Genomic DNA, 112859 nt, shown 5'->3' with positions numbered 1-112859 from the left:
CAAGGTGTCGGGCACCTTCTCCAACCCGTCCTTCGGACTCGACCTGCAGAATCTGATGAGCGACGCCGTCAAGCAGCAGGCGCAGGAGAAGCTCAAGGGGGCGGTGCAGGAGAAGCTTTCGCCGGAGCTGAAGGAAAAGGCCGGGGAGAGTCTGAAGGAGAACCTGCAGAAGGGACTGGGCGGCTTCCTCAACCGCTGAGCGAGTGGTCAGCCGAAAAAAAGCCCGCAATCAGCGGGCTTTTTTTGGGCTACGCCGCCCGCATCAGGGCAGGGCGACGCGGTTTTCGGTGCTGAACTGATAGTCCTTGAACACATGTTCGGCGGTCAGCAACTGGTACTTGCCGTCTTCCCCGAGCACGCTGGTGTCCTTCAGGCGGTAGGTGTAGTGGCCACAGGTCCAGCAGTCGAAGTTGCGCATGTGCGTGCACAGACAGGTCTTGTCGATGACCGAGAGTTTCTTCTCGTCCGGATGCAGGGCGACTTCGCGGTTGTAGGCGTCGATGTACGAGCAACCACCGTTGGCGTCGAGCAGGTAGCCGTAGGCCTCGCAGTTCGGGCGCGTGCCGGCGCCGATGGCGGGGCTGCTCTTGAGCATGCGCATCGGGTAGCCGGTCGGCGAAACCTGGTTGACCTCGATTTCTTCCTCGTGCGCGGTGAAGTAGTGCTGCTTGACGTCGTCCGGCAGACCGCATTCGTGGGTCACCGTGAAGCGCGTGGCAACCTGCACGCCGGCCGCGCCGTTCTCGATGTGCGCTACCGCGTCGGAACCGGTGAATACACCGCCGGCGGCGATCAGCGGGATGTCGAGCTGCTCGGCCTGCATCCAGTCGCGGATCTCGGCAACGATGGCGAACAGGTCGTATTTTTCCCAGTCCATGCCGAAGCCGAGGTGGCCGCCCGCCAGCGGCCCTTCGACCACGATGTAATCGGGCAGGCGGTTGGTGCGGGCGGATTTCTTCAGGAACAGCTGCAGCGCGCGCAGCGACGACACGATGATGCCGAGTTTGGCGTCGCGGAAGCGCGGGTGATCTTCGATCAGCGCAAACGAGCCAAGATGCAGGCCGGCCGCCAGCGTGATGCCGTCGATGCCGGCATCCAGCGCCGAGCGCAAGCGCACGCGCAGCGTGTCCTTGGGCCCGTTCATGGTCAGCTTTTCCATGCAGTTGATGAAGATCAGGCCGTCGCCCTGCTTGCGCTCCATGGTGCGGCGCACATGGAGCTCGGTGGCTTCGGCCAGCACCGCCAGGTCGAACTGCACGGCGGACTTGTCCATGTTGGCGACGTTGAATTTGTAGAGCTTCTGCTTGTCGCGAACGTACTTGGTGTCGTAGCGGCGGTCGCTGACGGTCGGGACCATCGCATCCGAAATGTGGCCGATGCCACCCAGGCGGGCAGCTACCAGCGACAGGTCGGCCGTGGAGATGTCCACGCCCATGCCGCCGATCATGATCGGCACGAATTCACGGTTGCCCAGCTTCAGGCGGTAGTCGTCGAGGCGCTTCATGTTCTGTCTTTCTGTAGGTCGGCCGTCGCCAAACTGTCTCCGGGGGCGGGCCGTGGTGTCCTTGCTTGCGCAGTGAACGCGAGCGGGGGGCCTTTCAGCCCCCCGCGATTATCGCACCGCTGACCCTATATCAGCGAATCATTCCGGCCCCGACCGTGTTGTTGGTGCTCTCGTCGATCAGGATGAAGGCGCCGGTGGCGCGGTTGTCGGCGTATGTGTCGACGAACGCGGGCTGCGCCAGCTTGAGCGTCAGGCGGGCGATGTCGTTCATCTCCAGGGTGGCTGCCGGACCGTTGTCGAGCGTGTTCAGATCCAGCCGGTACTCGATCTGGGCGACCTTGGCCTTGGTCTCGCGCGTGGTGTGGCGCAGCAGGTAGGTGCGTGCCGGCGACAGGGCTTGCTCGGACAGCCAGCAGATGTCGGCTTCGATCTGCTTCACGACCTGCGGTTGCTCGTTGCTCTTGACGATCATGTCGCCGCGCGAGATGTCGATTTCGTCTTCCAGCAGCAGCGTCACCGATTGTTCGTGGATGGCCAGCGGCTGACGCACGCCGCCGATCTCGATGGCCTTGACGTGGCTGCTGCGGCCGGACGGCAGTACCGTCACCGCGTCGCCGACGGCGATCTGGCCCGATTCGACGCGGCCCATGAAACCGCGGTAGTCGTGCAGCGCGGCGTTGGCCGAGTCCTGCGGGCGGCACACGTACTGCACCGGAAAGCGGAAATCCTCCGGTTCTTCGGTGTGGGCGGTCGGCGTGGCTTCGAGCACCTGCAGCAGGGTCGGGCCGTCGTACCAGTCGAGCTGGTCGCCGCGATCCACCACCATGTCGCCGTTGAGCGCCGACATCGGGATGAAGCGCACGTCGGGAATGCCCAGCTTGCGTGCGAAGGCCAGGTACTCGCTGCGGATCTGCTCGAAGGTCTCGCGGTCGTAGCCGACCAGGTCCATCTTGTTCACCGCCACCACCAGATGCGGAATGTTCACCAGGTGCGCCAGATACGAATGGCGACGCGTCTGCGTCTGCACGCCCTTGCGTGCATCGACCAGGATGATGGCCAGATGAGCGGTCGAGGCGGCGGTGACCATGTTGCGCGTGTACTGCTCGTGGCCCGGCGCGTCGGCGATGATGTACTTGCGCGTGCCGGTCGAGAAGTAGCGGTAGGCCACGTCGATGGTGATGCCCTGCTCGCGCTCGGCCTGCAGGCCGTCGGTGAGCAGCGACAGGTCGACGGCGTTCATGCCGCGTCGGGCCGAGGTCTTCTCGATGGCGCTGAGCGTGTCGACGAGGATGGTCTTGGTGTCGAACAGCAGGCGGCCGATCAGCGTGCTCTTGCCGTCGTCGACGCTGCCGCAGGTCAGAAAGCGCAGCAGGCCGGTGTCGATGCCGGGGAGGTTTTCATTGGCGGACATGTTCATGATTCCTGTAGTGCTGTCGGTCTGTCGGTTGTGCTCCCTCCCCTTCAAGGGGAGGGCTGGGGTGGGGATGGGTCTTATGGGCGTCGCACTGAAACCCATCCCCCACCCGACCTCCCCCTTGAAGGGGGAGGAGTAAATGTCAGAAATAACCTTCCTTCTTGCGCTGCTCCATCGAGGCTTCCGAAGTCTGGTCGTCCATACGCGTGGCGCCGCGCTCGGTGATCGTCGTGCTGGCGGTCTCGAGCAGGATCTTGGCGACGCTGTCGGCATCCGATTGCACCGGCGCCGTGCAGGTCACGTCACCCACAGTGCGGTAGCGCACCAGCATGTCCTCGACGTGGTCGCCCGGCTGGGCCGGGGTCAGCTCGGTGATCGGGTAGAGCAGGTCACCCTTGCGCACCACCGGGCGAACGTGGGCGAAGTAGATCGACGGCAGTTCGAGGTTTTCGCGTTCGATGTACTGCCACACGTCCAGCTCGGTCCAGTTGCTGATCGGGAAGGCGCGGATGTTCTCGCCCTTGTGCGAACGCGCATTGAACAGATTCCAAAGCTCCGGGCGCTGGTTCTTCGGATCCCACTGACCGAACTCGTCGCGGAAGCTCATGATGCGTTCCTTGGCGCGAGCCTTTTCCTCGTCGCGGCGCGCACCGCCGATGCAGGCGTCGAAGCCGAATTCCTCAATCGACTCGAGCAGCGTCACAGACTGGTGCTTGTTGCGCGATTCGGTCGGCGTTTTCAGCACTACCGTGCCGCGCGCCATGGAGTCTTCCACCGAGCGTACGATCAGCCGCTCGCCCAGCTCGGCAGCGCGGCGGTCACGGAACTCGATCACTTCCGGGTAGTTGTGGCCGGTGTCGATGTGCAGCAGCGGGAACGGGAAGCGGCCCGGGCGGAAGGCCTTTTCGGCCAGACGCAGCAGGCAGATCGAATCCTTGCCGCCGGAGAACAGCAGCGCCGGGTTGGCGCACTGCCCCGCGACTTCACGCAGGATGTGGATGGCTTCGGCTTCCAGCCAGTCGAGGTGGCTGAGGGTCTGTTTGGTCAGGGTGGACATCGCGTCTCTTCTTAGCGTTTGGGTTGGCCGCGCAGCGCACGCAGGGCGGCGCGCAGACCGGCTTTCAGCGCGGCCAGCCGGCTGCGCGGGGCTTCGTCTTGCATCGTATGTGTCGTCATCTCATGCCTTGCGGAGCACGTGCAGTCCGCACTCCTTGCTGGTCGGGTCCTCCCACCACCAGCGGCCGGCGCGTACGTCCTCGCCGATCGCCACCGGGCGGGTACAGGGCGCGCAGCCGATGCTCGGATAGAACTGGTCGTGCAGCTTGTTGTAGGGCACGTCGTTGAGCCGGATGTAGGCCCACACTTCCTTCTCGGTCCAGTCGGACAGCGGGTTGAACTTCTCCAGCCCGTTGTCGGCGTCGAAGAGCTGCACCGGCAGCTCGGCGCGGGTCGCGGATTGCTGCGCACGCATGCCGGTGATCCACGCTTGCTTGCCCTTGAGGGCGCGCTGCAGCGGCTCGACCTTGCGTGCGTGGCAGCAAGCCTTGCGTGCCTCGACCGAGTCGTAAAACCCGTTGATGCCGTTCTCGCGCGTGAAGGCTTCGACCTTGTCGTGCTGCGGGTAGTACAGCGTGAGCTTGAGTCCGTAGTGCTTGTGCACCTCGGCCATCAGGTCGTAGGTCTCGGCCGGCAGGCGGCCGGTGTCGAGCGAGAAGTTGTCGATGGCCAGCCCGCCCTTGGCGATCAGGTCGGTCAGCACCATGTCTTCGGCACCCAGGCTGTTGGCCAGCCCGACCGGCGAGTAGTCGCGTGCGATGCGGGCCAGCAGCTCTGCCGCGGCGGCGGCCTTGGCCGAGACCGACTCGCGCAACGCGGTGTCGGCCAGATTCGGGTTCATGTTCGGATGCATGGCGGGCTCCTCAGGCGGCGCGGGCGACGCGGCGGAACAGCGGCTCGGGGTCTTTCACCGAGGCCTGATAGGGCTGGCTGAAGTCGGTGAGGCTGGCCACGGCGGCTTCGAGCTGTGCGTCGGTGTAGCGACCCTCGGCCGGTTGCAGCGCGTTGATGCCGCAGCGCGTGTAGAGATTGAACTGGTCGCGCAGCACGTCGCCGATGGCGCGCACTTCGCCGGTGTAGCCGTAACGCGAGCGCAGCAGCACGGCAATCGAGCTGCCGCGGCCGTCGGTGAAAGCCGGGAAATGCACGCCGACCACCGGCAGGGTGGCGAGGTCGTCGGCCAGCGCGGCCGGGTCTTCGTCGCCGGCCAGCCACACGCCAAGGTCGCGTCCGGCGAGCTCGTCGCGGCGGGCCTGCCACACCGCGAGCGGCACCAGCAGCGCGCCATCGGGCAGCGCGACGCTTTCGGGCGTGTCGCCCTCGGCAAGGGTGATGACGATGCGCGCGTCGTCCTCGACGCGGCCGTTGCGGATGAGCTTAGCCATTAGCGACCTTCCTCTGCGCCTCGCGGGCGCCATATACGTTGGCCTTGAACGGCTCGATGCCGATGCGGCGGGCGGTCGCGATGAAGCGCTCGTCCTCGTCCAGGCGCTGGGCCAGATAGGTGTCGATGAGCTTCTCGACCACGTCCGGCATGTCGGCTGCGGCAAACGACGGGCCGATGACCTTGCCCAGCGAGGTGTCGTTGCCCTGGCTGCCGCCGACCGTGACCTGGTACCACTCCTGACCGTTCTTATCGACGCCGAGTACGCCGATGTGGCCGACGTGGTGGTGACCGCAGGCGTTCATGCAGCCCGAGATGTTGATCTCGATGTCACCGATGTCGTACAGGTAGTCGAGGTCGTCGAAGCGCGCCTGAATGGCATTGGCGATCGGGATCGACTTGGCGTTGGCGAGGCCGCAGAAATCGCCGCCGGGGCAGGCGATGATGTCGGTCAGCAGGCCGATGTTGGGGCTGGCGAGACCGGCGTCGCGCGCCTCGCTCCACAGCGAGAAGAGATCGGACTGCTGTACGTCGGCCAGCACCAGATTCTGCTCGTGCGTCACGCGCAGTTCGCCGAAGCTGTAGCGATTGGCCCAGTCGGCGGCGTGGTCCATCTGCTCGGCGGTGATGTCACCCGGCGCCACATCCTTGTGCTTGGTCGACAGCGTGACGATGGCGTAGCCCGGCTGCTTGTGGGCGCGCACGTTGCGCTTGGCCCAAGCGGCAAAGGCTTTGTTCTCGCCCAGCAGCGCCTGGTAGCCGGCGTCCTCGGCCGGCAGGGTCGCGTAGGCCGGGTCGACAAAGTGCGCGGCCACGCGCGCCACTTCGGCTTCGGTCAGCGTCAGCGGGCCGTCCTTGAAGTGCGCCCACTCGGCTTCGACCTGTTCGCGGAAGGCATCCACGCCCATGGCCTTGACCAGAATCTTGATGCGCGCCTTGTATTTGTTGTCGCGGCGGCCGAAGCGGTTGTAGACCCGCAGGATGGCCTCGCAGTAGCTGATGATGTGCTGCCACGGCACGAAGGCGGCAATCTCTTCGCCGATGATCGGCGTGCGGCCCAGGCCACCGCCGACCAGCACGCGGAAGCCCACGTTGCCGGCCTCGTCGCGCTTCACGTCCAGCCCGATGTCGTGTGCCTGGATCACCGCGCGGTCGTGCTCGGCGCCATTCACGGCGAACTTGAACTTGCGCGGCAGGAAGGCGAACTCGGGGTGGAAAGTGCTCCACTGGCGCAGCACCTCGCACCACGGACGCGGGTCGACCAGCTCGTCACCGGCCACGCCGGCGAAGGGGTCGGAGGTGATGTTGCGGATGCAGTTGCCCGAAGTCTGGATGGCGTGCATCTCAACCGTCGCCAGCTGGGCGAGGATCTCCGGCACGTCCTTGATTTCCGGCCAGTTGAACTGCATGTTCTGGCGCGTCGTGAAGTGGCCGTAGCCGCGGTCGTAGGTGCGGGCAACGTGCGCGAGCATGCGCAGCTGGCGGCTGGCGAGCAGGCCGTAGGGGATGGCCACGCGCAGCATCGGCGCGTAACGCTGGGTGTACAGGCCGTTCTGCAGGCGCAGCGGGCGGTACTCGTCCTCGCTCAGTTCGCCGGCGAGGTAACGCTGCGTCTGGTCGCGGAATTGCGCGACGCGCTCGTCCACCAGCCGCTGATCGTATTCGTCGTATTGATACATCCGTCTTCTCCGTTGGCGGTCGCCGGTCCATCGCCGGCAGTCCTGCGCTATGGGAACGGATGCTAACGCCTGGGCTTAGTGACAAGAAGGGCGTATGCGTTAAACTGAAATAACTCTTGGTTATTAAGTCGGTGCGCGAGCCCTCATGAATCTCCAGCAACTGCGTTACGTTTTTGAAGTCGCGCGCTGCGGCCTCAACGTCTCGGAGGCCGCCGAGGCACTGTTCACCTCCCAGCCCGGTGTGTCCAAGCAGATTCGCCAGTTCGAGTCGGAGCTGGGCATCGAGATCTTCGTGCGTCATGGCAAGCGGCTGGTCGGCGTGACCGAGCCGGGCAAGCACATCCTGGAAATCGCCGAGCGCATGCTGCGCGACGTGGACAACCTCAAGCAGGTTGGCGACGAGTTCTCCAACGAGTCCGAAGGCGGTCTGTCGATTGCCACCACCCACACCCAGGCGCGCTATGCGCTGCCGGCCGTGGTGCGCGCTTTCCTGGAGCGCTACCCGCGCGTGAAGCTATCGCTGCACCAGGGCAACCCGCGCCAGGTGTCGGAGATGGTGCTCAATGGCGAGGCCGATGTGGCGATTGCCACCGAGCTGATTCCCGATGAGCCAGATCTGGTTACGTTGCCGTGTCAGCAGTGGAACCGCTGCATCGTCGCCGTGCCGCGTCACCCGATCCTGCAGGAGAGGCCGCTGACGCTGGAGGCGATTGCGCGCTACCCGTTGATCACCTACGACGACGCTTTCACCGGCCGCAGCAAGGTCAACAAGGCTTTCCTCGGGCGTGGTCTCAAGCCCAACGTGGTGCTGACGGCGCTGGATTCGGACGTGATCAAGACCTATGTCGGCATGGACCTGGGCATCGGCATTCTCGCCCGCATGGCCTTTGATGCTGCCGAAGACCGCAAGCTCGGCATGATCGACGCCTCGCACCTGTTCGAGTCCAGCACCACGCGACTCGGCCTGCGCCGCAACGCCTTTTTGCGGGGCTACGTTTACGCCTTCATCGAGCTGCTTGCGCCGCATCTTTCAAGGCGCATGGTCGACGCCGCCCTGAGCGGCAGCAAAGAAGACGACTACGAACTCTGATCCGTCAGCGCAACGCGGCTGAAACTTGCCGTGTCCTGCGCGGCCAATGCCAGCGTGAGTGCCACGCGTGCCTGAGCCGGCGACAGCCGGCCGGCCGCGAGGCTGCCGAGTTCCACGTCGATGCGTCGATGCGCGACAAAGCCGCTGCCGCAGCGACTGGCGCGCACCACCGGCACGCCGCCGTGTACGAGCTGGCGGATTGCGTCGTTCCAGGCGTCCGGCACGCTGCCGTTGCCGGGCAATGCCAGCACCACTCCTTGTGCTCCCATTTCCCGGGCTGCATCCAGCCAGCCCGGCGAGGTGCCGGCAGCCACGTGCACGATCTCGACGCGCGGCAGGTCGGCGTCCGGCCACGGCATCAGTTCGGCGCGCGGCGCGGGCGGGCGGAAGAAGCGCACGTCGGGGCGGGTCGAGCCGACCGGGCCGTCGAGTGCCGCAAACGCATCGACACTCGTCGCATGTGCCTTGCGCAGGCCGCGCGCGGGCAGGATATGTTCGGCGAACGCCACCAGCGTGCCGCGCCCATGTGCGGCCGGGTCGATCGCTACGCGCACGGCGTCTAGCAGATTGGCCGGGCCGTCCGCCGATACCGCGTCACTTGGTCGCATCGCGCCGGTGATCACCACCGGCTTGGCGGCCGGCAGCAGCAGTTCCAGAAACAGCGCGGTTTCTTCCAGCGTGTCGGTGCCGTGCGTGAGCACCAAACCGGCGACGTCCTCGCGTGCGATCAGAGCGCGTGCGGCTTGTGTGATGGCGAGCCAGTGCTGCGGCGCCATGTTCTTGCTGTCGAGCGCCAGACAGGGCTCGACCACGATGTCGGCGCGCTCGCGCACACCCGGTACGGCGGCAAGCAAGGCCTCGCCGGCCACGGTGCCGGCGGTATAGCTGTCCGGGCCGGAAGCGGCGTCGGCTGCGCCGGCAATGGTGCCGCCGGTGGTCAGCAGGGCGATTCTGGGCAGAGCCATGGCGCGTTACTCCTCGTCGGCGGCTTCTTGTTGCTGCAGGTTCCACATGCGTGCGTAATCACCACCCTTGGCCAGCAAGGCGCTGTGGCGGCCGCGCTCCACGATGCGGCCCTGATCGAGCACGATGATTTCGTCGGCGTCCATCACCGTCGACAGGCGGTGTGCGATGACCAGCGCCGTGCGTCCGCTGGCGGCGCGCTCGATCTGCGCCTGGATGGCCTTCTCGGTCTTGGAGTCGAGCGCCGAAGTGGCCTCGTCGAAGATCAGGATGGCCGGGTTCTTCAGCAGCGCCCGCGCAATGGCCACACGCTGCTTCTCGCCGCCCGAGAGCTTCAGCCCGCGCTCGCCGACCCGCGTGTCGTAACCGGCCGGCAGGCGGCCGACGAAATCCGTCAGTTGCGCGGCGCGCGCGGCGGCCTCGACCTCCTCGCGCGTGGCCTCCGGGCGGCCGTACTGGATGTTGTAGAACAGCGTGTCGTTGAACAGCACGGTGTCCTGCGGAACGATGCCGATGGCGCTGCGCAGGCTGTGCTGGGTGAGCGCGCGCAGGTCATGTCCGTTGATGCGGATGGCGCCGCTGTTGACGTCGTAGAAGCGGTACAGCAGTCGCGCCAGCGTCGACTTGCCCGAGCCCGAGTGGCCGACGATGGCCACGGTGTGGCCGGCCGGTACCTCGAAATCCACGCCTTCCAGGATCTGCCGATTGGGGTCGTAGGCGAAGCCCACGTTCTCGAAGCGCACGCCGGCCGGGCCGGGTTCCAACGCAATCGCGTCCGGCGCATCGGCGATCTCGCGGTTCTGGTGCATCAGGCCGAACATGCGCTCGATGTCGGTCAGCGCCTGGCGCAGCTCGCGGTAGATCACGCCGAGGAAGTTGAGCGGGATATAGAGCTGGATCAGGAAGGCGTTGACCAGCACGATGTCACCGATGGTCATCTCGCCGGTGGCGACGCGGTCGGCGGCCTGCCACATCATCAGCGTCACGCCGACGGCGACGATCGCCGCCTGGCCGATGTTCAGGCCCGACAGCGAGAACTGATTCTTCATCTGCGCCTGCGTCCACTTGTCGACCTGTTCGTCGTAGCGGCGCGCCTCGAACTCCTCGTTGTTGAAGTACTTCACCGTCTCGAAGTTGAGCAGGCTGTCGATGGCGCGTGCGTTGGCGGCCGAATCCAGCTCGTTGGCGTGGCGCCGCAGCGCCGTGCGCCAGTTCGTTACGACTACCGTGAACACGATGTACAGCGTCAGCGTGACGGCCGTGATGAAGGCAAATATCGCGTCGTAGTTGAGCAGCAGAATGCCGATGACCAGGCCGATCTCGACCAGTGTCGGCAGGATCGAATACAGCGTGTAGCTGATCAGCGAGTTGATCGAACGCGTGCCGCGCTCGATGTCGCGTGTGAGTCCGCCGGTCTGGCGTTCGAGGTGAAAGCGCAAAGACAATGCATGCAGATGCCGGAATACCTGCAGCGAGATGCGCCGCACCGCCTGCTGCGTGACCCGCGCGAAGACGATCTCGCGCAGCTCGGTGAGCAGCGAATTGGAAAACCGCAGCACGCCGTAGGCCAGCAGCAGCGCCGCCGGCACCACGATGAAGGCCTGCTCGCGCGTGATCGTCAGCGCATCGATGATGCCCTTGAAGATCAGCGGCACCGTGACGTTGGCGCCCTTGGCCGCGATCAGACAGGCCAGCGCAAACACCACGCGCCACTTGTAGGCCCACAGATAGGGAATCAGGCTTTTCAGCGTTTCCCAGTCGCGACGTTCGGTGGGCTCGGGGCCGGGCAGGGTGGTGGCGTGTTGTCTCATGGGGAGATTCTATCCGCTCGCCACCCCGCCCGCCGGGCCTCAGAAACTCACGCGCACCCCTGCCATCAGGCTGCGGCCTGCCAGCGGCACTTCGTCCTTGTTGAACGAGGCATGGTTGAAAGCCAGCTTGTCGGTGAGGTTGTTGAGCTTCACGTACACCTGGAAAGGCGTGGTGTTGTAGCGGGCTCTGTAGCTCAGGCCGAGGTTGATCAGGTTGTAGCTCTCGGTCTTGCTCTCGTAGTCCGCGATGTGGGTCTGGCTGCCGACGTGCACCCACTCGACGTCGCCCTGCCAGGCGCCGTAGGTGGCATCCATGCGCAGGCCGGCGCGCCACGCCGGGATGCGCGGCAGGTCTGAGTCTTCGCTGCTCTTGATCTTGCCACGCACGTAGTCGCCGAAGCCGGTGACGGCGTAGGTCCGGTTGAGCTGGTGGCGCACTTCGGCTTCGAGGCCGGTGAAGGTGGCGTCGCGCTGGGTGTACTCGATCAGGCGCAGGCCTTCATGTTCGTCCAGCGTGTTGGCGTAGATGTAGTTGTTCACCCGATTGTGGAACACGCCCACGGAGAAGGTGGTGTCACCGGCCAGCTTGCGCAGTGTGACGTCGAGGTTGCGCGAGGTTTCGCGGTCGAGGTCTGGGTTGCCGATCTCGATGGTGCGCGTGGCCAGGTGCAGGCCGTCGGCGTACAGCTCTTCGGCCGTCGGCAGGCGTTCGGCGCGGGCCAGCGAAACGCCCAGCGACCAGCCCGGCGCGAAGGCCCAGTTGGCGCCGGCCGAGACCGAGGTGCCGCTGTGGTTGCGGTCGCGCGCGGTGGAGTCGACGTCGATGCGCTGGCGTTCGTGACGCAAGCCGGCTTCAAAACGCCAGTCGCCGAGGCGATATTCCTCGATCAGGAAAAGGGCGTTGCGTTGCGTCAGCGTGGGCGGAACATAGGCCTCCTCGCCGGTGGCGGAGAAGTCGCGACGCGTGTTCTGCAGACCGATCACACCGCGCCAGCCGGCGATGGGTTCGTGCTCGACTTCCACGCGCGCGTCGTGGGCGCGGCTCGTGAAGCGTGTGGCGATCTCGCCGCCTTCGATTTCGTCGTGGCGATAGTCGGTGTGGCTGGCGCGCAGGCCGATGCGTGCGATGCCGGCGAAGGGTTCGAGCACTTCACCGCGCAGGTCCCAGCGCTGGCTGTGCAGGTCGACCAGCGGCACGCCTTCGTGCTCGTGGTCATGATCGTCGTCGTCATCATCGTGATCGTCGCAGTGCAGGTGGTCGACGTGGGCGTGGCAGTCCTCACCGTGGGCGTGGCCCGGCAGGCCGTAGTCGCGTCGTTCGCTCGAATACGCGATACCGAGGTAACCGCGTTCGCCGATCCACGACATGCCGAGGCTGCCGGTGTCGCTCTGGCTGAAGCTGCCCTCGATCTTGCGGCCTTCGTCCCAGCCGCGGCCGACACGCAGATCGCGCGCGTCGCGTCGCGCGCCTTCTGCACGCACGGCGAAGTTGCCTGAGCCGGCGGTGATGCCAAAGGCGCCGGCGTCTTCATTGGCGGCGCTGTTGCCGCGCAGTTCAAGCGAGCCTTCAACACCATCGACGGGGACTTCGGTCGGAATGCGTTCGTCGATCAGGTTCACCACGCCGCCGGTGGCGCCGCCACCGTAAGCCAGCGCGGAAGGGCCGCGCAGGATCTCGATGCGCTTGAGGAGCATCGGTTCCGCTGCCACGGCGTGATCGGGGCTGACGGTCGAGGCATCCATGATCTCGGAGCCGTCGGACAGCACGCGTACGCGCGGCCCGTCGAGCCCGCGAATGACGGGCCGACCGGCGCCGGGCGCGAAGCCCGAGCTGCGCACACCGGGCTCGCGCTCCAGTGATTGGCCCAACGTGGCGGCGCGCGAGCGCACCAGTTCGTCGCCGGACAGCACGCTGAACGGCAGGATCATTTCGCTCAGGCCGAGCGACAGCGCACTTGCGGAGACGGTGACGGGCGGCAGTACTGGCGTGGTGGCCTCGGTCTGTGCCAGTGCTTTGCCTGATGCCAGCGCGGCGATCAGTACGGGGAGGGCTTTCAGGCGGTGGAGCGGGCGGGGCATTGCGGCTTCCTCATTGCGGAGTCATGGTCTTTGGGTTTGAAAGCGATGATATATTATTGCATTCAAATCGCCAAAGCCGGATTTGCGCAAAGACGGGAAGCGGCAGTGGGGAGGCGTCCCGGCGCGTGGCGCCGGGACGGTGGGTCAGAAGCGCACCGGGCGGTGCGAGAACACCCAGGTTTCGGTCATGGCGCGGTCGCCGACGCGCAAGAAAGCGCGCAGATCCACTGGGGCCTCGCCTTCGGGGAAGACGTCGAAAATCAGGCGCCAGTGGTCGGTGCCAACCACGCGAATGGCGTAGGGGTTGTCGATGCGGGCATTGGTGCCCTCGACGACCGCACGCACCACGCGTTGCTCGGAGGTGAAGCTGGCCAGGTCGCCGCCGGCGAAGTCGATGGCGTATTTCACGCCGCCTTCCGGACGCGCTTGGCCAGGCACGCCGGCGCGGCCCATGCGTGTGGCGATGACGTGGCCGACGGGTTGGTCGCCGAATACTGGCGCCTTCATCCAGTGCAGGCGGTATTCGAAACTGGGCGCAGAGCCGGCCGGAATCGGCTGGTCGGTGGTCCAGTAGGCAACGATGTTGTCGTGGATTTCGTCGTCCGTCGGGATTTCGACCAGCTGCACGCTGCCTTCGCCCCACTCGCCCTTGGGCTCGACCCACACTGCCGGACGGCGATCGTAGAACACGCCGTCGTCCTCGTAGTTGGCGAACTCACGGTCGCGCTGCATCAGGCCGAAGCCGCGCGGGTTGCGGTCGATGAAGCTGCTGGTGCGCACGCCGCGCGGGTTGTCGAGCGGGCGCCAGATGCGTTCGCCGGCACCCGTCCACACAGCCAGGCCGTCGTTGTCGTGCACTTCGGGGCGCCAGTCGCTGGCTTCGTGGCGATTGGTCTCGGAGAACCAGAACATGCTGGTCAGCGGTGCCACGCCAAGGCGCTTCACTTCCTCGCGCAGGAACAAGCGGACCGACACGTCCATCACGATGGCGTCGGTGTTCGGCTTGGCGCAATCGATGCGCACCGCGCCGGTCAGGCTGGGGCTTTCCATCAGCGCGTGGATGACGATGCCGCCATCGCCCTCGGCTTCCAGCCAGAAGCGCGTGAACACCGGAAACTCTTCATGATGGCCGGGCAGCGCAGTGTTGATGGCCAGACCGCGTGCCGACAGACCGTACTGGTCCATCGGGCCCGAGGTGCGGAAGTACGAAGCCCCCATGAAGGCCAGCCAGTCGCGGTTATGGTCGTCGGCGTGCAGTACGCGGAAACCTGCCCAGCCGGCGTCCTCGGGCAGGTCACTGGCCTGCAGGTCGCCGGTGTAGGAGAACGCCGTCGGGTCGTACTTCAGCTCGCGGGCGACGCCGTTTTCGACCACGTCGATGCGCACCGGCAGCGGTGTGCCGGCATGCTGGTGGAACAGCGCCACCGGTGCCACGCCGTCGCGCTGTTCCCACAGTGCGTGTTCGGGCTTGAAGCGGATCTTCTGATAGGCGTCGTAATCGATTCCGGCCAGCGCCTTGGTGAGGGCCTGGGAGGGCTGGCGCACCGGATGGGGGCGGCCGGCCAGCTCTTGCGCCATCTGCGTCAGGCGATCAAACGAAAAGGCTTCGCCCCCTGCGGTGTCGGTTGCGGCGGCGCTGGCGAGCGCGGCCGACAAACCGCCCGGCAGCAGGCCGGCGGCCGAGGCAGCGGCGGCAAGGTGGAGAAAGCGTCTGCGTTTGGCATCTTGCATGGTCATACGTCCTGAAGGTCTGGGGCTGCCGCGAAGGCTGAAGCCACGTTCATGAGTGTGCGCAATCCTACCGTTTCCCGGTGGCGAAAGATTGCCATGATGTCGGCCGCGTCGGCGGCTGCGTTAAGCTGATGTCTCTGACATGCGTCGGATTGGAGGTAGCAATGTTCTGGCTGATCCTGTTGAGTGTGCTCGGCGCTTGCGTCTTTGCGCTGTGGCACGACGATACGCGCCGGCGGCTGCTGAGCGATCCGGCGTTCCGCGCCTTCCGCAAGGCACTGCCGCCGATGTCGCAAACCGAGCGCGATGCGCTTGAAGCCGGCACGGTGTGGTGGGATGGCGAATTGTTCTCCGGTAGGCCGGACTGGCAACGCCTGCTGGACATCCCGTGGCCGAAGCTGTCCGACGAGGAGCAGGCCTTCCTCGACGGCGACACGGACGAACTGTGCCGCATGATCGACGATTGGAACTTCACGCGTCGTCTCGACATGTCACCAGAGGTGTGGGAGTTCATCCGACGCAAAGGTTTCTTCTCGCTGATCATCCCCAAGGAGTATGGCGGCAAGGGCTTCTCGGCCTACGCCCACTCGCAGGTCGTGACCAAGCTGGCAAGTCGCTCGTCGGCGCCGGCCGTGTCGGTGATGGTGCCCAATTCGCTCGGCCCGGCCGAGCTGTTGATCCACTACGGTACCGAGGCGCAGAAGCAGCACTGGCTGCCGCGTCTGGCGGCCGGCGACGACGTGCCGGCCTTCGCGCTGACCAGCCCGTGGGCCGGTTCCGACGCGGCCTCCATTCCCGATGCCGGCGTGGTCTGCCATGGCAAGTGGAAGGGCAGAAAGGTGCTCGGCATGCGCGTGTCCTTCGACAAGCGCTACATCACGCTGGCGCCGGTGTGCACCGTGTTCGGACTGGCTTTCCGGCTGTACGACCCGGAGCATCTGCTCGGTGACACGGAAGACCTAGGCATCACCGTGGCGCTGGTGCCGCGCGAGCATCCGGGGGTCGAGATCGGGCGCCGCCACCTGCCGATGGACGCCATCTGGATGAACGGGCCGATCCGCGGCAAGGACGTGTTCATGCCGCTCGAATTCATCATCGGTGGGCCGGAACTGGCTGGCCGTGGCTGGCGCATGCTGATGGAGTGCCTTGCGGCCGGGCGCAGCATCTCGTTGCCGGCAGCGAACACCGGCACGCAGAAACTCACCGCGCGCGCGGTCGGCGCCTATTCACGCGTGCGCCGTCAGTTCCGCACGCCGATCGGACGTTTCGAAGGCGTGGAGGAAGCGCTGGCGCGTATCGCCGCCAATACCTACCTGTGCGACGCCGCCCGCGTGCTCACGGCGGGTGCGCTGGACCTGGGCGAGCGGCCTTCGGTGGTCTCCGCCATCGTCAAGTATCACGTCACCGAGCGCGCACGGCAGACGCTCAATGACGGCATGGACGTAATCGGCGGCAAGGGCATCTGCCTCGGCCCGCAGAACTTCCTCGGCCGCAGCTATCAGCAACTGCCGATCGGCATCACGGTGGAAGGCGCCAACATCCTGACGCGCAGCCTGATCCTGTTCGGACAGGGCGCGATCCGCTGTCACCCGCACCTGCGCGCGGAGATGGACGCTGCCATGGCGGAGGATGGCGATGCTTTCCACGACGCCTTTTCCGCCCATCTGCGGGATCTTGGCGTGAACGCGCTGCGGGCCCTCGGCATGGGGCTGACCGGTTCGCATTTCGTCAGCGTGCCGGCGCAGGTCGCGCCGCACACCAAGCGCTATTACCAGCAGCTGTCACGCCTGTCGGCGGCGTTTGCGGTGCTGTCCGACGCCTGCCTGGCTTCGCTCGGCGGCGCGCTCAAGCGCCGCGAGAAGCTGTCGGCACGACTCGGCGACATCCTCTCGCTGCTGTATCTGATGAGTGCCTGCCTGCGTCGCTACGAAGCCGAAGGGCAGCAGGCGGCCGATGCGCCACTGCTGCAGGCCGCCATCTGGGATGCGATGTTCCGCACCCAGATCGCCTTCGAGGGCGTACTCGCGAATCTGCCCAACCGGCCCCTGGCGTGGCTGCTTGGATGCATCGTGTTTCCGCTCGGCCGACCCTATGTTGCAGCCGCCGACCGCATCGGTGCCGAGGCCGCCGCGACGCTGCTGGAGCCCTCGGCCACGCGGGAGCGCCTGACGCAGCCGATCTTCGTGTCCGAGGACGAAGACGACCCGCTGGCCGCGCTCGAAGCTGCGCTGACGGCCAGCATCGCAGCCGAGCCGGTCGAGGCCAAGTTGTCGCAGGCGGTGCGCGGCGGCGGCTTCGACGCGGGCCCGCTCAGCACCGGCGATGTGGACGAGATCTGGCGGCGGGCGCTTGACGCCGGTGTCATCGACGCCGACGAATATGCCTTGATCGAGCGGCGCAATCGGCTGCGCGACAAGGTCATCCGCGTGGACGACTTCCCGGTCGACTTCGATCTGCGTGCCAGCCTGTGCGTGCAATGACGCCGGTCTGGCCCGACCGGCCTACAATGGGCCATCTGAACCCGCAACGAGTCGCAAGGTCTTTGCAAGGTGAGTGAAGCTGTCTACATCGTCGATGCGGCGCGCACCCCGTTTCTGAAGGCGCGTGGCCGCCCGGGGCCGTTCTCCGCGGCCGATCTGGCTACGGCCTGCGGCGCCCAGCTGCTGGCCCGCCAGCCGTTTGCGCCGGATGCACTCGATCAGGTCATTCTCGGTTGCGCCAGCCCGGCTGCAGATGAGGCCAACATTGCCCGTGTGGCGGCGCTGCGCATGGGTTGCGGTCACAAGGTGCCGGCCTGGACGCCGCAGCGCAACTGCGCTTCCGGTCTGCAGGCGATCGACTCGGCGTGTGCCGAACTGCTGCTCGGGCGCGCCGACATGATCCTCGCCGGCGGCGTGGATGCGCTGTCGCGCACGCCGCTGATGCTGTCCGACGAATTCGTGCGCTGGCTCGCCGACTGGCGTGGCGCAAGTCCCGCCAAGCGCATGCGCTTGCTGCGGCATTTCCGCTTCGCCAGCCTTGCTCCCGTCGTGGGGCTGGAGCGTGGTCTTACGGATCCGGTGGTCGGCCAGCTCATGGGTCAGACCGCCGAGAACCTCGCCAGCCGATTTGCCATCACGCGCGAGGACATGGATTCATGGGCGCAGCGCAGCCACGTGCGTGCGGCCTTGGCCTGGGAGGCCGGGCAGTTCGACGAGGTGGTGCCGCTGGTCGATGGCGACGGCAAGCTGTATGCGCGCGACGACGGCATCCGCCCGAATTCGAATGCGGCCGATCTGGCGCGCCTCAAACCGATCTTTGATCGCAAGTACGGCAACGTCACGGCCGGCAACAGTTCGCAGGTCACCGACGGCGCTGGCTGGCTGCTGCTCGCCACCGAAGCGGCGGTCGACCGGCACGGCCTGCAGCCGATGGCGCGCATCGTCGATTGCGCCTGGGCGGCCCTCGACCCTGCGGCGATGGGGCTCGGGCCGGTGCATGCCGTGGCGCCGCTGCTTGCACGCAACGGGCTGGGTATCGGCGACATCGGGCTGTGGGAAATCAACGAGGCCTTTGCTGCACAGGTGCTGGCCTGCCTGCGTGCCTGGGATGACGCCGATTACTGCCGTGAAGAACTTGGCATGGACGTTTGCGGCACCGCGCCGCAACCGGCCCGCGTGAATATCGACGGCGGTGCCATCGCACTCGGCCACCCGGTCGGCGCCAGCGGCGCACGCATCGTCATGCACCTGGTGGCCGCCATGCGACGTGAAGGGGTGGAGCGCGGCGTGGCCACGCTGTGCGTCGGTGGCGGGCAGGGCGGCGCCATGCTGATCGAGGCCGTGACATGAACCACAACGGCCACCACCTGCGCCTGGAGCGCGACTGGGAAGGCGTGGCCTGGCTGGTGCTGGACCGCGCCGGCGAACGCGTCAACACCCTGTCTGCCGAATTGCTCGATGAGCTGGGCGAGGTCATCGGCATGCTGGAGGCCGAGCCGCCCAGCGGACTGGTCATCGCCTCGGCCAAGAGCGAAGGTTTCTGCGCCGGCGCCGATCTCGACGAGGTCGCGGCCGTCACCACCCCCGCGGCCGCGCGCGCTCTGGTCGGGCGGGGCTGGAAGCTGTTCGAACGTATCGCGTGCTTGCCGTTTCCGACGCTGGCGCTGATCCGCGGACATTGTCTGGGCGGTGGGCTGGAGCTGGCTCTGGCGTGCAGCTACCGCGTCGTCGTCGATGACCCGGCGACCCGGCTGGGCCTGCCCGAAGTGCGCCTCGGGCTGGTGCCGGCGTGGGGCGGCATGCGTCGCCTGCCTGCGCTGGTCGGGCCGTCGGGCGCGCTCGATCTGATGTTGTCCGGGCGTGATCTGTCCGCGCGCAGTGCCTGGAAGCTCGGTCTGGCCGACGTGTGCGTGCCGCCGCGCGTGATGGAGAACGCTGCCCGCGCCGTCGTGATGTCCGGCCGGCACTGCCGCCACCTGCCGTGGCGCGATGTGCTCAAGGCCACCGTGCTGCGCAGGGTCGTGGCCGGGCAGGCGCGCAAGCGGCTGAGTGCGCGCGTGCGCAAGGAACACTACCCGGCGCCGTTCGCATTGCTCGACCTGTGGGTGCGGCACGGCGGCGACACGCTGGCCGAGCCGGATGAATCGCCGGTGTCGATTGCCGCGCTGCTGCGCTCGGACACGGCGCGCGAGCTGTTGCGGGTGTTCCGCCTGCGCGAGCGTCTGCGCCGCAGTGGCAACGTGGCGCACCAGGTGGCCCAGGTGCACGTGGTTGGCGCCGGCACCATGGGCGGCGACATTGCCATTCTGTGTGCCGCCAGCGGTTTTCGCGTGACGCTGCAGGACGCGCGTGGCGAGGCCGTTGCGGCCGCCGTCGGACGTGCCGCCAGGCGCGCTCGCGAATTGCATCCACACGACCCGCTGGCCGAGCGCGACCTGCTTGATCGGCTGGTGCCGGACATGAACGGGCATGGCGTGGGACGCGCCGACCTCATCATCGAAGCCGTGGCCGAAGACATCGAGGTCAAACGCAGTCTGTTTGCCGGCCTCGAATCGCGCGCGCGGCCCGATGCGCTGCTCGCCACCAACACCTCCAGCCTGGCGCTGGAAGACATTGCCGCCGGCCTGCGCGATCCGGCGCGCCTGATCGGCCTGCATTTCTTCAACCCGGTGGCGAAAATGCCGCTGGTCGAGGTGGTCGCCGCCGGTCACAGCAACGCCTCGGTGATCGCGCGCGCCACCGGCTTCGTCGTGGCGCTCGGCAAGCTGCCGTTGCAGGTTTCAAGCGCGCCGGGTTTTCTGGTCAATGCCGTGCTCGCGCCGTATCTGTTCGAGGCACTGCGCTGTGTGGACGAGGGTCTTGCCGCGTCAGCTGTCGACCGCGCGATGCGCGAAGCGGGCATGCCGGTCGGGCCACTTGAACTGGTCGACCGCATCGGGCTGGACGTGGCGCTGGCAGCCGGGCGAGGCCTTGGGTTGGAGCCGGTCCCGGCCTGTCTGAGCGAGGCCGTCGAGCAGGGCCGGCTGGGGCTCAAATCCGGCCACGGCCTGTACGAATGGGTGGATGGCGAGCCGCGGCAGGATGCTGCTGAAGCCGCGCCCGAGGCCCTGGCGGCCCGTTTGTTTGCGCGGTTGGACGAGGCTGCGCGCGATGCGCTCAGCCGTGGCGTGGTGGCCGATGCCGATCTCGTTGATGCCGGCCTGATCTTCGGCGCCGGCTATCCCCCTTTCACCGGCGGCCCGCTGCGTCGCGCCGCGCGCACAGAGGAAGCTGCATGACTCATCACCCGCCTCGCCCTTCACACGACGACATCGCCACCCTGCCGGCTGACCGCCAGCCCGAACTGCGCGTAATGACCATGCCGGCCGACGCCAATCCGGCCGGTGACGTGTTCGGCGGCTGGATCATGTCCAACGTAGACGTTGCCGGCGCAATTGCCGCCCATCGGTTTTCGCGCGGGCGCGTGGTTACGGTGGCGGTGAACGCCTTCACTTTCCACCAGCCGGTGTCGGTCGGCGATGTGGTCAGCTTCTACGCGGAGATTTCGCGTGTCGGCAACACCTCCATCACGGTCGACGTCGAGGTCTACGCCGAGCGTGATCCGGCCCACCCCAAGGTCGTGCGCGTGACCGAAGCGTCACTGACTTACGTTGCGCTCGACGAGCATGGCAACAAGCGGGCCATCGCGCCGGCTGGCGGCATGCACTGAGGAGTCGCGGCATGAGTCGTTTCGTCGTGCGCAAGGTGGCGGTGTTGGGCGCGGGCGTGATGGGGGCGCAGATTGCCGCGCATTGCGCCAACGCCGGCTTCGAGGTGCTGCTGTTTGATCTGCCCGGCGACAGCGGTGGCAGCGGCCCGGCGGCTGAAGCCGTCGAGCGGCTGGCGGGTATCACGCCGTCGCCGCTGGCCACCCCGCGACATGCGCTGGCCATCACGCCAGCCAATTACGACGACGATCTGCCGCGGCTGGCCGATTGCGAACTGGTGATCGAGGCTGTCGCCGAGCGCATGGCGCTCAAACGCGCGCTGTTCGAGCGCGTTGCGTCTTACGTGCGCCACGACGCGGTGATCGCCACCAATACCTCCGGCCTGTCGGTACGCGAACTCTCGGATGTGCTGCCCGAGGCGCTGCGGCCGCGCTTCTGCGGCGTGCATTTCTTCAATCCGCCGCGCTACATGGCGCTCGTCGAGCTGGTCGCGGGGCAGCGCAGCGACGCCGTGATGCTCGACCGGCTCGAAACCTGGCTGACCTCGCGCCTGGGCAAGAGCGTGGTGCGCGCACACGACACCCCCAATTTCATTGCCAACCGCATCGGCATGTTCGCGCTGCTGGCGGTCATGCGCCACACCGAGCGGCTCGGCCTGCGTTTTGACGAGGCCGACGCACTGACCGGCCCGCTCATCGGCCGGCCGCGCAGCGCCACTTTCCGCACTGCCGACGTGGTCGGGCTGGACACCATGGCGCACGTCATCGGCACGCTGCGCGAGCGCCTGCCCGACGACCCCTGGCATCCGTGGTTCGGCGAGCCACAGTGGCTCAGCACGCTGGTCGCGCGCGGCGCCCTCGGCGCCAAGAGCGGCGAGGGCGTGTATCGCAAGGACGGCAAGCGCATTCTGGTGCTCGACGGCGACGATTACCGCGACAGCAGCGGCGCGGTCGCCCCCGAAGTGGCCGAAATCCTGGCCGATCGTGATGCACCGCGCCGCATGCAGCGCCTGCGCGCCTGCCCGCATCCGCAGGCCGAGTTGCTGTGGGCAAGCTTTCGCGATCTGTTCCATTACGCGGCCTTCCACCTTGCCGACATTGCCGAGAATGCGCGCGAAATCGATCTGGCCATGCGCTGGGGCTTCGGCTGGGCGCAGGGTCCGTTCGAGACCTGGCAGGCGGCCGGCTGGAGCGCGGTGGCCGAGGCGATTGCCGAAGACATCGAGGCCGGCCTGACCATGGCCGATGTGCCCCTGCCCGATTGGGTGTTTGCGCGCGATGGTGTGCACGACACCGGCGGCTCGTGGAGCGCGGCCGCCGGGCGTCTGCAGCCGCGCGCAGCGCTGACCGTGTACGTGCGCCAGATTGAGCCCGAGCGCCTGTTCGGCGAGCGTGCGCATTTGCATGAGGAAGTGCTGTGGGAGAACACCGGCCTGCGCTTATGCCGCCGGACTGATCAGGATCCGCGCATTGGCATTCTGAGCTTCACGACCAAGCTGCATGTTCTCGATGAGGCTGTGCTTGATGGCATCGTCGAGGCGGTGGCGCGTGCCGGGCGCGATCTGGACGGGCTGGTTATCCGCCACGCCCCACCGTTCAGCGCCGGGGCCGATCTGAAGCGTGTGCTGGCGGGCTGCGAGGCGGGCGAGTTTGATGCTCTGGAACGCATGCTGGGCCGCTTTCACGGCGTAGCGCGTGCGCTGCAACAGTCGGCCGTGCCGGTGGTCGCGGCGGTCGAGGGGCAGGCGCTGGGCGGAGGCTGCGAACTGCTGATGCGCGCTACCCATCGCACGCTGGCGTTTGAAGCCCGCATCGGGCTGGTTGAAGCACTGGTTGGCCTGCTGCCGGCAGGTGGCGGCTCGGCCGCGCTGGCTGTGGCGGCAGACCGCCGCGCGCGTCAGTCAGCGGATGGCGATGCCTTGCCGTTCGTGCGTCAGGCCTTCCGGCAGATCATGGATGCTGCGGTGTCGTCGAGCGCGCCCCATGCACTCGAGCTCGGCTATGCGCGTGCCGGCGACGACATCGTGATGCATGCGCGGGAGCTGCTGCACGTGGCCCTGGTGCGCGCCCGCAGCCTGCACGACGCCGGCTGGCATCCGCGTCCGCTGGCGCGCGAGCTGCGGGTGACCGGGCGTGAAGGCGTCGACGCCTGTCTGGCGGATCTGGCTGATGAGCGCAGATGTTCAGAGCACGATCTGCGCGTTGCCCGCGCCGTGGCGACGGCGCTGTGTGGCGGCGATGTGGCCCGTGGCACGCAGCTAGACGAAGCCGATCTGCTGGCGATCGAGCGTGAGCAGTGCATGGCGCTGCTGCGCACGCCCGAAACGCAGGCCCGCATCCGTCACATGCTCGAAACGGGCAAGCCGCTGCGCAACTGAGGCGGGCGTTCAGCCGGCCGGAGGCACCGTGTCGGCGAAGCTTTCACGCTCGTACAGTCGAGCGATCAGCGCCTCAAGGTTGTGCCGACCGTTCTGCCAGTGCAGTTGCGGCAGGCGCAGTTCGATGAAGCCGACCATCACACCAACGGAAACGTCGCCGAGACTCATCGCGTCGCCATGCAGCCAGTTGCGGCCCGTGGCGAGTTCGTCGAGGCGGTCGAGGCCGCGCTCGATCTTCTGCTGCTGACGTGCCACCACGTCGGCGCTGCGCAGCGCCTCGGGCCGGCGGCCTTCCAGCACCACGACGACGACTGCATCGGTGATGCCGTCGGCGAGTGCCTCGAGTTGGCGCACCCGCACGGCCTCGACCGCATCCGCCGGAATCAGGCGCGGCGCGGCGGAGAGGTTCTCGATCCAGCCGGCGATCACCGGCGAGTCGAAGAACACCTCGCCTTCATCGGTGATCAGCACCGGCACCTTGCCCAGCGGGTTGACCTCGGGGACGGTGCTGGTCGGCTCCCATGGTGAATCGACGACCAGCTCGAAATTCAGCTTCTTTTCGGCCAGCATCACGCGAATCTTGCGGGCGTAGGGGCTGGTTGGCGTTGCGACGAGTTTCATGGTGCCTCCTTGGGTTCTGACTACAGCGGACCCCAGCTGCCTTCGATGATCCGGCGCAGCACGTGCAGTTTGCCACCAAAGAAATGGTCCGCGCCGGGTATGACGGAAACCGGCAGGTCCTGTTCCCCGGCCCAGTCAAAAACGTTCTGCAGCGGGCAGGTGTTGTCCTTCTCGCCATGGATCAGCAGCGTCGGAACATCCTCGGGCAGCGCGTCCAGATCATAGAAGCGGTCGGATCCGATCATTTCGCCGCTGGGTGTTCCGACCAGCGCAATGCGGTGCGCCGGGGTCGGCGACTCGGCGAGCTTCTTCACCACGCGGTTGGCAACGAAGGCGCCGAACGAGAAGCCAGCCACTGCCAGCGGCAGGGCGCCCCAGCGCGATTGCGCCCAGGCGATCACCGCCAGCATGTCTTCGGTCTCGCCCCAGCCTTCGTCGTGCGTGCCTTCGCTGGCGCCGACGCCACGGAAGTTCGGGCGCACGGTGGCGTAGTTCAGGTCACGGAAACTGCGCGCCAGGGTGTGCGCCACCTTGTTGGTGTTGGCGCCCTGGAACAGCGGGTGCGGGTGGCAGACCAGCGCGATGCCGCGCGGCTCGTGCGGCACATCGATCAGTGTGTCGATCTTTCCGGCCGGGCCTGTGAGCTCGATCTGTTCGGTCGGAAGGGGACGGTTCATCAGGAATCTCCAAGTTTCAGGCGTTGCACGACGCGACCATGGACGAGGTGCTCGTCAATGATTTCGTCGATGTCTTCATGATCCACGTAGGTGTACCAGACGTTGTCAGGGTAGACCACCAGCACCGGCCCCTCATCGCAGCGATCAAGGCAGCCGGCCTTGTTGATGCGCACCTTGCCGCGGCCCTTCTGGCCAAGCTCGCCGATGCGGTTCTTGGCATAGGCTTGCAGATCACTGGCCTTGTAGTCGTTGCAGCAGGATTCGCCCTCGGCGCGCTGGTTGCAGCAGAAGAAGACGTGGTGGCGGAAATAACTCATCGGGTTCTCCGTCCGGGGCCGGGCGCGACGGCGCGCGGCAGTCCGGAGCAAAGCGCAATTATAGCGCCGGCCCCTGAGGGCCTGTTCCCAGTAGCCAGCGCTACGGGGAACAGGCTCTAGCGCCCGTGGAGGTGCTCTCCGCGCCACAGGCCCAGCGCAGAGAGGTAGGCCAGCGCGAGAAACGGCCACGCTCCCGAGAGCAGACGGATGACGCCGTGGAAGTTCTGGAAGGTGCCCGACACGAGCAGCGGTGAGCCGGCAAGGTAAGGGTTCTCGGGGATCAGGTTGGCCAGCGTTGCTGTGCCGAGCAGCGCCATGCCGGCCAGTGCGTGCTGCAGCATGCGCGGCAGCATCAGTGCCGGCAGCAACAGCACGGCGCCTGCGATGAGGCCATTGCGGGTGCCGGGGGTCAGCCACAGCCAGGCGTCGCCGGGGGCAACGAACATGGTGGTCGCGGCGCTCTTGATGGCGACGCCCGCGGTCAGCAGCGCGAGTACCGGCCAGATGCGCGGGATTTGCATCATGCAACGCGCAAACAGCCCGACTGCGAGTAGGCCGGTCGCAACCATGGCCGCTTCGAGCGTGAAGAACGGTCGGGGATGGAATGGCATCGGGGTCGGCAGGGCCAGCAGGCGGCGCAGGTCGCCAGCGGCGAACAGCGCGCTGTCCGGCATGGACTGGGCCAGCAGCCAAAGTGCCAGCAGGATCAGGCCCAGATCACCGGTGCGCCCCGGCACGAAACTGCGCGCACGCCAGTACTGAACGCCGCCGCCGGGGGCGAACAGGCGTCGGCCGCCGAGCGCCGCGGCCAACGCGCCGATCAACGTGCCCAGTGCATTGCAGCCGATGTCGAGGTTGGACGAGATGCGGGTCGGCAGGAAGTTCTGCGTGGTTTCGATGCCGAAACTGAACAGGCTGCCGACAACGGTTGCGACCAGCAGCGCCACGCCGGCGTGCCAGCGCCGCGGCAGCGCTGCCGCCAGCACGAAGCCGAGCGGAACATAGCCGAGCACGTTGACCACCATGTCCTCGACCCTCAGGTACTTGGGCCACGGGGCAAACAGATAGTCAAACAGCGGAAGGCCGCTGGCCTGCCAGCCGGTGATCGGATACAGGCTGGCATAGGCGATCAGCAGTGCGCTGCAGGCTGCGAGGTACTTCGGCAGGCGCGGCGCCGGGGCGTCGAAATTCACCGCTTGAGCGCCCCCTGCATGGTCATGGGTGGGGCGTGTGATGCGTGGACGAGGCGGCGTGATGGTGTCCGGCGTGCGGGCGGTGGTGTGTCGGCGCGCCGACGTAGCCGCCGATGACCATGCCGATCGCGCTGACCACCAGCCCGAACAGCTGCGGCTCGATGTCGCCTTCCGGCACGAACAGCTCCAGCGTCAGCCAGCTGCCGATACCGAGCACGATGGCCAGCGTGGCGCCGAGGTTGTTGGCGCGCTTCCAGAACAGGCCAGCAACCAGCGGCACGAAGGCGCCGGCCAGCGTGATGCGGTAGGCGCTTTCGACCATGTGGTGGATGGTGGCGTCGGTGGACACCGCATACACCGCGACCAACACTGCAAACACGGCCACCGCGCCGCGCGTGCAGGCGAGCAGCTGGCGATCGGTCATGCTCGGCCAGAAGCCGTGCAGGATGTTCTCGGAGAAGGTCACCGACGGCGCCAGCAAAGTGCCCGAGGCGGTACTCATGATGACCGACAGCAGCGCCCCGAAGAACACCACCTGGGCGGCGAAGGGCATGTAATTGACGATCAGGCTGGGCAGGATCAGTTGCGAGTCGACTTCCATGAACTGCGCAACCATGGCCGGGTCGATCAGCGTCGCCGAGTAGGCCAGAAACAGCGGTACGGCGGCGAAGAAGAAGTAGGAGATGCCGCCGATGGTCGTGCCCCACACCGCGATGCGCTCGTTCTTCGACGCATTGACGCGCTGGAACACGTCCTGCTGCGGGATGGAGCCCAGCGCCATGGTGAACAGCGCGGCAATCCAGCCCAGCATGTCGAGCATGTCGAGGCTGGGCAGGAATTCGAACTTGCCCTCGGCCGCGGCCTTGGAGATCACGGTGCTGAAGCCACCGGCCATGTCGCCTGCGAGATAGGTGACATACAGCAGGCCCAGGATGATGACGATCATCTGCACGAAGGTCGTCAGTGCCACCGACCACATGCCGCCGAAAAGGGTGTAGACCAGCACCACGCCGGCGCCGATGAACACGCCCTGGTTGATCGAGATGGCGCCGTCGGAAAGCACGTTGAAGACCAGCCCGAGCGCCGCCATCTGCGCGCCGACCCAGCCCAGATAGGAAATGATGATGGCCAGCGACAGCGCCACTTCGGTGCTGCGGTTGTAGCGCACGCGGAAGAAGTCGCCGAGCGTCAGCAGGTTCATGCGGTACAGCGGGCGGGCGAAGATCAGGCCGAACAGGACCAGGCACAGCGAGGCGCCGAGCGGGTCGGAGATCAGGCCGCGGAAGCCCTCGTCGATGAAGGTCGCCGAGATGCCGAGCACCGTTTCGGCGCCGAACCAGGTGGCGAAGACCATCGCCAGCACGAACACGAAGGGCAGGTTGCGCCCGGCCACGATGTAGTCACGCGCGTTGTGCACGCGGGTGGCGGCATACAGGCCGATGGCAACGGACACGACGAGGTAGGCAATCACGAGCCACAGCAGCATGGGCGCATCATCCGTAAAGAGGTGGCGGAGCGGAAATTCGGTGCGCGAAAGTGTAGCAATGATTGCGCCAGCCCGGAGCGCGCTGCGGGCGGGTGATGAGTGTCCGACTCAGGGCGTCAGGCGAACGTATATCTCCAGCGCCACCAACGCCGTCAGCAGCACGCCGATGAGGGCCAGCAGGCGCCCCTGGCGCTTCTGTGTGGCGGCAATGCGTTCGTGTTCGGCTTGGCGGCTGCGACGTTGCTGATCGGCGTCGAGCAGGGCGGTATGCACCAGGCGCGGTAGCTGCGGCAGCGTTGTGGCCCAGTTCGGTGCCTCGGTGCGCATCGCTCGCGCAAAGCCGCGCAGGCCGATCTGCTCGCCCATCCAGCGTTCCAGAAACGGCTTGGCGGTCTTCCACAGATCGAGATCGGGGTCGAGCTGGCGGCCCAGACCTTCGATGTTGAGCAAGGTTTTCTGCAGCAGTACGAGTTGCGGCTGCACTTCCATTTCAAACCGGCGCGCGGTCTGAAACAGCCGCAGCAAGGTCTTGCCGAAAGAAATTTCTTTGAGCGGGCGGTCGAAGATCGGCTCGCACACGGTGCGGATGGCCGCCTCGAAATCCTCCACGCGCGTCTTGGCGGGCACCCAGCCGGCCTCAATGTGGGCCAGCGCGACGCGGCGGTAGTCGCGCTTGAAGAAGGCCAGGAAGTTCTGTGCGAGGTAGTTCTTGTCCTCTTCGTTGAGCGTTCCCATGATGCCGAAATCGAGCGCGATGTAGCGCCCGTCGCGGTGCACCAGGATGTTGCCGGGGTGCATGTCGGCGTGGAAAAAGCCGTCGCGGAAGACCTGCGTGAAGAAGATCTCGACGCCGGCGCGCGACAGCGCGGACAGATCCGTGCCCTGCGCCAGCAGCGCCTCGTTCTGCGAGATCGGCACACCGTGCATGCGCTCCATCACCATCACGCCGCGTCCGCACCAGTCCCAGTGCACCTCCGGCACGACGAGCAGCTTCGAGTCGACGAAATTGCGCCGCAGCTGCGAGCAGTTGGCCGCCTCGCGCATCAGGTCGAGTTCGTCGTTGAGGTATTTGGAGAACTCGGCCACGACTTCGCGCGGCTTCAGGCGCCGGCCTTCGATCCACAGCGCGTCGAGCAGCATGGCCGCGCTTTCGAGCAGCGCGATGTCGTGCGCGATGACGCGTTCGATACCCGGTCGCAGGATCTTGATGGCCACTTCGGTGCCGTCGGGCAGCTCGGCAAAATGCACCTGCGCCACCGAGGCCGACGCCACCGGCTCGCGCTCAAAGCGGCGGAACACCTCGTCGACCGGCAGGCCGTAGAAGTCTTCCAACAGCGCGACGGCTTGCGCGGTCGGGAAGGGCGGCACGCGGTCCTGCAGCAGGGCCAGCTCGTCCGCGATGTCGGGTGGCAGCAAATCGCGCCGTGTCGACAGCATCTGGCCGAACTTCACGAAGATCGGCCCGAGCGACTCGAGCGCGCGACGCAGGCGCACCGCACGCGGCTCGGAGAAGTTGCGCCAGAAGAAGAAAACGCGCCACACCTTGGCCAGGCGACCACTGGCGTCGACGTCGAGCGCGATGCGGTCGAGCCCGAAGCGAAGGCTTACAAGAATGATCCTGGCAAGGCGAAAAATGCGCACGGTGGCTCAGGCAATGGGGAAAAGCTGCGACTTTAGCCGGAAAGCCGTGCCGGCGGAACCGCGTTGGAGCCGGATGAGGCCCTGCGATCCGTTATAATTACGCCCTTTTCCAAGCATCCGAGTGCCATGAGCGCCGAACCCAGAATCCAACTCGCCGAACTGCTGCGCGCCGCGCTCGCCAGTGTTGCCCCTGATCAGGTCGATACGCCGATCCATCTCGAGCGCCCCAAGCAGGCGGGTCACGGCGATTTCGCCACCAACCTTGCGCTGCAGCTGGCCAAGCCGATGCGGCGCAATCCGCGTGAGTTGGCGGCCTTGCTGATGCAGGAGCTGCCGAAGTCGGATCTGGTTTCCAAGGTCGAGATCGCGGGTGCCGGCTTCATCAATTTCACGCTGGCGTCCGATGCCAAGACTTCGGTGGTGCGTGAGGTGTTGGCGCGCGGCGAGGCTTTCGGGCGTGGTGAGCGCAAGAGCATGAAGGTGCAGGTCGAGTTCGTCTCCGCCAACCCCACCGGCCCGCTGCACGTCGGTCACGGCCGGGGCGCGGCTTACGGGGCTTCGCTGTGCTCGGTGCTGGATTTCGCCGGCTACGACGTGACCCGCGAGTACTACATCAACGATGCCGGCCGGCAGATGGACATCCTTGCGCTGTCGACCTGGCTGCGCTATCTGGCGCTGTTCGACATCGAGGTGCCGTTCCCGCCCAACGGCTATCAGGGCGAATACGTGTTGGCCATGGGCCGCGAGTTGTATGCCGCGCATCAGGATCGCTTCGCCAGGATAACCGCAGCCGACGTACTGGCCGGTACGCCCGGTCTGCCCGATGCCGCCCGCAAAGACGATGACGCGGGCCGCCAGCGGGAACAGCATCTGGATGCGCTGATCGCCAACGCCAAGCGCCTGCTCGGCGATGACTATGGCTGGGTGCATGGCTTTGCGCTGAACGAGCAGCTCGGTGATTGCCGCGAGGATCTGGGCGAGTTCGGCGTGCATTTCGACCAGTGGTTCTCGGAGAAAAGCCTGTTCGATACCGGGCTGGTGGCGCGCGCGGTGGAAGAGTTGGAGCGGCGCGGCCACATTTACGTGCAGAACGGCGCGAAGTGGTTCCGCTCGACCGATTTCGGGGACGAGAAGGATCGCGTCGTGCAGCGCGAGAACGGGCAATTCACCTATTTCGCGTCGGACATTGCGTATCACGTGAACAAGTACGAGCGTGGCTTCGACCGTGTCATCGACATCTGGGGTGCCGACCACCACGGCTACATCGCCCGCGTGAAGGGCGCTATCACCGCGCTCGACCTGCCGCCCGAGAAGCTGGAAGTCTCGCTGGTGCAGTTCGCGGTGCTGTACCGCAACGGCCAGAAGGCCTCGATGTCCACCCGCTCGGGTGACTTCGTGACGCTGCGCGAGCTGCGCCGCGAGGTCGGCAACGACGCCTGCCGTTTCTTCTACGTGTTGCGCAAGAGTGACCAGCATCTGGATTTCGACCTTGATCTGGCCAAGAGCCAGAGCAACGAGAACCCGGTGTATTACATCCAGTACGCCCACGCTCGCGTGTGCTCGGTGCTGTCGCAGTGGGGCGGCAGCGAGTCCGACCTGAATGACGTCGACCTGACGCCGCTGTCGGGCGAGCGCGAGCTGGCGTTGTGCGCGCGGCTCGGCGCCTTCGCCGAACTGGTGCAGAATGCCGCCGGGGATTACGCGCCGCACCAGATCGCGTTCTACCTCAAGGATCTGGCTGGCGATTTCCACGCTTGGTACAACGCCGAGCGCATGCTGGTCGATGACGAGGCCGTCAAACTGGCCCGACTGGCGCTGGCGAGCGCCGTGCGTCGCGTGCTCGCCAACGGTCTGTCCCTGCTCGGTGTTTCCGCGCCGGAGTCGATGTAAACCCTTCGGAGGGCCCCATGGCTCGTGATTCCTCGCCCCGCCGCACGCCACGCAGACTGACTGCGAAAGCCCCCCGCAAGGGCAACGGGGTGATCACCGGTCTGCTCGTCGGGCTGGCGCTTGGTGCGCTGCTGGCGGCGGGTTCGGCCTGGTTGCTGACGCGCACCTCGCCGTTCCAGACGCCTCAGCGGGTTGCGGTGCCGATCGGCACTGGTCTTGAGCCGGTGGCGTTGCCTGGCAAACCCGGCGATCGTCCGGTCCGGACCAGCCGCGACTTCGATTTCTATACGGTACTGCCGCAGGGTGAAGGCGGGGTTGCCGCGCCAACACCGGTACCGGTGCAGGCGCCGGCCACCACGTCGACCGGCCAGCCGCCACCGCGCGTGGACCGCCTATACCTGCAGGTCGGGGCCTTCGAAGATCCGGCCGAGGCCGACAACATGAAAGCCCTGCTCGCGCTCAACGGTATCGAGGCCGTTGCCCAGCGTACCCAACTTGACGACGGGCGCACCGTGCACCGCGTACGTGTCGGCCCCTTCGCGCGGCCCGAGGACATGACGTCGGTGCGTTCGCGCCTGGCAGCGGCCGGTGTGTCGGGCAACGTCGTGCAGGCCAACCCCTAATTTGTCTGCCGCGCGGAACCCCGCGTTGCGCGCGACAGTCCGATGTCCGTATCCGAACTGATGAGGAAGACGATCGACATGAACCGCCGTCTCATGCTCAAGAGCACCGCTGCCTTTGCAGCCCTTTCCGCCACTCCGACCGTACTGCTCGCCAAGGAACCGTTCCAGGTTCTGCCGACGCCGGTGCCGCAGGACGCCAGCGGCAAGATCGAGGTGCTGGAATTCTTCCATTACGGCTGCCCGCACTGCCGCGATTTCTATCCGCTGATCAAGGCGTGGAAGAAGACGCTGCCCGCCGACGTCAGCTTCACGCCGGTGCCGGCCATCTGGGGCCGCGAACAGCTGCGCGCGCTGGCTCGGCTGTACTACGCGGCGGAACGTGCGGGTGTGCTTGACCAGGTCGAGCCGGAGATCTTCGCCGCGTTGCAGGATCAGAAGCGGCCGTTGTTCACCGAGCCTGAAGTGCGCGACTGGATCGGCAGCACGGGCGTCGATACCCAGATGTTCATGGACACTTACAACTCTTTCGCCATCCAGGGCCTGGTACAGCGCGCCGACCAGCTCGCGCGCACTTACCGTATCCAGGGCGTGCCCACCATGGCGGTTGGCGGCCGCTATCTGACCTCGGCCACCATGGCCGGCTCACACGCTGACACCCTGCGAGTGGTCGATCAACTCATCGAGCGCATTCGCAAGAGCGCGTGAGCGTACGACGCTTGTCAGTCGGCGCACGGACCTATACCTTTGTCATCGCCCGGCTTGTGCCGGAGTCGACAACATCGCCATGGGGACGTGAATGACCCAGGAAGCACGAGAAGAGGCTGTGCAAGAAAGCGCCAGCCAGGGCGGCGAGCGCCGCGGCAAGCAGCGTTTTCTCGCCTTGCGCCGCGGCAGCGAATGTTTCTGGGCCGTGCTGGAAGGCGAGCGTCAGCCGCTGTCTGATCTCTCGCTCGAAGGCTTTGGCGTGCCCGGCAGCCTCGAGATCGGGCGGCGCATGCAGGTGGTGCTGCGCCGTGCTGCAGTGCCGGACGAGATACGTGGTACGGTGAAAGTGGCCAACTGCTTTGCAGGGGCCAATGGCCTGCAGTCCGGTTGCGTGTTCGAGGCCTTCGAGGCGGATGGCAAGGATCGTCTGCGCGAATGGCTGGTTGCCCACGTGATTGCTAATGCCACGATTCCCATCACCGAAAAGGACGCCGAGCGCATCGTTTCCGGCCCCTCGCTGATCTGAGCTGGGCCGCGGCCGCGCTGGCTTTCCGAGCGGAGCGCATATGACCCGAAGCAGTGAAGTCGTATCAGTGGCCGATCAGGCCGCTGCCTTGTTTCTCCAGTCCCTTCCGCAGTCCGAACATGAGTACGCCGCCCGTGTGGTGCGTGCCTGGCTCGACGGTTTTTCCGGCAACGACCTCGCCGACCGCTCGCCAGCCGATCTGGCGGGCGCCGCGCTGGCGCTGTGGCGCGCCTTGCAACGTCGGTCTCCCGGCGTGCCGAGCGTAAGCGTCGAGAATCCGGCGGCGGACCAGCAGGGCTGGAATACCCCGCACAGCGTCTTGCGCATCATCAACGACGACATGCCTTTTCTGGTCGATTCGGTCGGCATGGAGCTGACCCGGCGCGGCCTCGGCGTGCATCTGTTCGTGCACCCGGTGCTGCAGTTGCAGCGCGCGAGCGACGGCAGCCTGCAGGAAGTCGGTGGCGAGGGTGGCCTGCGCGAGTCCGTGATGCATATCGAGGTCGACCGGCTCGGCGACGAGGCGGCCCGCGCCGATCTTGCGCGAGGCATCGCCGATGTGTTGGCCGACGTGCGCGCGGTGGTTGGCGACTGGCCGGCCATGCGTGAGCGCGTGGCCGGAATCGCACAGGGGCTGGCCTCGGGTGACGACGAGGCGGATGAAACCCGCGCCCTGCTCGAATGGTTGATGGCCGACAATTTCGTGCTGTTGGGATGTCGCGATTACCGACTCGTCGGCGCGGGTGAGCGCCTCGATATCGAAGCTGGGTCGGGTCTCGGCGTGTTGCGCGAGCAGGGCAACGAAGCCGCTTCGGCGAGCTTTGCCGCGCTGCCCGAAGCACTGCGGGCGCAAGCCGCCCAGGCGCCGCTGCTGGCCATCACCAAATCCGCCACGCGCGCGTCGGTGCACCGCGCCGGGCACGCCGACCTGATCGCCGTACGCAATATCGATGCGCAGGGGCGTGTGCTGGGCGAGCGCCGCATCCTTGGCCTGTTTGCGTCGACGGCCTACAGCGCGAGTCCGTGGGACGTTCCAGTGCTGCGGCGCAAAGTGGCTGCGGTGGTTGAGCGCGCCGGCCTGCTGCGCGGCAGCCATGCCGACAAGGCCATGCGCGTGATCCTCGAACGCTATCCGCGCGACGAATTGTTCCAGATCGACGTCGATACCCTGTTCGAGCACGCCATCGGCATCCTCAAGCTGGGCGAGCGTCAGCGCACACGGCTGTTCCTGCGCTGTGATCCGTTCGGGCGTTTCGTCTCGTGCCTGGTCTATGTGCCGCGCGAGCATTACGACACCGAGCAGCGCAAGCGCATCCAGAGTGTGCTGATGGATGCGTTTGACGGCGCTGCGGTGGACTTCGACGTGGTGCTCTCGGATGCGCCGCTGGCGCGCATCCTGTTCACCATCCGTACGCATGGGTCGATTCCGGCGCACGACCCGGCCGAGATCGAGGGGCGCATCGTCGAAGCCTCGCGCCGCTGGCAGGATGCCTTGCGCGGCGCCTTGATCGCCGAGCACGGTGAGACACGCGGCCTCGAGCTGTCGAACCGCTGGGGAGAGGCCTTTCCAGCCGGCTATCGCGAGCAGACCGACGCCGAGGAAGCGGTGTCTGACCTGACTCTGCTGGACGCACTGGGCGGCGCGGACGACCTCGGCCTGCACCTGTTCCGTCCGCAGACTGGCGCCAGCTCAAGGCTGCGCTTCAAGTTGTATCGCCTTGACGCGCCGGTGTCGCTGTCACGCAGCCTGCGCATGCTCGAACGCATGGGGGTGACCGTCACCGACGAGCGGCCGGCGCAACTGCTGCTGGCCGATGGTGCGCGCGCCTGGATTCACGATTTCGGACTCGATCTGCCGGCCGGCGCGGAGCCTGATGTCGAGCGCTTGCGCCCCTTGTTCGAGGAAGCCTTCCGGCGCATCTGGCGCGGTGAGGCCGACAACGACGAATTCAACCGCCTGACACTGCTTGCCGGCCTGACGTGGCGAGAGGTGGGGGTGCTGCGCGCCTATGCGCGCTACATGCGTCAGGCGAACTTCCCGTTCAGCCAGGCCTACATGGAACAGGCGCTGGCGGCGCAGCCGCGCATTGCGCGCGCCTTGGTGGCGCTGTTCGCGCGGCGCCTCGACCCGGCCGGCGAGACCGACCGCGACACCGATTGCGAGCACATCCGCAGCCAGATCGAACACGAGTTGGAGGCGGTGCAAAGCCTCGACGAGGATCGCATCCTGCGTCAGTTCCTGGCGCTCATCACCGCGACGCTGCGCACCAACTGGTTCGCGAGGCGCGAGGATGGTTCGCCGCGCGCCGTGCTGTCCTTCAAGCTTGATCCGCAGGCCGTTCCGGGCCTGCCCGAGCCGCGGCCGATGTTCGAGATCTTCGTGTCCTCGCCGCGCGTCGAAGGCGTGCATCTGCGCGGCGGCAAGGTGGCGCGGGGCGGCCTGCGCTGGTCCGACCGCATGGAGGATTTCCGCACCGAGGTGCTCGGCCTGGTCAAGGCGCAGATCGTCAAGAACGCGGTGATCGTGCCGGTCGGCTCCAAGGGTGGCTTCGTCGTGCGCAACCCGCCGAGCGAGGGTGGCCGTGAGGCGCTGCAGGCCGAAGGTCTGGCGTGCTACCGGCTGTTCCTGTCGGGTCTGCTCGACCTCACCGACAACCTGGTCGATGGCGCCGTGGTGCCGCCGGCCGATGTCGTGCGCCACGATGCCGATGACCCGTATCTGGTGGTTGCCGCCGACAAGGGCACGGCGACCTTTTCCGACCATGCCAACGCGGTTGCGGCCGAGTACGGTTTCTGGCTCGGCGATGCCTTTGCCTCGGGCGGCTCGGCCGGCTACGACCACAAGAAGATGGGCATCACCGCGCGCGGCGCGTGGGAGTCGGTCAAGCGCCACTTCCGCGCGATGGGGCGCGACATCCAGCGCGAGGACTTCACGGTGGCCGGCATCGGCGACATGTCGGGCGACGTGTTCGGCAACGGCATGCTGCTGTCCAAGCACATCCGGCTGGTCGCCGCCTTCGACCACCGCCACATCTTCATCGATCCTGAGCCCGATGCTGCCAAGTCGTGGGACGAGCGCGCGCGCCTGTTTGCACTGCCGCGCTCGAACTGGGACGACTACGACAAATCGCTGATTTCAGCCGGCGGCGGGGTGTGGCCGCGCAGCGCCAAATCTGTGCCGCTGTCGCCAGAAGTGCGCGCTTTGCTCGAGGTTGATGCCGAACGCATGACGCCGGCCGACCTCATCCAGGCCATCCTGCGTGCGCCGGTCGACCTGCTCTACAACGGCGGCATCGGCACTTATGTGAAAGCCGCCGTGGAGAGCGATGCGGACGTGGGCGACCGCGCCAATGACGCGGTGCGCGTCGATGGTGGCGAACTGCGCGCACAGGTGGTCGGTGAGGGCGGCAACCTCGGCTTCACGCAGCGCGGGCGCATCGAATACGCGCTGGCCGGCGGGCGCATCTATACCGACGCCATCGACAATTCCGGTGGTGTCGACTGCTCGGATCACGAGGTGAACATCAAGATCCTGCTCGGCGAGGTCGTGCGCGCGGGCGAACTTGAGCGCGAGGCGCGTGACGCCTTGCTCGAAGAAATGACCGAAGAGGTTGCGCAACTGGTGCTGCGTGACAACTACGGTCAGGGGCAGGTGCTGGAGATGATGGGCACCGGCGCCGCGCAGGTGCTCGACGAGCACGCCGGCACGCTGCGCCGTCTGGCCCATGCTGGCCGGCTCAATCGCAAACTCGAATACCTGCCGCTTGACGAGGAGCTGGTCGAGCGTCGCGCCGCCGGCGGCGGGCTGGTTGCGCCGGAACTGGCGGTGCTGCTGGCCTACGCCAAGATCGAGCTGTACGACGAGGTGCTGGCCTCCGACGTGCCCGACGACACCTGGGTGGCCGGCGCACTGTGGCGCTATTTTCCCCAGCCGCTGCGCGAACATTACTTCGAGGCCATCGGCCGCCACGCCTTGCGCCGCGAGATCGTCGCCACGCATGTCGTCAACACCATGCTCAACCGCGTCGGCGCGAGCTTTGTCGACCGCATCCGGGACGAAACCGGCCACGCAGCGCCGCAGGTTGTGCGCGCCTGGCTGGCGGTACGCGAGATCTTTTCACTGATCCCCGTATGGCGCGACATCGAGGCCCTCGACAACCAGGTTCCGGCCGAACGCCAGAACGTGCTGCTGATCGAGGCGCTCAAGCTCTCGCGCAGCGCCACCTTGTGGCTGCTGCGTGCGCCGCGCTGGCTGGACGAGCTGTCGGCCACGGTCGAGGCCTTTGGTCCCGGTGTGGCGAAGCTGGCGGAAGAATTGCCGCAATTGCTGACCCCCGGTGAGCGGGAGTCTCTGACGGAAGCGGCTGCCGAGCATGTGGCGGACGGCGTGCCGCAGGCCGTGGCGGAGCGTGTCGCAGGCCTGCGCTGGTTGCGTCCGGCGCTCGACATCGTCGAGCTGGCGCGTGAGCAGGACCGTGACGATGCCGCCGTCGGACGCGTGTACTTCGCGATCGGCGCCGAGCTGGATCTGCCGTGGATCAGCGCGCAGATCGACGCGCTGCAAAGTGACGCGCGCTGGCCATCGCTGGCGCGCAGCGCCTTGCGCGCCGATCTTGCGGCCGAGGCGCGGCGTCTGGTGGCGCAGGCCCTGAGCTATGACGAGGGCGTCGAGGCCTGCGTCTCGGCCTTCATCGAGGCGGGCGGCGAGCGTCTGGCGCGTTACCGCGCGCTGGTCACCGAGGCACGCGGCGTGACGCCGGACGTCGCCAGCCTGTCCGTGCTGCTGCGGGAGTTGCGCGGCATCGTGTAGGCCCGGCATGCCGCACGGGGTAGATGAGCTTGCCTTGTCTACCCCGTCGCCTCGGATGGGCGCCGCATCCGCCCGCGCTGCAACCACATTACCAACGCCAGCAATGCAAGTGCCGGCAGGTAGATCCAGTCCTTGCTCGGGCGGTCGTCGGCGGGCACTTCGATGCGTGTGATTGCCAGCCCTTGCTCCAGGCCGAGACGCTCGGCAGCGCTGCCGAAACGCACCATCGAGACCTGCACCTGGCCGGCGAAATCCATCACGTTGACGCCCGCGGCGGCCAGCCGCTCACGTGCGCTGGCCGCTGGCTCGCCGAGCGGCAGCAGCACGCCGCGCGAGATCTCGTTGCCCTCGATCGACAGCCCTTCCACCCACAGGCGCAGACTGCCGTTCGGCGGAGCCTGTTCGACCAGCTGGTTCAGCTCGGTCGGCGGCAGCTCGTCATAAGGCGGGTAGAGCTGGTCCATCCAGAAACCGGGGCGGAACAGGCTGAAGGTGACCAGTATCAGCAATGCTGCTTCATGCCAGCGGTTGCGCGTCAGGAACCAGCCCTGGGTGCCGGCCGCGAAGCACAGGCTGGCAACGGTGGCCATGGAGATGGTCAGGGCCAGATGCCACCAGCTGGTGATGCCGATCAGCAACAGTTCGGTGTTGAAGATGAACATGAACGGCAGGATGGCGGTGCGCGCGCTGTAGCCGAAGGCCGTCAGGCCGGTGCGGATCGGATCGCTGTTGGCGATGCCGGCGGCGGCGTAGGAGGCCAGCCCTACTGGCGGTGTGACGTCTGCCATCAGCCCGAAATAGAACACGAACAGGTGCACCGCGATGAGCGGCACCAGCAGGCCGTTCTGCGCGCCGAGTGCGACGATGACCGGCGCCATCAGCGACGACACCACGATGTAGTTGGCGGTGGTCGGCAGACCCATGCCGAGCACCAGACAGATCAGCGCCACCAGCACCAGCATCACCATCAGATTGCCGCCGGACAGCGCCTCGACCAACTCGGTCATGACCAGCCCGATGCCTGTGAGCGTGACGGTGCCGACGATGATGCCGGCGGCGGCCGTGGCGATCGCGATCGCAATCATGTTGCGCGCGCCGGTGACCAGCCCGCTGAACAGGTCGCCGAGGCCCTGGCGCACGGCGCCGGCCGTGTCGCCCTGCTTGCGGAACAGCGCGAACAGCGGACGCTGCGTGACCAGGATGAAGATCAGGAACATCGTCGCCCAGAAGGCCGACAGCGCCGGTGAGAGCTGCTCGACCATCAGGTTCCAGATCAGCGCTGCGACCGGCAGCAGGAAGTGCAGGCCGGATTTGAGCGTCGGCCCGATCTCGGGCAGGTATTCGATCGGCGCGTTGGGGTCGTCCATGTGCAGTTCGGGGTAGCGCGCCGAATAGCGGATCACCGCGACGTAGGCAGCAAGCAACACCAGCCCGATGAACAGCGTCGAGGCGTCGCCCGTCACGTTCTTGATCCAGCCGAAGCCCCAATACACGACGGCCGCGAGAATGATCAGCCCCGAGATCGTCAGCGTCGTAGACACGAAGACGTTCTTCAGCAGTAACTCCTCGCGCCGCGGCAGACCCTGCAGGTCGGCCTTCATGGCCTCCAGATGCACGATGTAGAACAGCGCGATATACGAGATCAGGGCCGGCACGATGGCGTGCTTGAGCACCTGGGTGTAGGGGATGCCGACGTACTCGACCATCAGGAAGGCCGCCGCGCCCATCACCGGTGGCATGAGCTGGCCGTTCACCGAGGACGCCACCTCCACCGCGGCGGCTTTGTCGGCTCGGTAGCCGACCTTCTTGATCAGCGGGATCGTGAAGGTGCCGGTCGTTACCACGTTGGCGATCGACGAGCCGGAGATCAGGCCGGTGGCGGCCGAAGCCACCACCGCTGCCTTGGCCGGCCCGCCGCGCAGGTGGCCGAGCAGAGCGATGGCCGATTTGATGAAGTAGTTGCCGGCGCCCGCCGTCTCCAGCAGCGCACCGAACAGCACGAACAGGAAGATGAAGCCGGCCGATACGCCGACCGCCACGCCGAACACGCCTTCGGTGCCCAGCCACAGGTGGCTCATGCCCTTGTTCAGCGAGGCGCCACGGTGCGCGATCATGTCCGGCATGTAGGGGCCGAAGAAGATGTACACCATGAACACCACGGCCAGGATCACCATCGGCAGGCCCAGCGCGCGGCGCGCCGCTTCGAGCAGCAGGGTAAGTCCGGCGACGGCCGCGATCAGGTCGAAGGTGGTCGGCAAGCCGGGGCGTGTCGACAGCTCGCTGTAGAACAGGAACAGGTAGCCCGCGCAGAAGGCTGCGGCCAGGCCGAGCAGCCAGTCGGTGACCGGAACGTAGTCGCGCGGCGAGCGCTTCATCGCCGGATAGGCGGCGAAGGCCAGAAAGCAGGCGAAGGCGAGGTGGATGGAGCGCACTTCGGTGTCGTTGAACACCAGCACGCCGAGCGAGAAGGGCAGGGGTGACGCCACCCACAGCTGGAACAGCGACCACGCCAGCGCGACGGCCACCAGCAGCGATTCGGCCATGCCGGTCGGTCGTCGTCCGCCGGAGTCGGCCTCGGCGACGATGTGGCGCAGTTCATCCTCGCTCAATTCATGATCGGCGGCGCGCGTGCTCGGGTCGGCCATGGTCGTGTCTCTCCGTGCTCGGGGCGTTCAGTGAAAACGGCGGCAGGATCAACTGCCGCCGTTCTCGTGTCGTATTGCGCGCGCCGACGCGGGCCGACGCGAAGGCGGGCTTACATCCAGCCCTTTTCCTTGTAGTACTTCACGGCGCCGTCATGCAGCGGCGCGGACAGACCGTTCTTGATCATGTCCTCGGCCTTCAGGTGCGCGAAGGCCGGATGCAGCTTCTTGAAGTCTTCGAAGTTCTCGAACACGGCCTTGACCATGGTGTAGACCACGTCATCGGACGTCGAGGCCGAGGTCACGAAGGTCGCCAGCACGCCGTAGGTCGGGGTTGCGTTCGGGTTGGCGTTGTACAGGCCGCCGGGGATTTCCACTTTGGCGTAGAAGGGGCGCTCGGCCACCAGCTTGTCGACGGCCGCGCCGGTCAGCGGTACCAGCTTGGCACCGCAGGTGGTGGTCGGGTCCTGGATGTTGGCCGAGGGGTGGCCGACGCCGTAGAAGAAACCGTCGATGCGGTTGTCGCACAGCGCTGCGCCGTGTTCGTCCGGGCGAAGCTCGGAAGCCAGCGAGAAGGCGTCAATGCCCCAGCCCATCTCGGCCAGCAGCAGATCGAGCGAGGCGCGTGTACCGGAGCCGGGGTTGCCGACGTTGAAGCGCTTGCCTTTCAGGTCCTCGAACTTCGTCACGCCGGCGTCCGGGCGCACCGCCACGGTGAACGGCTCGGGGTGCAGCGAGAACACTGCGCGCAGGTCCTTGTTGGCGCCTGCGTCCTTGAAGCTGCTCGATCCGTTGAAGGCGTGGTACTGCCAGTCGGACTGCGCGACGCCGAAGTCCAGCTCACCGGCGCGCAGGGTGTTGAGGTTGTAGACCGAGCCGCCGGTGCTCTCGACCGAACAGCGAATGCCGTGTTCCTTGCGGCCGGCATTCATGAGGCGGCAGATCGCGCCGCCGGCCGCGTAGTACACGCCGGTGACACCGCCGGTTCCGATGGTGACGAATTTCTGCTGTGCAGCAACGGGACCGGCTGAAAGGCTGCCGACGACGGCCAGTGCTGCGGCCAGTGCGGTAAATGACTTCATGTTCGTTCTCCTGTCGGGTCAAAGTGCGGGGCTGTTCTCAACGCTGCGCCCTGGAAAAACCATTGCCAGAAGATAACCCCGTTTGCGTCAAGCCGCCAGCATGGCCGCTTGCCACTTCACGCGATCGCGTTCATCGGCATGCCGAGGGCATGAGCGACCTGCGCGTGGGTAATGTTGCCGCCGTGCACGTTGAGGCCGGCGGCCAGATGTGGATCATCGGCGCAGGCGCGGCGCCAGCCCTTGTTGGCCAGCGCGAGCACATGCGGCAGCGTGGCGGCGTTGAGCGCCTGCGTGGCGGTGCGCGCCACCGCGCCGGGCATGTTGGCGACGCAGTAATGCACCACGCCTTCTTCCATGTAGATTGGCTCGTCGTGAGTAGTCGGACGCGAGGTTTCGCAGCAGCCGCCCTGGTCGATCGCGACATCGACGATGACGCTGCCCGGCGCCATGCCGGCCACCATCTCGCGCGTCACGAGCTTCGGCGCTGAAGCGCCCGGAATCAGCACGCCGCCGATGACCAGATCGGCCGCAACCAGCGCCTGAGCAATCGCTTCGCGATTCGAATGCAGTGTCGTCGCGCGGCGATCAAAACGTTCGCCGACGCGGCGCAGGGCGTCGAGGCTGCGGTCGATCACGGTCACGCGTGCGCCCATGCCCAGCGCGACCTCCGTTGCATTCAACCCGACCATGCCGGCGCCGAGCACCACCACATGCCCCGGTTCCACGCCGGCTGCGCCGCCGAGCAACACGCCGCGCCCGCCGGAGGCCTTTTCCAGGCAGTGCGCGCCGGCCTGGATGCTCATGCGTCCGGCGATTTCGGACATCGGCGCGAGCAGCGGAAGCGAGTTGCCCGGGCCGGTGACGGTTTCATAGGCGATGGCGGTGACGCCGCTGGCGAGCAGCTCACGCGCCTGTTCCGGGTCCGGTGCCAGATGCAGGTAGGTGAACAACATTTGCCCTGCGCGCAGCCACTTGCGCTCCTGCGCTTGGGGTTCCTTGACCTTGATGATCAGCTCGGCGCTGTCGAAGACTTCCTGTGCGGTTTCGGCGATGCGCGCGCCGGCTTCTGCGTAGGCCGCGTCGTCGGCCCCTATGCCGAGTCCGGCGCCGGTTTCGACGATGACTTCGTGGCCATGCGCGACGAGCTCACTTACTCCGGCTGGTGCGAGGCCGACGCGGTATTCGTGGTTCTTGATCTCGCGGGGGATGCCGACGCGCATTGGTTTGCTCCATCCGGATTTGATGGAGGGAGTATGGGTGAGGGGCTTGCTGGGGGGCAACTCGGGCCTATGACTGTCTTACGGTAGCCGGGACTTCAGGCCTCGACCGGCCGGGATTTCGCCCCGGCGGGCGACTTCCTTTCTTGTTGCACGACAAGAAAGGAAGCAAAGAAGCGTGCCCCGCCGTCTCGGCCCTTCGGGCTTCCCTCGCTCCGGGTGTTTTCACCGGCCGGTCCTGAACTCGCTGCGCTCAGACAGCAGGACCGGACTTCCCCGGCGAAACCACCCTCTACTCGGCGAGCCAAAGGTGATGGGGGTGCCCGCTCAACCGTAGGGCGCAATAACCGAAGGGCATTGCGCCGGATGTGCGGAGCATACGGCGGACTACGCTGCGCTAGTCCGCCCTACCAGACGCTGTCGGGCCGGCCCGAATCGGTGGTTTCGTAGGGCAGGTAAGCAAAGCGCACCTGCCGTTGGGCGTTTGAGAAGGTGTCGAGGCCGACGTCAGGTGCGCGCCTGCGGCGCTTACCTAACCTACAAGGGCATGGCGCTGCGGATGGTTTTCCATCCCTTCTGAGCCGCTGAGCGAAGAGTGCTCACGGCGGGGCCTTCCGACCTTGCTGTTTGAGCGAAGCGAGTTCGCAAGGCCGGCCGCCGGGAGTGCTCGCAGCGAAGGAACCCCGAAGGGGCGGCGAGGAGGGTGCACTTCTTTGCCTTCTTTCTTGCTGCACTACAAGAAAGAAGGTCGCCCGCCGGGGCGAAATCCCGGCCGGTCAAGGTATGGAGCCACGAACTCGGGTCGATCCCGGTACTGCCGCGGGGATCAGGCGCCCGAGTCGCCCAACTCCGCACACACCGCCTCCGGCGTCCGGACGCGAAACATCCCCCGCACCAGGCTGTGTCGATCCACCCGCAACAGCGCCTTGTCACGACTGATGAGCAGCGAGGCGCCGGCGTCGCGGGCGACTTCGAGGAATTTCTGGTCGTCCGCATCGCGACAGCGCGGCAGCAGCACTGGTTCTTCCGAGGAATCAAGGCAAGGCAGGCAGCGCGCGCCATACGCAGCCAGCAACTCGGCTTGACGCTCGGGCGGCACGCCGAACTGGCGGTAGGCCAGCACATGCGCGAACTCGTCGAGCGTATCCGCCCGCGCAACGGGCTGAAAAACGCCCGCGTCGAGGGCGCGGGCGAGAGGGGCCAGTTTCGGGTCCTGCCACCACCACAGTGCCATCACCGTGTTGGTGTCGAGCACCACGCGGGTGCTGCCAGCGCTCATGCAGCAGCCTTGGGGGCGGTGTCGAGGCGTTGCTTGACGTAGCTGCCGGGGGCGTCCTCGATGGCTTTGAGCGGGCCGGCGGCGGGGTCGCGGGCGGCGACCTGCGCGTCGTCCTGGGCGGTGATCCAGCTCTGCCAGTCGCTCCACCATGAGCCGGCTTGCGGCGCGGCGGCGGTGAGCCACTCGTCGGCGCTTTCGGGCAGGGTGTCTTCGGCGCCGAGCCAGTAGCAATACTTGTTGGCCACCGGCGGATTGACGATGCCGGCGATGTGGCCCGAGCCGCCGAGCACGAAGCGCACCGGCCCGCCGAAATGACGCGCGCCGGTGTAGGTGCTCTTCCACGGCGCGATGTGGTCGTCGACGGTCGAGATGAAGTAGCTCGGGGTCTTGATCTTGGCGAGGTCGATCTTGACGCCGTCGAGCTCGATGCCGCCCGGTTTGACCAGGCAGTTGTTCATGTACATGTTGCGCAGGTAGAAGCTGTGCATCTTGGCCGGCAGGCGCGTGGAGTCCGAGTTCCAGTACAGCAGGTCGAACGGGAACGGATCCTTGCCCATCAGGTAGTTGTTGACCACGAAGGACCAGATCAGGTCGTTGGAACGCAGCATGTTGAAGGTGCCGGCCATCTCGGAGCCTTCGAGGTAGCCGCGCTCGCTCATCTTCTTCTCGAGGTTCGAGACCTGCTGTTCGTCGATGAACACGCCCAGCTCGCCCGGCTCCGAGAAGTCGGTCAGCGTAGTCAGGAAGGTCGCGGCGGCGATGCGTTTCTGGCGCTTGGCGGTGAGCCAGGCCAGCGCGGTGGCGAGCAGCGTGCCGCCCAGGCAGTAGCCGACGGCATTGACCTGCTTCTCGCCGGTCTGCTGCTCGATGGCGTCGAGGGCGGCCAGGATGCCTTCGCTCAGGTAGGCGTCAAAGCCCAGCTGGGCGAGCTTCTCGTCGGGGTTCACCCACGAGATCACGAACACCGTGTGGCCCTGATCGACGCACCACTTGATGTAGGAATTCTTCTCGCGCAGGTCGAGGATGTAGAACTTGTTGATCCACGGCGGCACGATCAGCAGCGGGCGCTTGAGCACCTTGTCGGTCGAGGGCGCGTACTGCACGAGCTGCATCAGCTGGTTCTGGAACACCACCTTGCCGGGCGAAGTGGCTACGTTCTTGCCCAGCTCGAAGGCTTCGGTGTCGGTCATGCGGATGCGCAGCTTGCCGTCGCCCTGCTCGATGTCGCGCAGCAGGTTGTTGAGCCCGCGCACCAGGTTCTGCCCGCGGCTGGATACGGTTTCGCGCAGCACTTCGGGGTTGGTCATGGCGAAGTTCGACGGGCTCAGTGCGTCGACGTACTGGCGCGTGAAAAACTCGACCTTCTTCTGCGTCTGCTCGTCGAGGCCTTCGACGCTGGAGACGGATTCGTGGATGTGGCGCGCGGTCAGCAGGTAGGACTGCTTGATGAAGTCGAACAGGAAGTGATCCTGCCACTGCTCGTCCTTGAAGCGCTTGTCGCCCTTGTCCGGCGTGGCCACCGGGTCGACCTCGACGCCCATCATGCGCATCATCGAACTCTGCCACAGCATCATGTAGTCGCTGGCGAGCTTCATCTGCGCCTGCATGACGGCGTAGGGGTTGGCCATCATGCGCGTCATCATGTCGCTGAAGGCCTGCGCCACGCCCAGTTCGTCGCTGGCGGGCTGGATGCCGTTTTTCATCTGGCGCTGCAGGTGTTCCTGCATCAGCGCTGCCGCGCGTTGCGCAACTTCGGCGTAGCTGGCGGCGATGTCCGCCGGATCGGGCTGATTGACGGATTCCTGCTGGGGATTGGCGGCCATGTGCGGTGCTCCTGTTGGTCAGCGGGTGCGCACGAACCGGATACCGCCGTCTGCCTCGTCGATGCGGCGGACTTCGCCGCGACCTTGCAGGTAGTTGAGGTGGGCAATTGCCTCGCCCATCGCGAACATCACCTGATGGTTGTCGAGCTCGCGCCGGAACAGCACCGGCAGCAATTCGGCGGCACTCCTGGGCTCATCCAGAGCTTCAATTAGTGCGCTGCAGCGATCCGCGTGATGCGCTTCGAGTTCCGTGACGCGCTCATGTATTCCGCGGAAAGGTTTGCCATGTGATGGTAGCACGAGCGTCTCATCGGGCAAGTTTATGACGCGCTGCAGCGAAGACAGGAACCAGCCCAGCGCGTCGTCGTCCGGGCTTGCCGCGTGCACGCTGACATTGGTCGAAATGCGCGGCAGCAACATGTCGCCGGAGATCAGCAGTCCGAGCTCGGCGCAATGCAAGCTGGCGTGCTCGGGCGAGTGACCATGACCGACGATGACTTCCCAGGCGCACCCGCCGATGTGCAGGCGGTCGCCGGCGAACATGCGACGGTGCTCGCGCGGCAGTTCAGGCACACCGCGCGCGTAGGTGTTGCCGCGGGCGAGCAGCGCGGCGAGCCGTGTCTCGTCCAGCCCGTGGCGGCGGAAGAATTCCACCATGTCGGCTGATGTATGGCCCGGAACCGCATGCCACACCGCGCGCGCGGCGAGGTATTCGGTTTCGGTCATCCACACCGGCGCCTGATCGCGTGCAGCCAGCCATGCCGCCCGACCGAGGTGGTCGGGGTGGAAGTGCGTCACCACCACGCGCGATATGCGCCGCCCGTCGGCGGCCAGTATCTGTTCCCAGATGGCCTGGGTCTCGGGCGTGCCGAAGCCGGTGTCGATCACCACCACATCGTCGCCGTCGTCGAGCAGCCACAGGTTGATGTGGTCGAGCGCAAACGGCAGCGGCATGCGCAGCCAGCGCACGCCGGGCGCGATCGCCAGTGCCTGGCCGGGTTCGGGGAGGGTGTCGAAGGGGTAGTCGAGGCTCACGATGAGGTGTTCCGGTCACAAACGGGCTGGCAGCATGGTAGCGCGATGGCCCCGGGCGGGGCGAAATGGCAAACTGTCGGCCTGCAATCCCACCCCTCAGGAGAGACGCGCGATGAGCGCCCCCATCGATTTCTGGTTCGACTTCTCGTCCCCCTACGGCTATCTGATGGCCGAACGCATCGACGCACTTGCGCAGAAGCACGGCCGCGAAGTGCAGTGGCGCCCGTTCCTGCTCGGCGCCGTGTTCAAGCACACTGGCGCTCAGCCGCTGCCGGCGCAGCCGATGAAGGGGCCGTACAGCCGTCACGATCTGCAACGCAGCGCACGCTTTCTGGGCTTGCCGCTTCAGTTGCCCGAGTCCTTCGCAGTCTCGGCGCACCAGGCCTGCCGGGTGTTCTACTGGCTGGAATCGCGCAACCCGCAGCTGGCGCGTGATTTTGCGCTGGCGGTGTACCGCGCCTTCTTTGTGGACGGTCGTGACATCACGCAGGTCGAGACGCTGGCCGACATCGGCGAGAAGCTCGGCATCGAGCGCGAAGCCGTGGCCGGCGCCACCGCTGACGACGCGGTGAAGACGCATCTGCGCGAGGTGTGCGAGGCGGCGATTGCCGGCAACGTGTTCGGTTCGCCCTTCGTCGTCATCGACGGCGAAGCCTTCTGGGGTGCCGACCGCCTGCCGCAGATCGAGCGCTGGCTCGAGACCGGCGGCTTCTGACCGCGATGTACCCTCAGCGCGTACGCATCGTCGAGGTTGGGCCGCGCGACGGCCTGCAGAACGAGAAGCAGCCGGTGTCTGCCGACACCAAGGCCGAGCTGGTTGCGCGGCTGGCCGACGCCGGCCTGCGCAGCATCGAGACCACGGCCTTCGTGTCGCCCAAGTGGGTGCCGCAAATGGCCGACGCGGCTGAAGTCATGGCCAAGGTGAACGCCGCGCGTCGCGCCGGCGTGCGCCACGCGGCGCTGACGCCGAATCTCAAGGGTTTCGAGGCCGCGCTGGCGGCCGGGGTGGACGAGGTGGCGGTGTTCGCTGCGGCGTCCGAGGCCTTCAGCCAGCGCAACATCAACTGCAGCGTGGCCGAATCGCTGACACGTTTTGAACCAGTGATGGTGGCAGCGCGCGAAGCCGGCACGCCGGTGCGCGGCTACATCTCGTGTGTGGTCGGCTGTCCGGTTGAAGGCGCGGTGGCGCCGCAGGCAGTGGCCGATGTAGCGGCGCGGCTGATGGACATGGGCTGCTATGAGGTCTCGCTGGGCGACACCATCGGCAGCGGCAACCCTGCCACCGTGCGGGCCATGCTCGACGCCGTGCTGCGTCAGGTGTCGGCCGACAAGCTGGCCGGCCACTATCACGACACCTGGGGCATGGCGATCGCCAACATTCTGGTGTCGCTCGAAGCCGGCATCGCGGTGTACGACGCTTCCGTCGGCGGGCTGGGCGGCTGTCCGTATGCCCCCGGCGCCAGCGGCAACGTCGCCACCGAGGACGTGCTGTGGCTGCTGCAGGGGCTGGGGATCGAAACCGGCGTTGATCTGGATCGCCTCGTCGATACCGCGGCGTGGATCAGTGCCGAGCTCGGGCGTAAGCCCGCTTCGCGCGTGGCGCCGGCGCTGCTCGCGCGGCGCGAGGGGGTGATATGCGCGAACTGAACCGTTCGGCTGCGAATCCGGCCGTTGCCCGCAAGGCGGCGACTGAGCCGGCGAATATCGAATCCCCCTGCGTACGGCTGTGCTGCATCGACGAGGCCACCGGCCTGTGCGTCGGCTGTGCCCGTTCGCTGGACGAAATCACCGGCTGGAGCGGCTTCGATGCCGCCGACAAGCTGCGCGTGCTGGCCGCTGTCGAGGCGCGGCGCGCGGAGCGCAAGGCGCCGTGAGCGAACAGGACGATCCGGGCTGTCTCGGCCTGTGTGACATCGACTGGGAGCAGGGGCTGTGCCTGAGTTGCGGGCGCAGCACCGACGAGATGTACGCTACGCCGGGCGAGGGTGCGCCGCCCGTGCCGGATGAAGACGCGGCGCAATGATGTGGAGGCGACGATGCAACTCGTGCTGATCAGCGGCCTGTCCGGTTCGGGCAAGTCCGTGGTGCTCAAGGCGCTGGAAGATTCCGGCTACTTCGCCGTGGACAACCTGCCGGCGCTGCTGCTGCCGCAACTCGTTGAGCACCTGCGCGAAGCCGGTCAGCAACGCGTGGCCGTCGCGGTGGACGTGCGCTCGGGGGCCAGCATCGGCGTGCTGCCCGATCTGGTGGCGCAAGCGCGCAAGCAGGTGTCCGACCTGCGTCTGGTGTTTCTCAATTCGCGCGACGACACGCTGATCGCGCGCTTTTCCGAAACGCGCCGCCGCCACCCGCTGGCCAGCGACGAGGTGACGCTGGCCGAGGCCATCCACCAGGAGCGCTCGGCGCTGGCCGACGTGGCCGAGATGTCGCACAACTTCGACACCAGCGACCTGCTGCCGAACACGCTGCGCGCCTGGGTCAAGGATTTTGTCGGCATCGACGCCACCGAAGGGCTGACGCTGCTGTTCCAGTCCTTCGGCTTCAAGTTCGGTATCCCGCTCGACGCCGATCTGGTGTTCGACGTGCGCAGCCTGCCCAACCCGCATTACGACCCGGTTCTGCGCCCCTTCACCGGGCACGATCAGCCGGTCATCGATTTCCTGTCGCAGGTGCCCGACGTCAATCGCATGGCCGAGGACATCCGCCGTTTCGTGGCCGACTGGCTGCCGAGCTTCGTGCGTGACAACCGCAGCTACCTCACCGTGGCGCTGGGCTGCACCGGCGGGCAGCACCGCTCGGTGTATCTGGTCGAGCGTCTGGCGCGCGAATTCCGCGGGCAGGTGCAGGTGCAGGTACGCCACCGCTCCATCGAACAGCGCAAGGCAGGCGGCCGGTGAGATTTGCGCTGACCGCCGAATGGCGCGCGCTGATGCGTCCGGGGGACTACCCGGTGCTGGCGCTGGCGGCATCCGTCTGCGTGGTGTCGGTGCTGTTGCTGTGGCGCGGTGGCGCACCGGACGGCGTGGTGGTGCGCGCGGGCGGAGAGGTGTTTGCCAGGGCTGCGTTGTCGCGCCCGCAGATCATCGAAGTGCCGGGGCCACTTGGCACCACGCGCATCGAGATCGAACCGGGGCGCGCCCGCGTGGCCGAAGACCCCGGCCTGCGCCAGTACTGCGTGCGCCAGGGTTGGCTGACGCGCTCCGGCGCCACGGCCATTTGCGCGCCCAACCAGGTCAGTGTGTCGCTGACGGGCGGCTCGGCCGATATCGATTCGCTGAATTACTGATCGAACCTGACGCAGCTGCGCTACTCCGGCTCGCCCGGCATCCGCGTGTATTCGACGATGCCGTTGCGGCCCTTGCGTTTGGCCTCGTAGCAGGCCATGTCGGCTGCCACCAGTGCATTGCCGGGTGAGTCGAAACGCCCATCCAGCGGCACCAGCCCGACGCTCAAGCCCACCGAGAAAACCTGCCCGCTCCATTCAAAACGGTGCTCCGACACGGCTTGACGCAGGCTTTCGGCAATGTGGTGTGCTTCGTCGATGCGACAGGCGTTGAGGATCAGGCCGAACTCGTCGCCACCGATGCGGCACAGCAGATCGTTGTTGCGCACGCGCTCGCGGATCAGCTCGGCGAGGCGGCTGAGCAGCGCGTCGCCGGCGGCGTGGCCGGCAGTGTCGTTGACGTGCTTGAAGCGGTCGAGGTCGAGGAAACACAGCACCGCAGCATCGCTGGCGCGACGCGAGGCGGTCACCGCCTCCTCCAGGGCCTGCTCGAACGCACGGCGGTTAGGCAGGCCGGTGAGCAGATCGTGAGTGGCCTGGTGGGCGAGCTGTTCGGTGGCTTCGTCGATGCGATGCTGCATGGTGTGCTGCGCGTCGGAAATGGCCGAGGCCATGGTGTTGAAGCCCTGCTGCAAGGTGTGCAGCTCGGAGATGCGGGCGTTCTCGGTGACGTGCGCGTCGAGCCGCCCTTCGGACATCTGGCGTACGGCATCCGCCAGGCGCGCCAGCGGGCGTGTGACGGCCCCGGCCAGCCCGAGCGCGAGCAGCAGGGTCAGCACCAGCACGCCCAGCGTGATGCCCAGCGTGCGGACGAGCATGTCGCGCTTGTGGGCGTTGAGTGCCGTGGTGTCGAGTTCGACGTGTACCCAGCCGATCACGTAAGCGTTGGGCAGGTCTTGCAGCGAGCCGGATTCGTCGACGCGCGGGGCCGCCAGAGACACCGCGGCAACCGCCGTGACGCGACCGTTGCTGAGGGTGACGACACGCGGCGAGGTGTCGCTGGCGATGTCGACCACCGATTTGGAGTCGAGCGAGCGCCGACCGCTGCTGGCCAGCATCATGCCGTCCGCGTCGACGATGCTGGCTGCGACCACATCGCGCTGATCGAGGACCGCCTCGAGCAGGCCTTCGAGCGCAAAGCGGTTGCCCGAAATCACGCCGTATTCGGCGGCCGGCGCGAGGAAGCTGACGATCGCCTGGGCGCGCTCGCGCAAGGCCGCATCGGCCATGGCATTGCTGTGCCGGAGCAGGAGCGCGGTCAGGCCGCCGGCGAGCAGCAGGGCCGGAAGCAGCACGATCAGCAGCAGGCGCTGGCGCAGGGTGGGTCGGATCACGGTTGCCTCCCGGCCGCAACGGCCGCACGCAGAGTGTCCTCGTCGGGCACGGGAAGGTTGAGCGCGCGGGCGACCCGCGCGTTGACGGCGATATCGAAGTGCCGCGACATGCGCGGCGGCGGCAGAGGCAGGGCCTCGTCCAGGGCGTCGAGCCATTCGAGCAGGTCGCGCGTTGCGGTAGCCGGGGTGGAAAACACCGCGGCCAGCGCGCCGGCCTCGACCCACGCGCGCGAGTAGGCAAACAGCGGGCGTTGTGTCCGGTAGCTGGTGAGCAACAGGGCGCGTGCCACGGTGGGGTTGGATACGACGCTGTCGTGCAAGGTCAGCACGGCCTCACAACGGCTCAGCAGGCGCTCGAGTGCCGGCAACACGTCGCGCGCGGTGGCGGCGAATTCGACGCGGATCTCGGGTGTGATGCGCGGCCCGAGTTTTTCGAAGCGGGCCTGTGCGCCGTGGCTCTCGGGCCCGAGCAGCAGGCCGGCGCAGCTGGCTTCCGGCAGCGCGGCACGAATGAGCGCGAGGTGGCGCTCGGGCGGCTGGTCGATGAGCAGTGCGCTCATGCGCGCATTCGGCGCGGTAGCGCGCAGGCGCTTGAATTCGTTGGCGGTGACGAGGGCGACGAGCACCGGACGCTGGCTGCGCAGGGCGGCTTCCGCGGCAGGCGCGCCGAGCGCAAGGACCAGGCTGCTGTCCTTCAGCGCACCCGGCGCCATGCCTTTTTCGGCGCTACCGGCCAGGAACAGGTGGTGACGGCCGCCGGCGGCCAGCAGCGCGTCGGCGACCTCGCGGTCGGATCCTTGCGCGCGCGACGTGATCACGGCGATGTCGTGCGCCAGGGCCGGCGAAATGCACGCCAGGGCCAGCAAGACCATGCCAAGCAGCCGCCATGGACGGAGCTTGCGCAGCGTCGCCGGGAGCGCTCGGGTGCTCACCATGTGGCGCGGATGCTCGCGAAGATGCGCGGTTCGTGGCGGAATTTTTCGCCGTCGAATTCGGGGTAGCGGCCGCCGATGCTTTGCAGCGTGATGGCGAATTCGTTGTCGCTGCCGGGGGCGCCGAAGGCGCGTGCGAGCTTGAGGTCGAAGCGGTCGCGCTTGTCCACCAGACCGCCGTCGTTCATCCAGTACACGGCGTGGTCGTGGTAGTAGCCCAGGCTGGCACGCCAGCGCCCCGGCAGGTCCTTGATCAGCAGCAGCGACGTGGACGCATAGGGCGCGCTGTAGTTGATGTTCTCATCCTCCATCTGGCGGCTGGTGCGGATGTCGGTAAAGGCTTGCGACAGGATCACGCGACCCCAGCCGGGGCGCTTCCAGTCGATCGTGAATTCACCGCCGCGCACCGTGGTGCGACCGAGGTTGAGAAAGTAGTAGGTCGAGGTCGACAGCGGATTCGGGCTGAAGTCCGGCGGTGTCGGGAAACCGAGATCGCCGCAGTTCGAGCGGGGAGGCGAGCGGTAGCGGCACACCTCGTCGTCGAGGTAGCCGTCGTAACGATCGTGGAAGATGCGCGCGTCGATCGACAGGCCGTACTTCGGTATCTGCGCGATGTAGCCCAGCTCGACGTGTTTGACCTCTTCGGCCTCGACCTTTTGCAGTGCGTTGTAGAGGCGCCGCACGATGGTGTCTTCGTAGCGGATGGTCTCTTTCGCGTGGGACTCCATCAACGAAGGGGCGCGGTAGGATTTTCCGGCGGACAGGCGCAGCGCGGAAAGCGGTGTGAGCGCGTAGTTCAGTGCCAGGCGCGGTGAGAACAGCTTGCCGCTGTAGTCGTGATGCTCCCAGGTGCCGCCCAGGTTGATCGCCAGCTTTTCGGTGGGGCGCCAGGTCAGGCTGCCGAAGGTGTGCCAGTAGTCGGCGCGGATGGTGTCGCCGGTGTCGAAATAGCGGCGTGAGCGTACCGAATCCCTGCGCGCCCCGGCCCCGGCCAGGAATTGAAGGGACGGGCCGAGTACGCCGGAGTACTGCGCTTCGATGCTGTGGCGGCCGGTGTCGGTGTCGAGATCGGTCGGAATCTGGCGTCCGTCGTCGGGGATGATCCACGCCGTGCGACGCCGGTGGGCCTGGTGCTGGTACTGCAGCGTGAGCTCGCTGCCGGCGTCGAAACTGCGCGTCCAGGCCAGATGCAGAGAGTGCGAGCGGACCTTCTCGTCGCGGATCGGCCATTCGGCGGCTTCCTCCGAGTCGGATGGATAGCCACGATCGTCGACGCCATCGACGAGGCCGATCTGCAGCCGCAATTCGTCCTGGGCGGAAAGCACGGTCGAACCCTGCAGGTTGACCACCGTGCGGCCGATGGACTCCTGCGAATAGATGTCTACGTCGCCGTCGTCGAGCACGGTCTGGGACTTGAAGTTGCGCGCGCCGCGCCGCGAAGCCGAGATGCGCCAGTCGATGGCCGAATCCAGATTGCTGTTGAAGCGCACGCCGTGGTCGTAGAAGCCGTCCTTGCCGATGCGCGAGATCACCGTGAAGCCGGATTCCGTGGCCGGCGCGCGGGTGATGATGTTGATCACGCCCTGGAAGGCATTGGCGCCGTAGGCCGCGCCGTGCGGGCCTCGCACGACCTCGATGCGGTCGATGTCGTCCACACGCAGCGGCAGGTCCTGCCACAGTGTGTTGCCCCACAGCGGGTCATTCACCGTGCGGCCGTCGATCAGCACCTTGATGCGCCGGTCAAAGGCGTCGCCCATGCCGTGGTTGGCAACCGTTGGCGAGCCGTTGGGCCAGTCCGCCACCAGAAAGCCCGGCACCAGACGCATCAGGTCATGCACCTCGGTGAAGCCCGAGGCGTCGATCATCTCGCGGTCGATGGTTGTCACCGGCGCCGGAGCGTCGAGTGGAGACTGCGCCAGACGTGATGCCGTCAGCACCACCGGGAGCGGGTCGAAGAAGCCGCCTTGCGCATGCGCCTCGGGTATTGCCAGCACAACACAGGGCAGCAGCAGTGCATGGCGGAGCGCAGGACGCATCGGGAGACGGGAGCAGCAGTGGGGACGGCCTGATTATGCCCGCCGGCGCCGCATTCTCCGGCCCGTGCTGGCGGCAAGCGAGAACGATTACTCAACCACGTTGCACAAAACAGACGGGCACGCGACGGCCGCACGGCAGGTAAGATCATGCCTTTGCGACCCGCCTCCAGCCCCGCGTGAGCATTACCTCCTTCTCCATTCAGCCCACTGCCGATGATGGCCGCATCGCGCGACTGGCCGCTGCTGCCATCGTGCTGTCGGTGGCCGAAGCGGCCATTCCCTTGCCCTTGCCGGGCGTCAAGCCCGGCCTGGCCAACATCGTCATCCTGATCGTGCTGTTGCAATGGGGCTGGCGCGATGCGGTGTGGGTGGCGCTGTTGCGCGTGTTTGCCGGCAGCCTGCTGATCGGACAATTTCTGGCGCCGGGCTTCTTCCTGAGTTTTGCCGGTTCGCTCACCAGCCTTGTTACGCTGGGGCTGGCCGTGCACCTGCCGCGCCGCTGGTTTGGTCCGGTCACGCTGTCACTGCTGGCGGCGTTCGCCCACATCGGCGGTCAGCTGGTGCTGGCCAGGGTGTGGCTGGTGCCACACGACGGCATTTTCTATCTGGTGCCGGTATTCGCGCTGGCGGCGACGGTATTCGGTCTGGTTAACGGCCTGGTTGCCGCGCGTCTGCTGCGTGACATGCCGCCCGTGCGCAAGGGAACGTAGTCGCCACGCGGCTAGTCCATGCCTCGAGACCGCGCCCGCGGTCGTCACCACGAGGCCACCATGAAGTCTTTGTTGTTGCGTGCCGCAGGTGTTCTGCCCTTGCTGGCCTTATTGCTGCCAATGGCGCATGCCGCCGACGAAGCGCAGGTGCTGGAGGCGATGCGTGCCGGCGGTGTCGTCATCCTGCTGCGCCATGCCACGACCGAGCCCGGCATCGGTGACCCCCCTGAATTCACGCTCGCCAACTGTGCGACGCAACGCAACCTGTCGGCCGCCGGCCGCGACGAAGCCCGCGACTTCGGTGAAGCCTTGCGTGCCGCCGGTGTGCCGGTGGCGGCGGTGCGTTCGAGCCGTTGGTGCCGCTGCCTGGATACCGCTCGCCTGGCCTACCCGGGGGTTGCGGTGCAAGGCTGGCAGCCACTCGACTCTTTTTTTGCCGGACAGGGCGATCGTCGGCGTCAAACGGCTGACGCGATGGCCGCGCTGGCTGACTGGCCGGCAGGGCGCAATGAGCTGTGGGTGACGCATCAGGTCAATGTCTCGGCCTTGACCGGCTTCTATCTGATGATGGGGGAGGCGGTGGTGGCGCGGGTGCGCGATGGGCAGTTGGAGGTGGTTGGGCGCTGGCGGCCTTGAGGCGTTCGCTCGGTGCATTTTTGCCACGTTAACGCGAGTCGGTGTGTTTGGCCTCGACCGGCCGGGAGTTCGCCCCGGCGGGCGACTTCCTTTCTTGTTGCACGACAAGAAAGGAAGCAAAGAAGCGTGCCCCGCCGTCCCGGCCCTTCGGGCTTCCCTCGCTCCGGGCGGTTTCACCGGCCGGTCCTGAACTCGCTGTCGCTCAGACAGCAGGACCGGACTACCCCGGCGAAACCACCCTGCACTCGGCGAGCCAGAGGGGATGAGGGCGCCCGCTCGACCGTAGGGCGCAATAACCGCAGGGCATTGCGCCGAATGTGCTGTGCGTTTGAGAAGGTGTCGAGGCCGACGTCAGGTGCGCGCCTGCGGCGCTTACCTGACCTACGAGGGCTTGGCGCGGCGGATGGTTTTCACCCCTTCTGAGCCGCTGAGCGAAGAGTGCTCACGGCGGGGCCTTCCGGCCTTGCTGTCTGAGCGACAGCGAGTTCGCAAGGCCGGCCGCCGGGAGTGCTCGCAGCGAAGGGAGCCCGAAGGGCCGGCGAGGAGGGCGCACTTCTTTGCCTTCTTTCTTGTTGCACTACAAGAAAGAAGGTCGCCCGCCGGGGCGAAATCCCGGCCGGTCGAGCTCAATTCACCCGACTGCCTGCGGTGTGGCTCCGAGCAAATCGAGCAAACCAATCAAACCCCGTGTCGTTCAAACCACGCCAGCAGACGCCGCCAGCCGTCTTCGGCCTCGGTCTTGCGGTAGGTCGGGCGATAGTCAGCGTGAAAGGCGTGCGGTGCGTCCGGGTAGACGTGGATGGTGCTCCGCGAGCCGGCGCGTTTGAGTTCATCGCGCATGAACTCGACGTCGTGCAGCGGGATGCCCTGGTCGGCGCCGCCGTAGAGACCCAGCACCGGCGCCTTCAGCTTGTCGACCAGATCGACGGGCTGCTCCGGCTGCAGTTCGCTGGGGGCGGCATCAAGACGGCCGTACCACGCCACCCCGGCCTTCAGGTTCGGGTTGTGCGCGGCGTACAGCCAGGTGATGCGGCCGCCCCAGCAGAAGCCGGTGATGGCCAGGCGCTCGGCGTTGCCGCCGTGCTCGGCGGCCCACTCGGCGCAGGCGTCGAGATCGGACAACACCTGGGCGTCAGGCACCTTGTTGACGATGGCCTGGATGATCTCGCCGACGTTCTCGATGGTGCGCGGATCGCCCTGGCGGAAGAACAGTTCGGGCGCGATCGCGAGATATCCCTTTTTCGCGAAGCGGCGGCAGACGTCCTTGATGTGCTCGTGCACGCCGAAAATTTCCTGCACCACCAGCACCGTCGGCAAGTTTTTTTCGCCGGATGGCCGCGCGAAGTAGGCCGGCAAGCTGCCGTCTTTGACCGGCACCGAGATGTCGCCGGTGTCGAGATCCTCGGCATCGGTGGTGATCACGGTCTGGGCGTGCACCGGCTGTACGGCCAGCGCAAAACCGGCGGCAGCCAGGGTAGTGACAAAGCCGCGGCGGTCGAGCTTGGCCGAGGGCAGCAGACTGTCGAACTGGGTGCAGGTCTTCATCGTGGTCTTCTCCTTGTCACTGGCGGGCCAGCGCCGAAGTGGTTGTGTACGTACTGCGGATGCAGACAAGTGCTTGCGGCGGGATGTTCCCGCGTACTTCAGGTCGAGGTCTGCGGGCCGATGCCGTCGAGGGCTTCGGCGGTCGGTGGTTGCAGGCCCTGCGCCAGCGGGTGCGGTGCAGGGCCTGTCGCGAACAGCACGCGCGCCATCTGGATCAGGCAGTCGGCAATGTCGGCTGCGTAGGCATTGTCGTTCATCAGCGAGCTGGCCTGTTCCGGGCCGATGCGGCGTTCGCGCATCAGGCCGTCGATGGTGCCGTTGGCGGCCAGATCGCTGTCGCGGGCGTTGTCCTGCAGCTTCGCCAGCGCGTTCTGCACGTCGGCTTCCTCGCCGCTGGCCACACGCTGCAAGGCGTGCAGCAGCAGCGCCAGATCGCGCCGCAGCGCGATGTAATCGTCGCGCGGGTGCAAGGTGTTCGCGCCCAGGTAGCGCAGCAGGTTTTTCTGCATGTGTTTGAGGTCCTTCAGCGCCTCGATCAGCTGCTGGCCGGCGCTGCGCAGTGCATAAGCCTGCGAGGTCTGGGCGCCTTGTACCGGCAGCTGCGCGAGGAAGTCGAGGATCTCGCCGTACAGCGGTTTGACGCGGCGCTGGTAGTAGTCGTCGATGTCGATGGCGCGCACGCGCTCGGGCGGCTGGTCGAGCAGATGCAGATCTTCGCCGCGGCGCAGGCGCGCCGGGTCGGCGTGCAGCACCAGTGCCATCACGTCAAAGACATTGGTGAACAGATGCTGCAACTCCTTGCGCACCGCCTCGAGGCCGGCGTCGGGCATTTCCAGCATCGGGCGCGTGAGGAATTTTGGCGTGACCACGCTGACTGATTTCTGCGGGATCAGCCGCTCCAGCCAGGCCACCAGTCGCCCGGTAAGCGGCAGCATGATGAGCAGGCCGACGACATTGAACAGCGTGTGGAACAGCGCGAGCTTGAGCGTCCAGTCGTCAGCGCCGATGCCGAGCAGCCCGGCGCCGACTTCGACCGCGCGCATGAAGAATCCGATGAACAGCAGCGCCACCAGCCCGGTCGTTACGTTGAACACCAGATGCGCCGCGGCCAGCCGTCGGCCGGGTGCATTGGCGCCGAGCGAACCGAGAATGGCGGTGATGGTGGTGCCGACGTTGGCGCCGATCGACAGGGCCAGCGCGTTCTCGTAGGTCACCTGACCCGTCGCCAGCGCGGTGATGGTCAGCACCAGTGTGGCGTGGCTGGACTGCATCACCACCGTCGCGAGCACGCCGAACAGCGTGAACAACAGCAGCCCGCGCACACCACTGACGGCGTAGTCGGCCAGATGCAGCGACTGACCGAAGGCCTCGAAGCCATCCTTCATCCAGGCGATGCCGAGGAACAGAAAGCCCAGGCCGAGCAGGATCTGTCCGGCGCCCTTGAGGGCCGTCGAGCGCGTGAACTGGAAGATCACGCCGAACACCAGCATCGGCATGGCCCAGGCGGCGATGTCTACCTTCAGGCCGAAGCCGGCCACCAGCCAGGCGCCGGTGGTCGAGCCCAGATTGGCGCCGAAGATGATGCCGATGCCCTGCGCCAGCCCGAGCAGACCGGCCGACAGGAAGGAGATCGAGATCACCGACACCAGCGAGCTCGACTGCATCAGCGTGGTCGCGGCCATGCCGAAGATCACGCTCTTCCACAGACGGTTGGTGGTGCGCTGCAGAATGCGCTCCAGCGTGCCGCCGGTGAAGGTCTTGAAGCCTTGTTCGAGCGCCAGCATGCCGAACAGGAATACCGCTACGCCGGCGGCAATCTCCTTGAACTCCGGGCTGGCCCAGAAGCCGTAGCCCAGCACCAGGCACAGCACCGCAAAGGCGAGATGGCGCGACATGCGTGCTTCTGCCTCAGGCGCGCAGTCGCCCGGCACGGCGGCCGGTGGCGAGCGCACCCAGCGCGCCCGACGTGCCGTTGGCGTGGCAGATGGCGCAGGCCAGGGCGTCGGCGGCGTCGGCACTCGGGTCGCCGTCCAGCGTGAGCAGGCGCTGCACCATGTGCTGGACCTGCGTCTTGTCGGCCTTGCCGTAGCCCACCACGGCTTGCTTGACCTGCAGCGCGGTGTATTCGGCCACCGGCAGGTCGCATGACACCGCGCCGCAAATGATGGCCCCGCGAGCCTGGCCGAGCAGCAGCGTGGACTGTGGATTGACGTTGACGAAGACCTTCTCGACCGCGACCTGATCGGGCGAGTAGGTGGCGATGACCTCGCGCACGCCGTCGAGCAGGATCTTGAGTCGGCCCGGCAGTTCGCCGTCCTTGGTGCGGATGGTGCCGCTGGCGACGTAGCGCAACTGGTTGCCGAGCTTGTCGATGACGCCGAAGCCGGTAATGCGCAGCCCCGGGTCGAGGCCCAGGATGCGGGTGGGGGTGATCTGCGAGGCCGAAGTCATGGGGCCGATTGTGCGGTGTTCAGCGTGCGCGCGCCAGCCATACTCCCGCCACGGCCACCGTCATGCCGGCCAGCGCAAGCGGGGCCAGGCGCTCGTCGAACAGCAGCCAGGCCATCACCGCCGTGGTCGGCGGCGTGAGGTAGAACAGGCTGGCGACGTTCACCGCGCCGCCCGAGCGGATCAGCAGGTTGAGCAGCGAGATCGCGCCGAGCGACAGCACGACCACCAGCCAGCCCAGCGCGAAGACGAACTCGCCGCTCCAGTCGATGCTCATGGACTCGGTGGCCCAGGCCGCCATCGCGGTGACGATCAGGGTCGGGATGAACTGGATGACGGCGCCGGTACGCAGATCGAAACTGGGGCAGAAACGCTTCTGGTACAGCGTGCCGGCCGTGATGCCGCCCAGCGCCAGCAGCGCCGGAATCAGCATGGCGCCGAGCGGGGCGTCAAAACCGGCTGCGCCGCTCTGGCCGACGACCACCAGCGCCACGCCGCCAAAGCCCAGCGCCAGGCCGAGCCACTGCCGACCGACCACGCGTTCGCCGAGCAGCCAGCCGGCGCCGAGCGCGGTCAGCAGCGGTTGCATGCCGACCACCAGCGCCGTGATGCCGGCCGGCAGACCTGCGCCGATGGCGGTGAACACGCCGCCCAGATACAGGCCATGCACGAGCAGGCCGGACACGCCGATATGCAGGATCTGGCGTCTGTCGGCGGGCCACGGGGCGCGCGTGAGCCACACCAGCGGCAGCATCAAGGCCAGCACCAGTGCGTAGCGCACCGAGAGGAAGGTCAGCGGTTCGGCATAGGGCAGGCCGAGCTTGCCACCGATGAAGCCCGTGCTCCACAGCACCACGAACAGCACGGGCATCGCGGCGGTGAGCAGGGGGCCGGGCATAAGGGAAATCCTCGGGGTGGAGCAGCGTCCGGCAAATCAGTTCGGCGGTGATATCAGCGCAGGCGTCAGATGCGCTGCGCTTATCTGACCTACGGTGAAGCGCTTACTCGTCGAATACGGCGGAGGTGTAGACCTCCTGCACGTCGTCGAGGGACTCGAGTGCGTCGAGCAGCTTCTGCATCTTCACGGCGTCGTCGCCGGAAAGCTCGGTGTCGTTCTCGGGCTTCATCGACACTTCGCCGAATTCGGCCTTGAAGCTAGCCGCTTCTAGGGCTTCCTTGATTGCCGTGTATTCGTAGGGCGCGGTGATGACTTCGATCGAGCCGTCGTCGTGGCTCAAGACGTCTTCCGCGCCCGCTTCAAGCGCGGCTTCCATCAACGCGTCTTCACTGGTGCCCGGCGCAAACATCAGCTGACCGCAGTGCTTGAACTGGAAGGCCACGCAGCCGTCGGTGCCCATGTTGCCGCCGTGCTTGGAGAAGGCGTGGCGCACGTCGGCGACGGTGCGCGTCTTGTTGTCGGTGAGGCAATCCACCATCACCGCTGCGCCGTTGATGCCGTAGCCCTCGTAGCGAACTTCCTCGTAGTTGACGCCGTCGAGCTCACCGGTGCCACGCTTGATGGCGCGGTCGATGTTGTCGCCGGGCATGTTCTCGCCCTTGGCCTTGTCGACCGCCAGGCGCAGGCGCGGGTTGAAGTTGGGATCGCCGCCGCCCATGCGCGCGGCCACGGTGACTTCCTTGATCAGCTTGCTGAAGACCTTGCCCCGCCGCTCGTCCTGACGACCCTTGCGGTGCTGGATGTTGGCCCATTTGGAGTGTCCGGCCATGGCTGTTCTCTGGTAAATGGTTCGTGAAAGTTGGCGATTTTACCCCGAAGCCGGCTTCCTCCGCAGGCAGCGATGTGCATCGCAAACGCCACTAACCGGGCCATGCTTGCAGTTTGTGACCCAATGTCGGCGTTGCCGCGCCGGTCGTCGGGCGTCGGGTCTGTTAGATTCATGCAAAGCGGGCATGGGTGCGCGCGGAGGAGAAGGGATGATTCGCTGTTTCTGCATGTTGGCCGGCCTGTGCCTGCTGCTGGTCGGGCCTGCTGCGGCCCAGGTGCGGCTGGTCTTCGACGGGTGTACCGATGCGCGCGGCAACACCGTGCGCTCGATCGCCGATCCGCTGCTCGACAAAGCGTTTGAAACGCGTCTGGAGAATGGCCAGGCGGTGATCCGCTACAACGCCGCGGTGCCGGCCGGCCTGCCGGATCACGTGCGGCTGTTCTTCTATGCCCACGAATGCGCCCGGCTCGAACTGGGGCAGGAAGCGACCGCCCTGCGTACCGTGGGCGACGCCTGGCGGGCCGACTGCCGCGCGCTCGACACCATCCTGCGCTCCGAACTGATGAGCCCGCGACACGTCGTTCTTCTGCAGGACGATCTGATGCTGACCGAGGCCGAGTGGGGCGCCATGCCCGGGCCGGCCCGCGAGATCGATCTGCCGTCATGTGCGCGCGGCGAGCCGCGGGGCGATCTGCGCATTCCGGCCCGGCCGTCGCCTGAGCGCGACAGCTGGAACACCTGTGTGCACAAGTGTGGTGATACGCTGCTGCAGTGCCAGCGGCGCACCTGCAACAGCCTGGATTGCCCGTCGTGCATGCCGATCAATGAAGCCTGCGTCGCGGCTTGCGGAGAGCCCGGACGCTGAACCGCCGCCCAGCTTGCGAGAGGAAGACGCCATGCCCGACCCGATGTTGATCGCCCGTGCCGGCGCCGAAGGCCTGCTCCTGCTGCCGCGTCTGGCCAACCGCCACGGCCTGATCACCGGGGCCACCGGCACCGGCAAGACCGTCACGCTGCAGAAGATGGCCGAATCCTTTGCGAGCATCGGCGTGCCGGTGTTCGTCGCCGACATCAAGGGCGATCTGTCGGGCATCGGCGCGGCCGGCAATGCCTCGCCCAAGCTGCTCGAACGGCTGGCTGCCATCGGCATCACCGACTACGCGCCGCGCGCCAACAGCGTGGTTTTCTGGGACGTTTTCGGCGAGCTGGGCCATCCGGTGCGTGCCACCATCTCGGACATGGGGCCGCTGCTGCTCTCCCGCCTGCTCAACCTCAACGACACCCAGGCCGGCGTGCTGCAGATCGTCTTCCGCATTGCCGACGACAACGGCCTGCTGCTGCTCGACCTCAAAGACCTGCGCGCGATGCTGCAACACGTCGGCGAGAACGCACGTCAGTTCACTACCGAGTACGGCAACATCTCGGCGGCCTCGGTCGGCGCCATCCAGCGCGGCCTGCTCAACCTTGAGGCCCAAGGGGGCGAACGTTTCTTCGGCGAGCCCATGCTTGATCTGGCCGATCTGATGCAGACCGATGCCGACGGGCGCGGCGTCATCAACGTGCTCGCGGCCGAGAAGCTGTATCACTCGCCGCAGCTGTATTCCACCTTCCTGCTGTGGATGCTGTCCGAGCTTTTCGAGCAGTTGCCCGAAGTCGGCGACCCCGACAAACCGAAACTGGTGTTTTTCTTCGACGAGGCTCACCTGCTGTTCCGCGACGCGCCCAAGGCGCTGGTGGAGAAGGTCGAGCACGTCGTGCGCCTGATCCGCTCCAAGGGCGTCGGCGTGTACTTCGTCACGCAAAGCCCGCTCGACGTGCCCGACACGGTGCTCGGCCAGCTTGGCAACCGCGTGCAGCACGCGCTGCGCGCCTTCACGCCGCGCGATCAGAAGGCCGTGAAAAGCGCGGCCGAGACCATGCGCCCGAACCCCGCGTTCAACGCGGCCGAGGTCATCACCGAACTGGGTGTGGGCGAGGCGCTGATTTCCCTCCTGGACGACAAGGGCCGCCCCGGCATCACGCAGCGCGCCTCGGTGATCGCGCCGGATTCACGCCTGGGCCCGCTGACGCCGGCCGAGCGCCAAGCCATGGTGCAGGGCTCGCTGCTGCACGGCCATTACGAGCGCGAGGTCGACCGCGAATCGGCCTATGAGCTGCTGCGCGCTCAGGCCGAGGCCCGCATGGCCGAGGTGCCGGCGCAGAAACCTGCTGCTGGTGGTGGCGGCATGTCGGACGTGATCTTCGGTTCGACCGGCCCGCGCGGTGGCAAGCGCGACGGTCTGGTGCAGATCGCCGCCAAGACCGTCACGCGCACGATCGGCAGCGCCATCGGGCGCCAGCTCGTGCGCGGTGTGCTCGGTTCGCTGTTCGGGGGTCGCAGATAGCTCGGGCCATTGCACTTTGTCGCGCGGGCGCTGTCGAAATTTCGCATCGCAACGAGGAGGAAGGCCATGACCCCGCAATCGCTTGCAGACCTGATCGCCGATATCGAAGTCGAAGACCCGGTAGATCTTGGAGACCTGGCCATCGACGAGGCTGACGCCCGTTCCCTGATGGCCAGCCACCTGTGCGAACTCGACCGCCGCCTGGTCGAATACGGCCTGGCCGCCGAAGAGCGGCTGGAAATGATGGCCGCCATCGCGGCCCACACCATGGTCGAGAACCTCACGCTGCACATGAAGCGCTTGCGCAGCGGGGAGGATGGTATTGACGCCTTCCGTGACTGGATGGGGCGGCATGGGATGCAGTGACTTTGCGGTTCCGGCCGGTCCCAGTTGCGCGAGACGCTTGTCTCGGCGTGCGTTGGCCGGGACTCGCCCCGGCGGGCGACCTACTTTCTTGTCGCGCGACAAGAAAGTAGGCAAAGAAGCGCGCCCCGCCGTCTCGGCCCTTCGGGCTTCCCTCACTCCGGGCGGTTTCACCGGCCGGTCCTGAACTCGCTGTCGCTCAGACAGCAGGACCGGACTTCCCCGGCGAAACCACCCTCCACTCGGCGAGCCAGAGGGGAAATTGGCACCAAGTGAACCGCCAAGGCTGTAACGGGTGTCTTGTGCCGGACGTGCTGGAGTTGGGCGTTCGAGATCGTGTCGAAGCCGATGTCAGGTGCGCGCCTTCGGCGCTTACCTGACCTACAAGGGCATGACGCTGCGGATGGTTTTCCATCCCTTCTGAGCCGCTGAGCGAAGAGTGCTCACGGCGGGGCCTTCCGGCCTTGCTGTTTGAGCGAAGCGAGTTCGCAAGGCCGGCCGCCGGGAGTGCGCGTAGCGAAGGGACCCCGAAGGGGCGGTGAGGAGGGTGCACTTCTTTGCCTTCTTTCTTGTTGCACTACAAGAAAGAAGGTCGCCCGCCGGGCCGAAATCCCGGCCGGTCGAGCCATGAATCAGCGACTACGGTAGGCCTGGCCGAGGCCAGGCCTACCAGTCAGGACTGGCTTGACGTAGCGGCCGTCAGCCCCAGCCTCCGGCAGATCTCGATCGTCGGCCCGTCCTGGTTCATCGCATAGAAATGCAGCCCCGGTGCGCCTTCCTCGATCAGGCGTTCGCACAGGTCCGTGACCACATCAAGACCGAAGGCGCGTACGGATTCGCTGTCGTCGCCGAAGGCTTCGAACTTGCGGCGCATCCAGCGCGGGATTTCGGCGCCGCACATGTCGGAGAAGCGGGCCAGCTTGGAGAAGCTGCTGATCGGCATGATGCCCGGCACGATCGGGATGGCCACACCCAGCGCCTGCGCCTGCTCGACGAAGTGGATGTAGGCGTCGATGTTGTAGAAATACTGCGTTATCGCCGAATCGGCGCCGGCGTCGACCTTGCGCTTGAAGGCCAGCAGATCATCGCGCGGGCTCTTGGCCTGCGGGTGCCATTCAGGGTAGGCGGCCACTTCCAGGATGAAGCGGTCGCCGGTTTCGGCGCGGATGAACTCGACCAGCTCGTTGGCGTAACGGAATTCGCCACTGGCGCCGGTGCCGGAGGGCAGGTCGCCGCGCAATGCGACGATGCGGCGGATGCCTGAGACGGCGTACTCGTCGAGGATGCTGCGCAGCTCGGCGCGGCTGGATCCGATGCACGACAGATGCGGTGCGGCTTCCGAGCCGGTGGTGGCGATCTCGCGGACGGTGTTGAAGGTGCGTTCGCGCGTCGAACCACCGGCACCGTAGGTTACCGAGAAGAACTGCGGTGACAGCGCTGCGGCCAGTCGCTGGTGCACGCCGCGCAGCTTTTCAGCGCCCTCAGGCGTCTGCGGCGGGAAGAATTCGACGGAAAGCTCAGTGTTTTGCATGGTGCATCCAGAGGAAGAATTCGTGGTTGCCGTCGCCTCCGGCGAGCGGTGAATCGAACCAGTCGCGCACGGCCAGAGCGCATTCCGCGGCCGTCTTGCGCAGACGGGCTTCGACTTCGGCGTAGAGCGCAACGTCGCGCACGATGCCGCCTTTGCCCAGCCCTTTCGGGCCGACTTCGAATTGCGGTTTGACCAACGCAAGGATCTCGCCCTGCGGTGCCAGCAGGGCGGGCCAGCGCGGCATCAGCAAAGCCAGCGAAATGAAGCTCGCATCACACACGATCACATCGAAACCGCCCTGCGGATGATGCGCGCCGAGTTGCGCGGCGTCGAGTTCGCGCGCGTTGAGGCCTTCGAGCGTGACGCAGCGTGTGTCCTGCGCGAGCCCGGGGTCGAGCTGGCTGTGGCCGACGTCGACGCCGACCACCTGTGCGGCGCCGGCCTGCAGCAGGCAGTCGCTGAAACCACCGGTGGACTGGCCGACATCCAGGCAGACACGCCCGGAAACGTCGAGCCCGCTGTGCGCCAGCGCGCCGGCCAGCTTCAGCCCGCCGCGTGAGACAAAGCGCTCGGCTTCGTCCGGCGCGACAACAATGCGTGACTCGGGTAACAACAGGTGCGCAGGCTTGGTGACGGGAATGCCGTCGGCCATCACGCGCCCGGCGGCGATGGCGGCCTGCGCGCGGGTGCGCGAACTGGCCAGCCCGCGCTCGACCAGCAGTGCGTCGGCGCGCAGCAGGCCGCCATGGTCGACCGGCGTGTGCTCGGCACGCCGGGCTGGGGCGGCCCGCTGCTTGCGGGCGTGGAAGGAGTTCATGGACACGGTTGCGTCACTCGCTTCGGATCAGCGGATTCCGACGACCTCAACCGGGTTGTCGTACACGTCATTGCGCTTGTCATACAGCGGAATGGTCGTGCCGTTGACGCGGTTGTGCGTGAGGTTGTCGATGCTCACATCGGCGATCACGATCTGTTCGACGTTGGCCGTGCCTTCGGCGGCGATGCCGTCGCGCGCGAACGGGAAATCCGACGGCGTGATGATGCTGGCCTGGCCGTAGTGCACGCCCAGCCCCTGCACCGGCAGGTTGCCGACGGTGCTGGTCATGGCGACATACACCTGGTTCTCGATGGCGCGCGCGTGGCAGCAGTAGCGCACGCGCAGGAAGCCCTGACGGTCGTCGGTGCACGACGGCACGAACAGGATGTCGGCACCGGCCTCGCACACCATGCGCGAGAGCTCGGGGAACTCGATGTCGTAGCAGATCAGGATGGCGATCTTGCCGTAAGGCGTTTCGAACAGCCGCAGTTGGTCACCGGCGGCGGTGTCCCACATCTCGCGTTCCCAGCGTGTGCGGTGAATCTTGTCCTGCTCGTGCACTTCGCCTTCGGGCGTGAACAGATACGCGGTGTTGTAGAGCTGGCCGTCACGCAGCGTCGGGTGGCTGCCGCCGATGAGGAAGACGCGCCACTCGGCCGCCAGTTCGCGCATCAGATCGATGTAGCGGCTGGTGTAGTCGTGCATGTTGCGCACGGCTTCGGGCATGTCGCGGGTGTCCATGAAGGACAGCAGCTGGGTGGTGAAGATCTCCGGCAGCAGCACGAAGTGCGGACGGTAATCGCCTGCGGCCTGCATGACGAAGCGGACCTGGTTCTCGAAACCGGACCAGTCGTGGATCTGGCGCAGCAGATACTGCACCGCAGCGATGCGTACGATCATCGGTTGTCCTCCTCGGGGATGCGGGTTGGTGCGCCCGGATCGTAGTCCGGGTTGAGCCACACGATCAGTGAGGCGTTGCCGAGCGATTCGGTGTCTTGCGGCAGGTAGCCGTGCACGGTGCCGCAGTAGCTGAAGCCTTCGTGCAGCTGAAAGCCCAGCACGGGATCGCTGATGTCGCCCCAGATTACGCGCTTGGCGTACTCCTCGGCGGTCATGCGGTCGGCAAAGCGGTGATAGCCGGGCATACGGCCACAGGCAATGATGCGCTTGAGGTTCATTTCGCGGCAGATGCGCCGCCGACCCTCGTACAGCGCATGGCCTATGCCGCTGCCGCGCAGATCGGTATTGACGAACACTTCGGCGCCATACAGCGTGCGGCCCATCGGGTTGTGGCTATCGAAGCTGCCGCTGGCGGTGATGTCGTCCCAGGTGTGATGCTCGCCCCAGTCGTCCCAGGTGATGACCAGCGAACTGGCACAGCCGGCCAGCTGGCCGTCCACTTCGGCGATCAGTTGGCCGTGCGGGAAGATGTCGAGCTGGTGGCGCATCTGCTCGGCCGACCACGCCGGAATGTCGGGGTAGACGTGGCGCTGCAGCGCGATCAGCGGTTCGATGTCTTCGGGGCGGGTGTTGCGCACCGTGGCCAGGGGCATGGAGTGTCCTCGCGGGCGCCCCGGCGGACCGGGGCGCAATGCATCAGTAGCGGTAGTGGTCGGGTTTGTACGGCCCTTCCTGCGGGACGCCGATGTAGGCCGCCTGCTCGTCGGACAGTTTGCTCAGCTGGGCGTTGAGCGTCTTCAGTTGCAGACGCGCGACCTTCTCGTCCAGATGCTTGGGCAGCGTATGCACGCCGGCCGGGTAGCGCTCCGGATGGTTGAACAGCTCGATCTGCGCGATGGTCTGGTTGGCGAACGACGAGCTCATCACGTAGCTCGGGTGACCGGTGCCGCAGCCGAGGTTCACCAGGCGGCCCTTGGCCAGCAGGATGATGCGTTTGCCATCGGGGAAGATCACATGATCGACCTGCGGCTTGATCTCGTCCCACTCGTAGGCGTCCAGCGCCGCGACGTCGATCTCGTTGTCGAAGTGACCGATGTTGCACACGATGGCCTGGTCCTTCATGCGCGCCATGTGGTCATGCGTGATGACGTGATAGTTGCCGGTGGCGGTGACGAAGATGTCGGCGTGTTCGCAGGCGTAATCCATCGTGACCACGCGATAGCCTTCCATCGCTGCCTGCAGCGCGCAGATCGGGTCGATCTCGGTGACCCACACCTGGGCCGACAGCGCGCGCAGCGCCTGCGCCGAGCCCTTGCCGACGTCGCCGTAACCGGCGACCACGGCGATCTTGCCGGCGATCATCACGTCGGTGGCGCGCTTGATGCCGTCGACCAGCGATTCGCGGCAGCCGTAGAGGTTGTCGAACTTGCTCTTGGTGACCGAATCATTGACGTTGATGGCCGGGAAGCGCAGCTCGCCGCGCTGGTGCATCTGGTACAGGCGATGCACGCCGGTGGTGGTTTCTTCGGTAACGCCGCGGATCTTCTCCAGGCGCGTCGAATACCACTTCGAGTCGGCGCCAAGCCGGGCCTTGATCGCGGCGAACAGCTCGCGCTCTTCCTCGGAAGTCGGCTTGCCCAGCACCGAGGCATCGGTCTCGGCCCGTGCGCCCAGGTGCAGCAGCAGCGTGGCGTCGCCGCCATCGTCGAGGATCATGTTCGAGTAGCCGCCGTCCGACCATTCGAAGATGCGGTGGGTGTAGTCCCAGTAGTCGGCCAGCGTCTCGCCCTTGACGGCGAACACCGGCACGCCGGTGGCGGCGATGGCGGCCGCGGCGTGATCCTGCGTCGAGAAGATGTTGCACGAGGCCCAGCGCACTTCGGCGCCGAGCGCGGTCAGCGTCTCGATCAGCACCGCAGTCTGGATGGTCATGTGCAGGGAACCCGTAATGCGCGCGCCCTTGAGCGGCTGCGAGGCGGAAAACTCCTCGCGGATGGCCATCAGGCCCGGCATTTCGGTTTCGGCGATGCGGATTTCCTTGCGTCCCCAGTCGGCCAGCGACAGGTCGGCAACGACGCAATCCTTGATGTCAGCCACAGCGTTCATGCTTTGCTCCTGCATGGGCCGGGCGGAAGGCGAGTCTGTGTGCTCGCCCTGTTCCAACCCGGCAAGGTTGGAAAGGCGAGCGCAGTTGTGGCGATGCCGCCGTGTGGCGGCTTCCGAGCCTGGGGCCGGGTGGGAACCCGACGCCTTGCAGCGCTCCTCGGAAACGGGACGGAGTATACCTGACCGCGGGGCTGCGGTCAGCCGGCGTTGCGGTTCTGGTGGCGCATCAGGCTGATGATCAACGCGATCACAGTCAGCGGCATGACGTAGCCCAGCATGGCCGTTGAAAAGGCTGGCACGATGGGGTGACTCTGCGCCGAGAGCACCAGCCAGGCCGTGTAGGCGGCGTAATAGCCCAGGAACACGCCACCCTCCCAGCGCGAGATCTCGCTGCCGGTAAGCATGATCGGCACGCAGGCCAGCGCGACGGCCAGCATCACCCACAGGTCGAAGGCGCGTGCCGCTTCCGGCACCGGAATGCCGCCAGCGTTGATCAGGCCGGTGGCGCCGATGACCGCGAAGATGTTGAACACGTTGGAGCCCACCACGTTGCCGACGGCGATGTCGCGCTCGCCGCGCAGTGCCGCGACGATGGAGGTGGCCACTTCCGGCATTGAGGTGCCGATGGCGACCACCGTCAGGCCGATCACCAGGTCACTCACGCCAAAGGCCTGGGCGACCGCCACGGCAGCGCCGACCAGCCATTCCGAGCCGAGCACCAATCCACCCAGGCCAACCACGATCAGGCCGAGCTGTGCGCTCCAGTGGCGGTCCCATTTCGAGTCCCCCGGCATTTCTGACGCGTACTCATCGGAAAACCCGCGAGAGGCGCTGCGCGATTGGCGGATCAGGAACACCGAGTAGCCCACGACCAGCGCGAACAGCGCGCCGGCTTCCAGTCGCGACACGCTGCCATCGAGCGCCATCACCACGAACAGCACGGAGGCGCCGATCATGATCGGGATCTCCTGGCGGATGATCTGCTCATTGACCAGCAAGGGAGTGATCAGCGCCGAGATGCCGAGAATCAGCAAGATGTTGGCAATGTTGCTGCCCACCACGTTGCCAATGGCCAGATCCGGGTTGCCGCCGAGCGAGGCGCCCACCGATACGGCGAGTTCCGGCGTGCTGGTGCCGAAGGCCACTACGGTGAGGCCGACCACCAGCGGCGAGACGCCAAAGGACAGCGCGAACTTCGAGGCGCCGCGGACGAGCAGTTCTGCTCCGACCACCAGCGTGACGAGACCGAGAACGAAGAACAGGGCGTGGGTGAGCATGATGGAGCCAGTGTCTGAAACGTTGGCGGGCCGCGCGAGGAGTCGCCTCGACGCGGCCCGGCTTGGTGCTGCGGATTATAGCTGGGCGGCGGTTTGCTGCCCTTGTCTTACAGCCCCGCGTCGGCGCGCAGTGCCGCTGCCTTGGTCGTGGCTTCCCACGTAAATTCCGGCTCGTCGCGGCCGAAGTGGCCGTAGGCGGCGGTCTTGGAGTAGATCGGACGCAGCAGGTCGAGTTCCTGGATGATGGCCTTGGGACGCAGGTCGAAATGCTCGCGGATCAGCGCCTCGATACGCTGTTCGTCGATGCGCGCGGTGCCGAAGGTGTTGACCATCAGGCTCACCGGCTGCGCGACGCCGATGGCGTAGGCCACCTGTACCTCGCAGCGCGAAGCCAGCCCGGCAGCGACCACGTTCTTGGCAACCCAGCGCGCGGCGTAGGCGGCCGAGCGGTCGACCTTGGACGGATCCTTGCCGGAAAACGCGCCACCGCCGTGGTGGGCCGAGCCGCCGTAAGTGTCGACGATGATCTTGCGGCCGGTCAGGCCGGCATCACCGTGCGGGCCGCCGATGACGAAGCGCCCGGTCGGGTTGATCAGGTAGCGCACGTTCTCGCCGAGCAGCTCCTTGGGTAGCACCGGCTTGATGATCTGCTCGATCACGGCCTCTGAAATTTCGGCGTGCGAGATGTCCGGGTGGTGCTGCGTGGACAGCACGACGGTGTCGATGGCGACCGGCTTGCCGTCAACGTACTTCACCGTCAGCTGGCTCTTGGCGTCGGGGCGCAGCCACCGCAGGCGGCCGTCCTTGCGCAGCTCGGCCTGGCGCTGGACGATGCGGTGAGCGTAGTAGATCGGCAGCGGCATCAGCGACGGCGTCTCGTCGCAGGCGTAACCGAACATCAACCCCTGGTCGCCGGCGCCCTGATCGAGATCGATGCCTTCGCCTTCATTCACGCCTTGGGCAATGTCGGCCGACTGGCGGTTGATGGCGGTGAGGATGGCGCAGGACTTGTAGTCGAAGCCGACGCTCGAATCGTCGTAGCCGATGCGACGGATCACGTCCTGCACGACTTCGCGGTAGTTGACGTTGGCGCTGGTCGTGATTTCGCCCGAGACCACCGCCAAGCCGGTCGAAACGAGCGTTTCGCAGGCCACGCGGGCGCGCGGGTCTTCGGCAAGAATGGCGTCGAGGATGCCGTCGGAAACCTGGTCAGCGACCTTGTCCGGATGACCTTCCGAAACCGATTCGGAGGTGAAGAGGAATTCTCTGCTCATCGAGCGACTCCCAAAAACAAAAATCCCCGGTTGTTCCGGCGTGGCCGGCTCCGGGGATGTCGAGCGGCGACGCTTTAGCAGTATTTCGTAGGTCGCGGGTGTTCGCGCTGACCGGGCCGCCCTGCAAGTTGTCGTGTTAACTCGGCGGCTGCGCAATAATAGCGCGCTTTGAACTGCGGTCAAACCGGCCGCCTCTTGCGGTGCGCACGCTCGGGCCCTTACCGTGTCCGCACGTTCCGGACCGATCACCTTGTGACCATTCTCTTTCGCCTGCTCTCCCGTCTCCCACTGTCCTGGCTACATGTACTCGGTGCATGGCTGGGCTGGCTCGTATGGTGGTCGTCACCGACGCATCGCCAGCACGTGCGTGAGAACTTGCGTCAGGCTTTCGGCGAAGTGTCGCCGCAGATGCTGCGCGAGGCTATCGCCCACGCCGGTCGGCAGATGCTGGAAGCACCGTTCGTGTGGTGTCGTCCGCTTGACGAGGTGCACGCTCACGTCCTGCGCTTTGAAGGCCGCGAACTGTTCGAAGCGGCGCGTGAACGAGGTCAGAGCGTGCTGATGCTGACCGCGCACCTGGGGTGTTTTGAGGCTTGCCTGCAAGCCGCCGGCGCGCTTACGCCATTGACGGTGTTGTACCGCCCGCCGCGCAAGGCGTCGATGACCGAGGTCGTGGGCTGGCGCGCACGCGGCCCGGTAAGCGTGGCGCCGACTGACGTGGCGGGCGTGCGCAAGTTGGCCAAGGCACTGCGTGCCGGCGAGGTCGCGGCCATCCTGCCCGATCAGGCGCCGCGCGCCGGCGAAGGTATGTGGGTGCCATTCTTCGGCCGTCCGGCGTGGAGCATGACCTTGGCCGCGCGCCTGAGCGAGACGCCGAACACCTGCGTCCTGCTGTGCTGGGCCGAGCGTGTGGCGGGCGAGGGTTGGGTGGTGCGTGCGCGTGCGCCAGTTGAGGCGATCGAGGGCGATCTGGCTGCGCGCTGCGCGGCCATCAACCGTGAAGTCGAGCGCATGGTGCGTGAGTGCCCGACCCAGTATCTGTGGAGCTACGAGCGCTACAAGGTGCCGCGAGGCGTGCCGCAGCCGGAGGGCAGGTCATGATCGCGCGCTTGTCCATCGCCGCACTGTGGTTGCTGCACTGGCTGCCGCTGCCGGCGCTGGCCGCGATCGGGCGTGGGCTCGGGGCGGTGTTGTACCGCATTGCGCATCACCGGCGAGCCGTGGTGCGCGTCAATCTGGAGCTGTGCTTTCCCGAGCTCGACCGCGCCGAGCGCGAACGTCTGACACGCGAGCATTTCAAGGTGCTTGCGCGCAGCATGCTCGAGCGCGGTGTGCTGTGGTGGGGCAGTCGGCAGCGGCTGGAGCGGCTGGTACGCGTCGACAACGAGCATATCCTGCGCCGCCTGCTTGACGAAGGGCGGCCGGTGATCCTGCTGTCGCCGCATTTCGTAGGGCTCGACGCCGGCGGCACGGCGATCACCAGCCGCTTCGACATCGTCTCGATCTACGCACGCCAGAGTGATCCGCTATTCGACCACTGGCTGCACCACGGCCGCAGCCGCTTCGGCGATCAGCTTTTGCTGGCGCGCGACGCCGGCCCGCGCGCGACGGTGCGCGCGATGAAGTCCGGCCGGCCGTTCTACTACTTGCCCGACATGAACTTCCGTACGCGCGACGTGGTGTTTGTGCCGTTTTTCGGTGTGCCGGCCGCCACCATCACCGGCCTGCCGCGTCTGGCCAAGCTCGCCGGCGCTGCGGTGGTGCCGTGTCCGACGCGCATGCTGCCGGACGGTCGCGGCTACGTCGTCGAGATCGGTGAGCCCTGGCCGGACTATCCGAGCGGTGATGTGGAAGCCGATGTGGGGCGCATGAACGCCTGGATCGAATCCGTCGTGCTGACCATGCCGGAGCAGTACTACTGGGTGCACCGGCGCTTCAAGAAACGGCCGACGGGCGAGAAACCGCTTTATTGAGGTGAGCGTCGGCCGGAATTCGCCTGCGGTTGGCCGTAGCCGGCGAAGGCTTCCATTACCTCGGCCATTTCGGCCTCCGACAGCAGCACCGGCTCGCCGAGTTGCAGTACGCGCCAGTACTGCTCGCACAGCGTCTCGAACTCGATCGCCATGTCCAGCGCGTGAGCCGCGTCACGCCCGAAAACCAGCATGCCGTGGTTGGCCAGCAGACAGGCCGAGCGCTCGTGCATGGCTGCGCGCACGGCTTCCGACAGCGCCTGCGTGCCGAAAGTGGCGTAGGCCGCACAGCGCACGGTGGCGCCGCCGAAGCGCGCGATCATGTAGTGGAAAGGCGGGAGGTCGAGCCGGCGGCAAGCCAGGGCTGTGGCGAACGGGGCGTGCGCATGCAGCACCGCGCCAGCGTTGGCGTGGTCGGCATATACGCCCAGATGCATAGGCCATTCGGACGACGGCGCGCGTGCGCCGCGGGCTTCGCCCTCCATCGACACAAAGACCATGTCGTCCGGCGTGCAATCTTCCACCTTGAGCCCGGTGGGCGTGATCAGCATGCCGTCCAGGCAGCGCACGCTGGCGTTGCCGGCGGTGCCGACGTTGAGGCCGCTGGTGTTCAGGCCGCAAGCGGCAGCCAGCAAGGCGCTGCGCAGCGCTGCTTCATTCATGCGCATGCTCCGGGCGCCCCTTGGCCAGTACTTGCGGGGTGAGGGCGCCGCACTCGGTGACGATGAGGTCGATCAGTCGCGCCGGGGTGACATCGAAGGCCAGGTTGCTCGCAGGCGTTTCGGTTGGGGCGAGACGCAGACTGGCCGGCTCGTGGTCGGCGCCCAAGCCGCTGAGCACGCGCACTTCCTCGGCGTCGCGTTGTTCGATGGGCATGTTTGCGCCGTCGCGCAGGGCGGAGTCCACGGTCGAATACGGCGCGGCCACCCAGAACGGCACGCCGTTGTCGCGCGCGGCCAGCGCCTTCAGGTAGGTGCCGACCTTGTTGCAGGTGTCGCCGTTGGCGGCGACGCGGTCTGCGCCGGTGATGACGACATCGACTTCGCCGCGCGCCAGCAGGATGCCGGCAGCGTTGTCGACCACCAGTGTGTGCGGCACTCCGGCTTCGCGCAGCTCCCAGGCGGTGAGCAGGCCCTGATTGCGCGGGCGGGTTTCGCTGACCCACACATGCACGTCGAGCCCGCGCGCGTGGGCCTCGTATACCGGCGCCAACGCTGTGCCGGCACCACAGGTGGCAACCCAGCCGGCATTGCAGTGGGTCATCACACGCACGGCGCCGTTGCGGCCGGTGGCGATGTCGGCGAGCAGCTCGGCTCCATGCCGACCGATGGCGGCGCAGGTGTCGTGGTCATGCTGGCGGATTGCCTCGGCCTCGTCCCAGGCTGCAGCGAGGCGCTGTTGCGGCTGCAATGGCGCCAGACGGTCGCGCATGCGCGCCAGCGCCCAGTGCAGGTTGACGGCGGTCGGGCGGGTGGCGGCCAGCACGCCGCAGACGTGTTCGAGTTGCGCGTCGTCGGCCACCTGGCGCAAGGCCAACGCCACCCCGAATGCGGCGGTGACGCCAATCAGCGGCGCGCCGCGCACCTGCATGTGGGCAATTGCGTGGGCAGACTGTTCGAGATTTTCGACGCGCGCCATGACGACGCGATGCGGCAGCGCGGTCTGGTCAAGCACGACGATCGCGTCGCCGTCGCGCCGCAGGGTCGGGATGGGTTGTTCGAAGGACATGGCGCGATTCTACCGCCGCGTCGTCGCACCAAACGGCGGCGTTTGCGGCAGCAGCCGCATTCACAGTGCTACACTCGATTCGGCCTTTATTCGGGGTAATTGCGTCGTGCGTTTACTGGCAGTCCTGATCCTTGTCCTCATCGTCGGTTGGTGGGCGAGCCGTGCGCTCGAACGCCGCAAGCGACGCCCCGGCGCCATGCCGAAGAAGCCCGCAGCGGAGCGCATGCTGGCCTGTGCCCATTGCGGTGTGCACATCCCCGAAACCGAGGGCGTGCGCAGCGACGCTGGGTTCTTCTGCAGCGACGAGCATCGGCGGCTCGGCAAGCCAGGGCAATGACGGCCCTCGCGCCAGTGCATTCCGACCCGCTGCGCGCGGTGCCGCGCCGCATCTTCAACGCTTTCCGCCTGGTTGTTGCCGGCCTGCTGGTGGTGGCAGGCGCCGGCTTGGGACTGGGTGCGGAGCGCCCGGACATCTTCCTCGTTGCGTCGTGGGCCTACGCGATCTTCGCCTTCGTGTCCGGTTTCCCGGTGGCTGTGCGTCTGGCCGGCGGAGTGGCCGCGCTGTTCCGGCTGCAGTTCATCGTGGATATCGGCGTGCTGACCGTGATCATGGCTGTCAGCGGCGGTCAGGCCAGCGGCGTGGCCGTGTTGATGATGGTGTACTTGGCGGCGGCGGGCGTGCTGGCGGAAGGGCGCATGCCGGTGTTTTTCGCGGCGCTGGCGACGCTGTCGGTGTTGGGTGAGAACGCCTGGCGTAATTTCGATACGGCGAGCGCCTACGACTGGGCGCGGATCAGTGTGGTGTGCGTAGCCTTCTTCGCCATTGCGATCACGGCTCGCTGGCTGGCGCTGCGGGCGCGCACACAGGAGACCCTGGCCGAAGAGCGCGGTGAAGCGCTTGGTCGGCAGCAGGCAATCAATGAACGCATCATCGAAGACATGCCCGACGGCGTGCTGGTGTTTGATGCCGAGGGGCGCGTACGCCAGCTCAATCCGACGGCCGAGGCCTTGCTGGGCGAACGGGCACATCCCGGGGCTCGCTTGCCGGAACTCGCGGCGTTGTTGATGGGTTGCCGCGATGGTGCAGGCATTTGCGAGGTACGCCAGATGCAACTGGAACCTTCGGGCAAGATCGTGCGGTGCCGCGCCGTGCAGGCCGATCCGGCGCAGGATTCGGTGAGTGACGTAGTCGTTTACCTGACTGATCTGGATGAGGTTCAGAAGCAGATCCAGCAGCAGAAGCTCGCTGCGCTGGGTCGTCTGACGGCCAGCATGGCGCACGAAATCCGCAACCCGCTGACGGCGGTGACGCAGGCGGCAGACCTGATCGGCGAAGAGAAGCGCGCAGAGGTCCAGCAGCGACTGGTGCGCATCATCCAGGACAACTCGCGGCGCATCGAGCGCATGGTGCGCGATGTGCTCGCGCTGGGGCGCCGCGACGAGGTGGTGCGCGAAGCACTGCTGCTGGCGCCGGCGCTGGTCGGTATGGTCGACGAACTGGCCCTGTCTGGCGGGGCCGAACGCGCGATCTACGCAATCGATGTGGCCGATGACATAACCTTGTTCATCGATCGGGCGCATTTCCATCAGATCATCGTGAACCTGCTCGGCAATGCGCGTCGCTACTGCTCGGCTCAGCCGGGCGCGATTCGCATCGAGGCGCTGCGGCGGGCCGCCGGTCGCATTGAACTGCATGTGCGTGACGATGGGCCGGGCATTGAGGCATCCCGCCGCAATGGTGTGTTCGAGCCGTTCTACACTACCGATGCGAGGGGCACCGGACTGGGGTTGTACATTGCGCGCGAACTGGCCGAAGCCAATGGTGCGGGTCTGGAACTTGCGCCGGATGATCCCGGCGCCCATTTTGTGCTGAGCGGAAGGAGCCGCCCATGAGCGCCCCGGACTGGACTGCCGATGTCCTTGTAGTGGACGACGAGGATGACATCCGCGAACTGATCGAGCTTTCGCTGCTGCGCATGGGGCTCAGTTGCGAGACAGCCTCTGGCGTGGACGAGGCGCTCGCGCGGCTGGACGCCGGGCGCTATCGCCTGTGCCTGACCGACATGCGCCTGCCGGATGGCGACGGGCTCGACATTGTCGCGCGCATCCAGCGCCAGCATGCTGGCCTGCCGGTGGCGGTGATCTCGGCCTTCGCCAGCGTGGATACGGCGATCCGCGCGCTCAAGCTCGGTGCCTTCGATTTCGTCACCAAGCCGGTTGAGTTGAAGGCCTTGCGGGCGCTGGTGCAGCACGCCATGCGGCTAGACGAGCCCGCGCCGGAAGCTGCCGTGGGCAGTGAGCGCCGTCTGATCGGGCGTTCACCGGCCATCGTGCATCTGCGCGGGCAGGTCGAGCGGCTCGCCCGCAGTCAGGCACCGGTGTTCATCCGTGGCGAATCCGGCACCGGCAAGGAAGTCATCGCGCGCATGATCCATGCGCTCGGCCCGCGCGCGAAGGGGCCGTTTGTGCCGGTCAACTGCGGTGCCATTCCGCCGGAGCTGATGGAGAGCGAATTCTTCGGCCACATGCGAGGCAGTTTCAGCGGCGCAACCGCCGACAAGCCAGGTTTGTTCCGTGCTGCACAGGGCGGAACGCTGTTTCTCGACGAGGTTGCCGAGCTGCCGTTGGCGATGCAGGTCAAACTGCTGCGGGCCATCCAGGAGCGCGCCGTCCGCCCGGTTGGCGCGCATGCCGAAGAAGAAGTGGACGTGCGCATCCTGTCGGCCTCGCACCGCGATCTCGCCGCGCTGGTCGCCGACGGGCGCTTTCGTCAGGATTTGTTCTATCGCATCGACGTCATCGCCCTGCACGTGCCGCCGCTACGCGAGCGCACCGAGGACATCGCGGAACTTGCCATCCACATCCTCGCACGGCTGGCCGCGCGCGACGGCGGGCCGGTGCGGCGCCTGACGTCCGGGGCCTTGCTGGCGCTGCGCGCGCGCGCCTTTCCGGGCAATGTGCGCGAACTCGAGAACCTCTTGGAGCGCGCCTGCGCACTGTGCGAGGGCGACGAAATCGACACGGCCGATATTGCTTCCGACCCGGCGCCAATCGCTCCGGCCGCCGCTTCGCCTCGTTCCTTGCCTGAAACGGCATCGGCTGACGATGCCGACGAGAAGGCGAACATCCTGCGCACGCTTGATGAAACCCGCTGGAATCGCAGTGAGGCGGCACGCCGCCTGGGTATGACCCTGCGCCAGTTGCGCTATCGGCTGCAGAAATGGGGCATGGAGTAGCCGCGTCGTATGCCGGCGGCTGCTCCTCGCCTACAGCCGCAAATCGGCCTCTTCCCGCGTCAGCACGTACTTCAGGTCGTACAACACATGCAGGGGCTTGCCCAGTGCGCGAATGCGCGCGGCGCCGAGTTCCCGGAAGGGCCGGTGCGCCACAGCCAGCACGACGCCGTCGTATTCGCCCTCGCGCGGCGAGGTGACCAGATTCAGGCCGTACTCACGACGCGCCTCCTCGGGGTCGGCGAGCGGATCATGCACCTCCGCCTGAATGCCGTAGTCGGCCAGTTCGCGCACGATATCCACTACCCGCGTGTTGCGCAGGTCCGGGCAGTTCTCCTTGAAGGTCAGGCCCATCACCAGCACCTTCGCACCCTCCACCTCGATGCGGCGACGGATCATCGCCTTGACCAATTGCGAGGCCACCCACGCGCCCATGCCGTCGTTGAGCCTGCGCCCGGCGAGAATGATCTCGGGGTGATAGCCGATGGCCTGCGCCTTGTGCGTGAGGTAGTAAGGGTCGACGCCGATGCAATGGCCGCCGACCAGTCCGGGGCGGAACGGCAGGAAGTTCCATTTGGTGCCGGCCGCCTCCAGTACGGCCTGGGTGTCGATACCCAGGCGGCTGAAGATGATCGCCAGTTCGTTGATCAGCGCGATGTTCAGGTCGCGCTGGGTGTTCTCGATGACCTTGGCGGCTTCGGCCACGCGGATGCTTTCGGCCTTGTGTGTGCCGGCGGTGATGATGGTCGCGTACAGCCGGTCCACCCGATCAGCCGCGGTCGGCGACGAGCCGGAGGTGACCTTGCGGATGCTGGCGATGCGATGCTCGCGGTCGCCGGGGTTGACCCGCTCCGGGCTGTAGCCGACATCAAAATCCTCGTTCAGACGCAGCCCTGAGTGGGACTCCAGCACCGGCACGCAATCTTCTTCCGTGGCACCCGGATACACCGTCGATTCGAATACCACCAGATCGCCGCGCTTGAGCACCCGACCGACCGTCTCGCAAGCGGCCAGCAAAGGGCCGAGATCGGGCCGCTTGTGTGTGTCGATAGGGGTCGGCACGGTGACAATGAAGGTGTTGCAAGCGGCAAGATCACTCGCGTTGGTGCTAAAGCCCAGGCGGTGCGCCGTGCGGAGTTCGTCAGCCGAAATCTCGCAGGTGTCGTCGCACGCCTCGCCCAGCCGCGCGACGCGGTGGGCGGAGATGTCGAAACCGGTTACCGCGTAATGCTTTGCGAACTCCACCGCGAGTGGCAGGCCGACGTAGCCGAGTCCGATGACGGCGATGTGGGGGTTGGCAGAGTGCATGACGGCTACCCGGATGTGATCGTTGGTCGTCATCATAAAGGCATGCGAGTAGATGTGAGGGGCCTGTCCCTTGTTGTCGTGTTGTGACATTCTGTTGGCCCGCGGCTGTCAGCTTGTGACAGGGGTGGTGACGGAAGAGTGTCGCATGCGTAACACATATCTTTAGCTTGCCTGCAAAAGTCCTTGTTTTCCTGCGTGTTTGACATGATGATACGACGCATCCAGTGCTCAGCGCTGGTTCTGGCACGGGTCTTGCGTATAGGGCTTCAGCCGGGTCATCCGCGATTCGACATACAAGGAGTTATCACCATGAAAATGAACAGCGCCAAGCGCACCGCTCAGAAGGGCTTCACCCTGATCGAACTGATGATCGTGGTTGCGATCATCGGCATTTTGGCCGCCGTCGCGCTGCCGCAGTATCGTGACTACACCCAGCGTTCCGCCAACGGCGCTTGCCTGGCCGAAGCCAAGGCCTACATGGGCGCAGCTGTTGCCAACCTCGCTGACGGTCGCTCTGCTCCTGCCTTTACCCAAAGCGCATGTCAAGCGCGAGCTGCTGTCACCGCTGCGCAGTACAATGGCGATGCGTCGATTGTCTTCCAGCCGCTTGCTCGCGGCAACGCCTCCATTGCGCAGAATACGACGTGCCAAGCTGGAACCGGTGCTTGCAGTCTGCCGTAACTTTCCCCTCATGAGATAAGTTTAGTTAAATGAAACAAACCCCGCTTCGGCGGGGTTTGTTTTTGGCGGAATGCGAATTGGGTGAGGAATTGCATGAAATTTTCAACTGTCTTCCCGTTTTGCGTGCTGATCTGCGCGCTATTTGGCATTACTGTTCTTTATCCGGGGGTCGGGGGTGATTTCATTTTTGACGATGCTCCCAATATTGTTCACAACTATGCATTGCACCTGACCGCTCTGGATTTGGATGCGCTGCTTTATGCGGCCTATAGCTTTCAGCCAGGCGGCGGTACTCGCTTTCTTCCGATGCTCAGTTTTGCGCTGGATCATTGGCGGGGTGGGTTGGATGCTGCCGTCTTCCAAGTCACCAATCTGATCATTCACGCCCTGACTACAATAGCGCTTGCGTATTTTCTGCGTACATTGTTCGAAGCAGCGAAAATGCCCCCTGAGCGTGCGGCGCGCGTGGCGCTTTTGGTAGCGCTGTTGTGGGCGGTCCATCCGTTGCAAGTCTCGTCCGTTCTCTATGTGGTCCAGCGCATGCAAACGCTGACCACACTGTTTCTGGTGTTGGCTTTGTTGGCCTACATCAGTGCACGTTTGGCGCAGATCGACGGACGGGCAAGCCGTCCTGCATGGCTCATGACCTTTCTGTGCGGGTTGTTGGCTGTCGGCAGCAAGGAGGATTCGGCTCTTCTTCCGGTCTATGCGCTATTGCTTGAACTGACCGTGCTGCACTTCAGGACGGCTTCCGCCTCACATGCCCGCATTCTCAAGCTCTGCTTTGGTGTTTTCGTTGTTGCCGGAGTCGCGCTCTATGCATTCGTTCTGGTTCCGCAACATTGGCATTGGGAGGCCTACGCCGGACGAGACTTCTCTAGTTACGAGCGCTTGCTGACGCAGGGACGCGTGCTGGTCATGTATCTGGGGCAGATACTGTTCCCCCTGCCGGAGAAATTGCCCTTTTATTACGACAATCTTGTAGTTTCCCGAGGGCTGCTGGACCCGGCGAGCACAGTGTTGTCGCTGAGTCTGATGGTTGGTCTGATTTCAGTGGCTTGGTTGCTGCGCGTGCGAAGGCCTGTCTTTGCGTTTGGTGTGCTGTTCTTCTTTGCTGGCCACTTTGTTACCAGCAACGTGATCGGACTAGAGTTGGCTTTCGAGCACCGTAATCATTTGCCGCTGATTGGCGCACTGCTTGCATTGGCTGACGGAATGTTGTTTGTGTTCGGTCGTTTGAAGATGAGTGCTGGAGGCGCCGCGGCGGTGTTGTTGGCTTTGGTTGTGGCATCAGGCAGCCTCGCCGCCACGAGGGCGACGATCTGGGGAGATCCGATTGCAATGGCGGAGAGAAGTTTGGAGTTTGCGCCCGGCTCGGTACGCGCGAGGATGTTGCATTGCGTGGGGCAGTACCGGCTGAGTGGCGGAGATCCGCAGCATCCCGCGTTTGAGCGTGCAATAGAGAGTTGCGAGGCAGGCGCGGACCTGCCTGACTCCGCCGGGCCGGTCGCGAACGTGCTGACCTTTCGCTCCATCAACGGCACGGTCACGGACGCCGACTGGAGTCGTTATCTTGATCGCCTGAAAACGGTCATGCTCAGCGCCGAGAATGAAAATACCGTATGGGTCATGACCAGCAATGTACGAAGTGGTCTGCCGGTGGACGCAGACAAGGCGCATCAGGCAGTCGAAATATTGGCGTCACGAAGGGGGCTTTCGATTCCGGAAACCATTCATGCGGGATTCTTTGTCCTCGAGCATTCGAGTCGCCCTCAAGCCGCCTTTCAATATTTCGAGCAAGCTGTTCGAACCGCGCCGGAGGATGATCCTTTCATCTCGGTGATGCTGGCGGATCTTGCTCAAGCGGGGCAGGGCGTCTGGGTCGACACACTGACCGCTATGGTGCGCCGTGCCTCTGATGCAGAAGGTGGCTAATGGGAATGAAATCTATATCCGTAGTGCTCCCCGCACGCAATGAGTCGGCGGCCCTGGGTGGTGTGCTCGTCAAGTTGCGAGAGTTCTGTCCGACGGCCGAGGTCATCGTAGTCAATGATGGATCTACGGACGATACCGGCGTGGTCGCAGTTTTGGCAGGGGCAAAGGTCGTCACTCACCCATACATCAAGGGAAATGGTGCCGCGATCAAAGCTGGAGCACGGGCTGCCAGTAGAGATGTCATCGTGTTTATGGACGCCGACGGGCAGCACGACCCGGCTGACATCCCCAGGCTGCTTGCGCGACTCGATGAAGGCTATGACTTGGTGGTCGGCGCCCGTCAGGCCGGCTCACAGGCTAGCTGGGGACGAGGCTTGGCGAATGCCTGCTACAACCGTTTGGCGAGTTACATGACAGGGCACCGGGTGGCGGATTTGACCTCCGGCTTCCGCGCCGTGCGCGCGAGCAAGTTTCGGGAGTTTCTGTATCTGTTGCCGAATGGTTTCTCGTACCCGACCACGTCGACCATGGCCTTCTTCCGCGCGGGATACTCGGTGGCTTATGAGCCCATCCGTGCTGCGGCCCGCATCGGCAAGAGTCACATCCGACTGCTGCATGACGGCGCACGCTTTTTGCTGATCATCTTCAAGGTGGGCACCTTGTATTCCCCCTTGAAGCTTTTTGCGCCGGTTGCGCTGGCCCTTGTTGCCATGGGGTTCGGCTGGTATGGCCACACTTATCTGGATGAGGGGCGCTTCACCAACATGAGTGCGCTGCTCCTGACAGGGGGCGTCATGGTTTTCCTGATGGGGCTGATCTCGGAACAGATCACTGCGTTGATGTACCGTGACGGAGCAGCGCGGGAAGCCGACGGAGAACACAGAAATGATTGAGGGCGGCAAGGATGCCTTTACGCCGCACTCCATTGAGTGGGACGAGCTGCGGACGCAGCGGCTGTGGGATTTCTACAGCACTTCCGCTGCGCACCGGTCGACCTATTTCGGCGAGACGGCAGGCGGGCATTTCGTGCGTGTCTTGCGCCGGCGCGGGCTGCTGCGCGGTCGCCGCCGGATCGTAGATTTTGCCTGTGGCACGGGGGCGATCATCGAGGCGCTGTTGCGGGCCGCCCCAGAGGGGGGCGAGGTCTCCGGATTCGACCTGTCGGAACTGTCGGTTGAGCGAACGAATGCCCGCAACGCGCGCGCGCGGGGATTCACCGGAGCCCGGCGCATAGACGGCTATCCGACGCGGCTCGGCGACGCCTCGGTCGATCTGCTGATCCTGACGGAAGTCATCGAGCATCTGGACGATGAGACGCTGACATCGGTGCTGGCCGAGTGTCGGCGCGTGCTGGCCCCGGCAGGGGCGCTGATCCTGACTACGCCCAATGAGGAGCAGTTGCAACGAGGGCATGTCTTTTGCCCCGAGTGTGGCTGCACCTTTCATCGCTGGCAGCACCAGCGCAGCTGGTCGCGCGCGACCTTGTCGGGGGCGTTGTTGCAGGCCGGTTTCGGGACAGTAGATGTTCGGCCGGTGACGTGGGGGAGCGAGCTGGTCGAACTGGCGTTTGCTCTGCTGCGCCGCAAGGCGACCGGCCTGCTGGCCGTGGCGTCGCAGCGTCAGTCGGATCGAGTGGGCGCATGAGCGGAATGAACCGGATATTGAAAGGGGGCCGATCGCTGTTGTTCGGCCCTCCTGCGTTGCGCCGCAGGGCATTGCATGAAGTCGCGCGCGTGGTTGCGCGTACGCTGGGTGGCCACTACGTTGGCGAGGACCACAAGTTGTGGCTGCACGATCAGGCGTTCGTGGACCGTTTCCGCGCGCTGTCACCGCTCAACGATTTCTCGATGGAGCGCAAATACGCTTTGCGCGAGTTGGCCCGTAGCGTCGCCGACCTTCCCGGCGCTGCGGCCGAATGCGGTTGCTACGTGGGCGTTTCGGCCTGGTTCATGGCGAGCGTGCTCGACGGCAGCGAGCTGTATCTGTTCGATTCCTTCGAGGGACTCTCCGAACCTATGGCGCAGGATCGCGCTCCGGATGGTTTGCCGCAGTGGGCGAGCGGTGATCTGACGGCGTCCGAACAGGAATTGAGATCGAATCTTGCCGAGTTCGGCGGCGTTCACGTCTTGAAAGGCTGGATTCCGGAGCGCTTCGGCGAAGTGGCGGAGGCGCATTTCAAGCTGGCGCACGTGGATGTCGATCTGTACCAGCCGACGCTCGACAGTCTGGCGTTCTTTTATCCTCGCGTGGTTGCGGGCGGGATCATCGTGATGGACGACTACGGCTTCGAGAACTGCCCTGGCGCCTTTCGTGCAGCCACCGAGTTCATGCACGACAAAGCCGAAAGCATCATTCACCTGCCCACGGGGCAAGGCGTGATCATCAAGCGCTAGTCGGCTTGCCGAGGTAACGCTGAAGGAGCGCGCCGAGAACTGCGGCGGCGACCAGGTGGCCAAGCCGGATGACGATGGCAATCGCCACGGCCGCCTCCAGTTCGACGCCCGCGCTGCGGGCGAACATCACCCATACCGTATCGGTGATGCCGAGCCCGTTCGGTACAAAAGCGAGGAGGCTGAGGATCACCGTCAGCGCGGACAGGGCTACCGCCTGGGCTACGCCGACTTCCGCGCCGAGTCCGTTGAAGCCGACTAGATACACCGCGCTCATGGCCGCGATCTGCAACACGAACCACGGCTGGGCTGCGCCCGCTACCGGTGTGCGTAGCCCATGGAAGGCGCGGGCCAGGCGGTCTGCTGGTTCCGAATTTCTGCCTCTGGCGGCGTACAGGCGCAAGCCCGCCATGCCGAGCCAGCCGAGGATGCACGGTAGTGTGACAACCTGATTCAGCCCCCAGCCCGTGAAGGGCAGCGCCAGTGCGCCCAGCAGCAACGCGTATTCCAGCCCGAGCCAGACCTGTCGCAGGCTGGCGACAGCGCAGTCATCGATACTCATTCCCTGTCTGACCAGCAAGGCAGTGCGAGCCGCGATTCCCGCCAGAAATGGCGCCACTACGGACAGCGCAGCCGAGCTGGCCCAGATGGCGACGGTCGCGGGCAGCGCAGGCCGGCTTTCAGGCCGCGCCACGAGCCGGAATGCCATCGCCTGCACGACCAGGCCAACTGCGGAGACTGTGCTGAGCGCGAGCATGAGATGCCAGTTCGCTGCGACCAGCAGCCATGGAGAGCTTCCCAGCCGCCACAGAAAGAGTGCGATCAACGCGATCGCGAGCAGATAGACGACTCGTCGGAAGTGCTCCATTCGCGCCAGTCGATTGCTGGACCGGGCGGCCATCGTTACGACACCTCCGGGCGCATTGAGCCTTCAAGTACTCCGCCAGCAGTCCCTCTTACTTGATGACGGCGCGGCGTCATGCTTGTTGTTGGGAACTGCCGAATGTGCGATGCCGGGAGATGCTCGTGGCGCATTGCCTGATTCCGTTACCCTTTTGCCCGGCGACATGAGGTCATGAGCAAGGCGACGCTTTGCGCGACGTCCTGTCGGTTTCCCGTCGTGCCTGCAGAGGGTCGGGGGGGTGGGGGACCGACAAGCGTCTTGATGGCTAGGCTGAGCCCGTGGGAGTCTCCGCACTCAATCAACTGCACATGACGTGGATCATAGGCATGAAGGAGATTCGGGACGGAGTCGTCGTAGCATGTTACGGCGAGCGGCAGCCCGAAATTCATAGCCTCCATGAGCGCATTCGGGTAACCCTCCCAGCGTGAGCACAATACGAATCCGGCTGCGTGGCGTAGCCAAGGGTATGGATTAATGCAGCTACCGAGCATGTGCACAGTTGAGCCGAGGTCGAGTTGCTGGATCAGGGATTCGAGTTCAGGGCGTTGCGGGCCGTCGCCGATGATGACGACGGGACGGGAACGTGCGATGGCGGCTGCGCGGATCAGCGTTGCATAGTCCTTTTCTGGGACGAGGCGTCCGAGGGCCACGATGTAGGGTTGTAACGAGGCGATGTCCTGCAGTTCTTCGGTCGCGAGGGACAGGCGCTCGATGCGTTCTATGTCGAGCGGGTTGCCGATGACTTCCAGGTGCCGCTCATCCAGCCTCAATGCGCTGGCAAGCTGGCTGCGCATGTGGGGGGTGAGGGCGATCACTCGATCCGCCTGTCGGTAAAGCACTCGCATGGCCAACAGCCTCAGCCGGCCGCGTACGTTCGACAGGGAAGAGGCTTCGCGCACGATAAGTGGGAAGTGCCGTCTGCTCAATAATCGTGCGGTGATCGCGACGAGGTTGGCGCCGGTGAGTGTGGACAGCATGGCCTCGGGCGGGCGCAGGCGCAGTTCGCGGCTAAGGCGCCATAGTGTTAGAGCCCCAAAGCGCCATGCAGGCAGAGGAGTTCCAGCGGCAAGGTCGATGACTTCAATGCGCGGATCCAGTTCGCTAAGCAGGGCTCCTGTTCGAGACGCCAGGATCAGGCGCACGCCATGCCCGAGATCGAGAAATTGTCTTGCCAGAGTAAGGAAAACGCGCTGGGCACCGCCCATCTCCATGTCGGAAATGAACATCGTGATTTCGTGAGGGGCGCGTGTGCTCGTCATACAGAAAAGGCCGCTAGGCTGGCATGGAGCATCCATAGCCGGTAGCCGTGATCGCGGGAGCCGGAGCGGTGCTCGGCAAGCAGGCGTTGGCTTTGCTCGCGATCAATGAACCCATCGTGAGCGGCCAGTGCTGCATCGAGGTGCTCGCCTAGCGCGCCGCGGAACCACTGATGTACCGGTACGGCGAAGCCTTGCTTGCGGCGTTTCCAGGTGTCAGCCGGCAGTTGGTCGGCAAAGGCGCTGCGCAGCCAGCGCTTGCCGCGGCCGGGGCGGAGGTGCTGTCGGGCGCGGCGCGTGACGGCCAGTTCGATGAGCTTGTGGTCGAGAAAGGGTGCGCGTGTTTCCAGCCCGTAGGCCATGCTGGCGCGGTCTACCTTCACCAGGATGTCCTGGGGAAGGTAGACCAGCGCGTCAGCCTGAAGCATGCGGCTGAGATCATCCAGCGCACATTCTTCCGGCAGGCTCGTTGTTGCGTAGCCACGTCCGGCCAGTTCCGGGAAAAGGCGCGCGTAGGCCTGTGGATGGAACATCAGCGGAGCGGTGTAGGGCGTTTCGGCGTCCACGCGGCGCGCAACGTCTACAAACAAATGCGCTTTCTTGAGCATGCTGCGGCTGTGGTGAGCGCCAGGCTCGGGCAGTGCCAACAGCACGCGCTCGGCGAGGGAGCGCAGTCCGCGCGGTAGCCGGGTGTACCAGCGCAGGATGGCCCGTGCCTGGTAACGCTGGTAGCCGCCGAAGAATTCGTCTGCGCCGTCGCCGGATAACGCTACCTTGACGTCGCGGGCGGCCAGTTCGCTGACAAGGGCCGTCGGCAGGATGGACGAATCCGCAAACGGCTGCCCAATGTGCTGCGTGAGTAGCGTCTCCAGACGTTTTTCGTCCCACGCTTCGAGCATGGCGCAGTGGTGGTCGGTGTCTAGGAACTGCGCAACCTTCGCTGCGTAAGGGCTCTCGTCAAAGGCCGGATCGGAAAACCCGATGGTGTAGGTCTTGAGGCGGCGCTCCATTAGCGGTTGGGCAAGAGCGCAGACGAGTGAGGAATCGATGCCGCCTGACAGGAAGGCGCCGACTTCCACGTCGGCGACGAGGCGTTTGCGTACGGTGTCGGTCAGGGTTTCACGCAAGGTCTCGTCGCTGATTTCGCGTCCGTCGCCCGGAGGTGTTGGCAACTGCCAGTAGGGAGTGTGCTCGATCTCGCGCCCCGGGCGCCAGCGCAACCAATGCCCAGGCCGCACCTCCTTGACCCCGAGCCAGGTGGTGTGGCCGGGCAGGCAATAACCATAGCGGAAATAATCGGCCAGGCCGTCGGCGTCCTGCTCCCACTGCTTCTCGTCGAGCGGGCGCAAGGCGGGCAGCTCCGAAGCGCACAACAGTCGATCGCCGCGTACGGCGTAGTACAGGGGCTTTTTGCCGATGCGGTCACGGCACAGCAGGGCAGAGCGCTTCTGAGTGTCCCAGAGCACAAAGGCCCACATGCCCTCCAGTTGTGCGAGAAATTCGGGGCCGTACAGGCATAGGCCGGCGAGCAACACCTCGGTGTCGCCGTGCGTAAGGAAGTTCCAGTGCGGCTCGAGCGTGCGCCGCAGGTCGGCGTAGTTGTATATCTCCCCGTTGTAGGCAAGTACGTGGCGTCCGTCGGGTGAGCGCATGGGCTGGTGGCTGGCGGACAGGTCGATGATGGACAGCCGGGCGTGACCGATGGTGTAGCCTTCGCCGGAGTCAATGCGCTGTTCGTCCGGGCCGCGGTGGTGCAGCGCAGTGATCGCGACATCAACGCGCTTATGTCGCGCTTCCGGCGCGGCGTTAGGGTCGAACAGAAAGGCAAGTCCGCACATGTCGGCGTCAGTCTCCGCGAGCTTTGGTGTACAGCGCAAGATAGCGCTGTGCGCAATGATGCCAGTCGAGACCGAGCTCAAGGATTGTTGTGCGCGCATTGCTACCCAGTTTCGCGCAAAGTGACGGGTCTTGCGCCAATCGTTCCAGAGCCGCGCGTAGGCTTGAAATATCCCCAGCCGGAAAAAGTAGCCCGTTTCTCCCGTCTTCGATAAGTTCGGTTACGCCAGGCAGCGCGCTTGCAATTACAGCCCGACCGGCCGCCATGGCTTCGACGACGACGTTCGGCCTGCCCTCTGCGCTGCTGGGCAGGACAAGAGCATCATGTTGCCCAAGGATTTTCGTGATGGCGTCAGGTGGGGATGAGCCCAGAAAGGAAACTCGATTCTGAATGTCGAGCTTCATGGCCAGCCGCGTTAAGGATTGGTGTTCTGGTCCGTCACCGACAATGGTCAGCGTAAGCTCCTCGCCGAGCGCATGCACCGCATGGAGAAGATCAATCACCCGCTTTCGAGGAATCAAGCTGCCGATGAACAGAATGCGCAAAGGTTGAGTTCTGTGCGGTTGCAGCGGCAGGTCAAGCAGTTCTTGGCTGACGCCGTTCGGGATAAAGAGGACCTTGTCTGCATGCTGTGGAAATGCGGTGACGATAGCTTCGCGCATATCGGTGCTTACCGTCGTGACGTATGTTGCGAGGCGAAGAGTTGTCGCGCAGACCAGGCGCTTCACCCGAGATCGCGAAAGTTCGGAGACGTCAGCTCCTCGCAGGGAGACGACCGCAGGTGTGCGCGTGATGCGGCCGGCGATAGCGCATAGGAGTCCAGTTAGAGACCAGTTTGCATGGATTACATCTGATTTTGACGCACGTAATAGCGTGGCGACGAAAAGCGCGCCAAAGAGTGCCGGCACGAATAGCCAGTTCAGTCGCTGCACGCGCAAGGCCACTGGCAGGCCTCCAGGCAGGTGTGCCAGACGTTGCCAGTTTCTCGGCGCGTAGCGCACGGCGACGACGGGATAGAGGGCATGGTGGCTGACGCCCTCGCAGTTGTCCGGAGTAAGAACTGTAATGTGGGTTAATGGGTGTAGTGCGTCCGCGAGGCGTTTAACGAAGATGCCGCTGGTGCTCGCCGAGGATAGGGGGAACGAAGTCGAGACTAGCAGGACACGGGGCGAGAAAGAGGGGTGCATCGTCAGCGAGTGTTCTGTGGCTATTGCGTTATCGGGAATCATGCGCTTCGGTCAAGGCGCGGAGCCGCCGTCTCTGCGGCTGGTCAGGCGCGCCAAGTCGCAGTGGCGCAGGCAGCTGCTCCTCTGACGACAAGGCGTTCGGTAAATGTGTATTGAGGCAAACAGTCATTTGCGCGCGGAGACGATGTAGCCGAACGTCAGTGCAGGCCACGACGGAAGCAAGGCACCGGCCAAGCGAGCAGTAATATTCACGATCGGTATGGCGAGCGCGATCAATGGCAGAAGTGTGCATGCCAGGCTGCGTTCACGTATGGCGACTGCGGCCATGCCACCTAAGGCCAAACATACTAGAAGTCCTGCGGATTCGGCCGATCCTAGGCTTGGTTCGACCTTCTCGATGACAAGTCCCGCAGATCCGAAGTCGCGCTGCAGCCCATGCTCCGTGTAGCGTTGATAATCGTACGGAGCGTCGTGAATGGGGTAGAGGAATGGGACCGTGAGCAGAAGCTTGCCCCCCGGGCGCAGCACGCGGTGGATTTCTTGGAGCGCCTCGCGCGGGGCTCGCAGATGCTCCAGTACTTCCAGCATTACGACGGTATCGATTGACCCACACCTCACGGGTAGTTGGGACGCATCGCCGAACAAGTCGGGCCGAGCCGCGTACAACAGTTTGCCCGTCGCATAGTAATCGAGCCCGATGTACTCACAATCATCCGGCAGGTGCTTCTCGATCCATCTACTTGCGCAACCGACATCAAGTACACGTCCTGGGGCAATGCCTCGAACCTTATTTGTTATCACGACAGGCTTCCCCTGCAGCCACTGAGGGTGAAGTGGAGTGCGGCGCAAGAAGCCGATCGCCCTGCGGAGCGACTCGATTGACATAGTGTCTCTGTCGATTGGGGGAGCAAGTCATGATACCCGTTCCGGTTTTGGTTTTTGTCCGCATCGCTGTTCCTTGCAATCTGACTTTCGGTCTCGTGGCCGTTGTCGAGATGTGGTTCTGTCGCTTTAGAACTCGGAGGACGGATGTGCGTGGGGGCGGGCTGAGCTAACCTGGGTTTCCTCGCGCCGTCACGACGGGCTTGGTCGCTGATATGTTGCGCCGACTGCCGCAGCGACCGACAATCGGCCGCTACATGAGGAGTGCACCGTACCCAAGTGAGGAGCCCATGGCGTTAAGCATTGCCCACAACGGTTGGCTGAGAGCGGGCAGGCGGCGCTGCTCTTCCCCCAACTTCGATGCTCGTCCTTCCGGTGCGGCCGTTGAACTAGTGATCATCCACAACATCAGCCTCCCGCCCGACCAGTTCGGCGGTCCGGGCGTGGAGCAGCTGTTTACCAACTGCCTCGACCCCGACGAGCACCCGTACTACGCGCAGATTGCGGGCTTGCGTGTTTCGGCGCATTTCTTCATACGGCGCGACGGCGAGTTGGTGCAGTTCGTGTCTACCGACGACCGGGCGTGGCATGCGGGGGCGTCATGTTGGCGTGGGCGGGAACGTTGCAACGACTTTTCGGTCGGAATCGAGTTGGAAGGATGTGACACCCTGCCATTCGAGCCTGCGCAATATGCGCGGCTGGTGGAGGTGCTGCAGGCCTTGTGTGTGCGCTATCCGATTCGTGACATCGTGGGGCATTCCGACGTTGCGCCGGGTAGAAAAACAGATCCTGGGCCTTGCTTTGACTGGGATGTGTTGAGGGCGGCGGGTTTGCAGGGGCTGCGGCCGGATTGACAAAAATGAGTCAAATCAGCATACTGCTGAAAATTTTGTGCACGCCTCGCTTTTTTGCGTGTGTTTTTATACAGGTGCGGCGCCGATCTTTTTTCGGTGCAGTCAGTTGGCCGATCGCACCGCGGGACTCTTCGTCTGGTTGCGGCGACGGGTTGGACAACCTCTGTAATCGACGCCTGTGCGTGCCTTGATCGGCGCACAACGGCCCCTGAAATGGGGGCGGTCGGGGCGATTGCTTGCGGGTAGGAGGAACCATGAATCACGCAACTCGCGTCTCGGCGCTGGCTAAGGAAACTCTGCGGCGTCTTGCGCAGGCAACACATGCGGTGCTGGTGCTTTCGGCCTTTGCGGCAATTCTGTTGCTTGGCGGGCATCACATGCGCGTGCAGGCGTCGGAATCCGAAGCGGCCTTGTTGGCGGCCGCCGAAGCGGAGGCTGCCGAGCAGGAAATGCAGCTTTCGGCCGAAATGCAGCGCGTACGTGATTGGGTCGCCCGTCGTTATCGCGTGTCTTCCGAGGCTCTTGATCCGGCTTTCGCCGAGGCGGAGCAGAGCGCACGCGAAGCCGAGCTGGATCCGCTGTTGATCGTTGCAATGATGGCGGTTGAGTCCAGCTTCAATGCCGAGGCGCAAAGCCATGCGGGCGCGCTTGGTCTGATGCAGGTGATTCCGCGCTGGCACATGGACAAGATCGGGCCCGAGAACGACCACACGGTTTTGTTCGATCCGCGCTTCAATGTGCAGATCGGCACTCTGGTGCTGGTTGAGGGGCTGCAGCGTTATGGCACACTGGAGGCTGCGCTGCAGTACTACAACGGCGCCCGGCACGATCCCGAAATGCGCTACACCAAGCGCGTGATGTCGGTGAAGCGACAGTTGCAGGATGTGTTGCGCAAGTCGTCCGGCGCCTGAGTCGCGACTTTGCTGCAGTCAAAAACGGCCCCATGCGGGCCGTTTTTCATTTCAGGTGGGGCGAATCAGCCGCTGCATTCTCTCAACGGCTTCGAGCAGGCGCTCGCTGCGGGTGGTGTAGGCCAGGCGCAGGTGCCGGTTGGGTTGGTTGTTGCCGAAGTCGATGCCTGGCGTGGCGGCCACGCCGGCTTCTTCGAGCAGGCGTCGGGCGAAGGCGCTGCTGTCTTCCGCGACGGCGCTGATGTCGGCGTAGATGTAGAAGGCGCCTTGCGGCTCGGTGTGGATCTGCATTCCCAGTTCACGTAGCGCCGGCAGCAGCGCGGCGCGGCGCTGCGCAAACGTTTCGCGTCGCTCTTCAAGAACGCTGCGCGTGTCTGCCGAGAAGGCTGCCAGCGCAGCATGCTGAGCCGGCGTCGGTGCGGCGATGAAGAAGTGTTGGGCGAGCTTTTCGATTTCGCGCGCCCAACATTCCGGTGCCACCAGCCATCCCAAGCGCCAGCCCGTCATGCCGAAGTACTTCGAGAAACTGTTCACGACAAAGAGGTTGTCGGCGTGTGCGCAACGCGCGTTGGCCAGCACCGTGCAAGGTTCGGATGCGTAGTTGAGGCCCTGGTAGATCTCGTCCACGACCAGCAGGCCATCGTGCTGGGTGACGCTGGCGTGCAACGCTTCCAGCTCGCTGGGCGACAACACGGTGCCGGTCGGGTTGGAGGGCGTGGCGACGATCATGCCCAGCGTGTCGGCCTGCCAGTGGCGCGCGATTTGTGCTGGCGTAGGCTGAAAGCGGGCGGCTGCATCAACCGGTAGCGCCTGCGGAACGCCTTCGAAACTGCGCACCAGATAGCGGTTGCACGGATAGCCCGGGTCGGGCAGCAGCCAGCGGTCTCCGGGGTTGGTAAAGGCCGCGAGGATGAGCGTCAGCGCGCCGGAGGCGCCGGGGGTGACGATGATGCGCTCAGGGGCTACGTCGACGCCAAAGCGGTCGTGGTAGTGACGAGCGATGGCTTCGCGCAGTTCCGGCAGGCCTGCCGCAGGCGTGTAGTGCACCTTGCCGGTCGCGATGAAGTGCTGGGCGGCGTCGATGATCGGCTGCGGCGTCGGGAAATCCGGTTCGCCCACTTCCATGTGAATGACGTCGCGCCCCAACGCTTCGAGCTGGCGGGCGCGGGCGAGCAGTTCCATGACATGGAAGGGCTCGATGTCAGCCATGCGGCGAGCGAGACGTGGTGATGTCGGAGGCATGGGGCGGGGGAATCCCGGCGTGGCTGTGGAAAATACGACTGAAGCGTCGCGGACGGCGTGCCTATGATTGTGCCATGGCGCCACACGACGAGCGCCCCCAGCGGGTCGCAGGGGGCGCTCGTCGTGTGGCATGATCTTTTGATGGTCGGAGCGCGTGTTCCGGCCACGCACGCACGGAGGTTTCATGGACAAGCAGTTGCGCGAGGCCGCGCTCGAATATCATCGCCATCCCCGCCCGGGGAAAATCGCTGTGACGCCCACCAAGGTGCTGTCGAATCAGCGTGACCTGTCGCTGGCCTACTCGCCGGGTGTGGCGGCCGCGTGCGATGCGATCGCGGAAGATCCGCGGCAAGCGGCCGAGTTGACCGGTCGTGCCAATCTGCTGGCGGTCATCACCAACGGCACCGCAGTGCTCGGGCTGGGCAACATCGGCCCGCTGGCGTCCAAGCCGGTGATGGAAGGCAAGGCCGTACTGTTCAAGAAATTTGCCGGCATCGACGTGTTCGACCTGGAGGTCGATGCGCTCGACCCGGACCGTTTCATCGAAGTGGTTGCTGCGCTGGAGCCGACGTTCGGCGGCATCAACCTCGAAGACATCAAGGCGCCGGAATGCTTCTACATCGAGGAGCAGCTGCGCGCCCGCATGAAGATTCCGGTGTTTCACGACGACCAGCACGGCACTGCCATTGTGGTGGCCGCAGCCATCACCAACGGGTTGCATCTGGTCGGCAAGGAGTTCAAGGACGTCAAGGTGGTGACCTCGGGCGCTGGCGCCGCCGCGTTGGCTTGTCTGTCACTGCTCGAGAAGCTTGGTGTGCAGCGCAAGAACATCTGGGTGACCGACATCGAAGGCGTGGTGTTCGAAGGGCGCACCACGCTGATGGACCCGCGCAAGCAGGGCTACGCGCAGAACACCGAGGCGCGCAAGCTCGCCGATGTCATCGAGGGTTGCGATGTGTTCATGGGCCTGTCGGCCGGCGGGGTGCTCAAGCCGGAGATGGTGGCCCGCATGGCTGCCAATCCGCTGATCCTCGCGCTTGCCAACCCCGAGCCGGAGATCAACCCGGATGAGGTCAAGGCGGTGCGAAACGACGCGATTATGGCCACCGGCCGTTCGGACCACCCGAACCAGGTCAACAACGTGTTGTGCTTCCCGTTCATCTTTCGCGGTGCGCTCGATGTGGGCGCCACCGCCATCACCGACGAAATGAAGCTCGCCGCCGTGCATGCCCTGGCCGAATTGGCGCGCGCCGAGCAAAGCGACATCGTGGCCTCGGCCTATTCCGAGCAGGGCGGCGGATTCGGCCCCGAGTACATCATTCCGAAGCCCTTCGATCCGCGCCTGCTGGTGAAGATCGCGCCGGCGGTGGCGCAGGCGGCGATGGAGTCCGGTGTCGCAACACGACCGATTACCGACTGGCACGCCTACCGCGGGCAGCTCAATAACGTGGTGTGGCACTCCGGCATGCTCATGAAGCCGGTGTTTGCCGAAGCCCGCAAGGCACCCAGCCGCATCATCTTTGCCGAGGGCGAGTCCGAGCGTGTTTTGCGCGCGGCGCAAACGGTCGTCGACGAATGCCTGGCCTGGCCGATTCTGGTGGGACGTCCGGCGGTGATCATGCAGCGCATCGAGCGCTACGGGCTGCGCATGCGCCCGGAGGTCGATTTCGAGCTGGTGAACCAGGATGACGACCCGCGCTTCAAGGAGCTGTGGATGGACTACCACCGCCTGATGGAGCGGCGCGGTGTGTCGGTCGAGTACGCCAAGAAGGAGGTGCGTCGCCGCACCACGCTGATCGGATCACTAATGCTCAAGCATGGCTATGGCGATGGCCTGATCTGCGGCACCTATGGCATGTTCCCGGTGCATCTGGGTTTCATCGATACGGTGCTCGGGCGCAAGCCGGACGTAAATCACTATTACGCACTCAACGTCCTCGCGCTGACGGGCCGCACCCTGTTCCTCGCCGACACCTATGTGAACGAAAATCCGAGTGCCGAACAGATCGTCGAGATGACCTTGCTGGCGGCAGCCGAAGTGCGTCGTTTCGGGATCGAGCCCAAGATCGCATTGCTGTCGCACTCTTCCTTCGGCAGTGGCGATTCGGCGTCTGCCATCAAGATGCGCGCCGCGCTAGAGATCCTGCACCGCGATCACCCCGAGTTTGAGGTCGAGGGCGAAATGGGCGGCGACTTGGCGCTCGACATGCGAGCGCGGCTGGACGTGTTCCCGAACGCGCGCATGCGCGACGAGGCCAATCTGCTGATCTTCCCCAATCTGGATGCAGCCAATATTGCCTATGGCCTGCTCAAGAACGCAGCAGGTCAGGGCGTTACGGTGGGCCCGATCCTGCTGGGCGCGGCCAAGCCGGTGCACATCCTCACGCCCGAATCGACCGTGCGTCGGATCGTCAACATGACGGCGTTGGCTTCCGTCGAGGCCGCTAAATGTGCCGATTGAACCAGGGTTGAAAGCCCACGATGCTCGTGCGGGTTCACCTCGTGCGTGACATGCGATACGCTCTCGCTGTCGAAGCCGCCTTCGGGCGGCTTCGCTCATTCCACAATCCGGAATTTGGCTTTTAATTCACAGGGTTCGCGTGTTTTTTTGGCAACATGCTTAAAAGATGCTTGCTATCTTGCTGGATTAGTTACAAAAATAAACCCCAAGCAGATCATCGGGTCTTTCCAGCAAAGTGGCCAGCATCATGAAGCATCTTGTTCAGTCATTCCTCGCCCTGTGCGTGGTCAGTTCGGCCGCCCTCGCCGCGCCGCCCAAAGTCGCCCTCGACCGCGACGATTTCCCGCAGCTGCGTTCGGCCTCTTTCATGATCGTCAGTGAGCGCACCGGAGACGTGTTGTTCGAGCAGAACAGCGCCAAGGCCGTGCCGATTGCTTCCATTACCAAGCTGATGACCGCCATGGTGGTGCTCGACGCGCGCCAGCGCTTGTCTGAGCCGCTGACCATCACCAGCGACGATATTGATCGTCTGAAGAACACTGGTTCGCGCCTGCGTATCGGGACGCGTCTGCAACGCGAGGATCTGCTGCACTTGATGTTGATGTCGTCGGAGAATCGTGCAGCGTCGGCCCTGGCGCGCAACTATCCGGGTGGCAGCAAGGCCTTCTTTGAGGCGATGAACGTCAAGGCGCGCATGCTCGGCCTGAAGAACACCCGCTTCGCCGACAGCAGCGGCCTGGATCCGCGCAACATGTCGAGCCCGCGCGACCTCGTGCGTCTGGTTACTGCGTCGGCGTCCTATCCCCTGATCCGCGAGTTTTCTACCTCGTCCGAGCGCTACGTCCGCATCGGCGGGCGCATGGAGCGCTTCGGCAATTCCAATTCGCTGGTGAGCGATCCGGGCTGGCAGGTCGGTCTGTCCAAGACCGGTTTCATTCGTGAAGCCGGGCGTTGCCTCGTGATGCAAACCTGGGTGCGCGGCGAGCCCGTCATCATGGTGCTGCTGAATTCGCAAGGCACCTGGACTCGCACTGCGGATGCCAAGCGTGTGCGCGCCTGGCTGGAAACGGTCGGATCCGACCGCCTCATCGCGCTTGCCTCCGGGCGCGGCGGCTGATTCCCCGCCCCACCGCGCTGATTTCGCCCCTCGTTGTGGCTGGACGATGGCCCCGCCGTGGGTGAGAATCCCGTCAATGCCTCAGGCCTGACTCACGGATTCCACATGCAGTTGCGTTTCACCAAAATGCACGGACTCGGTAACGACTTCGTCGTGATCGATGCTACCGCTGCGCCCGTCGCTTTGCCGCCCGAGCGGGTCCGGGCGATTACTGATCGCCATTTCGGCATCGGCTGCGATCAATTGCTGGTGGTCGAGCCGGCGACGCGCACTGACGTCGATTTTCGCTACCGCATCTTCAATGCCGACGGCGGCGAGGTGGAACAGTGCGGCAACGGCGCGCGTTGCTTCGTGCGCTTCGTGCACGAGAAAGGCCTCACTTCCAAGCGCACGATCCGCGTGGAGACATGCAGTGGCGTGATTGAGCCGCGGCTTGAGGACGACGGTCTGGTGACGGTCGACATGGGCGTGCCGGTACTCGAGTCGGCGCGCGTGCCCTTTGTCTCCGATTCGGACGAGGTCGTGCAGCCGCTCGAACTGCAGGATGGTTCGTTCGCAGCCATTACTGCCGTATCGATGGGCAATCCGCACGCTGTGCAGATTGTGGACGATGTCGACACCGCCCCGGTCGCTGTTGAGGGCCCTCTGATCGAACGCCACAGCCGCTTCCCGGCGCGCGTCAATGCGGGCTTCATGCAGATCGTCGATGCCCACCGCATCCGCCTGCGCGTGTTCGAGCGCGGCGCGGGTGAGACGCTGGCCTGTGGCACGGGCGCCTGCGCGGCAGTTGTGGCGGGCGTTCTGCGCGGCGTGCTGCAGTCGCCGGTGCAGGTCCAGACCCACGGAGGCGAACTGTCCATCGCCTGGAACGGGCGCGGCGCTCCAGTGTTCATGACCGGCCCGGCCGTAACCGTATTTGAAGGTGAAATCACGCTGCCCGACGCTTGATCGTCGCTGCAAACAGGAGTGCTCCGATGGACGCTGAACAGGTCGCGCGATATCTGCGTGAACATCCCGATTTTCTCGTCGAGCATGGCGACATCTTTGTCGAAGTCACCGTGCCGCATCCGCATGGTGGCCAAGCCATATCGCTGGCCGAGCGCCAGTTGCATGCGCTGCGCGACAAGATCCGCCTGCTCGAAGTCAAGCTCGCCGAGCTGATCCGCTTTGGTGAAGAGAACGATGAGATCGGCACCAAGCTGCATCGCCTCGTGCTGGCCCTGATTGCGGCCGAACAGTTTCCGACCTTGCATCAGGCGGTGTTGCAGAGCCTGCATGATGATTTCCGCGTGCCGCATGTGGCTGTGCGGGTATGGGACGCGGCCGTGCCGGCCGATGGGGAAGTGTTTGAGGCGGTCAGTGAGGAACTGCGCTTCCAGACCGCCGAGATGCGTCGCCCGTACTGTGGGGCGCCAGCGAATCTCGAGGCTTTGGCGTGGTTCGGTGAGGCCTCCGCACACATTCGCTCGGTGGCCTTGATTCCGCTGCGCTGCGACGGCCAGGCTCTGGGCATGCTGGCGCTGGCCAGTGAAGAGCCCGAGCGCTTCTACCCAGACATGGGCACCCTGTTCCTCGAGCGCCTGGGTGAAACGCTGGCCGCGGCGCTGCGCCGCCTGCTCGGCTGACATGGATTCGCCAGACGTCTGTCCTCTGCCGGAAGACGTCGAAGCGTGGTTGAGCTGGCTCGCCAGTCAGCGTCGTGCTGCCCCGCTGACACTGCAGGCCTATCGCCGAGATCTGACTCGCCTGGTCGAGTTTGCGGCTCCGCGAACACTGCCTGAACTGGCTGTGCATGACATTCGCCGCATGGCCGGGCGCTTGCATGCGGCCGGGCTGGGCAGCCGTTCGATCGGGCGTGCCTTGTCTTCGTGGCGCGGCTTCTACCGCTGGATGACGCGCCATCGCGGCCTCGCTGCGAATCCCGTTGAGAACGTGCGCCCGCCCAAGGCGCCGTTACGCTTGCCAAAGGCGCTGTCGCCCGATCAGACGGCAGCGCTGCTCGACGGCGAGCCGACTGACGCGCTGGAAGTGCGCGATCGCGCCATGTTCGAGCTGTTCTATTCCTCTGGCCTGCGTTTGTCGGAACTGACTTCGCTCGACATTGACGCCGGTGTTGACCGCGCCGATGCCATGGTCACCGTGCTCGGCAAGCGCGGCAAGATGCGTGCGGTGCCGATTGGCGGAATGGCGCTAGACGCCCTGCAAGCCTGGCTGGCGGAGCGCCCGAACTGGGTGCGCGGCGACGAGCCGGCACTGTTTCTCACGCGCACTGGTACCCGCATGACGCCCAGTGCCGTGCGTACGCGCCTGGGGCGCTGGGCGCAGCAGCGCGGCCTGGGTGTGCATGTCCATCCACACATGCTGCGCCACAGTTTCGCGAGCCATGTATTGCAGTCCAGCGGCGATCTGCGCGCCGTGCAGGAATTGCTCGGTCACGCCAGCATTCGCAGCACGCAGGTGTATACCCACCTCGATTTCCAGCATCTGGCCAAGGTGTACGACGCCGCCCACCCGCGCGCCAGGCGAAAGTAGCGCAGGCAGAGCCGAAGGCGCCTGATCGTTGCAATTCGCTGCGCGCATCGCCACCTACGGTAGACTCGCGCCCTCGATACACCCTAGGAAGTCCCCATGGCACGTCTGATCCTCAATCCCGGCAAAGAGCGCTCGCTGATGCGTCGCCATCCGTGGATTTTCGCCGGTTCGGTCGGGCGTCTGGAAGGGCGGGCGCGGCCGGGCGACACGGTCGAAGTGCTGAGTACCGACGGCAAGCTGTTCGGTCGTGCAGCGTGGTCGCCGGAATCGCAGATCCGTGCGCGAATGTGGAGCTTCGACGCGGAGGTGACGATTGATCACGCCTTCTTCAAGCGCGCTGTCGCCGCTGCCGTTGCGCGCCGCCTGAGCCACCCGCTGATCGGGTCCGAAGAGGGTATGCGGCTGATCCACGGTGAGTCCGACGGTCTGCCCGGGGTGATTGCCGATCGCTACGGCGATGTGATCGTGCTGCAACTCACCAGCGCCGGGGCCGACAAGTGGCGAGAGGCCATCGTTGCCGGCCTGGTGCAGGCTACCGGCTGTGCCGCGGTGTATGAGCGATCCGACTCCGACGTGCGCGGTCTCGAAGGGCTCGGCCCGGTCACCGGCTGCGTGCATGGTGAGCTGCCGGAGCAGCTGTCCATCGTCGAGAATGGCGTGCGCCTGGGTGTGGATGTGGTCGGTGGACACAAGACCGGCTTCTACCTCGACCAGCGCGACAACCGCTTGCTCACCGGCCGTCTGGCTTCTGGGCGGCGCGTACTCAACTGTTTCTGCTACACCGGTGGCTTCTCGTTGCAGGCCTTGGCTGGCGGGGCGGCCTCAGTGTTGTCGATTGATTCGTCCGGCCCGGCGCTGGAAGGTGGTCGCGCCAACCTCGCGATGAATTCCCAGCTCGATGCCGCACGCGCCGAGTGGCGTCAGGCCGATGTTTTCGAAGCCTTGCGCGAACTCAAGGCGGCCGGCGAGCGTTTCAACCTGATCGTGCTCGACCCGCCAAAGTTTGCGCCCTCTGCGGCGCACGCCGACCGCGCTGCGCGCGCCTACAAGGACATCAACCTGTTCGGCTTCCGCCTGCTCGCGCCGGGCGGCATCCTGATGACCTACTCGTGTTCCGGCGGCATCGGCCATGAGCTGTTCCAGAAGATCGTCGCTGGCGCGGCGGTGGACGCGGGTGTAGATGCGCGCATCCTGCACCGACTGTCGGCAGGGCCGGATCATCCGGTTGGCTTGGCCGTGCCGGAAGGGGAATATCTCAAGGGGCTTGCAGTCCAGATTGGCTGACGCGGAGTTTGAGCTGGCTCAACATCTGCAATCGGCAGGAAGCTCAGGATAGGAGATGCGGCGTTGTGCCGCGTCACTGTCGGTGAGTTGCCATGAATGAAAAGCCCGAGTCTTCCGTCCCCGTCGCACCCGTTGCCTACGCGCCCGCGCAAGCCGCGCAGCGAGCTTCAGCGGATGAGCGCGATACACCGCCCGTTGCCAAGCAAGGTTGTGGAGCTTGCGGCAAGTGCAGCTGCGAGCCGGCTGAGGTAAAGAGCTAGGCGTTTTTCAGCGTTAGCGTGAGGGTCGTGCTGCGCTTGATTCCGGGTTCGGCACGATTTCACCTTGCCACGAGGCTGCCGCTACCAAACCGACAGCGAGCATGGCCAGCGCGAAGTAGGCGTACTGCCAAGGCTTGCCGGCAACCCCACCATGCCGCGCCTGCAGCACCGCCATCACGCCCAGCCCACCGATCGCGAACAAGCCCGCGCCGAGCAGCCGGGCGGTGTTGCCGCTCAGGTGCATGGCCAGCGCTGGGTCGCCGCGCGCAGGCCAGTAGAAATCCTGCACTTGCCACAGCCAGGCCCCGCCCGCGACGCATGCGACGATCGCGAAAGCGAGGAAGAAGCGCATTTCAATCCCCGTTGAAGAGGTCGTCGCGCCCCGGGCGTGTGAGGCCGAAGTGACGCCAGATCGCAGCCGTGGCCACGCGTCCGCGCGGCGTGCGCTGCAGGTAGCCCTGCTGGATCAGATAGGGTTCGAGCACGTCTTCGATGGTGTCACCGGCCTCGCCGATGGCCGCGGCCAGGTTGTCGAGCCCGACCGGGCCGCCGTCGAATTTCTCCAGCATGGCCATGAGCAGCTTGCGGTCCATCATGTCCAGACCGAGCTGGTCGACCTCCAGCATTTCCAGCGCAGCATCCGCCACGGCCGCCGTGACGCGGCCACCAGCCTTCACTTCGGCGTAGTCGCGCACGCGGCGCAGCAGGCGGTTGGCGATGCGCGGCGTGCCGCGTGAGCGACGTGCGATCTCGAAGGCGCCCTCGTCCTCGACTTCGACATTGAGCAGTTTGGCGGAGCGGCTGACGATGTAGCGCAGCTCGTCTGGCGTGTAGAACTCCAGCCGCGAAACGATGCCGAAACGGTCGCGCAGAGGGTTGGTCAGCATGCCGGCGCGGGTGGTGGCGCCGACCAGTGTGAAGGGCGGCAGATCGAGCTTGACCGAGCGCGCGGCCGGGCCTTCGCCGATCATGATGTCGATCTGGTAGTCCTCGAGGGCGGGGTAGAGGATTTCCTCGACCACCGGCGAGAGGCGATGGATCTCGTCGATGAACAGCACGTCGTGCGGTTCGAGGTTGGTCAGCAGCGCGGCCAGGTCGCCGGCGCGCTCGAGCACCGGGCCTGAAGTCTGGCGCAGGTTGACGCCCATTTCGGCGGCGACGATGTGCGCCAGCGTGGTCTTGCCCAGACCCGGCGGGCCGAACAGCAATACGTGGTCGAGCGCCTCGTTGCGATTGCGCGCAGCGGAGATGAAAATTTCGAGTTGCTCGCGGATCTTGGCCTGGCCGACGTATTCGGCCAGGCGCTTGGGGCGCAGTGCGCGCTCGACGGCGTCCTCCTGCCGGTCGGACGGCGCAGCGGAAACGAGGCGCGGGGCAGAGCCGAGTTTGTCGGTTTCGATCATGACCGGAGTTTAGCCGGTTCGCTTTCGCCGGTCGCGCTGAAGCAGCGGCGAAATGCGAAGGCGCCGCAGTTTTCGGCCCCCATCGCGACTATGCCTTTGCCAGCAGCTTGAGCGCCGCCCGGATACCGTCGGACACCGACACGTCTTCGGCCTGTCCCTTCATCGCCGTCAACGCTTCGCGTTCGTTGTAGCCGAGTGCGAGCAGTGCGTTGAGGATGTCGCTGCGGTCATTGGCCGGTGAGGGGGCGGCGCTGCCGGCCGAGGTGGCAAGAGTGGGCAGGGCCTTGCCGAGACGGTCGCGCAGCTCGAGCAGCAGGCGTTCAGCGGTCTTCTTGCCGATGCCAGGAATCTTCACCAGCCGCCCGGTTTCCTGCAGCGTGACGGCCTGCGCCAGATCGCTGACCGACAGGCCCGACAGCACGGCCAGCGCAGTGCGCGCACCAATGCCGGAGACCTTGAGCAGCTGGCGAAAGGCCTCGCGCTCGTCTGCGCTGGCAAAACCGAACAGCAGGTGGGCGTCCTCGCGCACGACGAATTGCGTGAACAGCGACACCTTCTGGCCGGTGGCCGGCAAGCCGTAGAAGGTGCTCATCGGCACGTCGATCTCGTAGCCGATTCCGCCGACGTCGACGACGATTTGCGGCGGCGATTTCTCAAGCAGCGTTCCGGTAATGCGTCCGATCATGGCGTGATTCCCTTCAGAACAAAGGCAGGCGGTCTGCGAGCAGGAAGCCGGCGATCAGCAAGATGCCGCCACTGATAGCGGCAAATGCGGTGAAGCGGGTTGCACGCACAAGCTCGTCGGCATCGTCGAACTCCTCCAGCAGCACGCGCACCGCGCGCAGCGAGAACAGCAGCGAGAGCAGCGCTGCGCCACACGCTTGCGGCAGCGCGTCGCGGCCGATCTGCAACACCAGCCACAGATAGGCCGGTAGCGACAGGCCGAACAGCCACAGTTTGGCATTCATCGGCGTGATGGCGGCGGCCAGCGTGGCGCGTCCGGCGGCGACATCTTCGGAGCGCGACTCGAAGCCGCGCACCAAAGGCACGCAAGCGGCGAGCAGGGCAAATGGCAGGCCGGCGGCAAAGGATTGCCAGCTCCATGCGCCGCGCACAAAGTGATCGGTACCGCTCGCCAGCACCAGCAGGAACAGCGCCGGCAGCAGCAGTGCGAAGAGCAGTTCGGCAGCCGGGTTTGGCGTGTCGCCTGCAACGCGTTGAGTGGTGCGTTTGAATCCGAGGAAAGCCGGTGCGGCGAACGCTATGGCGGCAGCGGACTTGAGCGGGTCGAGCTCCACGCCGCTGGCGTGGGCAGCAGCCAGACCGATCCCGGAGGCGAGTACGCCGAGCAGCGCATCGATGCCCCTCATAGCAGCACGATGTCGAACTGTTCCTGGGTGTAGCTGGCTTCGGGGTGCAGCGAGATCTTCTTGCCGATGAAGTCGGACAGCATCGCGAGGGCCTGCGATTCCTCGTCGAGGAAGAGGTCAACCACCGTCGGCGCGGCGAGCAGGCGGAATTCCTTGGCGTTGAACTGGCGCGCTTCGCGCAGCAGCTCACGCAAGATCTCGTAGCACATGGTGCGGGAGGTCTTGACCTCGCCGCGGCCCTCGCAGGTGGCACAGGGCTCGCACAGCAGGTGGGTCAGCGACTCGCGCGTGCGCTTGCGCGTCATCTCGACCAGGCCGAGGCCGGTGAAGCCGTTGACGCTCATCTTGGTGTGGTCGCGCACCAGCGCCTTCTTCAACTCGTCGAGCACCTGATTGCGGTGGTCGAGGTTTTCCATGTCGATGAAGTCGATGATGATGATGCCGCCGAGGTTGCGCAGGCGCAGCTGGCGCGCAATGGTCTGGGCGGCTTCGAGGTTGGTCTTGAAGATGGTGTCGTCGAAGTTGCGTGCGCCGACGAAGCCGCCGGTGTTCACGTCGATGGTCGTCATCGCCTCGGTCTGATCGAAGATCAGGTAGCCACCGGACTTGAGATCGACGCGACGCGCCAGCGCCTTTTCGATCTCGACCTCGACGTTGTGCAGGTCAAACAGCGGACGCTCGCCGCTGTAGTGCGCCAGCAGCGGCAGCACCTTTGGGCTGTACTCGCGTGCGAAAGCGAGCAGACGCTGATAGTTTTCGCGCGAGTCGACCAGGATGCGGCCGACGTCGTCGGTGACCAGATCACGCAGCACGCGGTGCGCCAGATCGAGATCCTGGTGCAGCACCGTGGGTGGGTGCGAGGCGGTTGCGCGGTTGCGGATCTCGGCCCACAGCTTGCGCAGGTAGTCGATGTCGGCGGCCAGTTCCTCATCCGAGGCGGCTTCGGCCATGGTGCGCACGATGTAGCCGCCGGTCTCGTCGGCGGGAATCAACGCGCCGAGGCGTTCGCGCAGGCGTTCGCGCTCGGTTTCATCCTCGATGCGCTGGGAAATGCCGATGTGCTTGTCCTGCGGCAGATACACCAGCATGCGGCCGGCCAGGCTGATCTGCGTCGACAGCCGCGCGCCCTTGGTGCCCAGCGGGTCTTTCAGCACCTGCACCGTGATGTTCTGACCTTCGGCCAGCAGTCGCTCGATGCTGCGCACCGGCTCGCCGTTGGCGCGCTCGTTCCAGATATCGGCCACATGCAGGAAAGCCGTGCGCTCCAGCCCGATGTCGATGAAGGCTGACTGCATGCCCGGCAGCACGCGCACGACGCGGCCGAGATAGACATTGCCGACGATGCCCCGGTTGGCGGTGCGTTCGACGTGCAGTTCCTGCACCACGCCTTGCTCGGTGACGGCCACACGCGTTTCCTGCGGCGTGCAGTTGATGAGGAATTCGATACTCATGCCTGATGCCCAATGGGAAATTCACAAGGCGCGACATGCGCGCCTTGTGAATGGCTCATCGAACGACGCTCAAAGTACGGGCAGGCCGAAGCGTGCGAGCAACTGTGCAGTCTCGAACAGCGGCAGACCCATGATACCGCTGTGGCTGCCGCGGATGTCCGCCACGAAGATCGCGGCGCGGCCCTGGATGCCGTAGGCGCCGGCCTTGTCCATCGGCTCGCCGCTGGCGACGTAATGGAGGATCTCGTCGCGCGAAAGTTCGCGGAAGCGCACTTCGCTGATGTTCGTGACGTGTTCGGTGCGCTTGCCGTCGGACAGGGCGACGGCGGTGAGCACACGATGACTGCGGTTCGACAGGCGCTCCAGTGTGGTCACGGCGTCATCGCGCGAGGCCGGCTTGCCAATGATTTCGCCGTCCACTTCCAGCGTGGTGTCGGCGCCCAGCACCGGGCGGCGGATGAGCTGGCGCATGGCCACGCGACGGGCGCCGGCCTCGGCTTTCATCACCGCCAGACGTGCGACATAGGTTTCGACGTCCTCTCCGGCAAGCGGGGTCTCGTCCACGTCGAGGTCGGTACGCTCGCCTTCACGGAACAGCACCATGTCGAAGTCCACGTCAATCTGACGCAGCAGTTCGCGGCGGCGGGGGCTGCGGGAGGCGAGGTAGATGCGGGGTCGGCTCATCGGACGGGGCTCATTCCCTGTGGTAGGGGTGATTGCGGGTCACGCTCCAGGCGCGATAGAGCGCTTCGGCCAGCAGCGGGCGTACCAGTGCGTGCGGCAGCGTGAGGCTTGAGAGTCGTATCGACTCGTGGGCAGATTTCTTGATGCTGTCGGCCAGCCCGTCCGGCCCGCCGACGATCAGAGCCACGTCTTCGCCGCCTTCGCGCCACGTTTCCAGCCGGGCCGCCAGTGCCACGGTGGTGAGATCGCGGCCATGTTCGTCGAGGATTACGCGGCGGCAGCGCGGCGGCAGTGCAGCCTCGATGCGGGCGGCTTCGGCGGCCTGCATGGCATCCACTGTCTTGCCTGTGGTGCGCGGCTCAGCCTTGATTTCGACCAGCTCAAGGGGCATCTCGCGTGGCATGCGGCGGGCGAATTCGTCGAATCCGGCTTCCACCCAGCCGGGCATTCGCGTGCCGACGGCGACCAGCAGCAGCTTCATCGTGCTGCTCCGGACTGCAGGCTCAGGCCTTGCGCGCGGGGCGGCGGGACGGCGAGGCCGACCACAGTTCCTCGAGGTTGTAATGGCTGCGGATGGCGGGCTGCATGATGTGTACGACGATGTCGGCCAGATCGACCAGCACCCACTCACCGCTCTCTTCGCCTTCAATGCTGATGACGTCGCCGCCGGCCTCTTTGACCTTCTCGTGCACGTGGCGGGCGAGCGCACGGGTCTGACGATTGGAGTCGCCGCTGGCAACCACGACGCGGTCGAACAGGGGCGTCAGGCGAGAGGTGTCGATAACTTCGATATCGCGCGCCTTGATGTCTTCGAGTGCGTCGATGACGGTTTTTTCGAGTTGCTTGATGTCCATTAGGGGCTGCTGTACAGGGAGTGGGCGGCAATATAGTCGACAACGGAATGGGGGAGCAAATAACGCGGGCTCCGTCCGTTGCACAACATTGCTCGGATTTCCGTGGCTGAAATGGCCAGCGGAGTCATGTCGAAACGAACGATTTCGCCGGCAGGCGCCGTGCGCAAGCAGACCGGGTCACGGCTGATGTGCTTGCCGAACGCAGCGCGCAATGCGTCGGGCAACTCGTCGGGAGAGTGGCCGGGGCGGCCCGCCACCGCGAGGTGGGTGAGCTGCAGAATGTCCTGCCAGCGGTGCCAGCTAGCCAGGCCGAGAAAGGCGTCGGCGCCGAGCAGCAGTACGAGCGGACGCTGGCCGTGCTGTGCACGCAGGCGTTCGAGTGTGAGCACAGTGTAGCTGCGTCCGGTGCTGCGCACTTCGCTCTCGTCACAGGAGAACAACGGGTTGCCGGTGATCGCGTGGCGCACCATTGCCAGCCGGTGTTCGGCCGGCGTCTGCGGGGTGTCGCGGTGTGGTGGTGAGCCGGCGGGGATGAAGCACACCTCGCTCAGTGCCAGCGCCTCGCGCGCTTCCTCGGCCAGCCGCAGGTGGCCGTTGTGGATCGGGTCGAAGGTGCCGCCGAACAGTCCGAGCGGGGCGGCCTCAGCCGGCGGGCGGTACATCTTGGTCCCAGCCGAACACGTCGCGCGCGTTGGCGTAGAAGCTGGCAAAGGTGATCGGCAGCAGGATCAGCGGCAGGATCAACGTAAGCAGGGTCGAGAACAGCGGCGCGATCATGGCCGCGAGGCTGACCAGGATGCGCGGTAGAAAACCCAGCATCAGGAACAGAGTGAGACCGAACAGCAACAGCGGCCGCCAGTTCTGCAGGCAGGCATAGAGGCTGAAGAACAGCGCCTTGCCGGCGGGTACGCGCCACCATCCGGCAAGGATCGGCGCGAACCAGTAGGCCGCGAGCACCGGCAGCGACATCAGGCTGCCGGCAATCAGGGCGTTGCCGAAATCAGGCAACTGGCCTTCGGGGTCGATACGCTCGGCGCCGGTCAGGATGCGCATCAGCGCACCATCGTCGAAGGGAATCGTCAGGTACACCACCGCCATCGTGCCGATGAAGTACATGCCGCCGATGGCCATCAGATTGGGCATCAGCTTGGGCTGAAAGCCGGAGAACAGGACGTTGGGCCCGGTCTTGCGGCCCTCATCGACAGCGCGGCAGGTGTTGAGCAGGCCCAGCGACATCATCGGCATCAGCAGATAAGCCAGCGGCTGGCCGATGGTGGGTATGGCGCTGATGAGCAGCAACAGCAGCAGATAGGTGAAGGAGGCGAAGATCAGCAGGGCCGGATTGCGGCGCCATAGCCTGGCGCCCTCGACAACCCATTGCCAGCCCTGGCGGAAGGGGAAGCGTCTTGCTTGCATCGTGAGGAGGTTCTTTCCTGTCGGGTGTGCGCCGCGGCCCTCAGGCGGCGGCAGGAAGCAGAGGAGTTTCGGCGATCCGGTGCTGCAGGATGACGCGGAACTCGTCGGGGTTCTTGACCTGCACCATCTCGCCGCCGCGCGGCAGGTGCATGTCCTCGAGGCGCGACAGCCAGAAGCGCAGGGCTGCGGCACGCAGCGCTGCCGGCCAAAGCCGGCGCTCGGCGTCGGTGAACTCGCGTTCGGCGCCGTAGGCACTGAGCAGCGCAGCGCTGCGCGCGGCGTCGAGCCTGCCGTCGGCCATCGTACACCAGTCGTTCACGGTGACCGCCACGTCAAACAGCAGTGCGTCGTTGCCGGCGAAATAGAAATCGATGACGCCGCCGATCAGCTCGCCGTCCCACAACACGTTGTCGCGGAACAGGTCGGCATGGATCACGCCCTGCGGCAGCACAGAGAAGTCCTGCTCGGCCTGCCAGGCGAGTTCGGCCTGCAGCAGCCTGGCCTCTTCGGCGTTCAAGTGCGGCAGCACGTTTGGCGCGACCGAGGCCCGCCACTGCGCCCCGCGCGGATTGAGCTGGCGGCGGCCGTAGGACTGACCTGCACGATGCAGGCCGGCGAGCATGGCGCCGACGCGGGTGCACTGCGCCGGCGTGGCTTCGTCGATGGACTTGCCTGAGAGCCGTCGCACCAGCGCGGCGGGACGACCGGACAGGGTGCCGAGGTATTCGTTGTGGCGGTTGGCCACCGGCGCCGGCACGGGCAGGCCGTGGTGGGCCAGATGGGCGGTGAGATACAGGTAGTAGGGAAGATCGGCGCGCGGGATGGCTTCGAACAGCGTCAGCACGTAGCGCCCGAGGGTGGTCGTGACGAAGAAGTTGCTGTTCTGCACGCCTGCTGCGATGCCTTCGAACTCGACGAGGCGACCGACGGCGAAGCTGTCGAGCCAGCAGGCGAGATCGTCATGGCTGACGGGGGTGAATACCGACATCGGCGCGCGGTCAGTTGCGGCTTACCAGGATTTGATCACCCACATCGGCACCGACAACTCGGGCCGTTGATCGCGCCGGATCATCACGCCATCGCCCTTCTGGTCGACAAGGTAGTAGGGCACGCCATGTGCCGGCGTGACCTTGACCATATAGAGCTTGCCGTTCATGCGGTATTCCTGCACCTCGTCGCCGCCACGTTGAAGAATGGTGACTTCGGGTTCGACCGGATCGTCGGTCATGCCTTCCGGCGGGGGCGGCGGTGGGGGAAGCGGTTCGAGGATCTGGGCGGCGGCGGGCAGTGAAACGGCCAGCAGCAGGATCATCAGGAAGCGGGTCATGTCGGTCTCCGTGCAATGCATGCATTCTAGCGTTTTACGGGCGGGGTGGCCCGGCTGGCGCGCAGCGGGCATCGGGCGGATGTGAGCCTGTGGCGCGCCGTCACAGGTTCAGCATCAACTCGTGCTCTTCCGGCAGCATCTCGAAGCCACGTGTCTCGTAGTGCTTGAAGATGGCCGCCACGATTTCAGCCGGCTCGTCGATGATCTGCACGAGGTCCATGTCGTCGGGGTTGATCATGCCCTCTTCGATGAGGCGGTCGCGGAACCAGGCGAGCAGGCCTTCCCAGAACGGGCGGTGCACGAGGATCACGGGGATCCTGCGGCTCTTGCGCGTCTGGATCAGCGTCAGCACTTCGAGCAGTTCATCCAGCGTGCCGAATCCGCCCGGCAGCACCACGTAGGCCGCGGCGAACTTCACGAAGCAATACTTGCGCGCGAAGAAGTGCTTGAAGGTTTGCGAGATGTCCTGATACGGGTTGCCGTGCTGTTCCATCGGCAACTGGATGTTGAGACCCACCGACGGGCTCTTGCCGTGGAAGGCACCCTTGTTGGCCGCTTCCATGATGCCGGGGCCGCCACCGGAGATCACCGAGAAGCCGGCGTCCGAGCACTGGCGCGCGATGTCTTCGGCCAGTTCGAAGTAACGGTGGTCGGCGCGGGTGCGCGCGCTGCCGAAGATCGAAACGGCCGGGCGGATGGCGTTGAGCCGTTCCGTGGCCTCGACGAACTCTGACATAATCCCGAAAATCCGCCAGGATTCGCGGGCGTTGAAGCTGTGGGCGTCACTGCCGGGCACAATGCCGGGGATTTTCTCTTTCGCCGTCATGTAGTTCTCTTGTTGTTTTCGTCGTCATGCGCCGACACGGTTTTTTGACCCGTGCTGCGGGCGGCGGTTTCTCCGCCAAGGAAGTCCAGAAATGCCCACGCTGCTGCTCGTAGACGGTTCCAGTTATCTCTACCGCGCTTTCCATGCGATGCCCGACCTGCGCAATTCGGCCGGTGAGCCGACGGGAGCCGTGCGCGGCGTGCTGTCGATGCTGCGTCGCCTGGAGAACGAGTACGCGGCAGAGTATCGCGCCTGCGTCTTCGACGCCAAGGGCAAGACCTTTCGCGATGATTGGTATCCCGAATACAAGTCCCACCGCCCGCCGATGCCGGATGACCTGCGCGCGCAGATCGAGCCGCTGCACGAAGGCGTCGATGCCGAGGGCTGGCCGCTGCTGATGGTGGACGGCGTGGAGGCCGATGACGTCATCGGCACGCTCACACGTCAGGCCGTCGAGGCTGGCTGGGAAGTGGTGATCTCGACCGGCGACAAGGATCTCACGCAACTCGTGCAGCCCGGTGTGCGCTGGGTCAACACCATGAGTGAAGAGGTGCTCGACACCGCGGGCGTGACCGAGAAGTTCGGCGTGCCGCCGGAGCGCATCGTCGATTACCTGACGCTGGTCGGCGACACCGTGGATAACGTGCCGGGCGTGGAGAAATGCGGCCCCAAGACCGCCGTGAAGTGGCTCACCGAATACGGCACGCTCGATGCCATCGTCGCCAACGCCGACAAGGTCGGCGGCAAGGTCGGCGAGAACCTGCGCAAACACCTGGATTTTCTGCCGCTTGGTCGCAAGCTGGTGACGGTTGCGCTCGACCTCGATCTGCCCTTCAAGCCGGCCGATCTGCCGGCGCGCTCCGACGACAAGGCGCGCTTGCGCAAGCTCTACGAGCGCATGGAATTCCGAAGCTGGCTGCGCGACCTCGATCGCGACGGCAAGCCCGACGCGGTGGTGGCTGCCACCGAAGAGGCGGCTCCTGACGAAGACCTGGGCCGCGAGTACGAAACCATCCTCACGTGGGAGGCCTTCGACGCCTGGTTTGCGCGCATCGAAGCCGCCGAACTCACCGCCTTTGACACCGAAACCACCAGTCTTGAGCCGATGCTGGCGAAGCTCGTCGGCATGTCGTTTTCGGTCGAGCCCGGCAAGGCGGCCTATCTGCCGCTCGCCCATCGCGGCGCGGACGCGCCCGAACAGCTGCCGTTTGACGAGGTGCTGGCCAGGCTCAAGCCCTGGCTGGAATCCGACCAGCGCCCCAAGCTTGGCCAGAACCTGAAGTACGACGCCCATGTGCTGGCGAACCACGGCATTGCCCTGCGCGGCATCGTCGAGGACACGCTGCTCGAATCCTATGTGCTGGAGAGCGACAAGTCGCACGACATGGATTCGCTTGCCCTGCGCCATCTG

General features: G+C 65.6%; 101 protein-coding genes and 1 riboswitch (2 of these 102 cut by a window edge). Of the genes, 42 read left to right on the top strand and 59 right to left on the bottom strand.

Annotated features, from left to right (window positions below; translation table 11 throughout):
* Positions 1-199: the 3' end of an AsmA family protein gene (locus AC6H0N_RS02695; RefSeq protein WP_497572510.1), read on the top strand. Its footprint begins 1973 nt before the window's first position; 199 of the gene's 2172 nt are visible here — the last part of the coding sequence; the start codon falls outside the window, past its left edge; the stop codon is at positions 197-199.
* 63 nt (positions 200-262) lie between these two features.
* On the opposite strand, the gene AC6H0N_RS02690 is transcribed toward AC6H0N_RS02695, so the two are convergent.
* The 6 genes from AC6H0N_RS02690 to AC6H0N_RS02665 all read right to left on the bottom strand — a co-directional run bounded on the left by AC6H0N_RS02690 (position 263) and on the right by AC6H0N_RS02665 (position 7037).
* Positions 263-1504: a nitronate monooxygenase gene (locus AC6H0N_RS02690; RefSeq protein WP_497572509.1), complete on the bottom strand. Its 1242-nt coding sequence runs from the start codon at positions 1502-1504 to the stop codon at positions 263-265.
* Between the two features lie 130 nt (positions 1505-1634).
* The gene (cysN, locus tag AC6H0N_RS02685) at positions 1635-2915 is read right to left on the bottom strand and encodes a sulfate adenylyltransferase subunit CysN (RefSeq protein WP_497572508.1); all 1281 of its coding nucleotides are present in this window, start codon (positions 2913-2915) and stop codon (positions 1635-1637) included.
* Between the two features lie 145 nt (positions 2916-3060).
* Positions 3061-3975, bottom strand: a complete 915-nt coding sequence (gene cysD / locus AC6H0N_RS02680) for a sulfate adenylyltransferase subunit CysD (RefSeq protein ID WP_497572507.1) — start codon at positions 3973-3975, stop codon at positions 3061-3063.
* A 120-nt stretch (positions 3976-4095) separates the two neighbouring features.
* Complete coding sequence (locus AC6H0N_RS02675) at positions 4096-4827, bottom strand: phosphoadenylyl-sulfate reductase (protein WP_497572506.1); 732 nt, start codon at positions 4825-4827, stop codon at positions 4096-4098.
* A gap of 10 nt (positions 4828-4837) precedes the next feature.
* Complete coding sequence (locus AC6H0N_RS02670) at positions 4838-5359, bottom strand: DUF934 domain-containing protein (protein ID WP_497572505.1); 522 nt, start codon at positions 5357-5359, stop codon at positions 4838-4840.
* Entirely contained in the window at positions 5352-7037 is a 1686-nt protein-coding gene (locus tag AC6H0N_RS02665) for a nitrite/sulfite reductase (RefSeq protein WP_497572504.1), read from the bottom strand. The genes AC6H0N_RS02670 and AC6H0N_RS02665 overlap by 8 nt, the downstream gene beginning before the upstream one ends.
* Positions 7038-7182: 145 nt before the next feature.
* Here AC6H0N_RS02665 and AC6H0N_RS02660 point away from each other — a divergent pair, with 145 nt between their 5' ends.
* Positions 7183-8127 (top strand): CysB family HTH-type transcriptional regulator, encoded by a 945-nt coding sequence (locus tag AC6H0N_RS02660; protein ID WP_497572503.1) that lies wholly within the window; start codon positions 7183-7185, stop codon positions 8125-8127.
* Here AC6H0N_RS02660 and AC6H0N_RS02655 read toward each other — a convergent pair.
* The 4 genes from AC6H0N_RS02655 to AC6H0N_RS02640 all read right to left on the bottom strand — a co-directional run bounded on the left by AC6H0N_RS02655 (position 8115) and on the right by AC6H0N_RS02640 (position 14711).
* On the bottom strand, positions 8115-9092 hold the full coding sequence (locus AC6H0N_RS02655; RefSeq protein ID WP_497572502.1) for an asparaginase: 978 nt from the start codon (positions 9090-9092) through the stop codon (positions 8115-8117). The genes AC6H0N_RS02660 and AC6H0N_RS02655 overlap by 13 nt on opposite strands.
* A gap of 6 nt (positions 9093-9098) precedes the next feature.
* Positions 9099-10901, bottom strand: coding sequence for an ABCB family ABC transporter ATP-binding protein/permease (locus AC6H0N_RS02650; RefSeq protein ID WP_497572501.1), 1803 nt, complete (start codon positions 10899-10901; stop codon positions 9099-9101).
* A 39-nt stretch (positions 10902-10940) separates the two neighbouring features.
* Complete coding sequence (locus AC6H0N_RS02645) at positions 10941-12980, bottom strand: TonB-dependent receptor domain-containing protein (protein WP_497572500.1); 2040 nt, start codon at positions 12978-12980, stop codon at positions 10941-10943.
* Positions 12981-13124: 144 nt separating this feature from the next.
* Complete coding sequence (locus AC6H0N_RS02640; RefSeq protein ID WP_497572499.1) at positions 13125-14711, bottom strand: OpgD/OpgG family glucan biosynthesis protein; 1587 nt, start codon at positions 14709-14711, stop codon at positions 13125-13127.
* A 131-nt stretch (positions 14712-14842) separates the two neighbouring features.
* Here AC6H0N_RS02640 and AC6H0N_RS02635 point away from each other — a divergent pair, with 131 nt between their 5' ends.
* The 5 genes from AC6H0N_RS02635 (at position 14843) to AC6H0N_RS02615 (ending at position 23275) form a co-directional block, all read left to right on the top strand.
* Entirely contained in the window at positions 14843-17191 is a 2349-nt protein-coding gene (locus tag AC6H0N_RS02635) for an acyl-CoA dehydrogenase (protein WP_497572498.1), read from the top strand.
* 69 nt (positions 17192-17260) lie between these two features.
* Positions 17261-18541, top strand: coding sequence for an acetyl-CoA C-acetyltransferase (locus AC6H0N_RS02630; RefSeq protein WP_497572497.1), 1281 nt, complete (start codon positions 17261-17263; stop codon positions 18539-18541).
* Entirely contained in the window at positions 18538-20469 is a 1932-nt protein-coding gene (locus AC6H0N_RS02625) for a 3-hydroxyacyl-CoA dehydrogenase NAD-binding domain-containing protein (protein ID WP_497572496.1), read from the top strand. The genes AC6H0N_RS02630 and AC6H0N_RS02625 overlap by 4 nt, the downstream gene beginning before the upstream one ends.
* Positions 20466-20900, top strand: coding sequence for an acyl-CoA thioesterase (locus AC6H0N_RS02620; protein ID WP_497572495.1), 435 nt, complete (start codon positions 20466-20468; stop codon positions 20898-20900). Before AC6H0N_RS02625 ends, AC6H0N_RS02620 begins: the two co-directional genes overlap by 4 nt.
* An 11-nt stretch (positions 20901-20911) precedes the next feature.
* Positions 20912-23275 (top strand): 3-hydroxyacyl-CoA dehydrogenase/enoyl-CoA hydratase family protein, encoded by a 2364-nt coding sequence (locus AC6H0N_RS02615; protein WP_497572494.1) that lies wholly within the window; start codon positions 20912-20914, stop codon positions 23273-23275.
* 9 nt (positions 23276-23284) lie between these two features.
* On the opposite strand, the gene AC6H0N_RS02610 is transcribed toward AC6H0N_RS02615, so the two are convergent.
* From AC6H0N_RS02610 to ubiB, 6 genes are all read right to left on the bottom strand, one after another.
* Positions 23285-23896 carry a glutathione S-transferase gene (locus AC6H0N_RS02610; RefSeq protein WP_497572493.1) on the bottom strand — a complete coding sequence of 204 codons (612 nt, stop codon included), beginning with the start codon at positions 23894-23896 and terminating at the stop codon, positions 23285-23287.
* Positions 23897-23916: 20 nt separating this feature from the next.
* The gene (locus AC6H0N_RS02605) at positions 23917-24573 is read right to left on the bottom strand and encodes an alpha/beta hydrolase (protein WP_497572492.1); all 657 of its coding nucleotides are present in this window, start codon (positions 24571-24573) and stop codon (positions 23917-23919) included.
* Positions 24573-24890, bottom strand: coding sequence for a (2Fe-2S) ferredoxin domain-containing protein (locus AC6H0N_RS02600; RefSeq protein ID WP_497572491.1), 318 nt, complete (start codon positions 24888-24890; stop codon positions 24573-24575). The genes AC6H0N_RS02605 and AC6H0N_RS02600 overlap by 1 nt, the downstream gene beginning before the upstream one ends.
* A gap of 116 nt (positions 24891-25006) precedes the next feature.
* Positions 25007-26083, bottom strand: a complete 1077-nt coding sequence (locus AC6H0N_RS02595; protein ID WP_497572490.1) for a VanZ family protein — start codon at positions 26081-26083, stop codon at positions 25007-25009.
* 22 nt (positions 26084-26105) lie between these two features.
* Positions 26106-27569: a high affinity choline transporter 1 gene (locus AC6H0N_RS02590; protein WP_497572489.1), complete on the bottom strand. Its 1464-nt coding sequence runs from the start codon at positions 27567-27569 to the stop codon at positions 26106-26108.
* A gap of 108 nt (positions 27570-27677) precedes the next feature.
* Entirely contained in the window at positions 27678-29210 is a 1533-nt protein-coding gene (ubiB, locus tag AC6H0N_RS02585; protein ID WP_497572488.1) for a ubiquinone biosynthesis regulatory protein kinase UbiB, read from the bottom strand.
* Between the two features lie 126 nt (positions 29211-29336).
* Between ubiB and AC6H0N_RS02580 the strand changes: the two genes are divergently transcribed.
* The 5 genes from AC6H0N_RS02580 to AC6H0N_RS02560 all read left to right on the top strand — a co-directional run bounded on the left by AC6H0N_RS02580 (position 29337) and on the right by AC6H0N_RS02560 (position 37764).
* The gene (locus AC6H0N_RS02580) at positions 29337-31100 is read left to right on the top strand and encodes an arginine--tRNA ligase (protein ID WP_497572487.1); all 1764 of its coding nucleotides are present in this window, start codon (positions 29337-29339) and stop codon (positions 31098-31100) included.
* A gap of 17 nt (positions 31101-31117) precedes the next feature.
* Positions 31118-31723: an SPOR domain-containing protein gene (locus AC6H0N_RS02575; protein WP_497572486.1), complete on the top strand. Its 606-nt coding sequence runs from the start codon at positions 31118-31120 to the stop codon at positions 31721-31723.
* A 78-nt stretch (positions 31724-31801) separates the two neighbouring features.
* On the top strand, positions 31802-32428 hold the full coding sequence (locus AC6H0N_RS02570) for a thiol:disulfide interchange protein DsbA/DsbL (protein ID WP_497572485.1): 627 nt from the start codon (positions 31802-31804) through the stop codon (positions 32426-32428).
* A 91-nt stretch (positions 32429-32519) separates the two neighbouring features.
* Positions 32520-32954 carry a PilZ domain-containing protein gene (locus AC6H0N_RS02565; protein ID WP_497572484.1) on the top strand — a complete coding sequence of 145 codons (435 nt, stop codon included), beginning with the start codon at positions 32520-32522 and terminating at the stop codon, positions 32952-32954.
* Between the two features lie 40 nt (positions 32955-32994).
* A complete protein-coding gene (locus AC6H0N_RS02560) occupies positions 32995-37764 on the top strand; it encodes an NAD-glutamate dehydrogenase (protein WP_497572483.1) in 4770 nt (1589 codons plus the stop codon).
* 38 nt (positions 37765-37802) lie between these two features.
* Here the strand turns inward: AC6H0N_RS02560 and AC6H0N_RS02555 are convergent, their stop codons facing one another.
* The 6 genes from AC6H0N_RS02555 to AC6H0N_RS02530 form a co-directional block, all read right to left on the bottom strand.
* A complete protein-coding gene (locus AC6H0N_RS02555; protein WP_497572482.1) occupies positions 37803-40409 on the bottom strand; it encodes a TRAP transporter permease in 2607 nt (868 codons plus the stop codon).
* 110 nt (positions 40410-40519) lie between these two features.
* Positions 40520-41488, bottom strand: coding sequence for a TAXI family TRAP transporter solute-binding subunit (locus AC6H0N_RS02550; protein ID WP_497572481.1), 969 nt, complete (start codon positions 41486-41488; stop codon positions 40520-40522).
* 116 nt (positions 41489-41604) lie between these two features.
* Entirely contained in the window at positions 41605-42708 is a 1104-nt protein-coding gene (ald, locus tag AC6H0N_RS02545; protein WP_497572480.1) for an alanine dehydrogenase, read from the bottom strand.
* 823 nt (positions 42709-43531) lie between these two features.
* Positions 43532-43984: a putative toxin-antitoxin system toxin component, PIN family gene (locus tag AC6H0N_RS02540; protein ID WP_497572479.1), complete on the bottom strand. Its 453-nt coding sequence runs from the start codon at positions 43982-43984 to the stop codon at positions 43532-43534.
* Positions 43981-45807 (bottom strand): PHA/PHB synthase family protein, encoded by a 1827-nt coding sequence (locus AC6H0N_RS02535; RefSeq protein WP_497572478.1) that lies wholly within the window; start codon positions 45805-45807, stop codon positions 43981-43983. The genes AC6H0N_RS02540 and AC6H0N_RS02535 overlap by 4 nt, the downstream gene beginning before the upstream one ends.
* An 18-nt stretch (positions 45808-45825) precedes the next feature.
* Positions 45826-46845, bottom strand: coding sequence for an MBL fold metallo-hydrolase (locus AC6H0N_RS02530; RefSeq protein ID WP_497573235.1), 1020 nt, complete (start codon positions 46843-46845; stop codon positions 45826-45828).
* Between the two features lie 109 nt (positions 46846-46954).
* On the opposite strand from AC6H0N_RS02530, the gene AC6H0N_RS02525 reads away from it, so the two are divergent.
* The 6 genes from AC6H0N_RS02525 to AC6H0N_RS02500 are packed head-to-tail and all read left to right on the top strand — an operon-like array spanning position 46955 to position 50128.
* Positions 46955-47557 carry a 2-hydroxychromene-2-carboxylate isomerase gene (locus tag AC6H0N_RS02525; RefSeq protein WP_497572477.1) on the top strand — a complete coding sequence of 201 codons (603 nt, stop codon included), beginning with the start codon at positions 46955-46957 and terminating at the stop codon, positions 47555-47557.
* Between the two features lie 5 nt (positions 47558-47562).
* Positions 47563-48489 carry a hydroxymethylglutaryl-CoA lyase gene (locus tag AC6H0N_RS02520; RefSeq protein ID WP_497572476.1) on the top strand — a complete coding sequence of 309 codons (927 nt, stop codon included), beginning with the start codon at positions 47563-47565 and terminating at the stop codon, positions 48487-48489.
* Positions 48477-48716 (top strand): DUF1289 domain-containing protein, encoded by a 240-nt coding sequence (locus AC6H0N_RS02515; protein ID WP_497572475.1) that lies wholly within the window; start codon positions 48477-48479, stop codon positions 48714-48716. The genes AC6H0N_RS02520 and AC6H0N_RS02515 overlap by 13 nt, the downstream gene beginning before the upstream one ends.
* Positions 48713-48865 (top strand): DUF1289 domain-containing protein, encoded by a 153-nt coding sequence (locus tag AC6H0N_RS02510; RefSeq protein WP_497572474.1) that lies wholly within the window; start codon positions 48713-48715, stop codon positions 48863-48865. Before AC6H0N_RS02515 ends, AC6H0N_RS02510 begins: the two co-directional genes overlap by 4 nt.
* 13 nt (positions 48866-48878) lie before the next feature.
* Complete coding sequence (gene rapZ, locus AC6H0N_RS02505; RefSeq protein ID WP_497572473.1) at positions 48879-49739, top strand: RNase adapter RapZ; 861 nt, start codon at positions 48879-48881, stop codon at positions 49737-49739.
* Complete coding sequence (locus tag AC6H0N_RS02500) at positions 49736-50128, top strand: NusG domain II-containing protein (protein WP_497572472.1); 393 nt, start codon at positions 49736-49738, stop codon at positions 50126-50128. Before rapZ ends, AC6H0N_RS02500 begins: the two co-directional genes overlap by 4 nt.
* A 20-nt stretch (positions 50129-50148) precedes the next feature.
* Here AC6H0N_RS02500 and AC6H0N_RS02495 read toward each other — a convergent pair whose 3' ends face one another.
* Genes AC6H0N_RS02495 through AC6H0N_RS02485 form a run of 3 tightly spaced genes read right to left on the bottom strand, consistent with a single transcriptional unit; the run spans position 50149 to position 54427 of the window.
* Positions 50149-51459 (bottom strand): sensor domain-containing diguanylate cyclase, encoded by a 1311-nt coding sequence (locus tag AC6H0N_RS02495; protein WP_497572471.1) that lies wholly within the window; start codon positions 51457-51459, stop codon positions 50149-50151.
* Positions 51456-52394: an ABC transporter substrate-binding protein gene (locus AC6H0N_RS02490; protein WP_497572470.1), complete on the bottom strand. Its 939-nt coding sequence runs from the start codon at positions 52392-52394 to the stop codon at positions 51456-51458. Before AC6H0N_RS02490 ends, AC6H0N_RS02495 begins: the two co-directional genes overlap by 4 nt.
* Positions 52388-54427: a TonB-dependent receptor plug domain-containing protein gene (locus AC6H0N_RS02485; RefSeq protein ID WP_497572469.1), complete on the bottom strand. Its 2040-nt coding sequence runs from the start codon at positions 54425-54427 to the stop codon at positions 52388-52390. Before AC6H0N_RS02485 ends, AC6H0N_RS02490 begins: the two co-directional genes overlap by 7 nt.
* Before the next feature lie 197 nt (positions 54428-54624).
* Here AC6H0N_RS02485 and AC6H0N_RS02480 point away from each other — a divergent pair, with 197 nt between their 5' ends.
* Together AC6H0N_RS02480 and AC6H0N_RS02475 are read left to right on the top strand one after the other, a co-directional pair.
* Positions 54625-55137, top strand: a complete 513-nt coding sequence (locus tag AC6H0N_RS02480) for a Gx transporter family protein (protein WP_497573234.1) — start codon at positions 54625-54627, stop codon at positions 55135-55137.
* Positions 55138-55197: 60 nt separating this feature from the next.
* Positions 55198-55773, top strand: a complete 576-nt coding sequence (locus AC6H0N_RS02475) for a histidine phosphatase family protein (protein WP_497572468.1) — start codon at positions 55198-55200, stop codon at positions 55771-55773.
* 678 nt (positions 55774-56451) lie between these two features.
* Here the strand turns inward: AC6H0N_RS02475 and AC6H0N_RS02470 are convergent.
* From AC6H0N_RS02470 to AC6H0N_RS02450, 5 genes are all read right to left on the bottom strand, one after another.
* A complete protein-coding gene (locus AC6H0N_RS02470; RefSeq protein WP_497572467.1) occupies positions 56452-57318 on the bottom strand; it encodes a dienelactone hydrolase family protein in 867 nt (288 codons plus the stop codon).
* 98 nt (positions 57319-57416) lie between these two features.
* On the bottom strand, positions 57417-59213 hold the full coding sequence (locus AC6H0N_RS02465; RefSeq protein WP_497572466.1) for a Na/Pi cotransporter family protein: 1797 nt from the start codon (positions 59211-59213) through the stop codon (positions 57417-57419).
* Positions 59214-59226: 13 nt separating this feature from the next.
* Positions 59227-59769, bottom strand: coding sequence for a crossover junction endodeoxyribonuclease RuvC (gene ruvC / locus AC6H0N_RS02460; protein ID WP_497572465.1), 543 nt, complete (start codon positions 59767-59769; stop codon positions 59227-59229).
* 19 nt (positions 59770-59788) lie between these two features.
* Positions 59789-60664, bottom strand: coding sequence for a DMT family transporter (locus AC6H0N_RS02455; protein WP_497572464.1), 876 nt, complete (start codon positions 60662-60664; stop codon positions 59789-59791).
* 103 nt (positions 60665-60767) lie between these two features.
* Positions 60768-61493 carry a YebC/PmpR family DNA-binding transcriptional regulator gene (locus AC6H0N_RS02450; protein WP_497572463.1) on the bottom strand — a complete coding sequence of 242 codons (726 nt, stop codon included), beginning with the start codon at positions 61491-61493 and terminating at the stop codon, positions 60768-60770.
* A 208-nt stretch (positions 61494-61701) separates the two neighbouring features.
* On the opposite strand from AC6H0N_RS02450, the gene AC6H0N_RS02445 reads away from it, so the two are divergent.
* From AC6H0N_RS02445 to AC6H0N_RS02435, 3 genes are all read left to right on the top strand, one after another.
* Positions 61702-62358: a hypothetical protein gene (locus tag AC6H0N_RS02445; protein ID WP_497572462.1), complete on the top strand. Its 657-nt coding sequence runs from the start codon at positions 61702-61704 to the stop codon at positions 62356-62358.
* A gap of 31 nt (positions 62359-62389) precedes the next feature.
* Entirely contained in the window at positions 62390-63877 is a 1488-nt protein-coding gene (locus AC6H0N_RS02440; protein WP_497572461.1) for a helicase HerA-like domain-containing protein, read from the top strand.
* A 66-nt stretch (positions 63878-63943) separates the two neighbouring features.
* Positions 63944-64243, top strand: a complete 300-nt coding sequence (locus AC6H0N_RS02435) for a hypothetical protein (protein WP_497572460.1) — start codon at positions 63944-63946, stop codon at positions 64241-64243.
* A gap of 670 nt (positions 64244-64913) precedes the next feature.
* Here AC6H0N_RS02435 and metF read toward each other — a convergent pair.
* From metF to metK, 7 genes are all read right to left on the bottom strand, one after another.
* Positions 64914-65771 (bottom strand): methylenetetrahydrofolate reductase [NAD(P)H], encoded by an 858-nt coding sequence (gene metF / locus AC6H0N_RS02430; protein ID WP_497572459.1) that lies wholly within the window; start codon positions 65769-65771, stop codon positions 64914-64916.
* Complete coding sequence (locus tag AC6H0N_RS02425) at positions 65758-66588, bottom strand: TlyA family RNA methyltransferase (RefSeq protein WP_497572458.1); 831 nt, start codon at positions 66586-66588, stop codon at positions 65758-65760. The genes metF and AC6H0N_RS02425 overlap by 14 nt, the downstream gene beginning before the upstream one ends.
* Positions 66589-66615: 27 nt before the next feature.
* Positions 66616-67488: a carbon-nitrogen hydrolase family protein gene (locus AC6H0N_RS02420; protein WP_497572457.1), complete on the bottom strand. Its 873-nt coding sequence runs from the start codon at positions 67486-67488 to the stop codon at positions 66616-66618.
* Complete coding sequence (locus AC6H0N_RS02415; RefSeq protein ID WP_497572456.1) at positions 67485-68141, bottom strand: GNAT family N-acetyltransferase; 657 nt, start codon at positions 68139-68141, stop codon at positions 67485-67487. Before AC6H0N_RS02415 ends, AC6H0N_RS02420 begins: the two co-directional genes overlap by 4 nt.
* A 43-nt stretch (positions 68142-68184) precedes the next feature.
* Positions 68185-69594: an adenosylhomocysteinase gene (gene ahcY / locus AC6H0N_RS02410; RefSeq protein ID WP_497572455.1), complete on the bottom strand. Its 1410-nt coding sequence runs from the start codon at positions 69592-69594 to the stop codon at positions 68185-68187.
* Positions 69595-69664: 70 nt separating this feature from the next.
* A riboswitch (S-adenosyl-L-homocysteine riboswitch) is annotated at positions 69665-69759 on the bottom strand.
* Between the two features lie 32 nt (positions 69760-69791).
* On the bottom strand, positions 69792-70871 hold the full coding sequence (locus AC6H0N_RS02405) for a calcium/sodium antiporter (protein ID WP_497572454.1): 1080 nt from the start codon (positions 70869-70871) through the stop codon (positions 69792-69794).
* 107 nt (positions 70872-70978) lie between these two features.
* Positions 70979-72145: a methionine adenosyltransferase gene (metK, locus tag AC6H0N_RS02400; protein WP_497572453.1), complete on the bottom strand. Its 1167-nt coding sequence runs from the start codon at positions 72143-72145 to the stop codon at positions 70979-70981.
* A gap of 252 nt (positions 72146-72397) precedes the next feature.
* Between metK and AC6H0N_RS02395 the strand changes: the two genes are divergently transcribed.
* Together AC6H0N_RS02395 and AC6H0N_RS02390 are read left to right on the top strand one after the other, a co-directional pair.
* Positions 72398-73246, top strand: coding sequence for a lysophospholipid acyltransferase family protein (locus AC6H0N_RS02395; RefSeq protein WP_497572452.1), 849 nt, complete (start codon positions 72398-72400; stop codon positions 73244-73246).
* On the top strand, positions 73246-74118 hold the full coding sequence (locus AC6H0N_RS02390) for a lysophospholipid acyltransferase family protein (protein ID WP_497573233.1): 873 nt from the start codon (positions 73246-73248) through the stop codon (positions 74116-74118). Before AC6H0N_RS02395 ends, AC6H0N_RS02390 begins: the two co-directional genes overlap by 1 nt.
* Here AC6H0N_RS02390 and AC6H0N_RS02385 read toward each other — a convergent pair.
* Complete coding sequence (locus AC6H0N_RS02385) at positions 74112-74777, bottom strand: class II aldolase/adducin family protein (protein WP_497572451.1); 666 nt, start codon at positions 74775-74777, stop codon at positions 74112-74114. The two genes, AC6H0N_RS02390 and AC6H0N_RS02385, sit on opposite strands and share 7 nt — an antisense overlap.
* Positions 74770-75843 (bottom strand): S-methyl-5-thioribose-1-phosphate isomerase, encoded by a 1074-nt coding sequence (mtnA, locus tag AC6H0N_RS02380; protein ID WP_497572450.1) that lies wholly within the window; start codon positions 75841-75843, stop codon positions 74770-74772. The genes AC6H0N_RS02385 and mtnA overlap by 8 nt, the downstream gene beginning before the upstream one ends.
* Positions 75844-75949: 106 nt before the next feature.
* Here mtnA and AC6H0N_RS02375 point away from each other — a divergent pair, with 106 nt between their 5' ends.
* Genes AC6H0N_RS02375 through AC6H0N_RS02365 form a run of 3 tightly spaced genes read left to right on the top strand, consistent with a single transcriptional unit; the run spans position 75950 to position 79079 of the window.
* Positions 75950-76180 (top strand): PP0621 family protein, encoded by a 231-nt coding sequence (locus tag AC6H0N_RS02375; protein ID WP_497572449.1) that lies wholly within the window; start codon positions 75950-75952, stop codon positions 76178-76180.
* Positions 76177-77736, top strand: coding sequence for a sensor histidine kinase (locus AC6H0N_RS02370; RefSeq protein WP_497572448.1), 1560 nt, complete (start codon positions 76177-76179; stop codon positions 77734-77736). The genes AC6H0N_RS02375 and AC6H0N_RS02370 overlap by 4 nt, the downstream gene beginning before the upstream one ends.
* Positions 77733-79079 carry a sigma-54-dependent transcriptional regulator gene (locus AC6H0N_RS02365; protein WP_497572447.1) on the top strand — a complete coding sequence of 449 codons (1347 nt, stop codon included), beginning with the start codon at positions 77733-77735 and terminating at the stop codon, positions 79077-79079. The genes AC6H0N_RS02370 and AC6H0N_RS02365 overlap by 4 nt, the downstream gene beginning before the upstream one ends.
* Positions 79080-79109: 30 nt before the next feature.
* On the opposite strand, the gene tviB is transcribed toward AC6H0N_RS02365, so the two are convergent.
* Complete coding sequence (gene tviB, locus AC6H0N_RS02360) at positions 79110-80420, bottom strand: Vi polysaccharide biosynthesis UDP-N-acetylglucosamine C-6 dehydrogenase TviB (RefSeq protein WP_497572446.1); 1311 nt, start codon at positions 80418-80420, stop codon at positions 79110-79112.
* Positions 80421-80693: 273 nt separating this feature from the next.
* Here tviB and AC6H0N_RS02355 point away from each other — a divergent pair, with 273 nt between their 5' ends.
* From AC6H0N_RS02355 to AC6H0N_RS02335, 5 genes are all read left to right on the top strand, one after another.
* Positions 80694-81065 (top strand): pilin, encoded by a 372-nt coding sequence (locus AC6H0N_RS02355; protein ID WP_497572445.1) that lies wholly within the window; start codon positions 80694-80696, stop codon positions 81063-81065.
* A gap of 93 nt (positions 81066-81158) precedes the next feature.
* Positions 81159-83000 carry a hypothetical protein gene (locus AC6H0N_RS02350; RefSeq protein WP_497572444.1) on the top strand — a complete coding sequence of 614 codons (1842 nt, stop codon included), beginning with the start codon at positions 81159-81161 and terminating at the stop codon, positions 82998-83000.
* 5 nt (positions 83001-83005) lie between these two features.
* Positions 83006-83893 carry a glycosyltransferase family 2 protein gene (locus AC6H0N_RS02345; protein ID WP_497572443.1) on the top strand — a complete coding sequence of 296 codons (888 nt, stop codon included), beginning with the start codon at positions 83006-83008 and terminating at the stop codon, positions 83891-83893.
* On the top strand, positions 83886-84644 hold the full coding sequence (locus AC6H0N_RS02340) for a class I SAM-dependent methyltransferase (RefSeq protein ID WP_497572442.1): 759 nt from the start codon (positions 83886-83888) through the stop codon (positions 84642-84644). Before AC6H0N_RS02345 ends, AC6H0N_RS02340 begins: the two co-directional genes overlap by 8 nt.
* Positions 84641-85393, top strand: coding sequence for a TylF/MycF/NovP-related O-methyltransferase (locus tag AC6H0N_RS02335; protein WP_497572441.1), 753 nt, complete (start codon positions 84641-84643; stop codon positions 85391-85393). Before AC6H0N_RS02340 ends, AC6H0N_RS02335 begins: the two co-directional genes overlap by 4 nt.
* Here AC6H0N_RS02335 and AC6H0N_RS02330 read toward each other — a convergent pair.
* From AC6H0N_RS02330 to AC6H0N_RS02310, 5 genes are all read right to left on the bottom strand, one after another.
* On the bottom strand, positions 85383-86291 hold the full coding sequence (locus AC6H0N_RS02330) for a lysylphosphatidylglycerol synthase domain-containing protein (protein ID WP_497572440.1): 909 nt from the start codon (positions 86289-86291) through the stop codon (positions 85383-85385). The two genes, AC6H0N_RS02335 and AC6H0N_RS02330, sit on opposite strands and share 11 nt — an antisense overlap.
* 146 nt (positions 86292-86437) lie before the next feature.
* Positions 86438-87520: a glycosyltransferase gene (locus tag AC6H0N_RS02325; protein WP_497572439.1), complete on the bottom strand. Its 1083-nt coding sequence runs from the start codon at positions 87518-87520 to the stop codon at positions 86438-86440.
* A 29-nt stretch (positions 87521-87549) separates the two neighbouring features.
* A complete protein-coding gene (gene asnB / locus AC6H0N_RS02320) occupies positions 87550-89388 on the bottom strand; it encodes an asparagine synthase (glutamine-hydrolyzing) (protein ID WP_497572438.1) in 1839 nt (612 codons plus the stop codon).
* 7 nt (positions 89389-89395) lie between these two features.
* Complete coding sequence (locus tag AC6H0N_RS02315) at positions 89396-90616, bottom strand: glycosyltransferase family 4 protein (RefSeq protein ID WP_497572437.1); 1221 nt, start codon at positions 90614-90616, stop codon at positions 89396-89398.
* 123 nt (positions 90617-90739) lie between these two features.
* Positions 90740-91459, bottom strand: a complete 720-nt coding sequence (locus tag AC6H0N_RS02310) for a class I SAM-dependent methyltransferase (protein WP_497572436.1) — start codon at positions 91457-91459, stop codon at positions 90740-90742.
* 287 nt (positions 91460-91746) lie between these two features.
* On the opposite strand from AC6H0N_RS02310, the gene ampD reads away from it, so the two are divergent.
* Positions 91747-92310 carry a 1,6-anhydro-N-acetylmuramyl-L-alanine amidase AmpD gene (gene ampD, locus AC6H0N_RS02305; RefSeq protein WP_497572435.1) on the top strand — a complete coding sequence of 188 codons (564 nt, stop codon included), beginning with the start codon at positions 91747-91749 and terminating at the stop codon, positions 92308-92310.
* A gap of 254 nt (positions 92311-92564) precedes the next feature.
* The gene (locus AC6H0N_RS02300; protein ID WP_497572434.1) at positions 92565-93221 is read left to right on the top strand and encodes a lytic transglycosylase domain-containing protein; all 657 of its coding nucleotides are present in this window, start codon (positions 92565-92567) and stop codon (positions 93219-93221) included.
* 51 nt (positions 93222-93272) lie between these two features.
* Here AC6H0N_RS02300 and AC6H0N_RS02295 read toward each other — a convergent pair whose 3' ends face one another.
* Entirely contained in the window at positions 93273-94463 is a 1191-nt protein-coding gene (locus tag AC6H0N_RS02295) for a pyridoxal phosphate-dependent aminotransferase (protein WP_497572433.1), read from the bottom strand.
* Between the two features lie 184 nt (positions 94464-94647).
* Between AC6H0N_RS02295 and AC6H0N_RS02290 the strand changes: the two genes are divergently transcribed.
* The 6 genes from AC6H0N_RS02290 to AC6H0N_RS02265 all read left to right on the top strand — a co-directional run bounded on the left by AC6H0N_RS02290 (position 94648) and on the right by AC6H0N_RS02265 (position 101857).
* Positions 94648-96924 (top strand): NADP-dependent malic enzyme, encoded by a 2277-nt coding sequence (locus AC6H0N_RS02290; protein ID WP_497572432.1) that lies wholly within the window; start codon positions 94648-94650, stop codon positions 96922-96924.
* Between the two features lie 247 nt (positions 96925-97171).
* The gene (locus AC6H0N_RS02285; protein ID WP_497572431.1) at positions 97172-98041 is read left to right on the top strand and encodes a serine hydrolase; all 870 of its coding nucleotides are present in this window, start codon (positions 97172-97174) and stop codon (positions 98039-98041) included.
* Between the two features lie 105 nt (positions 98042-98146).
* Positions 98147-98989 (top strand): diaminopimelate epimerase, encoded by an 843-nt coding sequence (gene dapF / locus AC6H0N_RS02280; RefSeq protein WP_497572430.1) that lies wholly within the window; start codon positions 98147-98149, stop codon positions 98987-98989.
* Between the two features lie 26 nt (positions 98990-99015).
* A complete protein-coding gene (locus AC6H0N_RS02275) occupies positions 99016-99666 on the top strand; it encodes a DUF484 family protein (RefSeq protein WP_497572429.1) in 651 nt (216 codons plus the stop codon).
* Position 99667: 1 nt separating this feature from the next.
* Positions 99668-100573 carry a tyrosine recombinase XerC gene (gene xerC, locus AC6H0N_RS02270; RefSeq protein ID WP_497572428.1) on the top strand — a complete coding sequence of 302 codons (906 nt, stop codon included), beginning with the start codon at positions 99668-99670 and terminating at the stop codon, positions 100571-100573.
* Between the two features lie 96 nt (positions 100574-100669).
* Positions 100670-101857 (top strand): class I SAM-dependent rRNA methyltransferase, encoded by a 1188-nt coding sequence (locus tag AC6H0N_RS02265; protein WP_497572427.1) that lies wholly within the window; start codon positions 100670-100672, stop codon positions 101855-101857.
* 273 nt (positions 101858-102130) lie between these two features.
* Here the strand turns inward: AC6H0N_RS02265 and AC6H0N_RS02260 are convergent, their stop codons facing one another.
* The 13 genes from AC6H0N_RS02260 to AC6H0N_RS02200 all read right to left on the bottom strand — a co-directional run bounded on the left by AC6H0N_RS02260 (position 102131) and on the right by AC6H0N_RS02200 (position 111448).
* The gene (locus tag AC6H0N_RS02260) at positions 102131-102469 is read right to left on the bottom strand and encodes a hypothetical protein (protein WP_497572426.1); all 339 of its coding nucleotides are present in this window, start codon (positions 102467-102469) and stop codon (positions 102131-102133) included.
* A gap of 1 nt (position 102470) precedes the next feature.
* Positions 102471-103520: a Holliday junction branch migration DNA helicase RuvB gene (gene ruvB / locus AC6H0N_RS02255; protein ID WP_497572425.1), complete on the bottom strand. Its 1050-nt coding sequence runs from the start codon at positions 103518-103520 to the stop codon at positions 102471-102473.
* Between the two features lie 88 nt (positions 103521-103608).
* Entirely contained in the window at positions 103609-104205 is a 597-nt protein-coding gene (gene ruvA, locus AC6H0N_RS02250) for a Holliday junction branch migration protein RuvA (protein WP_497572424.1), read from the bottom strand.
* A 13-nt stretch (positions 104206-104218) separates the two neighbouring features.
* Positions 104219-104890 carry a hypothetical protein gene (locus tag AC6H0N_RS02245; protein WP_497572423.1) on the bottom strand — a complete coding sequence of 224 codons (672 nt, stop codon included), beginning with the start codon at positions 104888-104890 and terminating at the stop codon, positions 104219-104221.
* Positions 104887-106341 carry a ribonuclease G gene (gene rng, locus AC6H0N_RS02240; protein ID WP_497572422.1) on the bottom strand — a complete coding sequence of 485 codons (1455 nt, stop codon included), beginning with the start codon at positions 106339-106341 and terminating at the stop codon, positions 104887-104889. Before rng ends, AC6H0N_RS02245 begins: the two co-directional genes overlap by 4 nt.
* A 69-nt stretch (positions 106342-106410) precedes the next feature.
* The gene (locus tag AC6H0N_RS02235; RefSeq protein WP_497572421.1) at positions 106411-107025 is read right to left on the bottom strand and encodes a Maf family protein; all 615 of its coding nucleotides are present in this window, start codon (positions 107023-107025) and stop codon (positions 106411-106413) included.
* 10 nt (positions 107026-107035) lie between these two features.
* Positions 107036-107506: a 23S rRNA (pseudouridine(1915)-N(3))-methyltransferase RlmH gene (rlmH, locus tag AC6H0N_RS02230; RefSeq protein WP_497572420.1), complete on the bottom strand. Its 471-nt coding sequence runs from the start codon at positions 107504-107506 to the stop codon at positions 107036-107038.
* Between the two features lie 22 nt (positions 107507-107528).
* Positions 107529-107879 (bottom strand): ribosome silencing factor, encoded by a 351-nt coding sequence (gene rsfS, locus AC6H0N_RS02225; protein ID WP_497572419.1) that lies wholly within the window; start codon positions 107877-107879, stop codon positions 107529-107531.
* A complete protein-coding gene (gene nadD / locus AC6H0N_RS02220) occupies positions 107879-108541 on the bottom strand; it encodes a nicotinate-nucleotide adenylyltransferase (RefSeq protein WP_497572418.1) in 663 nt (220 codons plus the stop codon). Before nadD ends, rsfS begins: the two co-directional genes overlap by 1 nt.
* Positions 108522-109295, bottom strand: coding sequence for a BPSS1780 family membrane protein (locus tag AC6H0N_RS02215; protein WP_497572417.1), 774 nt, complete (start codon positions 109293-109295; stop codon positions 108522-108524). Before AC6H0N_RS02215 ends, nadD begins: the two co-directional genes overlap by 20 nt.
* Before the next feature lie 40 nt (positions 109296-109335).
* Positions 109336-110283, bottom strand: coding sequence for a homoserine kinase (locus tag AC6H0N_RS02210; protein ID WP_497572416.1), 948 nt, complete (start codon positions 110281-110283; stop codon positions 109336-109338).
* Between the two features lie 21 nt (positions 110284-110304).
* On the bottom strand, positions 110305-110622 hold the full coding sequence (locus AC6H0N_RS02205) for a DUF2782 domain-containing protein (protein WP_497572415.1): 318 nt from the start codon (positions 110620-110622) through the stop codon (positions 110305-110307).
* A 100-nt stretch (positions 110623-110722) separates the two neighbouring features.
* Positions 110723-111448 carry an LOG family protein gene (locus AC6H0N_RS02200; RefSeq protein WP_497572414.1) on the bottom strand — a complete coding sequence of 242 codons (726 nt, stop codon included), beginning with the start codon at positions 111446-111448 and terminating at the stop codon, positions 110723-110725.
* 91 nt (positions 111449-111539) lie between these two features.
* Between AC6H0N_RS02200 and polA the strand changes: the two genes are divergently transcribed.
* A protein-coding gene (gene polA / locus AC6H0N_RS02195; protein ID WP_497572413.1) for a DNA polymerase I crosses the window boundary here: on the top strand, positions 111540-112859 show its 5' portion. Its footprint extends 1389 nt past the window's final position; 1320 of the gene's 2709 nt are visible here — the first part of the coding sequence; the start codon lies at positions 111540-111542; its stop codon lies off the right edge, out of view.

This window comes from Pseudazoarcus sp. NS34, from assembly GCF_059703725.1.
This window is presented reverse-complemented; position numbering and strand designations above follow the sequence as displayed.

Coding starts and splice junctions, on each gene's coding strand:
- AC6H0N_RS02690 (WP_497572509.1), bottom strand. CDS start 1,504: ATGAAGCGCCTCGACGACTACCGCCTGAAGCTGGGCAACCGTGAATTC.
- cysN (WP_497572508.1), bottom strand. CDS start 2,915: ATGTCCGCCAATGAAAACCTCCCCGGCATCGACACCGGCCTGCTGCGC.
- cysD (WP_497572507.1), bottom strand. CDS start 3,975: ATGTCCACCCTGACCAAACAGACCCTCAGCCACCTCGACTGGCTGGAA.
- AC6H0N_RS02675 (WP_497572506.1), bottom strand. CDS start 4,827: ATGCATCCGAACATGAACCCGAATCTGGCCGACACCGCGTTGCGCGAG.
- AC6H0N_RS02670 (WP_497572505.1), bottom strand. CDS start 5,359: ATGGCTAAGCTCATCCGCAACGGCCGCGTCGAGGACGACGCGCGCATC.
- AC6H0N_RS02665 (WP_497572504.1), bottom strand. CDS start 7,037: ATGTATCAATACGACGAATACGATCAGCGGCTGGTGGACGAGCGCGTC.
- AC6H0N_RS02660 (WP_497572503.1), top strand. CDS start 7,183: ATGAATCTCCAGCAACTGCGTTACGTTTTTGAAGTCGCGCGCTGCGGC.
- AC6H0N_RS02655 (WP_497572502.1), bottom strand. CDS start 9,092: ATGGCTCTGCCCAGAATCGCCCTGCTGACCACCGGCGGCACCATTGCC.
- AC6H0N_RS02650 (WP_497572501.1), bottom strand. CDS start 10,901: ATGAGACAACACGCCACCACCCTGCCCGGCCCCGAGCCCACCGAACGT.
- AC6H0N_RS02645 (WP_497572500.1), bottom strand. CDS start 12,980: ATGCCCCGCCCGCTCCACCGCCTGAAAGCCCTCCCCGTACTGATCGCC.
- AC6H0N_RS02640 (WP_497572499.1), bottom strand. CDS start 14,711: ATGCAAGATGCCAAACGCAGACGCTTTCTCCACCTTGCCGCCGCTGCC.
- AC6H0N_RS02635 (WP_497572498.1), top strand. CDS start 14,843: ATGTCTCTGACATGCGTCGGATTGGAGGTAGCAATGTTCTGGCTGATC.
- AC6H0N_RS02625 (WP_497572496.1), top strand. CDS start 18,538: ATGAACCACAACGGCCACCACCTGCGCCTGGAGCGCGACTGGGAAGGC.
- AC6H0N_RS02620 (WP_497572495.1), top strand. CDS start 20,466: ATGACTCATCACCCGCCTCGCCCTTCACACGACGACATCGCCACCCTG.
- AC6H0N_RS02615 (WP_497572494.1), top strand. CDS start 20,912: ATGAGTCGTTTCGTCGTGCGCAAGGTGGCGGTGTTGGGCGCGGGCGTG.
- AC6H0N_RS02610 (WP_497572493.1), bottom strand. CDS start 23,896: ATGAAACTCGTCGCAACGCCAACCAGCCCCTACGCCCGCAAGATTCGC.
- AC6H0N_RS02605 (WP_497572492.1), bottom strand. CDS start 24,573: ATGAACCGTCCCCTTCCGACCGAACAGATCGAGCTCACAGGCCCGGCC.
- AC6H0N_RS02600 (WP_497572491.1), bottom strand. CDS start 24,890: ATGAGTTATTTCCGCCACCACGTCTTCTTCTGCTGCAACCAGCGCGCC.
- AC6H0N_RS02590 (WP_497572489.1), bottom strand. CDS start 27,569: ATGCTGCTGTGGCTCGTGATTGCCTACCTCGTCGTGTCCGTTGCCATC.
- AC6H0N_RS02580 (WP_497572487.1), top strand. CDS start 29,337: ATGAGCGCCGAACCCAGAATCCAACTCGCCGAACTGCTGCGCGCCGCG.
- AC6H0N_RS02575 (WP_497572486.1), top strand. CDS start 31,118: ATGGCTCGTGATTCCTCGCCCCGCCGCACGCCACGCAGACTGACTGCG.
- AC6H0N_RS02570 (WP_497572485.1), top strand. CDS start 31,802: ATGAACCGCCGTCTCATGCTCAAGAGCACCGCTGCCTTTGCAGCCCTT.
- AC6H0N_RS02565 (WP_497572484.1), top strand. CDS start 32,520: ATGACCCAGGAAGCACGAGAAGAGGCTGTGCAAGAAAGCGCCAGCCAG.
- AC6H0N_RS02560 (WP_497572483.1), top strand. CDS start 32,995: ATGACCCGAAGCAGTGAAGTCGTATCAGTGGCCGATCAGGCCGCTGCC.
- AC6H0N_RS02555 (WP_497572482.1), bottom strand. CDS start 40,409: ATGGCCGACCCGAGCACGCGCGCCGCCGATCATGAATTGAGCGAGGAT.
- AC6H0N_RS02550 (WP_497572481.1), bottom strand. CDS start 41,488: ATGAAGTCATTTACCGCACTGGCCGCAGCACTGGCCGTCGTCGGCAGC.
- ald (WP_497572480.1), bottom strand. CDS start 42,708: ATGCGCGTCGGCATCCCCCGCGAGATCAAGAACCACGAATACCGCGTC.
- AC6H0N_RS02540 (WP_497572479.1), bottom strand. CDS start 43,984: ATGAGCGCTGGCAGCACCCGCGTGGTGCTCGACACCAACACGGTGATG.
- AC6H0N_RS02535 (WP_497572478.1), bottom strand. CDS start 45,807: ATGGCCGCCAATCCCCAGCAGGAATCCGTCAATCAGCCCGATCCGGCG.
- AC6H0N_RS02525 (WP_497572477.1), top strand. CDS start 46,955: ATGAGCGCCCCCATCGATTTCTGGTTCGACTTCTCGTCCCCCTACGGC.
- AC6H0N_RS02520 (WP_497572476.1), top strand. CDS start 47,563: ATGTACCCTCAGCGCGTACGCATCGTCGAGGTTGGGCCGCGCGACGGC.
- AC6H0N_RS02515 (WP_497572475.1), top strand. CDS start 48,477: ATGCGCGAACTGAACCGTTCGGCTGCGAATCCGGCCGTTGCCCGCAAG.
- rapZ (WP_497572473.1), top strand. CDS start 48,879: ATGCAACTCGTGCTGATCAGCGGCCTGTCCGGTTCGGGCAAGTCCGTG.
- AC6H0N_RS02490 (WP_497572470.1), bottom strand. CDS start 52,394: ATGGTGAGCACCCGAGCGCTCCCGGCGACGCTGCGCAAGCTCCGTCCA.
- AC6H0N_RS02485 (WP_497572469.1), bottom strand. CDS start 54,427: ATGCGTCCTGCGCTCCGCCATGCACTGCTGCTGCCCTGTGTTGTGCTG.
- AC6H0N_RS02475 (WP_497572468.1), top strand. CDS start 55,198: ATGAAGTCTTTGTTGTTGCGTGCCGCAGGTGTTCTGCCCTTGCTGGCC.
- AC6H0N_RS02470 (WP_497572467.1), bottom strand. CDS start 57,318: ATGAAGACCTGCACCCAGTTCGACAGTCTGCTGCCCTCGGCCAAGCTC.
- AC6H0N_RS02465 (WP_497572466.1), bottom strand. CDS start 59,213: ATGTCGCGCCATCTCGCCTTTGCGGTGCTGTGCCTGGTGCTGGGCTAC.
- ruvC (WP_497572465.1), bottom strand. CDS start 59,769: ATGACTTCGGCCTCGCAGATCACCCCCACCCGCATCCTGGGCCTCGAC.
- AC6H0N_RS02455 (WP_497572464.1), bottom strand. CDS start 60,664: ATGCCCGGCCCCCTGCTCACCGCCGCGATGCCCGTGCTGTTCGTGGTG.
- AC6H0N_RS02450 (WP_497572463.1), bottom strand. CDS start 61,493: ATGGCCGGACACTCCAAATGGGCCAACATCCAGCACCGCAAGGGTCGT.
- AC6H0N_RS02445 (WP_497572462.1), top strand. CDS start 61,702: ATGATTCGCTGTTTCTGCATGTTGGCCGGCCTGTGCCTGCTGCTGGTC.
- AC6H0N_RS02440 (WP_497572461.1), top strand. CDS start 62,390: ATGCCCGACCCGATGTTGATCGCCCGTGCCGGCGCCGAAGGCCTGCTC.
- AC6H0N_RS02435 (WP_497572460.1), top strand. CDS start 63,944: ATGACCCCGCAATCGCTTGCAGACCTGATCGCCGATATCGAAGTCGAA.
- metF (WP_497572459.1), bottom strand. CDS start 65,771: ATGCAAAACACTGAGCTTTCCGTCGAATTCTTCCCGCCGCAGACGCCT.
- AC6H0N_RS02425 (WP_497572458.1), bottom strand. CDS start 66,588: ATGAACTCCTTCCACGCCCGCAAGCAGCGGGCCGCCCCAGCCCGGCGT.
- AC6H0N_RS02420 (WP_497572457.1), bottom strand. CDS start 67,488: ATGATCGTACGCATCGCTGCGGTGCAGTATCTGCTGCGCCAGATCCAC.
- AC6H0N_RS02415 (WP_497572456.1), bottom strand. CDS start 68,141: ATGCCCCTGGCCACGGTGCGCAACACCCGCCCCGAAGACATCGAACCG.
- ahcY (WP_497572455.1), bottom strand. CDS start 69,594: ATGAACGCTGTGGCTGACATCAAGGATTGCGTCGTTGCCGACCTGTCG.
- AC6H0N_RS02405 (WP_497572454.1), bottom strand. CDS start 70,871: ATGCTCACCCACGCCCTGTTCTTCGTTCTCGGTCTCGTCACGCTGGTG.
- metK (WP_497572453.1), bottom strand. CDS start 72,145: ATGAGCAGAGAATTCCTCTTCACCTCCGAATCGGTTTCGGAAGGTCAT.
- AC6H0N_RS02385 (WP_497572451.1), bottom strand. CDS start 74,777: ATGAATGAAGCAGCGCTGCGCAGCGCCTTGCTGGCTGCCGCTTGCGGC.
- mtnA (WP_497572450.1), bottom strand. CDS start 75,843: ATGTCCTTCGAACAACCCATCCCGACCCTGCGGCGCGACGGCGACGCG.
- AC6H0N_RS02370 (WP_497572448.1), top strand. CDS start 76,177: ATGACGGCCCTCGCGCCAGTGCATTCCGACCCGCTGCGCGCGGTGCCG.
- AC6H0N_RS02365 (WP_497572447.1), top strand. CDS start 77,733: ATGAGCGCCCCGGACTGGACTGCCGATGTCCTTGTAGTGGACGACGAG.
- tviB (WP_497572446.1), bottom strand. CDS start 80,420: ATGATGACGACCAACGATCACATCCGGGTAGCCGTCATGCACTCTGCC.
- AC6H0N_RS02355 (WP_497572445.1), top strand. CDS start 80,694: ATGAAAATGAACAGCGCCAAGCGCACCGCTCAGAAGGGCTTCACCCTG.
- AC6H0N_RS02350 (WP_497572444.1), top strand. CDS start 81,159: ATGAAATTTTCAACTGTCTTCCCGTTTTGCGTGCTGATCTGCGCGCTA.
- AC6H0N_RS02345 (WP_497572443.1), top strand. CDS start 83,006: ATGAAATCTATATCCGTAGTGCTCCCCGCACGCAATGAGTCGGCGGCC.
- AC6H0N_RS02340 (WP_497572442.1), top strand. CDS start 83,886: ATGATTGAGGGCGGCAAGGATGCCTTTACGCCGCACTCCATTGAGTGG.
- AC6H0N_RS02335 (WP_497572441.1), top strand. CDS start 84,641: ATGAGCGGAATGAACCGGATATTGAAAGGGGGCCGATCGCTGTTGTTC.
- AC6H0N_RS02330 (WP_497572440.1), bottom strand. CDS start 86,291: ATGGCCGCCCGGTCCAGCAATCGACTGGCGCGAATGGAGCACTTCCGA.
- AC6H0N_RS02325 (WP_497572439.1), bottom strand. CDS start 87,520: ATGTTCATTTCCGACATGGAGATGGGCGGTGCCCAGCGCGTTTTCCTT.
- asnB (WP_497572438.1), bottom strand. CDS start 89,388: ATGTGCGGACTTGCCTTTCTGTTCGACCCTAACGCCGCGCCGGAAGCG.
- AC6H0N_RS02315 (WP_497572437.1), bottom strand. CDS start 90,616: ATGATTCCCGATAACGCAATAGCCACAGAACACTCGCTGACGATGCAC.
- AC6H0N_RS02310 (WP_497572436.1), bottom strand. CDS start 91,459: ATGTCAATCGAGTCGCTCCGCAGGGCGATCGGCTTCTTGCGCCGCACT.
- ampD (WP_497572435.1), top strand. CDS start 91,747: ATGGCGTTAAGCATTGCCCACAACGGTTGGCTGAGAGCGGGCAGGCGG.
- AC6H0N_RS02300 (WP_497572434.1), top strand. CDS start 92,565: ATGAATCACGCAACTCGCGTCTCGGCGCTGGCTAAGGAAACTCTGCGG.
- AC6H0N_RS02295 (WP_497572433.1), bottom strand. CDS start 94,463: ATGCCTCCGACATCACCACGTCTCGCTCGCCGCATGGCTGACATCGAG.
- AC6H0N_RS02290 (WP_497572432.1), top strand. CDS start 94,648: ATGGACAAGCAGTTGCGCGAGGCCGCGCTCGAATATCATCGCCATCCC.
- AC6H0N_RS02285 (WP_497572431.1), top strand. CDS start 97,172: ATGAAGCATCTTGTTCAGTCATTCCTCGCCCTGTGCGTGGTCAGTTCG.
- dapF (WP_497572430.1), top strand. CDS start 98,147: ATGCAGTTGCGTTTCACCAAAATGCACGGACTCGGTAACGACTTCGTC.
- AC6H0N_RS02275 (WP_497572429.1), top strand. CDS start 99,016: ATGGACGCTGAACAGGTCGCGCGATATCTGCGTGAACATCCCGATTTT.
- xerC (WP_497572428.1), top strand. CDS start 99,668: ATGGATTCGCCAGACGTCTGTCCTCTGCCGGAAGACGTCGAAGCGTGG.
- AC6H0N_RS02265 (WP_497572427.1), top strand. CDS start 100,670: ATGGCACGTCTGATCCTCAATCCCGGCAAAGAGCGCTCGCTGATGCGT.
- AC6H0N_RS02260 (WP_497572426.1), bottom strand. CDS start 102,469: ATGCGCTTCTTCCTCGCTTTCGCGATCGTCGCATGCGTCGCGGGCGGG.
- ruvB (WP_497572425.1), bottom strand. CDS start 103,520: ATGATCGAAACCGACAAACTCGGCTCTGCCCCGCGCCTCGTTTCCGCT.
- ruvA (WP_497572424.1), bottom strand. CDS start 104,205: ATGATCGGACGCATTACCGGAACGCTGCTTGAGAAATCGCCGCCGCAA.
- AC6H0N_RS02245 (WP_497572423.1), bottom strand. CDS start 104,890: ATGAGGGGCATCGATGCGCTGCTCGGCGTACTCGCCTCCGGGATCGGT.
- rng (WP_497572422.1), bottom strand. CDS start 106,341: ATGAGTATCGAATTCCTCATCAACTGCACGCCGCAGGAAACGCGTGTG.
- AC6H0N_RS02235 (WP_497572421.1), bottom strand. CDS start 107,025: ATGAGCCGACCCCGCATCTACCTCGCCTCCCGCAGCCCCCGCCGCCGC.
- rlmH (WP_497572420.1), bottom strand. CDS start 107,506: ATGAAGCTGCTGCTGGTCGCCGTCGGCACGCGAATGCCCGGCTGGGTG.
- rsfS (WP_497572419.1), bottom strand. CDS start 107,879: ATGGACATCAAGCAACTCGAAAAAACCGTCATCGACGCACTCGAAGAC.
- nadD (WP_497572418.1), bottom strand. CDS start 108,541: ATGTACCGCCCGCCGGCTGAGGCCGCCCCGCTCGGACTGTTCGGCGGC.
- AC6H0N_RS02215 (WP_497572417.1), bottom strand. CDS start 109,295: ATGCAAGCAAGACGCTTCCCCTTCCGCCAGGGCTGGCAATGGGTTGTC.
- AC6H0N_RS02210 (WP_497572416.1), bottom strand. CDS start 110,283: ATGTCGGTATTCACCCCCGTCAGCCATGACGATCTCGCCTGCTGGCTC.
- AC6H0N_RS02205 (WP_497572415.1), bottom strand. CDS start 110,622: ATGACCCGCTTCCTGATGATCCTGCTGCTGGCCGTTTCACTGCCCGCC.
- AC6H0N_RS02200 (WP_497572414.1), bottom strand. CDS start 111,448: ATGACGGCGAAAGAGAAAATCCCCGGCATTGTGCCCGGCAGTGACGCC.